This window comes from Variovorax paradoxus (genome assembly GCA_016806145.1).
In the GTDB taxonomy this organism is placed as follows: domain Bacteria; phylum Pseudomonadota; class Gammaproteobacteria; order Burkholderiales; family Burkholderiaceae_C; genus Variovorax.
In genome coordinates, this window is the sequence record CP063167.1 from 947,609 (window position 1) to 1,061,896 (window position 114,288).

The following is a 114,288-nucleotide window of genomic DNA, read 5'->3' on the forward strand; positions in this document are numbered from 1 at the left end:
GTTGCAGATGGCCTATTCCACCATCAACGGCATCATGGTGCAGCAGGCCAGCTTCATGGCATCTCTCGACTACTTCACCGCGATCGCGGCAATGGCCGCACTGTGCCTGCTGGCCGTTCTGGGCGAACGCGCGTGGCGCATCTCACGCAAACGCTGAAGAGCCTGCGACTAAGTTGACATGGGACATCCGCAGTGCATCGACGTACGAAACTCTGACAAGCGACCAAGCTCAACGCCTGACATTGAACCCGTGCGCCTCGCGCCGAACACCTTGTCACTGCGCATTCCCAGCTCGCATTAAGAGCGCATTCGCCTCGCGCCAGTCCGGGAAGTCTTGACCCGGCAGGCAGCGACCGAGCGCGCCCTCCAACGCGTTCTTGGCATCCCCTTGCCGGCCAGCGCGAAGCCAAAGCCGCGCCTGCGCGAGCGCTGCGCGAAGCTCCCAGACCCTGGCACCTTGTCGACGGCTTACTTCGGCGGCCCGTAGATAGTGGGCCTGAGCTTCCTCGAGGTCACCGTCCATCTCTCGGCGATGACCTGCTGCCCGCCAGACCTCGGCGGCACACCACTGGCTCTCGCCCTGCCAGACTGCGCAGACCATGCGGTCATCGATGAATTTCGGACTGAAGGTAACCAACATTTCCCGCCGCGGTTGATCCATTTGGCCCCAGGCAGCACGATCGACCTCCAACTGAACGTCGTTCATCTCCCCAGCAAGGATCTTCACACCCAGCTCGAAGCACCGCGCCCACTGGTTCCAATACACAAGACCTCGCCGCTCGCTCTCCAGCAACATGAGGTCGACAAGTTCCCTGGCACGCGGCAGGTCTCCGGCCCATATCGCAACAGGACAAGCGCCGAACAGGGCGAAGCACAACGAAAGCGCCTGGCCCGTCTGCTGCGCTTCACGCATCGCACCTTCGGCCGTCGCAATGGCTTCATTGGCCGCACCCTGAATCCAGAGTGTCCGGGCAAGGAAGACGCGAGAGGCGACATTGGCCGCGATCTGAAGCATGTTGCCGCGCATGCGTGGCGTGCCTCCCGACGTCCCGAGCGCTTCCTCGCCATGGAGCCTTGAGAGTTCGAATTCGCCGCAGAAATGGCTCGACAGCGCCATCATCCGATGGGCCAGGTTTTTGGCGGCAGGATCGTTGTTCCGCAAGGCGAACACGTGAAGTTCATCGGCTTGCCGCTTGCCGGTTGAGTAGGCACCGCTGGCGACAAGGAAAATGCAGCGCGCCCATCTTGCCTGCAGTTCAAGCAGCGGCGAGCCCGAACTCAGCGAAGAACTAAATGCCCGCTCGCATGCCTGCTGCATCTCCGGAACGGGCCCCCGGGTATGCCACAGCGTATTGCTCAGGGCGATCTGCAACCAAGTGACCGTCTCGGCATCAGCGCCGCCGCGCGCCTCCTCGTTACGCAAGGCAGCGAGCACCCGATCACGGAACTCCTCGATCTGCGATGCGTGGAACCACAGCGGCGCCGAGGCAACCGTCAGTTCGCCCGACAAAGATCGCTGTCCCGGCTGGGAAGTGTCCTGGCCGTCCAGGGCGAAACGCACGTCGTCCAAACAGTGACCGTAGCGCTCGTTCCAGCGCTCGACATTCATTGTCGAAAGATCGGACACGGCCGTGTTCATGACCTCGATCATGTGGCGGGCATGTACTGAATACACGGCATCACTCTCGCCGCTATCCACCAACAAGCCGGTCGCATAGACCCTCGTGGTGTCGAGCAGCCGATAGGGAGCCGCAGTGCTGAAGGAGACGAAGCGCACGAGAGACTTGCCGACCAAGTTGGTAAGCACGTCCAGCGCTCGATCAGGCGGTACTTGGTCAGAGAGCAGGTTTAGGGCCGAAGCCGCATCGAACTGGCCCCTGAAGACCGACAATCTTCGGAACAGGCATTGCTCCAACGGACTGAGCAGTGCCACGCTCCAATTGAGTGCGGCAGCCAAGGTCCGATGTCGCGCCGCACCGGAGCGCGTGCTCATCGAATACCACTGCAGGTGATCGTCCAGGCGAAGCATCAGATCGGCTATGGACTGCACGCTCAGCCGGCTGGCGATCAATTCAATCGCGAGCGGAATCCCGTCAAGCGCGCGCGAAATTCGAACCAATGCCTCGGTGTCAGCGTCGCCGAAGGTGGGCGCGCCAGCCGCTTCGGCGCGCTCGACGAGCAAGCGAACTGCAGAAAACTGAAGTGCCTCGCGAAGGCCGATTGGCTCATGGGGCGGCACGACCAGTGTCGGAAGTCGGTAGACGAATTCGCCACCGATGCGCAGAGCTTCCCGACTCGTTGCCAGCACCTGCAATTCCGGCAGATTGCTCAGCAACCTGGCAACGATCGGAGCGACAGTGTCGATCACATGTTCGCAGTTGTCGAACATCAATAGGACGCGCCGCCCATCCAGACGTTGCTCGATCAGTCGAAGGGTGTCGGTGGCATCGATTGGCACGGCCAGAGACCGCGCCAGCGCGGCAAGCACGCGATCTCCCGATGCGAGCGGCGCCAAATCGGCGAAGGCCACCTCGCGCGGAAATTCACCCTCGGACATGCCATGGGCGCTGGCAACCTTGATGGCAAGGCTGGTCTTTCCCATGCCGGCGGTTCCAACAACTGACACCAGACGTCGCTGGGCAAGCGCGGCCAAAAGGCGCTCGCTGTCCTCGTCGCGCCCGACCAGGCTGGCCAGGCGCACGGGCGGTCGAACAAAGGACGACGGCACCCTGGTCGCCGGTTGCTGCAGGAGGACGACATCGCCCTGTTCGCTCTGGAGCGAGACCGGCCCAATGAAGCTGTAGCCCTTCAGTGGAACACTGGTAATCCACTCGCGAGTCTCACCTTGCCCGGCCGTCGCGGCCTGCAGCGCCTTGCGCAGCGTGGAGATGTGGGTCCTGACACTCGCATCCTCGACCACAAGACCCGCCCAGACTACCGCCAGAAGATCCTCCTTGCCAACGACTTCTCCGGCATGGCGCACGAGGTGCAATAGGATGTCAAACGATCGAGATCCCAACCTCACCTGCGCGCCGTTGCAGTCGAGGCGCCTTCGGGCCTCGCAAAGCAAAAACGGACCGAAGATCCATCGAGACCTCACGCGCTCAACCGGCGCCGGGATGCCCTTGGGGGGGGGTTGCGGCATTGAGATTCCACCATCTATGGCTTCGACGAACCGCATCGGCACTCGACGACCCGTGTCGCCAAGCTCCCTCCGGTGCACTCGCGCTCCCGAATTCGCGGAGCAAAGCTCGCAAGCCAGACCATGCGCATACCACATGCGCCCTCACGCAGCAGCCACGCAGATACATGCGAAGACGCGGAAATCGAAGTGAACACTAATGTAACGCCTTCGCAGCGAATGCGCGTCGACCGAGGGCAAATGCGCAAGCAGCAACGGCCCCTCGATTTTCCATGAAACGAGTTGCTGAGCCTAGGTCGACCTACGACCGATGAGGCCAAAGCGCGTTTTGCGACGGTGTGTAAGACTGCGCGCCGCAGGACACTCGCGGGTTCCACGCCTTCATGGCGAGAATCGCGCATAAGAACGCACAAGCGTCGCAGACGCACCCGATGCTTGGCCAGCCGAGCCACAGGGCCGTCCCGAGATGGCGTGGATGAATCAAGAAAAGTGCGCTGACGCGCTCAGGACAATACACTTATGGACCTAAAGGTTGCGGATGCTGCGTCCCCAGATCGCTGGCGCTTCGGCCGCTTCGAGTTGATCGCAGCAGAGCGTCGTCTCGAACACGAGGGGCAGCCAGTGCGGCTGGGCGGACGATCCATTGACGTGCTGGTGGCGTTGGTACGGTGTGCCGGTCAACCAGTGACGAATGCTGAACTGCTCGCCAGCATCTGGGGCAGTGGCAGTGGGGATGAGGGCAAATTGCGCGTGCACATGTCGGCCCTGCGCAAGGCTCTCGATGGCGTGGACGGGCGGCAAGGGCCAACCCCCTGGATCGTGAACATCCCGATGCGCGGGTATCAGTTTACAGGCGCAGTATCTACCGGCGCCAGGGAGGGCGTGCCGAAGGCGTCGTCCGCCGCGGCGCTCGTCGATCAGACGCCGGCCGAGTTCGCGCGGCCGCCATCGCGCCTGACCCGACTCGTCGGACGCCAGGACGAAGTTGCCCGGCTCGCAGCACTGACTGCCGAAAACGCCCTCGTCTCAGTCGTCGGGCCAGGCGGAATGGGCAAAACAACGGTCGCCGTTCATGTGGCGCAGGAGCGCTTGCGCGTCGCCGGCAGTGGCTCGAAGTATCTCGCGTTCGTCGACTTCGCGTCACTCAACTCGGCCGACTTCGTCCTGAGCGCAATCGCTCAGGCCCTTCGCGCGCCGCTGGACGACGGACGAGGCACGGCTGCCATCATCGATCGACTTGCGGATAGCGACACCCTGCTTATCTTCGACAACTGCGAGCATGTGATCGACGCCTTGGCTGGCATCTGCAGCGCACTCCTGTCTGCGCTTCCCCGCTTGTCTATACTGGTCACCAGTCGCCAGCCGCTGGGCGTCAATGGCGAATTCGTGTTCCGGCTGCCCGCGCTCGGACTGGCCGATGAACAGCCCGCATCGCTTGCCGAAGCCCTGCGCTCGCCTGCCATCGAATTGATGGTCGATTTGGCGACTGCCGCTGGCGCGCCGGCGTTTGCCGACGAGCATGCCAGCCTGCTTGCCAGGCTCTGCCGTCGACTCGACGGGATTCCCTTGGCGATCGAACTCGTGGCGGCCCGCCTGGGCGTGCAGTCGCTGGAAGACACCGACCACCACTTGGCGGATCACATCCGGCTTCGTTCTGGCCGCATCCTCGCATCATCAGCCCGCCACCGCAGCCTGAGGGCTACGCTCGACTGGAGCATGGACCTACTCGATGCCAAGGAAGCACGGCTGTTCTCGCTGCTGTCCGTTTTCAGGGGTCCATTCGACATAGCGGCAGCGCAAGCGATGGCTGGCGACCTGATGGACGCGGATGTCGCCATGCGCGCGCTCCTGTCACTGACCACCAAGTCATTGGTGGCGTTCGATCGCGCCAACCCATCCGCGCCTTACAGGCTCCTGGACACAACGCGCGCTTATGCGCAGGATGTCCTGAAGGCCCAGGGCCAGTGGGACGTGGCCGTACATGCGCACGCCCAACTCATGCTTGAGGCCATGGCAACCGCGGCCGCCGACCTTGCCCTCGTTGACGGCCCGCTCTGGCTCGATCGCTATGCCCATCGGCTCGATGATGTGCGCTTCGCGATCGAATCATGCATCGCCCATACGCATGGGGTTGCACTTGCGTCCCTGCTGACGCAGGCATCGGCCCCACTGTGGTTTCGACTGTCGCAGGTCGAAGAGTATCGGGACCGAGTGATGCAATCGCTTGACCGACTTCCAGCCGCCTCGGACCCCGACGGGCATACAGAGGCCGCGCTGAACATAGCACTCTATAACGCGCTATGGCACACCGGAGGCGCGATGACAGACATGGTCCTTGCCTGCGAGCGCGCGCTTGGCCTCGCACTGGCGCTGAATGCACGACTGCTGGAGTTCCAATCCCGATGGGGACTGTGCGCCCTGTGCATCACACGTGGCGAGTATCAACAGGCGCTCACGCATGCGCGTCTCCTGCACACCTTCGCGCAGGAGTCCAGAGACGCCACGTCATTGAACCTGGCCCACCGGATGATTGCACTGAGCGCACACTTCCGCGGCGAGTTCGGGCTGGCACGGCAGCACGCGCAGATGGCGTGCGACGCCGACCGCAGCATCCGTCAAGCGCGTGGCAACCAGTTGCAACCCGATGCACGGCTGATAGCGCAGGCCATCCTTGCGCGCTCGCTGTGGATCTCCGACGATGCCGACCATCATGCCATGGCCATCGCGCAGCAGGCCGTCGCCGAGGCTGAGGCCGGCGGCCATGTGCTGACCATCTGCATGGTCCTGTTCTGGGTCTGTCCGGTCGCCATCTGGTCAGGCCAATGGAACACCGCCGGAGCATGGGTCACCACAATGTTCAGAGAGACGCAGTCGCGTGGCCTCGCCTACTGGCATGGCTGGGCCCAATGCTACGCGTTCGCGGTGAACCTGAATGCCTCGGCGCAACGGGATGACATGCTGGAGCGGACCGCGGCGATTGTGGCCGACCTTGACGCGCCCAGGCGCGAAATGATGGTCACATTCGACGACCGCTTCCTGGACGCCGATCTCGTCGCACGAGCCGAATCCGGGCTCGGCGAATGGAGTGCCGCCGAGGTCTGGCGGGTCGCTGGCACCCGCGCCGAGGCAGGCGGCGACGTGCAGCAAGCCAGTTCAATGTATTACCGAGCATTAACGACGGCAGAGTCGCAGGAAGCAGGCGCGTGGTCCAGACGAGCAAGACGTGCCTTGGAGACACTTCATTCTCGCCCTTTCGGATGACCGCCTTGCACTGCCGCGCACGAAACTGTACGTGTCAGGCGACGCACGTCGCCATCCTGCATCCACGGACCCGGCCATGAAGCTGTCAACACCATTCGGATTTCACTCCACCGCCGACGAGGTGCTTCAGGGCGTCGATCTTTCGGGTCGGCGCGCCGTCGTGACGGGCGCTTCATCGGGCATTGGGATCGAGACCGCCCGCGCGCTCGCTCGCGCGGGCGCCGAAGTCACGCTGGCCGTGCGTCGCCGCGACGCCGGCGACTCGGCAGCAAATACCATCCGCACCAGCGTCCCATTTGCGCGCATCGACGTCGCAGTGCTCGACCTAGAAGACCTCGGATCCGTCAACCGATTCGGCGCGGAGTGGAGCGGCCCCCTGCATATCCTGGTCAACAACGCCGGCATCATGGCCCTGCCCCAACTCGAGCGGACAAGCAAGGGGTGGGAAAGGCAATTTGCCACGAATTTTCTTGGCCACTTTGCGTTGACCCTGAGCCTTCGCGGTGCGTTGAGATCTGGTGCGAACGCGCGCGTCGTCTTTCTCAGTTCGAGCGCCAATATGTTCGCTCCTGTGTTCTTCGACGACCCCCATTTCCAGTTCATCCCCTACGATCCATTCCTGGCCTACGGCCAAAGCAAGACTGCACTGGCGTTGGCTGCGGTCGCATTCACTCAGCACTGGGTCGGCTACGGCATCACCGCCAATGCGCTGAACCCCGGCGCCATCGCAACTAACCTGCAGAAATACACCGGCGGGCTGAAGACCCCGCCCGAGCGCCAGAAAAGCATCGCCCAGGGGGCAGCCACCTCCGTGCTCCTGGCAGCCTCTCCCCTGTTGTCAGGCATCGGCGGACGATATTTCGAGGACTGCAACGAGGCCCAGATCGTCCAGCAACGCCCGGGCAATTTCGGCGGAGGTGTCGCTCCGTACGCGGTCGACGTCAACAATGCCGAGCGTCTCTGGGCGTTGGGTCACCGACTGCTCGCAGAGGCCGGGATGCCGAACCTTTAGAGGACTTCGACGCGACATCGAGCGGCATCGTCTGCACGCTCCACGCACGGTGCCGCCAGCGACCGCGGGTTGATCGGCTTCATGTCGAGGGCTTGTTCACCCTCGAGTTCGACTTCGACCAACCGCAACCATCGCTTTGCCTGGGCCGCTTGCTCGGTAAGCTTCGCCACCACGTCTGGGCAGTACATCATGACGACATGCGATGCACCGATGCACCTTCATCTGCAACTTTCTTCCTAGCCACAGCACGCTCGGCCATGAATCGGCCTGCCGCGGGCGAGATGTTCCTGTAGCGCGAGCCGAATTCAAACCCATCCAGCTGGACCGGCGCGGTCGCTCAATGCGGCCTCCGTGATCGGCCGCGTAAGCGCGCGGCGAACATATCTAGACAGGAGTGACAGTGCCTCCTGCTGCCCTACGATGCTGCGGGAGTTCGCCGCGCGAGGCATCATCGCGTTAGTTCCTCCTGCGCCTGGCCGCATTACTTGCATCGCGAACGAACGGGGCAGGACGCCCTTCCCCGTCCATCGAGACACCATGGCGTAGACCAAGAAAAACCCGTCAGCCGGGGGCCCAACTGACGGGTTAACGGCCCGGAGGGCCGCGACGAGGAGACATCTGACGGCAGCAGACGCGGTCCAGATCCGTCGACCCGCAAACTTCCCGGATGCCGGGGGTTCGAAACAGATCGAGATCACCGCGAATACCTGCCCGTTACCTGAATCTACGCACGTGGCAAGAGGCGCTCGCCGTGCGAAGGGGACAGCAGCGCCTCTCTCAAAAGGCGCCTTGCGCCAACCAGCCCTCGTTAGCAACTGCATCAAGCCCTGAAATCAGGACATTGGTAAGAGGCGGTGCAGCGATGTTCAAGGCACACTGCCTCCAAGGAGCAAAAGGCCATGACCGACGATCTTCAAGACATCTATGCATTGAGTGATTGCGACCTTGCCGTGATCGCACAACAGCAACGCCGTAAGGCACTGCGCGGCGATCGCCATGCCCATGGGCTGGCCCACGAGGCGGAGAAGGAGCTGCGCCGGCGTGGGGGGTACCACATCCACTACTCGCCCCTGGCTGGCCCGATCACGCTTGCTTCCTTGGAAGGCGTCCAGAGGCCATGGTGGCGGTTCTGGGCATGACGGCGCAGGACGCTCATCAAGAGGGGAAAGCAGTCCGATCTCGCCGAACCCTCAGCATGTGAAGATAGGCGGCGATCGACGCGACTTCCCCGCTGGGATGGCATTCCTCCCCCACGCCATGCGCAACGTAGAGTCTCGAGGCGACGCCCGAAATCGCAAGCGACCCCGAAGGGAAGGTGCGTCACCTGGCCACGCCCACCGAGGAGCTTGACCTTCATACTGGTACTAGACTTGCTCGCAATGTCATCCGCATCTACCGAATTGTTCTCGAACGTGCGTCCCAGGCTGATGGCTATTGGCTACCGCATGCTTTCATCTGTGCAGGAAGCAGAAGATTTAGTGCAAGACGCATGGCTGCGCTGGCATGAGGAGGCAAAGTCGTCCCAGACCCAAGTCTTGAATGCTGAAGCCTGGCTCGTGACCGTGACTACGCGGATGGCAATTGACCGTCTTCGGGCCGCCAAACTGCGAAGAACCACGTACGCGGGCGCGTGGTTTCCCGAGCCGTTGTTGGAACAGGCGCCGACCACGCCTGAGCAAGCGTATGAAACCGCCAACGATGTGTCCATCGCCTTCTTGCTACTTCTAGACTGCCTGTCGCCGGAAGCGCGGGCCGCATTTTTGCTGCGTGAGGTGTTCGACGCTGAGTACGAAGAAGTAGCCCGGGCCATTGGCCGAAGCAAAGCTTCCGCCCGGCAGATTGTTCATAGAGCCAAGCAACGGCTTGAGAACGCGCGCGAATCAATGGGCATGAAGGCTTTGCCAATGCCAGCAGCGGCTCAGCTGGAACTGTTGCGACGACTTGTTCAGGCAATTTCGAGCGGCAACCTTGAAGGCATAAAGAGGCTGCTCGCAGAGGAATCGCAGATGATGGGCGACTTTGGCGACGTCAGGCCAAGCTTTGCGAGGCCTTTGTTTGGCGCTCAACGCATCGCCCAACTTTACTACGCAATGCACCTTCGCCACGGCAACGCTATGCGACTTGAGCTGGCCACGCTGAATGGCGAGTGGTCACTCCTGCGCTACCTCGAAGGTGCGCTTGACTCGGTGCAGGCATTCGAGTTCACCGATGTTCAGATCTTTCGGGTTCGCATCCAGCGGAATCCTGAGAAATTGGCAGCGTTGAAGGAAAAGCTGCTCCTTGCATGAGCTGCGGGCCAACCGCGCCGCCATCAGGAGCCTGAGGCCTGGTCGATATTTTTTTCCTGCGACTGTCACAACGCGATCACGTCAAACGTCTTGGTACCAGGCTGCTCTTGCAGCCGCTTCCAACCTCAACTTGAAGAAAGCGTTTCATGACCCGCACAGTTTGGTTTCAAGCATCCCCAGAGGGCGCCAAGGCCATCGGTGGCCTCCATCACTTCGTCACCTCTGGCACGTCCTTGCCCAGCCAGCTTGTTCATCTGGTGTTCCTGCGAGTCTCGCAGATCAATGGCTGTGCCCACTGCATCGACATCCACACCCGTGACCTGATGACCGGCGGAATGTCGGTAGAGAAAGTAGTCCTAGTGCCGGTGTGGCACGAAGCGGAGTACCTGTTCTCGAAGCAAGAGCAAGCGGCCCTCGCCTGGTCCGAGGAAGTCACCCGCGTCAGCGAAACACACGCGTCTGATGAAGCCTACGAGGCGGCGTTGGCGGTGTTTGGCGAGAAGGACTTAGTCGACCTGACCCTAACCATCGCCGCGATGAACGCCATTAACCGTATGGGCATCAGCTTCCGAATGAAGCCGCGGGCGAAAGCTTAACGGCTGCGAAGCGCAGCTCTGTTCGCTAAGCTCGTGAGTTCTATCCACTGATGCGGCATCAACTGCCCGCTCCGGCAGGCCGGCTGCGTCGGCAGGCGCTTAAGCGCGTCGCGCAGGTACGCACATGGGTCGAGCTCGTTGAGCTTGGCCGAGCGGATGAGGCTCATCATGGCTGCGGCCCGCTTGTCCGAACGCAAACTGCCAGCCAAGCCAGTTCTGCCACCCTAGCGCGATTGGCCGGACGCAGACTTCGCTTAGATACGCGCCGGCTACCGACGTCAGGGCCAGTCGGTCCGAGTTCATCGGGCCAGCGCAGGCCTTGGGCTAACTGCAGCGCACGGCTACTGCAGCCTGCGGGCAGGCGTCGTGGCCGTCGAATCGGGCGATGGCGATGCACGACTCGACCCGCGAGGAAGTAGCGTGAAGCTGCTGAACGTTTCAGGCGACTCGGAACCGATGGATTGGGCCGACCTCACCGTGTATGCGCGATGACCTCAAGTCTCTGCGCCGGCATCGGCTTCCTCCTTGGCGAATGAGGAGCGGCGCCCAATGCAGTGTTTGCTGATCAGGCGTCCGGCGATGGCCACAGCCGCAAGGCAGACGAGCGCCACGATGCCCCAGGCCCCCATGGTCTCGAACACGTGGATGATGTCGTCCAGGGAGGCATGGAACTTCCATCCGAGAAGCAGCGCGCTGCCTGCCCAGAGCGCCGATCCCACCAAATCGAGCACGATGAACACCCGGGCACGCATGCCCATGACGCCTGCCATGCAAGTCATGAGTGATGAGAACCCAGGGATGAACTTCGCGAACAGCAGGGTCGGCAGTCCGAAACGGCGAAAGACCGCCTCGGTAGCCCGCAGACAACCTGCGGACGACCCTGCCAAATGACAGATCCTCTTGAGCACGCGCTCCCCATACACCCTTCCGGCAAGGTACAGCAATCCGTCCGACAGCAGGCATGCGAGCAGCACCGAGGGCATCAGGTGGAGCAGTTGCATCTCGCCGCGGCCGAGCAACGCTCCAGCAACGATCAGCACGGGGTAGGCCGGCAGTGGCACGCCGACTTGTTCGAGGAGGATCCAGACGAACAGTAGCGCCACGCCATAGGTCGAGAGTAATTCCAGTGTCTCCATCGGGCATCCAGGGCAGGGTCGCAGCTTTCTTGGCTCGCGCCATGAGCGAGCCCAGCCCGGCGCTGGGCGCAGCGCCGGCGGCGTGCTCGCTCAATGGCTGGTGACGTTTGGTGGCAAATATTGGCGAGCCCCCGTGTGACGTGGGCCGGCAGTTCTATCGAGCGTGATGAGTCCGCGCTGGTTGACCAGCATGGCGATCTGCGACCTAGATTCGGCCTGGAGCTTGGCGCAGATGGTCGAGATATGAGATTTGACGGTGTGGGCGGAAATGTTCAGCTGTCGCGCGATGCCCTTGTTGCACTCGCCTGCGACAAGGAATCGGAGAATGTCCTCCTCGCGGCTCGTGAAATTCGCTGGCGGTCCGCCACGCTCGAGGATGACGGTCGACTGGCGGCACAGGTATCGGACCCCCCCGTTGGTCACATAGCGCACCGCGTCTATAAGCTCGCCGGGATCCGAGTGGCGAAGCAGGTAGCCCCTGGCGCCCTGCGCAAGCGCTCGGGAGATCTCCATCTCGCCCGCACGTCGAGTGACGATGATCACCGTGGGAATCTGCGCGGCAAGGTCGGGGGGATTTTTTGCTCCCGTGGGCGCGAGCATCGCGAGCCCTCGGGAATAGTTAGCCACGACCACGTCGCTGACGCGGGTGTCAGGTGCCTCTCCTGACATGCCCTCGACGCCTGGCGCCCGCTCCAGGATATCCAAAAGCCCGGCGCTGACCATGGCATCGTCATGGCAGACACGCACGGATATCGTTCTCGACGGAGTCATGTCCTTGCAACGCCTCCGTCAGGCGGCCAAGGAGCGGCCGGCCCCCATGGCCATACCGCCGGCGGCGCGCGAGAGCATGCCCAGGCGCTGGGCGGCCGCGACAGCTGCGGTCCGACTGGGGACTTGGAGCTTGTTGAAGAGTGCCTTGACATGGGTCTTGACGGTGCCCTCGCCAATCGACAGTTGCTGGCTGATAGCCCGGTTGTTCAAGCCGTCGGCTAGCAAGTTGAGCACCGCCAGCTCCCGATGCGTGGGCGCGTGGATTGCCAGGCTGTCTGCAAGTTGCTGTGCCACGGCGACCGGAAAATACCGCTGCCCCAGGGCCACAGTCCGCAACGCCGCCAGCATCTCCTCGGCGCTGCAGTTCTCAGTGAGGTAGCTCATGACACCTGCATCGATCGCCTTGCGTACCTGCCAGCTCGTGCAGCGGTCAGCCACGACCATCACCCGCGGCTGCGGCCGGCCTCGTGCATAGCCTTTGGCCTGGGCCTGGGCCTGGCGCTGGAGAATGAAGCCGGCAGAGAAAAGCGTGTCGTAGTCGATCAGAACCAGGTCCGGGTGCGCGACCTCGCCCGCAGGATCGCAACAGACCGAAACCTCGTAGTTGCCATGTGCCCGCAGCAGGGCCCGAATGCCACACGCCAAGTACCGGTCGGGATGATCGATCCGAACATGTGTCGCCCTGTTTTGAACCTGTGATTGCATGCGGCAGACTCCGAAATGGTGAGTGGCAGCCAGTGTGGGCGTGTTAGCGCCTCGCATCCAGTCATTCGTTGTCAAGCGTTGTTAAGCCGGCGTTCAGAACGCATAACAACCGGGTCGAGCACCTGCCGCGTCCCTGGCAGCGAAAGCGCAACTCCTGAACGCCCCGCGCCAACAGCGCGTCCAGCAAGCCCTACGGGTACTGAGGCCCAAGGCTGTCGGCCCCGGCCCGGCAATGATCACAGGGCCCAGGCGGGCACCGGGTCGGCCTGCCCCGGGAAGCACGGGAGGAACCGGGCCGAAATTTGGGATACGACTCCCTCGTTGGAGTGATAGCTCAGCCCACCGCAGCACAGACCATCGATCACCCCTTGCCCGCGGTGCCGGACCGGCCGACCAGCCGGACGGTCCAAGCCGAAGGCAGACGGGGTGGGGAAATATTGTCAATTCCAGTTCTCATCCTGTCACAACGATGCATCCCGATGCGTCTTGAGAGGGTAACTGGCAACCAACCAAGGAATAATCATGAGCCAACGTCTCAGCGCCATGCAACAGTCACCGGAAATCTTCAAGAAGCTGGTGGATTTCAGCCTCTCGGCGGCCAAGGGCACCCTTGAGACAGGACTGCTCCATCTCATCGAGATTCGTGCCTCCCAGATCAACGGCTGCGGCTTCTGCGTCGACATGCACGTGAAGCAGGCCAAGCTGCACGGCGAGGGCGAGCAGCGCCTGCACCATCTGGCGATCTGGCGCGAGTCGCCCCTGTTCACCTCCCGCGAACGCGCCGCGCTCGCCTGGACCGAAGCCCTCACGACGCTGCCTGCGCACGGCGTGGCGGATGCCGACTATGAAGCGGCGCGAGCAATCTTCGAGGAAAAGGAACTGATCCAGCTGACCTACAACGTGATGGGAATCAACGCATGGAACCGGCTGAACGTCGCTTTCCGTACTGAGCCGGGCTCAGCCGACAAGGCCTTCGGCCTGGACAAGGCGAAGTTCGCCTGAGCCGATCGCAGGAGCAGCAGCATGAAAATCGTCGTGATCGGCGGCTCCGGGCTGATCGGCTCGCGCCTGTCCAATATCCTGCGTCTGCGAGGCCACGAGATCGTCGCGGCCTCGCAGGCCAGTGGCGTCGACCTCATGAGCGGACAAGGCCTGGACGCCGCCCTAGAGGGTGCGCAGGTCGTGGTCGACGTGTCCAACACGCCCTACACGTCCGACGAGGCCGTGATGGAATTCTTCCGCACCGCAGGCCACAACCTGCTCGCCGCCGAGGAGAGGGCCGGGGTGGCACACCATGTCCTGCTGTCGATCATCGGCACGAACCGCCTCCAGGACAGCGGGTATTTTCGCGCCAAGCAGGCGCAAGAGGATCTGGTCATCGGCACCAACCGCCCCTACAGCATCGTGCAGGCCACCCAGTTCATGGAGTTCCTGGAGGCTATCGCGCAGTCCTGCGTGGTCGGTAACGAGATCCACGTGCCTGCAGCCGACATGCAGCCCATGGCTGCGCAGGATGTGGCGACGCTGCTGGCCGACGCCGCTCTCGGTAAGCTCAGCGGATTCCTCGAGGTCGCCGGTCCCGAGCGGATGTCCATGGCCAGCGCAATCCAGCAGGTGCTGCGGCACAAGGGCGATACGCGCCCGGTCAAGCCGGATCCGCAGGCGCGCTATTTTGGCATGCCGCTGGAGGTCGACACGCTGGTCCCTACGCTTCCCCCCCGCCTCGGATCGACGACGCTGCAAGCGTGGCTTTCGGGTCCGCCGGCACGATGAGCGTGCTAGCCGGCAGCAGGAATGCCGACGGCTGGTATAGCGGGGTACCGGCGGCGGGATCGAACCCGGCTCGTCGCCACCCTGGCTCTGGGAGTGCTCGCCGGTTGCACCTCGCTTCCGTTGCCACCGGTGCGTGCCACCAGCCACGCGGTGGCGGACGTGGGTCAGACCACGCTCGGTAAGCTCTCCCGCCAGGGGGCACCCCCGGCACCGCTCGGTCGGGCCGGTCCGATCTCGAGCTTCCGGCTACTGCCCGATGCGGCCTTCGCCTTCGACGCCCGCATCTCGCTGGCGCGCAACGCTGAGAACACGCTCGACGTCCAGTACTACCACATCGCCAACGACGACGTGGGCCTGCTGCTGCTGCGCGAACTGCGCGACGCGTCCGAACGCGGCGTGCGGGTGAGGCTGCTGGTGGACGACCTCTACACGGCCGGGGAGGACGAGCTATTCGCCACGCTAGACGCGTTCCCGACCGTGGAGGTGCGCCTGTTCAACCCACTGCCCTCGCGCGCGGGCTCGCTGGAGGCCCGGCTGCTGATGTCGCTGCCCGACTTCCGCCGCATCAACCACCGCATGCACAACAAGATGCTGCTGGCCGACAACAGCTTCGCGGTGACCGGCGGGCGCAACATCGCCAACGAGTACTTCATGCGCAGCACCGCGGCCAACTTCATCGACATGGACGTGGTGAGCAACGGGCCAGTGGTGCGCGAGATGTCGGTCGCGTTCGACCGCTACTGGAACAGCGAGCATGCGTGGACGATCCGTCACATCGTGCCCACGCGGCTAGCGCCGGAAGCGGCCCAGGCGCGCTTCAACGAACTGGCGCGGCGGGCGCGGCCCGACGTGCCGATCCAGCCGCGCGACTCGCTGGGCCAGGTCCCGGTGGGGCAGGAATTCGCGACAGGGAAGGTTCGGCGCTATTGGGCACCGGCGCGCTTCTACGCCGACGACCCGGACAAGATCGAGCGCAATGCACAGGCTGCCTTTGCAGGAAGCGTCTCCGAGCATGCGCTCGCTGCATTCGGCAGCGCACGCAGAACTGCACGCATCTACTCGCCCTATTTCATTCCCGGTCCGAAGGGCATGCAGATGCTTTGGGCAAACCGCATGCGCGGCGTAGAAACGGAGGTAGTCACCAATTCCCTGGGCGCCACCGATGAACCCCTTGCGTATGCTGGCTACGAGCGATACCGGGCGGAGATGCTTCGAGCGGGGGTAATCATCCACGAGATCGCACCCGATTACACCGCGCGCTCGGGTCACTTCGGCAACTTCGGAAAGACCATCAGCCGACTGCATGGCAAGGTTGCTTTCATCGACGACGAGCGCATCTTCATCGGCTCGATGAACCTGGACCATCGGTCTGCGACGTTGAACACCGAAGCGGGACTGCTGATCGAAAGCCGCGATCTCATGGCGGACTACCTCTCGGTTCTGTCAGCCAAGCGTGCCCATCCAGGATACCGCCTGCAACTCGCGCCTGATGGCCGACGTACGCAATGGGTCGAACTCGACGAGAGAGGCGCGAACGTCGTGCACGAGGACATTCCGGGCGAGTTCCTGTGGCTGCGGCTGAAGAACTGGCTGCTGCTACCGCTGGTGGGCGAAGAGTTGCTCTAGCGACACCTTACGACGCTCCGGCAGAGAAGGGGGCCTACATGTAGCGCCAGGACCCCGCGGCTGAATGAGAGGAAGGTATCTATTTCGAGCGATGACCAACGAACACGCGCCAACGAAGATCGATGCAGACGGGATTCAGCCCTAGGTACCTCCATCAGCGGCCTTCGCCTTGCATCCGTCGCTTCGCCTTCGCGCTACGCGCGCGGTACCAATGTCCAGCGCAACCCCGACCCACCTTCAGTGATGACACGTCCAGCCGACCACGCCCCCCAGACGAGACACCACGCCCGCGTCCTCGCGAGCGACCATACACCAGCCCGCCCAGCCGCTCCTGCCTTCGCACCCGGGCACATGACTGGCTGTCCTGCGCAGTCGGTCGGGCCGCGAGACGCCGCGCCGGCCGCACCTGCCAAGTCATCGAAGCCACGGACATTCTGCCGGTTGGGCAGGCCATGGCTGGAACTGGCTGTCCTTGCTTTGACGGCCTGCATGACCGTCGCAAGTCCCTCGGCTTGGGCAAACGGCGACAGGCAATGGGGCGGCTATGTCGAGGCGGGCCAGACACTGCACGGTGGTGACAACACCAACGTCGCAGCTGCAGGTGCACTGGTTCCCTGGTCACCTATGGCGCGGCTGCGCGAGGGTCCGCTGTCATTCAACTGGGACCTGTTCGTCAGCCAGTGGCGTGCCCCAGCAATGGAGGGTCACCGCAGCTTTTCTCAGCTCGGTGCGATCGCTACCTTACGCTATCGCTTCAGCGACGGCGCCTCCCGCTGGTTCGCCGAGGCAGGCATCGGTGCCACCATGATGGATCGGGTCTACCGAACACCAACGCGCGAGTTCAGCACCACCTTCCAGTTCACTGAGGTCCTCGGGATGGGCTACAGCTTCGGCGCACGCCAGGAGCACGAGTTGTCTCTTCGCTTGCAGCACTTCTCCAACGCAGGGATCAAGAAGCCCAACCCGGGCGAGAATTTCGTTCGCTTGCGATACGCCTATCGGTTCTGAGACGCCCCGCCGGGCTCGAACGGCGGCAGCCCTTGATCGAAGGCTCAATGCCCTCAGCGCATCGGCGTGGGTTCGCCCTACGACGGTGATTTGGGCCAGGGGCCTCACCTTGGGCTGCGCGATCCGCAGGTAGTCGAGCGAGTCGAAAACGATCGAGCGATCCAGGCGCCCCGCATTGAATACGATCTCCTCGTTGGTCGCAACAAGCAATGGATCGACGAAAAGTTCGACCGCCTCAGTTACGGCGAGCGCAACCCCGACGAGGCCCACGGCCTCGGCGACCCGGCGATACTCGAGGCGACGATCGCCCGGCAGCACGGACAGCACGTACTTCTGTGCGTCGCGCTGCTGCGGCAGAGCGTGGCCTTGGCGCTCTGCTGTGAAAGTCTGCCTCGGATCGCTGCGACGGCGCCGGACTGGCCCGCCGCAGCATGCTCGACCATCCGGAATCTCGCGCCGGGGGTTTGCAGGCGCGCCTAAAGATATTCGAAGATCGACGGGAGATCCGTCACTTCGGCGCGCCTGGTTCGCTTCGGCCGGCGCATCGCTGGGCCTTGCGATTACGCGCTTGAGCGTTGCATTCATCGGAAGGCCGACGCTGGTACCGCGCGGCGGGATCGGCAGCAAGAACCATTTGTCGTAGAGCACATGGACTCGCCGCGCTTCATCATCGACGCAATCTACTTGCCAAGGACCGTGAGCGTCCAGTCATCCCATCTTGAGTTTCGGAAAGAGGTATAGGAGTCTCGAATCCACTTAACTCTAGGTGGATTCGTGAACACTATGCCTGCAGCTTTTGAGGGGGGCCGCCGTCGGCGCCGCCACAGCGAAGAGTTCAAGGCGGATGCGGTGGCTGCCTGCATGCAGCCTGGCATGTCGATGGCCGCAGTGGCGATGGCCCATGGCATCAACGCCAATCTGCTCCGGCGATGGGTGCACGAGGCGGAGATGAAGCCAGCGAGCGACGCCGTGCGCGCGCAGGTCGATGATGGAGCCAAGGCGCAAGAGCCCAAGACCGTCTTCGTCCCGGTTAGCTTACCGACGTCGGCACCGACGCCATCTGCGCAGGCCCCAGACATTCGCATCGAACTGCGACGTGGACCGACGACGGTCACGGTGACCTGGCCGGGCGGCGCGGCCAGCGAGTGCGCGGCCTGGATGCGCGAGTTGCTTCGATGATCCGCATCGACGCGATGTGGCTGGCGGCCGAACCCATCGATATGCGCGCTGGCGCCGAGCGCCTGTTGGCGCGCGTCGTGCAAGTCTTCGGCGCAGCGCAGGCGCACCATGGCTATCTGTTCGCGAACGCCCGCGGCACGCGCGTCAAGCTGCTGGTGCACGACGGCTTCGGCGTGTGGTGCGCGGCGCGCCGGCTCAACGCGGGGCGCTTCGTCTGGCCGGGCACGAGCGACGCAGCGCCCTTGCTGTCGCTCACACCTGCGCAGTTCGATGCCTTGGTCCTGGGCCTGCCGTGGCAGCGTCTGCCCGAACTGAGCGCCATCACGCGGGCCTGAGGGCTTAACGCCCAGGCCGCGTGCCCCGCGTTGACAGTGCATGTGCCGATGGCTCCATCGGCACGCTCTGGCACCATGCACAGCATGCTTGGCGCGCGCGCTCTTCCTTCTGCGATTCCATCCGAGCTGTCCGCAGAGACAGCCGCGCTGATTGCCCAGCTACGCCAGCGCCTGCAAGACCAGGACAAGCAGCTTGCCGAGCGCGACGCGCTGCTACAGCGCAAGGACCGTGAGATCGCGCTGCGCGAGGCCAAGATCGAGAAGATCACCTTCGAGCTGGCCAGGCTCAAGCGCTGGAAGTTCGGCGCCAAGTCCGAGGCCATGAATGCCGAGCAGCGCCGCCTGTTCGAGGAGACGCTGGCCGAGGACGAGGCGGGCCTGCGTGAGCAGCTCGAGCGGCTGCGGCGTGAAGCCGCCACGGCCGCAGCCGGCGCAGCTGCCTCGGACACGGCGACCAAGGCGCCCCCGCGCCGGCCGCGCCGCAACCCGTTCCCCGATCACTTGCGCCGTGTGGAACACCACCATGAGCCCGAGCGCACCGACTGCCTGGAGCCCGGCTGCGGGCGCCCAATGACGCGCATCGGCCAGGAGGTCAGCGAGCGCCTGGACATCGTGCCTGCCGAGTTCTTCGTACATCGCCACATCTACGGCAAGTGGGCCTGCCGCTGCTGCCAGGTGCTGCGCCAGGCGCCCAGCGTGGCAGAGGTCATCGAAGGCGGTATCGCTGCCAGTGGCTTCGTCGCACACACGCTGATCAGTCGCTTCGTGGACCACATGCCCTACTACCGGCAAGCGACCATCAACGCCCGCAGCGGCGTGCACACACCGCGCTCCACGCTGGCATCCATCACCGGCCAGGCCGGTGCGGCGCTGGAGCCGCTGCACGAGGCGCACAGGCGCTTCATCCTCAGCTGTGCAGTGCTGCACGCCGATGAGACCCCAGTGGCCCTGCTGGACCCGGGTGCGGGCAAGACGCGCCGAGCCTACATCTGGGCCTACGCCAGAAGCTGGCACGACAAGGTGCCTGGTGTGATCTACCAGTTCTGCCCGGGACGCGGAGCGCAGTACCCGTTGGAATTCCTGGGAGGCCAGGATCGATACGGCAAGCGATGGTCGGGCACGTTGCTGACCGACCGCTACAGCGCCTACGAGACTGTGGTCGATCCGCGGCTGTATCCGGACCGCTTGGGCGCAGCCTGCGCCGCGCACGCGCGCCGCAACTTCGAAGAGCTGACGCACGACGGCACCAGCGTGGTGGGCCTGGAGGCGGTGCGTCGCTTCGCGCGCATCTACGGGGTCGAGGCACAGCTCAAAGAGCTCAGCGATGACGAGCGCCGGGCGCAGCGCCAGCGGCTTGCCAAGCCGCTGTGGGAAGAGCTCAAACACTGGCTACAACTGGAGCGCCGGCTGGTAGCCGACGGCGGCCCGACGGCCAAGGCCATCGACTACGCGCTGGGGCATTGGGCCGCGCTGACGCGGCACTTGGACGACGGCGCGGTCGCCATCGACAACAACCACCTGGAGCGCCAAATCAAGCCGTGGGCGATGGGACGCAAGGCATGGATGTTCGTGGGCAGCGAACTGGCTGGCCAGCGCGCGGCCATCGTGATGAGCCTGGTGCAGTCGGCGCGCATGAACGGGCGCGATCCCTGGGCCTACCTGCGCGACGTGCTGCAGCGCCTGCCGACGCAGCGCAGCAGTCGGATCGAGGAACTGCTGCCACACCGATGGCAGCCAGAATCCAGCGCGGCACCATGACCTTGCTCACACAGGCTGTGATGGTTCGGGCGAACATCGACGTCGACCGCATGAGCGCGCAGCAGAGGGTTGAGCTGGCTGACGAAATCTACGTCCAGCAACCGAACCTGCTGGCCTCCATCCTCGTGTTGCCTCGCTACGGAGTCGACATGCTGCAGCTTGAGGTCCCGATCTATGTTCTGCTGGTCGCCTTCCAGGCCATGAAGCACTGCGGGCACGCCTTGCCGACAATCTCTGAAGACGTCCAGGAAACCTGTTTGCAGCGGCTGACTGCGACGATGAGGTTCACCGAGGGCGTGCCGCCAGACCTCGTCGAGCAGATGATCACGAAGTCCTGCGTCGAACACCCCGAGCGCTACCTGCTGGCGTTCGTGTACGGCTACCTCAGCGAGCACGACCTGCTGGCCGTGAGAACCGACGCCGAGAAATACCTGCTGCTGGCCTGCCTCAATCTCGTGCAGTGCGTTGCCTACGTCGGAGCGCAGCTACAGTCCAAGTGACACGCGTGCGGCCGGTCAAGATGGGATGACTGGACGCTCACCAAGGACCTGCTTAAAGGGTGCGTCGTTCTTGCGCAGATGATGGCAATCGGCTCGACCGACAGTAACTCGCCCAGGAGTTGGAAGAACTTCGGGTCCTTCGTTAGAGATGAGGCCGGTCGATCGCGCAAGGCATTGCGCTCTTTCACGCGACTATGTCCTGCATCGTGCTCCAGTTCGCTGACCGGCTCTCGCGGACACGCCCTTCGGGATTGAGGACAAGGTCGAAGTCGATCGCATAGCCCCCGTCTGGCTGAACCACCCAGTCCCCGACCAGCGATTCGCGCACGCCAAACACGGCGTCCGAATCCAGGTAAGGGTCGCCACGCCGGAACACATGGGTGACCAGGGTCTCGTAGCCCGCAGCCTGGACCCGGAAATGCAGATGGGCGGGACGCCACGGATGACGCGCGGTGGCCCGCAACATCTCCCCCACTGGCCCATCCACGGGAATGGGATAGGCAACGGCTGCGACTGTGCGAAAGTGAAATCGACCTTGCGAATCGCTGCGCAGCACGCCCCGGTTCTGCGGCCCATCCAGCCCTTCGTACTGGACGTCGTAATGCCCGGTGGCATCGGCCTGCCACACGTCGAGGACCGCGTTCGGCACGAGTTCACCATCTACCCCGCGCACCGTGCCACTGACCTCGCAAGGGTCGCCCGCGGCACCGTTGGCAATGTCGGCCCCGTTGTCGTAGCGCGGCGCACCCTCGACATGAAACGGACCGAACACCGTCGCTTCTGTACATCCAAGCGGCTTGTCGTGGTTCATGGCCACCGTCAGCATCGACAGGCCCAGGGTGTCGCTCAGTAATATAAATTCCTGGCGCTTGTCGTCGCACATCTGGCCAGTCCTCGTAAGGAACTCGATGCCCTTCGTCCACTCGGCTTCGGTCAACTCGACCTCCCGGGCAAACGCATGTAGGTGTTCGACCAGTCGCGTCAGCACCAGTTTCAGGCGAGGATCCGGCGTATCGGCCAGACGGTCGATGACGGCAGCGGTGATGGAATGCTGATTAACGTCGCGCATGGTGTCTCCTTGGATCAGTTGAGTGTGGGCCGACTACTGGCTCGATGGCATGGCTGCTGGCCGAACGCCGTCGAAGGCGTCCTGGAGCAACCCGCGTATGGCACGCGCCTCGAGCTTGCGGGGATTCGGGTATGGCGTGCTCATCGCCAGGTCGCACGCGACGTCCAGATCGGCCTCTCGCATGCCGATGTCCTTGAGGGCCAATGGAGCACCAACGCGTCTGACGAGCTCGTAGACACCCTGCGCCGCATCCTTCGCGCCGAGTGCCGAGGCGATTGGCATCATTGCCTCAGGGACCGCGGATGCGTTGTAAGCCAGGGCGTGCGGCAGCACGATCGCGTGCGTCTGCGCATGCGGCAGGTTGAAGCTGCCTCCAAGGGTATGGCACAGCTTGTGATGCAAGGACATCGTCACGCTGCCGAGCACGGTGCCGCAAAGCCAGGCACCGTACAACGCCTCGGCACGCCCTGAGGTCGAGCCCTCGCGGCTGTCTCGGAGCAGGGGAAGCGCGGCGCCCATCGCTCGGATACCCTCCTGGGCCAACAAGGAGATGACAGGACTCCCATCCCGGGCGTACAGACTCTCGGCCGCATGTGCGATGGCATTCAAGCCACTGGACACGCTCAGATCCAGCGGCAGCGATTGCGTCAGATCCACGTCGTAGATGACGGTCCGCGGCCGCACGCGCGGGTCGAGCCCGGTGCGCTTGATGCCGGCCTCCGTCAGTCCGAAGATGCTGGTCATCTCGGATCCCGAGTAGGTCGTGGGAACCGCCAGAATGGGCAAGCTGGTCTCCAACCCGATGGCCTTGCCAAGCCCGATGGTCGAGCCGCCACCGAACGCCACGGCGCAATCGGAACCAAGGTCGCCCGCCGCCATCCGAGCTTCCCGTGCCACCTCGACGGGCACATGCATCGCCGCCCCGGCGAATACGCCTGCACAACGTGTGCCGAGCGCCTCGGCCAGGCGTTGCACGGGCTCCTTCTGACCGTCCGTGCACAGCAACAAGGCTCGGCTCGCACCCATCGCGTCGATCTCGTCGCCGATTCTTGCAGCCGTGCCGCTGCCGAAGATGACACGCTGGGCGTGGTTCGTGTGGATGAACTCTTTCATAAGTAGGTCCTGTCGGGGTGTGCATCGTGGCGGGCGACGCGATCCAAAAATCGCAGGCGCAGCTGCTCGCCCGCCCGGGCTTCGATCGAGTCGGCTGGCACCAAGTGCACGGTATCCTGCCCCTGCCGCCCCACCCGCAGCAGCGCCGGGGTCCAGGCCGCGCCAGATCCAGTGGCTCGGACCTCGCCGACGTAGTCAGCCGCGGCCGGGGCACACATGGTTGGAGGCAGCTTGACCTCAATGACGCGCGATCGGTCGACGCCCATCGCGCAACGGCTCACCGTGCAGCTCAGCTCATGCGCGCGTTCGAGCACCGCACGCGCGCCAGCCAGATCGCCAAGCGCGATCAGGCGCCGCGCCTCCGTCGACGAACTGCGCACGGGAGGATGCTGCGAGGGCACGCACGACGCGGGGACAGTCGCCAAGGGCACGGGATCGACGGTGAACCCGCTAGAGGCGCCGAGCTGGGCAAGGAACCCGACGGTGCCTTGCCTGCCTTGGCCGCATGCGAAGTTCTCGCCGACCACCAGATGCTTCATGCGCAGTTGCCGAAGCAAAGTACCTTCGGTGAATTCCCGTGCCGACTGAGCTGCGCGCGCGCCATCGAAGCGCAGGACCATCGCGAAGTCCACCGCGCCTGTGAGCGCTAGCAGCTGCAGCCGGTCCGAGAGGCTGCTGATCAAGCGCGGCGCATGCGCACTGCCCCTGAGCAAGGCACGCGGATGGGGATCGAATGTCACCAGCGCGGTGGGCACGCCCAGGCGATCGCCGTGCGCCCTGAGCGTAGCCAGCACGTGGCGATGGCCCCGGTGCACGCCGTCGAACATGCCGATCGTCACGGCAGCGCCGCGCTCAAGGCCCCGAGGCGGCAGCGCCCCGAGACCCTGGAGATCGGCTTCGTCGATGAGCTTCATGGTCGCGAAACGATGCTGCGCATGCTCGCGCCGATCAGATGGCCATGGTCCCGCTGAGCGAGAGCTGCTCTTGGTGGCGGGCAGCGTCCATTGCCTTGGCATAGTCAGCCGTGGCTTTGTACTCGGTTTCGTCGTCGACGACGGAGTCGATGCCACAGACCCGCCGAGCCAGCTTGCCGTAGCTGCCGGAGCCGGAGAACTCCGCGCGCTGCATCGTGAGCATCCGGATGCTCTGCAGCGGCGTGCCGTTGAAGTTCTCGAAGACGAACAGGCGGCTGCCCCAGTCCGTGAGAAACAGATCGCGGATCACACGGCCGATCTTGAGTCGGTCCTTGGGTCGGCCCACGGGACCGCTGTTCATCTTCTCGAAGACAGTGTTGAGCTTCGAGTCCTCCCACTGGTCCTCCGTTGCGAACAGCAGCGCGCTGCGCCCGGACAGGTCCACGAGCTCGTAGATCATGTGGGAGAAGTTCTCCAGGTACAGGGCTCGCCCGAAGTCGTAGATCAGGATGTTGGGCTTGTACAGTCCGCCTGGAGTGTGGAAGCCGAGCTCCTCGCTGGCGATCACGTGGGCAAGCATGGCCTGATGGAACCCGATGAGCTTGGCAACCCGCGTCTGCACGGCCGGAATCTTGCTGGTTCCGATGTGCTCGGTGATCAGCACGGCCAGGCCGGCCATGAGTTCGGAGCGAACCATCTGGCGCACGAGCGCGTGGTAGTGCAGCCAGTCGAAGACGCGCTGAGGGTAGAGCTTCGCGTGTTCGGGATTGCCGAGGTGGAAGACGTGCGACCAGGGGATGAAGACCTTATCGAAGACAGTCATGCCGTCGAGTTCGTCGCCCTGCGATGCAAGAGGATGCTCGACACGGTCTTCCTTGACCAGGCTCTCGCGGCAGACCACCGACACGCCCTTGGTGGCCAGGGGCACTGCCGCGAAGATGATCTGGTCTCCCGGTATGCCTGGGCGGAAGCAGACGCCGATGTGCACCCAGTCGGCAAACGCGGTGCCAGTGGAGACTGCCTTCACGCCGTCCACGACGATGCCCTTGTCGTTGCGCTCGATGACGCGCAAGGCCGGCGAGCGGGCTTGCGCTTCCGGCGTGGAACGGTCCATCTGCGGGTCAACGAAGTTGGGCGCGCAGTTGTGGTCCAGGTCGCGCACCGACTGCCAGAAGTCCACGATGTTGCGTGCAAGCTCCTTCCCCTCGGTGCCCACCGACTGCTTCTGCCAGGGCATGGGATCGTCCGTGTAGGTCGTGAGCACGTAGTTGTTGACGTCGGGCGTGCGCGGAAACGATGCGCCGGCCATCTCGCGCATCACGAACTCGTGGTAACGGCGCTTGCGCTTGAGGTCTTCCTTCGTACGATGGTTGAACCACATCATCGAGCGACGCTCGCCGTCGTCGTCCACGAACGTCATGATGTCCTGCAGGTCCGACCGATGGTGCAGGTCATAGAACTCTGCGTGCCTGCGGGCATAGTCTCGAGTCTTCGGATGAGTGGCGACGTTGTCGATCTTCTCGTTGCCGACCCAGACGACCCGACCGTCGTCGAGTGAGTCGAGATATTGCTGACCTGTGCGGAGCATGGGTATTTCCTTTTGACAATGGTTGGGGAGATGTCGCCTTCCGCTCAATGAGCAGTCGGCCGGGTGGTTGCATAGCTTCGCCTGCAGTAGACAAGCGGCTCACGGTGCTCTTCTTCATGCGTCTTGCTTGCCAGCACGCGTGCCAGGAAGACGCTGTGCGTTCCGACTTCCATGGACTCGATGACGCGGCAGTCCAGCGCGATCGTGGCGTCCTCGCTGCAAGGCGAGCCAGTGGCCAGCGTGTGCCACCGGCCCGAGCCGAAGCGTTCGGGCATCGACAGCTTTCCCACGCCGGCGAACATGTCCGAAGTGGATCGTTGCTGCGAACTCAGCCAGTTAACGCAAAGCACGTCGTTCTGCTTGATGACGCTGTTCACGTAGCTTCGTCTGTTCATGCAGACCAGCACCGTGGGCGGCGTGTCGCACACGGAGGCGACGGCCGAGCAGGTCACGCCTGCCATGCCGCCAGGGCCATCCGTCGTCACCACCGTCACGGCGGTCACAGCTCTTGCCAGTGCATCGCGGAATTCGGCAACCGAGATGCCGGGCTCCAGGAGGTCATCGAGCGCATCAGGCGCACCCGTTCCTTCGGACGCCGCCAGGATGGCAGCTGCTTTCTCATTCATTTCCTCTGCGTTCATCGTTGCACTCCAGTTCCGTCGTGGATAGCGGGGTTCGGCGAGTAAGGAAAACTTTACGCGCCGCATCTGTTGATGAACATGCCTCGCGAAGGCATACACACTATTCCCCGAGTGACCTGGAGGCAGGCGTGCCCTGCACCGCCAGCGTTGCAACTACGTCCGAGCGCTTAGTTCCGAGTTCGGGAGAAGCCGGCGCAGCGCCGGTTCTGCGCGCGGTATGCAACAGGAGCGCGATGCCAAGAGACGCAAAGCCACTGAGCACGTACTGCAGTTGCAGTGAAAGGCCTGCCGCCACGAACGCCGTGCCCATGATTGCGCCACAGATGGCTCCGCCGCGCCCGAGCCCGATGATCACGCCCAGGCCGGTCGAGCGCACATCCGTCGGATAGACCGTCGCGCAGTAGGCGCTGAGATTGACTTGCGCGCCGACGATGAATCCGCCGGCCAGACCGACCACCGTGAAGAGCATGAGCCGATTGGCAGGTGCGAGACCGACCGTGGCAATGGCTGCGGCGGCGAGCAGGAATGCCGCGGTCAGGGGCCACCACGACTGCACCCGATCAACGACACGCGCAAGCACCAATGAGCCAACGATGCCGCCCAGGGAGAACGTCGAGGACACCAGGATGGCATCGCCAAGTCCGAAGCCTCCGGCCACCAGGAGCGTGGGCAGCCAGGTGATGATGTAGACGATCACCAGCTGGTTCAAGAACGAGGCCGCGCCGAGCAGCACGCTGGTCCGCAGATGCTCACCACCGAAGATGCGGCGCAGTGTGCCGGCGTCCTTGGCAGCGTGCTCTGCCAACACGAACCGCTCGGCATGCGCGACGTTCAATTCCGGGTTAAGCCGCTGCAAGGTCCGCGCGATGGCTTTCGGATCCGCGCCACGCGCGACCAGGAAGCGGACGGACTCCGGCAGGGCTGCGCACAGCATCACCAGCAGCAGCATCGGCGCGATGCCACCGGCAATGAACACCGCCTCCCAACCATGGCTCGCCAGAAGGTACGTGGAGAGCGGGCCGCCGAGGACGCCCCCAAGCGGAAAGGCGGCGTACATGACACTGACCATCGTCGCGCGAGAGCGCCTTGGCGCGAACTCCGACACCATCGCGATGACGTTGGAGAGAGCACCACCCAGTCCAGCGCCCGTGAGGGCGCGAAGCACGAACAGCGAGCTGAAGCCGCCGGCCAGCGGCGTGAGCAAGGCGAAGACGGCGAACGTCGCGGTCGCCCAGAGAATGGCCGGCCGGCGCCCGACGCGGTCCGCCATGAGGCCAAAAAGCGCTGCGCCAGCGGCCGCCCCGGCATAGTGCGCCGCAAAGATTGGTCCAAATGCCTCGCGCGGCAGTTGCCATGCGCGTGCGATGACGGGCGCGGCGTAGGTGATGGCGAGCGTATCGAAGCCATCGAGCAGCGCGACCAGCGCGCACAGGGCGACGATGGCAAGCAACAACGGACTGCTGCGTGATGCGTCGATCGCCTCATCAACATCGATGACATACGGTGCGGGCGATCCAGAGGTGGTGTTGTTCATTGCAGCGTCCTTGTCGAGTTACAGGGCACGGGACCGCTTGGGTCCCGACGAAAAAAAGCTGACGAGGTAGACGACTAGAGCGGCATCCGCGCCTGCAGCCACAGGCGCATGCCTTCAGGCTTGTTGCGTGCGCCGAACTCCTGCTGGAGCTTCGCGACCAGCGCCAGACGGGGAGTCAGGTTGTAGGTGAGGTAGGGCCCGAACGAGTTGACGCGTCCACGGTTGCCATTGCCGCTCGCGACCCTTCCGGCCTGCTCGTCGTCCGTCGTCTGTCGATAGACATAGCCATTGAATCCGACCACCAACTGGGGGTTGACGCGATAGCCACCGCTGAACTCGATGCTCGCCTCGTTGCCAGAGCGGTAGTCCGTAGCCTTGTTGCGCTGGTTCGCGGCGTAGCGAAGCTTCGCGTTGAGGTCGAAGCCAGTTGCCGGGAACCAAGTAAAGGCATAGAACACCGCGGCCTGCGCATAGTTGCGCCCCGTGTTGACCCGCTCCGACACATCGTAGGTACCGGTTTTCAGGTGCAGATCGATGCCGGTGGTCTGATGGAAGGTCTCGGAATGCCACCCCAGGATGACCGGCGACAGTGCCATGTCGGCCAGGCCTGTTCGGTTGCCGCCGCGGTTCAGCGGGACCTGGGCGTCGGGTCGCGCAACAGCAGCCTCGAGATCGCTGGCCACGATCGCTTGCACGACGCGAGTCTCGATCTTGGCTCCGAACAGGCGTGCACCAGGCCAGACATAGGACAGGCGCGGCGCGACCGTGTTCACAGCAAGACGAAACCGAGCGAGTTGCGGGTTGTCTTCGCCGGCGTGGTTCTTCGAGTGAGTCGCGCCGTAGTGCGAGTAGTAGACGAACCAATGCGCGCCCTCGGGGAGCATGACACCGTTGAAGTTCGTCTCTACGCCCATCGGGTAGGAATTGCCACCACCTTCCGTGGCGAACGCAGGACTGGCCAGCAGGAAGACTGCGACGGACAGCCATCGCCTACCCGGCGCGCGTGCGTTCGAAGAAGTCTGCGTTGATGTGGAATGCCCCGCGGAATCTGGACCGACGTGCTTGCCGCTAGCCGTTTCGAATGCGCCCATGCTCTAGCTCCTCGTAGTGGGAGCCCGGACATTAGGTTTGCAGGGCAACAAAGGACATTGGCGAAAAAGCATTCGCAGTATTCCGCTGCGTCATGGACTTTCAGGCACGTATGGCATCGCTCTTGCGACAGAGCCATGGCCAGGGCATCGTATGCGCGCTGTTGGTGCAGAGCCGATGGCGAAAGGCGTAGTCGCCCGGATTGCGAAAAACCAGCTTCAACTCTAATCTGCGCAACGGATCGCCACTATGAGGTTGAAGACATGACCACCATGCCCCGCGAACATACAGAAGGCCTCGATCTGAACCAGTTGCGAGTGATGGATGTGCTGCTGCGCGAGCGCAGCGTCACGCGCAGCTCGATGGTGCTCAACACTAGCCAGCCCGCGCTAAGCAAGGCGCTGAGCAAGCTTCGCTGCTACTTCGACGACCCCTTGTTCATTCGCGTCGGATTGCAGATGGAGCCGACACCCAAGGCACTCGGGATGGCACCCGCCGTGCGGGCAATCCTCGACGGGGTGCAATCCCTGCATGTGGACCAGGTGCCCTTCGCTCCTCACGTGTCCAACCGCAACTTCAGCTTCCTCGCGGTGGATGCCGCGATCGTGGTGATGCTCCCGCCCATCGTGCGGGCATTGGAGTCCGAGGCACCAAATGTGCACGTGAGTGCTATGCCATTGGAAGCCGAGCACCTCCATGGTTGGCTGCAGACCGGCAAGGCGGACATCGCCATCGGCTCCTACCCGCTGCTGACGCAGGGGATCCGCCGCCAGATCCTGTTCAACGCTACATACATGAGCGTGATGCGTCGTGGACACCCCCGGCTGTCGACGACACCTACGACGGCCGAGTTCACCGCCGAGCGACATGTGCTGGTGGCCGCGGAGCGCACGGGCCATGCGATGCAGATGGCGCAGGAGGCCCTTGAGGCAGTCATTCCCCAGAACAACATCGCCATCCGGGTGCCCGGCTTCACCGCCGCTGTGCTAGCGGCCAAGCAGACGGACGCGCTCGTGACACTGCCCTCCCCACTCGCTGCCGTCCTGGCGCGCGAACTCGACCTCGAACTGGTCAAGCCGCCCGTGCGGCTTCCCAAGTTCGAGATCGCCCAGTACTGGCACGAGCGTTACCACCGCGAGCCTGGGAACATGTGGATGCGCTCCATGCTCCACCGCCTCTTCCACTCCGGTTCACGCTTTGCTGCGAGCCTTCCCTAGAGATTCTGTTTGGGTACGTCGTTATTCTTGCGCTGGAATCGTCCGGGGTGACGCAGTATTGCTAGACGCCGGCGCAAGTCCGCGCGATGGGCGCGACGCGCGGCATCGTGCGCGGGCCAGCGACGCCTCTTCCGCGTGGTGAGCCCCACGTGCAGCTTGATCAAGTAGGCGACCATACAGACTCATGGTCAGGGAGCGAGAGATGGGATCGCCCGGTCTCGGCAATAAAGTCGCCAGGACGACGTAAACGCGACCTCATCACCCCCTTGACGGAGCGACTCAGATGTCCACGACGTGGCGCAGCAGGCCCAACGCCACGCGCCACGTCGTGCCGTCACCCGAATCGATGATCAGATCTCGAAGCTGCACCAGCACGCGGTTTGGTTGGGAATGCATTCGTTCGACAAGACGGAAGGCCCAGTACTGCCCGCCGACGCCTGGTGCTGCTACGCAGCGCCATCAAGCAACTCTGCCAGTGCGCCGGCTACCACGCCACCGTCATGTGCCGCGCGCGCATTTCCAAACGTGATGTCTAGTGGCTGACACCTGCACCAGTCGCCGCGGCGCATGAGCGATGGCGTGAACGCCTTCATGCCCTTGGTGGTCGGTGAAGATCTCAGTCAGCTCGGCCCGGGATATCTGGGCGGCCTCAAAGAACACGCATGCGACGCCGCGGTACTCGCGAGTTCCACGATCAAAGGCTCTCGACGCTACCGTCCCTTTTTCACTCGCGTCCGATCGCGCGAACTGGGCACGGGACTACCGAGGCGGCATGCTGCGGGTCCTTCGCGGCGCGGGGCAGAACGCGACCCGCATCGGGAACGCGTCGGCGAGCCCACGGCCAACCGGTATTTGTACCTCGCGTCGAAGCTGTTCACTGAGCTGGATAGCATACGTTGCAATATCGACCCGGGACCGTCTGCCGACGCGCCTTTCGACCTCCCGCCGACTCTCTTCCGCGTTTACTGCCGGAAGTGCTGGCCCGCCTGTGAGCCTACGAGATGCTCAAGGCACAGCTGGGGACAGGCTTCATCGACTAGCTCTGCCGCATCAAGGAAGCCGAGATCAAACGCTTCAACCTCGGAGTCAGCGAGTGAGAACACCGCAAGTACTCCGACTTGTTCTGAGTCACGCCATGCCCGCCATCCACGCCATCCAGAAAGACGGCAGCACGCGCGACATCGAGGCGAAGCTTGGCTCGAGCGTGTTGGAAGAGGCGATCCGAGGCAATGTCCACGGCATCGACGCCGAATGCTGCGGTCGCTGCTCCTGCGCCACCTGCCATGTCTACGTCGACGACGCCTTTGTCGACCTGCTCCCACCTCCGGACGACATGGAGAATGAGATGCTCGACGGCGTTGCGGCCGAACGCCGACCAGGCAGCCGCCTGACGTGTCAGGTCACTGCTTTGAATCCGGAGGAAGGGAGTGAGTTCGAAGGTTAGGTCGATCTTGAGCGGATCAATCGATGACGGTACTGAACAAATCCTGAGCGCTCTGCTATGCGGTCGTACAGCCGCATCGCCGGCGCATTGCTCTCGAGTGTGAGCCAATACACACGCACCGCCTGATGGTTCTGCGCCTGCTCATAGACATGCCGAATCAGTTTCTCGGCGATGCCATGACACCGCATGACCGGATCGACGAAGAGATCCTGGAGGTAGCAGTAGTCCCCGTCCGTCCAAGTCGAAGGATGGTAGAGATAGTGCACCAGACCAACAACACGTTCGTCCACCTGCGCTACCGCACCGTGCACAGGCTGCGCCGCGTCATGCAGTTGCGTCCATGTCCTAAGGACTTGAGCGTCGGTGAAGCTAACCTTATAGAACTCCTGGTATCCCCTCCACAGTACCCGCCAGCGATCGAAATCCCCGACCTCCACCGATCGAACTTGCAGATTCGAATTCATTCAGTCTACCTCCCTCGGACCGTCTAGATACACGATTAGATCCTTCCGCGCACCGCTCAGGGCGGCAGCACCAGCGGGCCACAGTTCTCGTCTGTCACAAACACCGCGACCAACTTTGCGTGACGCACCGGGTCCGGGTTCTCCGCGAATATGTGCAGCGTGCCCGGCGGCTCAAAAAACGTCTGCCCGAAGTGATAGTCGCCTGGTGGCGTGCCTGCGAGCTGAGACCGGATCGTGCCCTCCAGGATGATTGCCGTGACGGAGCCTGGATGCCGGTGCGCCGGTGAATAGGCCAACGGCGGGAAATCCACCATCAACGTCGTGACGGACTTACCGGGCACATTGGGCAACGGCTCGCACGAGATCACCTTCGGGACGGTAGCAGGCCGTGCGGCACCTGATGCATCGGTCTGCGAGGCAGATGACGAGAACATCGGCCTTTTCACGGCACTGCATAGGTCCTCGAACCACTCGATGGTCTCGCTCTTCCCTGCGTTCGGCATCGTTGCCCATCCCGCGGCGAGTATCAGCGACGCCATGGCCACGGCGGTGGCGAGCTGCTGGCGAGCATTCAGGTGCCTCCACGCAGCAGGGCCTCGCGCAGCGAAAGACAGTGCAAACGCGCTGAAGAATCCGGCTGCACCGTCTCGGATCGATCGATTTCTATTCATGGTCTTTTCCTTCATGGTTTCAAGAGCAGAGGGCCGGCTCGGCATGTGCGACATCGAAGCCCTCGGCGATCAATGCATCACGCTGCAGGTCGGAACGCTCCGCCAGCAGCTTTCGCAGGCGGCGCATCTCGCGTGGTCGGTTGATTCCTACGGCACCGATCACCGCATCGCCGCGCAGGTAGATGAACAGTGGCGAATCCACTGTCGCGTTGCCACCTGCGCCCGCCAGGACCGTGTCGCCGCACAGTGGAGCGCCAATCACCTGGAGGTTCACGCCGTACTGATCCGACCAGAACCAAGGTGGCGCTGTGCAGGACCTGTCCGAAGCGCCTTCTAAAGGGCCCTGCAGGTCATCGCCCAGCGCCTGGACCGGCTTCACGAGCTGTAGAGCGGCCCCACTTCCGGCGATCTGCCTGGCCGCGATCGCTCCCTGGCGATTGGCGTTGTCCCAGGTCTCGATACGCACGGGCACACGGTGCCAAGGGCAGACGTGCTCGGCCACATCTCCGGCCGCAAAGATCTCGGGCACCGAGGTTCGACAATTTCGATCCACCACGATTCCCGAACGTACCTGCAGCCCCATTTGCTCGGCCAGCGACGTGCTGGGATCGATGCCAATGCCAACCACCACCGCGCCGACCGGCAAAGCGCTGCCGTCCGACAACTGCGCGCTACGAACGTCAGCGTCGCCGTCGAGGCGAAGTACCGAGCAGCCTAGCCGCACGTCGACGCCGCGCGACACATGAAACCGCCGCAGCCAGTCTGCTGCCGCAATGGGCAGCGTGCGGCTGCACAACCGTCCGCCTTGCTCCACCAGCGTCACGTCGAGTCCGGCCGCCTGCGCCCCGGCCGCGACCTCCAAGCCGATCCAGCTTCCGCCCACAATCAACAAGGTGCGCCGCTCCTGTCTGCAGCGTTCGATCGAACGACGCAGCGACAGCGCGTCGCCCGCACTGCGCAAAGCATGAACGCCACCCAGCTCCGCGCCTGGCACCCGCAACCGCCGAGGGACTCCGCCCGTGGCCAGCAGCAACGCGCTGTAGGACAGAGTCGAGCCATCGCTACAAAACAGCGTCCTCGAGGCCACATCGCCCGAGACAACCCGACGGTCCAGCCGCAGCTGTTCGTTTGACCGCTCATCTGGCGCGACCGCGCGCAAGTCTTGCCCCATGCCCCAGAGGTACTCCTTGGACAGGGGAGGGCGCTCATAGGGCGCAAAGGCTTCGTCGCTCACGAGAACGATGGAACCCATGTAGTCAAGCTGGCGCAGGGTTTTCAATGCCGCCCCTGCCGCTTGGCCGCCCCCCACGATAACGAGGCGCGCGTCAGGCGAGCCGACCGCAGCAGACGGCAACACCGATGTCGACCCAAGGGGCGTCATGGCTCGGCCACACCCTGGGGGATTTCCACCAGGAGTGCATCGTCCTCGACGCGCACTGCATAAGTGGCCAAGTCAACATTGGCCACCGCCAGACACTTCCCGCTGCGGATGTCGAACATGGCCCCATGCAGGGGACACTCGACTGCCTCCCCCTCGATATAGCCATCGGAGAGCAGCGCATAGGCGTGCGTGCACACGTCATGCGTGGCGTGGATGCCGTCGTCCAGCCGATAAAGCGCGATCGGGATACCTGCGAGCTTCACGCCCTTGGGTTCCCCCTTCTTCACTTCAGACGCCGCGCACGCGCGCACCCATTGCTTCGAAGCACCGTGTTCCATGGACGGCTCTCCCTCAACGCGGCAAGGTGCGCCAGTCGTCTTCGATCGACCTCATTCGGCCACCAGTCGCGGTGATTCCGGCATAGTCGCGGCCTTCAGGCATCGCGCTGGGCGGCGTCTCATTTGCCATGAACTTCCTGACGGATTGCAGCAGGTGGCGGCGCAGGCGAATGATGGCCTGGTCCGCGGAGCAAAGGTATTCCTCCGAGCGGTCGACGATCGGACCCATGCTGACCTGGGTGACAAAGTCCTCGACGACGATCTCGTTGAAGCCCGTGTGGTTGCCGTGCTTCATCAGCTGGCGGTTCTGCCCCCAAGCGCGGTCGGGATCATGGCAGACACCGCCGGCCATCGGCCAGGTGTTCGCGCGTTGCGCGCGTTTCATCGAATCCGTCGGACGCTTCGTGTTGTAGTAGATGTACCACTGGATCAGGTGCGTGTCATCGACGGGTACGGCGATGATGACCGTGCGATCCTGGTCGTCGCCCGTGTTGATCGGTGGAATCAGGCCGTAGTAAGGCATAACGAACTCTGTCACCCGTGCCACGCACTGGCCGTCAGGCGCTTCCCGCAGCGCGGCTGCGCGATAGCCGTAGGCTGTGTCCTCGAACTTGTAACGCACGGCGTTGTTCACTCGCGCCGCGGCCATGTCCATCTTCGAGTTTTCCAGATGGCTCTGGTGCAGCAGTGCGATGTGTGAGGAGTCGATCGTCGCCTCCACACCCTGCAGCCAGTTCGAGTTGAGCTCGAGGCCGCACGAGTAGGCCTGTTCCGGGCCAAGTCCCATCCACTCGAAGTTGGGCGCCGCGGGCGCCTCGCCCTCGCCCAACCAGACCCAGACCAGACCCGCGCCTTCGACAGCCGGGTAGTGCTTGACGTTGATCGTCTTGCGGAAGCACTCTGGATTGGCCGCCTCGTTAGGCACTTCGAGCACTTCGCCAGATACACAGATCTTCCACCCGTGGAAGATGCAGCGCAGTGCATTGTCTTCGTTGCGCGCAAGGGCGAGCGAGACGCCGCGGTGCGGGCAGGCTTCATTCAGGAAACCCACCCGACCGTCATGCGTGCGATAGGCGACATAGCGGTGGCCGAACAACTTCACCCGAACCGGCGCCCCGCCCGCTTCGAGGCGCGAACTCAGCACCGCGGGTATCCAGTAAAGCTGCCGCAGCATCTGCCCCATTGGAGCGTCGCCCTCGATGCGGGTGAGAAGTTCGTTGTCTTCCTTGGTGGTCATGGGTGCACCTGTTCAGTTGTAGGTGGTTGGGTAAAAGATGTCCAACTATCTTCTTTGGAAGACATATGGTCAATCTATTAGCGGGTTTCCACTACTGAATTCTTCGAAAAGGTGTTAGGCAAATTGGGCAAAAAGCGGTTTACGAGCTTCTCTTCGGACCAGGAAGACGTCGCCGCAAGATTGATATTGGGTAAATTGGGTAAACTAAATTGGACAAAACCAGAATCACCATGGCCCAGCCCTTCGCATCAATCGACCTCTCGTCCACGCAATCCCGGCGAGCGCTGGCTCCGCGCGGCAAGCCCTACTGGCACATCCATTCGCCACGAGTGCACCTCGGCTACTACAAGGGCAGCCGCGGTGCCGTCTGGTACGGCCGAGTATTCATTGGAGAGGGCAAATACAAGCAGACAAAGCTCGGGCCCAGCCATGGCGAGCACGGCGCCGGCGACCAAGGCCTGAGCTACGAAGCGGCGATCCAGGCGCTGCTGCAGTGGGCCGCCAGTGAACCGACGAGCGCGGACAGCCCAAGCGACGCACTCCAGAGCGAGCTAGCGGCCAAGGAGGCAAAGGCTGCGAACGCGCTCAAACCTCAACGCCTCGATGCCATCTCGCTGGCCTGGGCTCACGAGCGCCCCGACGTTGACTTCTGGCTCGCCGGCTTCTTCTTGCGGCTCGAGCATGCGCACTACCTGCACGAGCGACGCGTGCAGGAGATCGCCAAGCAGGCCGACACCACCGTCGGCGATCTGCACGTGCTCTTGGCCCTGCGGCGCAACGGTGCCGACAACGCCATGCGGCCGACCGATCTGTACAAGGAACTGCTCGTCACATCGGGAGCGATCACCAAGCGGCTTGACAGCCTGCGCGCTCAGAAGCTCATTGCACGCGCCGCAGCGGCGGAAGACCGTCGCTCCGAGTTGGTGAAGCTCACCAAGCGCGGCCAAGCCGTTGCCGACACCGCGATGACTCGCATTGCGCAATCACTGGAAGGCATCGTCAAGGCCAGTGGAGTCAGCCGAGCGGAACTACGGCAGATGGATGAATGCTTCCGGCGACTGATAGCCGCCATGTAGCGCTACGACAGGGTTTACGCTAGTGACGTTTATCTTGCCAGGAAGATAATCATTGGGCAGAAAGTAGTTGGGCAAACGTGCCCCACTGCGCGCGCCGAGCGCGGCACTTGTCTCAGTGAACTGGAACCACGATGAATGTCCCCAAGCTCCCGATATCGCGCCGCAGCCTGCTGAAGGCATCGCTGGCGCCCTTGACGCTCTCCTTCGATCGCGTGCTGGCTCAACCCCAGCCGAGCTTCAAGGGAGAGATCCGACTCGGGCAGACGATGCCTTACAGCGGCCCTTTGTCAGCGCTGAGCGCGATCGGAAAGGTGCAGGCGCGCTACTTCAAGATGCTCAACGACAACGGGGGCATCAACGGGCGCAGCGTCACGCTGCTGTCGCTGGACGACGCCTACAACCCCGCCAAGGCCGTGGAGCAGACACGCAACCTCGTCGAGCGCGAGGGCGTCAAGGCCATGTTCGCCAGCATGGGCACGGCGCAGAACGTGGCGGTCCAGAAGTACCTCAACGGCAAGAAGGTCCCTCAGCTTTTCGTCTACGCCGGCAGCGATCGCTTTGCGGACCCGAAGAACTTTCCCTGGACGGTGCCGGGTTTGCCGACGTTTTCGACCGAGGCTTCGGTCTACGCCGAGTACATCCACAAGACCAAGCCAAGCGCCAAGGTCGCGGTGCTCTACCAGAACGACGATTTCGGCAAGGAGTACTTGGCCGCGTTCAAGCGACAGTTGCAAACGCTGGGCAGCCAGGTCCAGGTTGTGATGGCCACGGGCTACGAGGTGACGGCTCCCACGATCGATTCACAGATCATCAGCCTCGCGGCCACGGGCGCCGACGTCTTCATGGATATCACGAGCCCCAAGTTCACCATCCAAGCGATTCGCAAGGTCAGCGAGTTGCCCTGGAAGCCGCTACACATCATTCCCATCACCAGCAATTTCATCGCCACGGTGCTGCGGGTCGCAGGCCTGGACAAGTCCACCGGCCTCGTATCCGCCACGCCGAGCAAATCCGCCGGCGATGCCGAATGGGTGAATGACGCGGCCTACAAGGACTGGCTCGCGTTCATGAAGAAATACTACCCCGAGGGTGACACCACCGAGCAGCTCAATCTCGTGGGCTACAGCATGGGGTTCCTGATGACCGAGGTGCTCAGGCGCTGCGGCGACGACCTGAGCGCCGAACGCATCCTCAAGGAAGCCACCTCACTCAAGAATGTGGCGCTGCCCGCGCTGGTGCCGGGCATCACGGTGAACACCTCGCTCACCGACTACCGTATCGTGCAGCAGCTTCGCCTGCAGCGCTTCGACGGCGCCCGCTGGCTCCCGGTGGTCTGATGAGCGCGCTGCATTCTTCGTCTCCCGCTGCCCGCGGGCGGGACCCAGCGCGCGCCGCGCCGCTGCTACGCATCGATGGCCTGGGCTTGCGCTTCGGCGGCATCCGCGCGTTGTCCGACGTTTCGTTTTCGGTCGGCCGCGGCGTGATCTGCGGCGTCATCGGTCCGAACGGCGCCGGCAAGACCACCTTGTTCAACTGCCTGAGCCGTCTCTACGAGCCAAATGAAGGTGCGATCCACTTTGCCGAGCGCGACCTGCGAACGGTACGCGCGCACGAAGTGCCCGCCCTCGGCATTGCTCGCACCTTCCAGAACGTCGCGCTGTTCGATCGTCAAACAGTGCGCAAGAACGTCGAGACCGGCTGCTTCCTGCAGTTCGGTGGTCGGCATTTCGCGGCGCTGATGCGCAATCGCCGAGGCCGCCAGGACCGCGAGCAGGTCAACGCATGCGTCGACGAACTGCTCGCCTTTGCCCGCCTGCGCGAGGTGGCCGACATCCCAGTCGCCCAACTGTCCTTTGGCACGCGCAAACGCGTAGAGCTGGCCCGCGCCCTCGCGATGAAGCCACAGATGCTGCTGCTGGACGAACCGGCCGCGGGCCTCAACCACGAGGAGGTGGAAGAGCTCCTCGGCTGGATCCTCGAGATCCGGAACCGGCGGGGCACCTCGGTCCTGCTGATCGAGCATCACATGAACCTCGTGATGCGCGTGTCTGACCAGGTCGTGGTGCTCGAGTTCGGCCGAAAGATCGCTGAAGGTCGGCCCGATGCCGTGGCGGCCAACCCCGAGGTGGTGCGCGCCTACCTGGGAGGTGAATCATGAGCGGCCCGCTGCTGCAGGTCCGCGGCCTCTTCGCGGCGTACCAGGCTTCGCCCGTGCTCAAGTCGGTCGATCTCGATGTAGCTAACGGGGGCATCACCGCCCTGCTGGGTGCGAATGGCGCCGGCAAGACCACGCTGCTGCGATCGATCAGCCACGCCTTGGTCAGCACGCGCGGACAGATCCTCCTGGACGGCCAATCCATTGCGGGTCTCACCAGCGATGCCATCGCCCGGCTGGGTGTGGCCCATGTACCGGACGGCCGCGGCACCTTCACGCAGTTGACTGTCGAGGAAAACCTGCTGGTCGGTGCGATCACTCGCCGACGCGGTGCCGATGTGCGGCGCGACATCGAGCGGATGTATGCCCTCTTTCCGCGGCTTGCGGACTACCGCAGCAAGCCGGCCGGGCTGCTGAGCGGCGGCGAGCAGCAGATGGTCGCGATCGCGCGCGCATTGATGCTCAAGCCCCGCTTGCTGATGCTCGATGAGCCGTCCTTCGGGCTGGCCCCCCTGGTGGTTCGACAGATCTTCGAGGTGCTGGCCCAGATCAACCGTGACAGCGGCCTGGGCATCCTCGTCGTCGAGCAAAACGCCCGCCTTGCGCTCGACCTGGCGCACACAGCCTACGTGCTGGAAGCAGGGAGCGTTGCCATCAGCGGAAACGCACAGGCCCTGCGCGACGACCCGCGCGTGAAGAAGGCCTACCTCGGCATCTGAGAAGAAGAAGGAGACACAGACACATGACGGAATTTGTCCAACAGGTGGTCGCGGGTTTTGTGAACGGGTGCATCTACGCCATGCTGGCGCTGGCCCTGGTCATGATCTATCGCGCGACCCATCACGTGAATTTTGCGCAAGGCGAGATGGCGATGTTCTCCACCTACATCGCCTGGTCGCTGCTCGAGGCCGGCGTGCCGTACTGGGCCGCAGGCATTGCAGCCATCGCTTTCGGTTTCGTCGCCGGCGCCCTGATCGAACGCGTCGCCTTGCGGCCGCTGCATAACGCGCCGTTGCTGTCGATCGTGACGGTCTTCGTGGCACTGATGATCATCATCCAGAGCGCGGCCGGGCTGCTGTTTGGCCACGAAAGCCATAGCTTCGCGAGCCCGTTCGAGGCCTGGAGCCCGCTGGGCCAGGGCATGTTGTCGGGCCACGCGCTCGGTACCGTCGCGGTCACGCTTGCCGTGCTGCTGGCGATGAGTGCCTTCTTCCGTTTCACACGTCTCGGCCTGGCAATGCGCGCAGCGGCCCTGAATCCGCTTTCGAGCGCGCTGTCCGGGGTCAGCGTGAGCCGGCTGCTGATGATCGGCTGGGGCGTCGCAGGCGCGATCGGGGCGGTCGCGGGCCTGCTGGCCACTCCGGTGGTTTTCCTCGGCCCGCACATGATGGCCGGCATCATGATCTATGGCTTCGCCGCCGCAGTCGTGGGCGGTGTCGACAGCCCGCCCGGCGCCATCCTGGGAGGCCTCGTGCTGGGGATTGGCGAGAACCTGCTGGGTGCCTACGTGACCGGCAATGAGCTCAAGCTCACGATCGCGCTGGTTTTGATGTTTGCCATCCTTGTGGTGCGGCCCCAAGGCCTGCTCGGCGGAAAGGCGGTTCAGCGTGTCTGAGTCCACCCACATCTCTTCCACGCCGAGCGTGCGACCCCTGCGCCTACTTGTCGCGCCGGCAACGGCGTGGCTGGCCGTGCTCGCCATTGCCTGCGTGGCAGTCGCGTCGCTGCTCCCGAGCTATTGGGCCTTCAAGCTGTCGAGCGTGCTGATCCTGGCGCTGGCCGTGCGAGGCTTGCAACTGCTGATCGGCTCCAGCGGGCAAATCTCGCTGGGCCACGGCGCCTTCTTTGCCGTCGGCGCTTACACCGCGGGCATCTTGCTCTCCCATCAGTGGCTGCCTTTCTATGTCATCGTGCCCGCAGCCATGGCAGTCTGCGGACTCTTCGGCTTCCTCTTCGGTCTGCCAGCGACCCGATTGGCGGGACCCTATCTCGCTTTGGCCACCTTCACACTCGCTGTCGCGCTGCCGCAGCTTCTGAAGCATCCGCTGCTGGAGCCCTGGACTGGCGGCGTCAGTGGGCTGAGCCTGGACCCGCCGGCTGCACCTTTCGGCATCGAGTTCCTGCAACCCGATGCGTGGAACCTGCTCCTGACGGCTGCCTGGACCGCACTGATCTACGGCGTGCTGCGGCGACTGCTCAACGGCCCGGCGGGTCTTGCCTGGATCACCTTGCGCGACCATCCGACAGCCGCCCTGGCCGTCGGCGTCGACGTCCGCAAGTGGCGAGCGACCGCGTTCGCGGTCAGTGCTGCCACCGTCGGTGCGGCCGGCGCACTCAACACGGGCCTGACCCACTTCGTCTCTCCGGACAGCTTCCCGATCTTCCTCTCGCTGAGCCTGCTGGTCGGCGTGGCGCTTGCTGGTCCGAGCTCGAGCGTGGGTACCTTTGTGGCCGCGGTCTTTCTCTCCTTCGTGCCCGACGTCGCCGAAAAGCTGTCGCAAGAGCTCACGGGCGTTCTCTACGGCGCCGTGATGCTCGGGGCCGTGTTCGTGCTGCCGCTGCTGTCCAAGTGGCGCGGACGCATGGCTGTGTCCGATCGCGCTGCGGCACCGCCCCTGAATCCCATCGATATCAAGGAGAAATGAAGCATGCTGAATCGCAACAGGCCGCTTGAGGGCCAGGTGGCCGTGGTGACGGGCGCAACGCGAGGCGTCGGCAAGGGCGTCGCGCTGGCACTCGGTGAAGCCGGGGCGCTGGTCTATGCGACCGGGCGCACGCTCGAGGCCGGCGCGTCAAATTGGCCGGGGTCCCTTCAGGAAACCGCCGATGAAATCGCCCAGCGCGGCGGCCTATGCATCCCGATCGTCTGCGACCATGGCGACGACGCCAGTGTGAAGCGCGTGTTCGAGCGTGTGCACGATGAACAAGACGCAGCGATCGACATCCTGGTGAACAACGTGTTTGCGGCCCCGTCCCACATGCCGGTCAACGTGCCCTTCTGGGAGCTCGAAGACGGTCTTTGGGAAAACCTGCTGCGCGTGGGGCTGCGCTCGCACTACATTGCCAGCCGCTGCGCGGCGCCGAAGATGGTTGCCCGCCGCAAAGGACTGATCGTCAATACCTCCTCGGGCGGCGCTGTGCGCTACACCTTCAACGTGCCCTTCGGAGTGCAGAAGGCCGGCGTCGACAAAATGGCCAAGGACATGGCTCACGACCTCAAGCCCTTCAACGTGGCCGCGGTCGTGATTTGGCCGGGTTTTATCAAGAGCGAGAAGTTCCTCGTTCAGCCGGACCGGGTCCCTGCACCACTGGCCAAGCGGATCATGGAAAGCGGGGAGTCCTCCGAGTTCGCGGGGCGGGCTGTGGTGGGCTTGGCGGCCGATCCAGCGATCATGGAAAAGAGCGGTCGACTGCATCTGGTTGCAGAACTGGCGCAAGAGTACGGGTTCACGGACATCGATGGCAGGATGCCCGCGGCGCCTTCGCGGGTCTGATTGCCGGGGGGCGAGAGAAGGCATGCCCGGCTCGGGTGAGCCAAGCCACAGAAAGCCTTCGAGAGCCAGTCAGGCTAGGTTTTCGGAGCGGGTTTCGCTGTCTGTCGGCTGAGCAGAGGACCGCGCTGCGCTGAAGGGGGACGGCGGCGGAAATCGGCACGAGTCTCGCTCATCCGAAAGGTTTAAGAGGGTGGGTTCCATCGGACCGACGATCAGGCGGTTATTGGGGAGCGTGCGCGGTGAGCAGCTAAGCCACGCTGGCGTCGGAACTTTGGTGTGATGCTGTGGCCCGCCTCATGCGGCTTTCAGCTTGCGAATGCCTGGAACCTACGGGCCGATCCCAGCCGTGCTACGGCCCTCTCACTATCCACCCCGAAATGCCGACCGCTGGCAACCTGGTGGGCGGATAGATCGTGAGGAGAAGCTATGGTCCGCCGGCCGGTCCTTTGGCAGGATCATGTCTAGACCAACCACGGAGAAAACACTTTGCGTCTCATCCTGGCCATCCTTCTTCCCTTCGTCGCCTTCTTCACGATCGGCCGCCCGATCGCAGGCATCATCTGTTTGATCTTGCAGGTTACCCTCATCGGCTGGCTTCCGGCTGCGATCTGGGCCGTGTATGCGCTCAGCCAGTACAAGACGGACCGCAAGATCGAAAGGGCGCTGAGCGCTCGCAGGAACACCTGAGCGTCGCATGTGAGCGAGCATACGGATCGATCGCTAGAAAGACGCTCTCCGCGACGCCAGATCCCTCGATCAGCAGAGCCCAAGCATCACCAGGACTTCCAGGCGAACCGGAAACGCGACATGCTTTACCACCTATCGAGCGAAGCTAAGCCCCGCACGCAGTAACACTCCAAACCGGGGCAGTTCGGCATGCCGAACTGCTAAGGCAGAAAACACTCGTGGTCCGTGCGGGATTTTCACATTTTCGGGTAATGCTCGGCAGTCAGGCGGCCGTCAAGACTGGCGGAAAAACATGAGGCCATGCGACGATGAACAGAGCTTTGACGCGGCCTTTTCACTGGCATCATGCCGAGCCCCAGCGACTGCATCCAACGGGCTGAACTGCACGGATCCATGACGATTGCGTTTAGTTTCATCCATAGTCGGCCTTCCTTCAGGTGAGCGCCTTGGCTCACATGCCCGCACATTCGCCCAACAAATTAACATTCTGTACGTTGGCACCGTCTCGACGGAAGCGAACTGCCGCCACGGCTTATAAGTTCAGCGCGATGCGGCGGGTGTGCCCGAGTTCAGTCGCGCCGCGCCAGCACCACTGACAGGTACGAGACCGGTTGGTGCTGGAACGCCTCGATCCCGTGCTGCACGTTGGCATCGAACAAGAGCGAGTCTCCAGCCCTTACCGAAACCGTCTTGCTGCCATAGCGATATGTGACCTCGCCAGAGAGGAAGTACAGAAATTTCACACCGTGGTGCTGGGAAGTCACGAAAGGCTCGGCACTAGGCAATAGTGTGACCAGATGCGGCTCCACTAGGATGTGGCCCGAGAGTAGGTGACCCAGCAGTTCATGGCGATAGTCCAACGCCGCGCCGCTTCGGTCGACCACTAGCCCACACCCAGCGGGCACATGGCAAAAATCAGCCCGAATCTCTCTCTCTGCGAAAAGACGAGACACCGGCACGCGTAGGCTTTCGGCAAGACGATCCAAGGTGTCTACTGACGGGGACACCAAGCCTCGCTCGATGCGCGAGATCATCGAGGCAGAAATTCCTGAGGCCTGCGCCAACGCTCCGCCGGATACGTCAGTCGCCACGCGAAGCGCTCTTACTTGCGCTCCTATGCGCGTTGCTGACAGGCTACGTGCTTCATGTGCTGGTCGGCATCCTTGCGCCGGCAAAGCAGTGTCGGGAACTTGTACTGGCTCCGCAGTTGGCAAGGGTGATGCTCGAGTCGGGCTCACAGCAGTTCTTCTATGCAGTGTATATGCCGTCGATTCTAGTACTTCAAAGAAGGAAGGTCACCGGGTATGCCAATACCCGTCAAGAGATCGAACGTGCAGACGCTCGCGCACAGAGAGCCCATTTCAATTGCACTGGGGAAGCGGCTCAAAGAACTTCGAATAGAGGCTGATAGATCCCAAGCCGAGCTCGCTTTCGACTGTGAACTCGATCGCACTTACATATCTCTAATGGAGCGAGGATTAGCCAATCCATCGCTGTGGACTCTTGGCACGGTGGCATTTGCGTTGAAAACGACAGTTTCGGATTTGCTTTTAGGCAACACGCACGTCGTTCAGCCATCGATGGGTGAGCACAGCAGAAAGCGTCGAGTTAATCAGGCGTCGCACGAGCCCAAACCTGCCACTGGCAATAGGCGTTCGCAGCTGCGTTGACGATTTCTACACCGGACAGGTTGTTGAGTTGGGCTGCGATCAAGGACTTGGACTGGCTTATGCCGCAAGTCAAAGGCTCACCCGGTTTCGATCGGGCTAAGGGAGCCAAGGGTAGCTTGATCCGCTTCTCGTTGTACCAGCGGATGTACGCGTCGAGCGCCTCGACGAACTGCTCGATGGTGGCGCTCCTCCAGTCTCGAGGATAGAACAGTTCGTTCTTCAGCCGACCGAAGAAGCCTTCGCAGGCTGCGTTGTCGGGCGAGCATGCCTTGCGAGACATCGAGCGAATGAAGTTTGCGTCGCTCATTCTTGATAGCCAACCTGGCCAGCGGTAGTGGCCGCCACGATCGGAGTGAACCACGGGCCGATCAGCCGTGTCGGCCACTGTCTCGATGGCTGCGCCCAGCATCGTGTTGACCAACTCCGCGTCCGGACTGGTCCCAAGTAAGCGGCCAGCCGTCCCGTCTTGATTCCGTCGGTCACGCAAGGCTCCACTACTCCACTTAACTTCTGGGGGTCAGTTCACTTCTTGGTGGAGAAATGGACACTTCAGTTGCTCTTAGCGAGGGGCGTCGGAGGCGACGCAAGCACAGCGCCGAATTCAAGGCGCACGTCGTGGCGGCGTGCAGCAAGCCGGGTGTGTCGTTGGCGTCGGTGGCGATGGCCAACGGCGTCAATGCGAACCTCGTGCGTCGTTGGACCAAGGACGCCGATTCCGAGCGGGAGGATTTCGAAGGAGTCGTCGTTGCGAAGCGCGTCAAGGAAACGACGACCAAGTTCGTGCCGCTGCCACTACCGTCGCCTGCGCCGTTGAGCGATATCCGAGTAGAGCTGCAGCGAGGCGCGATCAAGATTGTTGTGACCTGGCCTGCGACTGCGGCGGCGCAATGCGCGGCATGGATGCGAGAGCTGTTGCAATGATTCGCATCGACGCGATGTGGCTGGCGGTCGAGCCGATCGATATGCGATCCGGCGCGGAGCGACTGTTGACGAGAGTCGTGCAAGTCTTCGGCGCCGCGCAGGCTCACCATGGCTATGTGTTCGCCAATGCTCGTGCCACTCTCATCAAGCTGCTCGTTCACGATGGCTTCGGGCTGTGGTGCGCCGCGCGGCGTCTCAACGAGGGCCGCTTCGCGTGGCCGGTACCTGGCTCGAACGCGCTACCCGCGCTGACGCAATCGCAGTTCGACGCGCTCGTCGTGGGCCTGCCGTGGCAGCGGCTGCAGCAGATGCAGCTCATCACGCGCACGTAGCCGAGAAGACCTCGCCTCGCACTGGCGCGATCAATTGGCGCATGCCCGATGACGAGTGAGCGCGTCGTCTCGCACAATGGGTGACATGCTCGATGCCCAAGCTCTGAAGCCCGGTGATCTTGATCGCCTCGCTCCCGAAGAGAAGGATGCGCTGCTGCTGCAGATGCTCAGCCACATTGGGCAGCAGTCCAAGGCCCTGCAGATCCACCAAGAGCAGATCGAGCAGCGCGACCAGGCGCTGAAGTTCAAGGACGCGAGGATCGAAAAGATCACGTTCGAGCTACAGCGCCTGAAGCGTTGGCAGTTCAGCGCGCACAGCGAGCGCATGACGACCGAACAGCGTCAGCTGTTCGAGGAGACCGTGGTCGTGGACCGGGAGAGCTTGCAAGCCGAGCTGGATGCCTTGCTGGGCAAACATCGGTCCTGGTGGTTTGCGTCTTCACGGTCTTCACTCCTTTAGGGCTTGGGGTTGATGCAGCGAAATGCGCATCACCCCTGCCCGTTGGCGAAACCGGGGACGCAAACGGAGAGGCAGGCTGGCCGGAGCGGGATCACCCACCCCGAAGGGGCGGCGAAGCCGTGTTGAAGCTCTGCGAAACATGGGGACACCGGCCAGGCTGGGCGCAGCCTTCACCGCGAAGAGCGCGAGGGGAAGGCCCCTTAGCCAATCGACACAAGGAATCGTCCGGGCCCTGCCCGGCACTTCAGGTTTTCAGCGTGGGGCCGCGCGGCTGACGCTGCTGTTCGCCGCCTTCGCGATAGGGATCGCTACCTTCTGGCCGGGACCATCAGGCCCGGTGCGCTCGCGCATAGAGCCCGGCCGGGCATAGCCCGGATCGCCCAGAACCCGAAATTTGCAGTACGCTATATGTGGCCTAAAAGGACAGCGGAACCCCTAGATGTAGTGTTCTAAAAGGCGTCGGCGTGATGCCAGACCCAAAAGGACCAGACCATGTTTGACCGGATCTACCAATACTTCCTGCGCGAGCCCCGCCGCCTTATCGGCCTCGGCAAGAACCTTGTTCTCACGAGCGCGTTCATCCTCCTGATCGGCGCGATCGGCAATGTGGCGACCGGCGTAGGCTCCATCACGCAAGGTATGGGAAAGCAAGTGGTCGCAACGCGCGCTCTAGCTGAGCTCTATCCGTCCATCCCGACCTGGTGGGTGCCGGAATCCATCGTTGGTTGCCTGCCTGCGATCGTGTTGATGGTCTTTGGCCTCAGCATCGCTTCGCTCGGCAAGCGCCTGAAGAACGCGCACTTCTAGGACGGCGATGGCCGAGAAGGTCGATCTCGGCGACCCGGAAGACTGGCCCGGCCTGCTGCCCGGCTTTGAGAATGTCTGTAACGCGGAGGAGCGCGCGCTGGCCGGGCTGGAGCCTGCATGGGGCAAGGCCGCAACATTCTTCCGCACAGCGTTTCGTTTCGGGCATCCGCGCGGCTCCATGCGCTTCATGTCCCTGGAGGAAGTCCACCGCCATCTCGGCGTCTTCCGCACCCGCTACGAAGCGGGCGATACGCTCTCCCTGCTGCAGGCCATCGGTCTGTGCGCCGACGAGAACCTGCCGCTGCCCGAATGGCTTGCGCTCGCCTTTCGCAGCCGGATGGACGCGTTTCTGCATCCGGGGCAGCATCATTCCCTTGATGAGGTGTTTTCGAGCGCCACTGTCCCGACAGGCTCGCCGAAGAAGGCAGCCGCCGTGCGGCAGGACTGGCAGCTCGCCGGACAGCTCTGCCACGAGGCCTGGGACCTCGCGCAGCGGGACGAGACCATCCTCTCGTTCGACAGCGCCGTCGAGCGCCTGCTCGCTAGCGGGAAGTACGGCGTCGGCAAGACCAAGGCGAAGACGCTGATCAAGATGATCGAGACGAGCCAATCGCAGTTTCTCGGCAAGGAGCTGTCGCTGTCGCGGTTTCTGGAGAAACGGCGAAAACTGATGACGTAAGGAATCGCGGTCCTTATCGTGGCGGCGTTGCGTCAATGACGCTCGCTGTACCCGAAAGGACCGCAGTGCCTCGTACCCCCAAGCTCACCGATATCGCGACCCTCGTGCGGGTCCTGGAGCAGAACCCGTTCGGGTCGCTGATCCTCCTGCTGCTTCTGCTCGGCGTCGCGCTGATCGTGTGGGCCGCGCGATAGTGCGATCACGCGGATCACATCATCGCCCGGTAAGCTATCGGGCGTCCGGCCCATTCAGCCGCCTGGAAGGAGATGCAATTTGGACCCGCTTACCCTGGCCGGTACGTTCGCCACGATTGTCGGCCTGTTATCCAACTTCAAAGCGGAGAGATCAGGCGCGAGCCTGGATGCGTTTGTCGAATGGTTGCGTGAGAGCCAGAACGCGGGTCTTGCGGAGACCATCGCCCAAAACAAGGCACTCGCCGACGAGTTGTCCAAGTTGCTATCGGTCAACCATCAAGACCTGGTCTCGCGGCTGAGCACACTGCAGGACCAGATCGCGTCGATTGCCAGCAGCATCGAAGGGTTTGGGGGACTTGTGAATGTGCTCGCTGCCGCGCCCAAGCTCTCAAGCCAGGCCCGGTCAATCCTGAGCCAGCTTGTTGAATCCCGCGCTCAGTATGCGATGGAGCACAAGCTCAGCACGGGTCGGCCCCCTGAGATTCAGTTCATTGGAGCTCCTGCTGCGGGTCAAATTCAGTACGACGAACCCCGGTTCGTGAACGAGGACCTGGACTCCCTCGTCGCCGCTGGGCTCTTGCGCGTTGAGTTCGCCAGCAAGGGCTCCCGGAAGTTCTTCGCAACGCGCGAGGCGATCGAATTCGTCAGGAACAACGGTTGAACTAGCCTGGCAGGCTGTAGGAGACGTTGGTGTCGGTGACGAGAACGAGCCCCTGCGCCTGAAGCTCGCTGACCAAGGCGACCAGTTCCTCTGCGGGAACCTGCTTCTGAAAGAGCGAGCTGATCGCGTTCATCAGCGTCTTCATCTTGCGCGGACGCGCAGCGCCACGCGTCTTCAGGTGCTCGACGATGATCGCCAGCTTCTCAGCTGACGATTTCGCGTTCGAGACCTTGAGCAGCGGAATCTCGGTCACGTCGCGCCAGCGCGCGGCGAAGATCTTCCGGTCCTTCAGATGCCGGATCAGCGGATCGAAGCCGGTGTCCTTCGAGATGATGTGAAAGTACGGACTGCCTTCCTGCAGGGCGAGCTGGCCGATATAGAAGGCGATGTGGAAATCCAGCGCGTTCGGACCGCTGCCTGCGATCTTAACGTAGTCGGCCCTGCTGCCCATGCGCTGCAGCGCGGCGGCGGTTTCAAACGAGACCTTGGCCTGCGTCGCGCCGACAAAGACGATCAGCCGAAAGTGCTCCTCATGCAGAACGGACAGCGCCTCAGGCTGGACGCTCTCATAGTCGATGAGGACGTAGTTGATGCGCAGGCCCATTCTTGTTTCGAGTTGGATGGTGTGGCGGCCATCATAGCCAGGGCCTCACATACGACGGAATGCCCGCAGGCAAGCGCCTGCGGGGCAGCCGGTCACCACCAAGAGTCGTAGAAGACGAACGCACCGGCGGCCAACGCAGCACGCACCGCCGCGATGAAGGCGCGATCAAGCGCGATGTCTTCAGGGCAAGTTACGCCGAAGAACAAGCCCGTCGTTTCGGGCAAGCCGCTTTCATCGAGTGCCCTCTCCAGCGCATCGAGGTCTTCGGCGTCGATCCGCATCGGCACGCAGTTAAAGATTTCCGCGGTGCCGCCCTCGCTGCGATAGAGCTGTTCCATCCAGCCATGCAGGCTCGGATGCTTGCGCCAGTAGGCGATCTGCACCGCGTCCTCTGGCACCACCGTGAGGTCCACCGCTGGAATTGGCGCTTTGGTTGTGTAGGCGGACATGTCAAGTCCCATCTGTTGTTCTACTTTGTTGGGGTTTCATCAACGTGAGAACAAAGGACCGGACGCGCAGCGGGCAGCGTCACCCGTCCGGGGAACGGCCAACACGGGAGCGACAGCGAATGGAGCGGGCAGGCCGTTGACGGTGTCCGGCGACCGGTCAGGTTTCACGGCAACTGCATGAAACCCGGCAAGAGGAAAAAAGCGTAGATGGAGGGCATTTGTGTCCGTCGGTGCAAGCGACGGTTCAGGTGGAAGGCCCCGGGCGCGCAGCCTGGGCCGCTGGCACGAGGCTGAGTCGTGTGGTGTCAAGCACCCATGAACGAAGAAAACCGTATTGCGTCCATCGGCTGGGGCTCTCTCGTCTGGGACGCACGCGACCTGCCGCTTCTGAGCGAATGGCGTAAGGACGGTCCATCGCTGCCGGTCGAATTCGCGCGGGAATCAGGCGGACGCAGGATCACGCTGGTGATCTGCAAGGACACGCCGAGGGTGCAGACGCTGTGGGCGATAGCCGACGCCGTGGACGTTGCGACAGCGCGGCAGCAACTTGGCGTGCGCGAACACCAAAAAGCGAGCCCCGAATGGATCGAGACCGAGATCGGCTGTTGGGACAAGCGAAGCGGCAGGTCGCACGGCGGAGAGGCGGAAACGATAGTCGCATGGGCGGAAGCCAAGGGACTGGCGGGAGCCGTCTGGACAAATCTGCCTTGTGGATTCAGCGCCGTTGCCTTGTCGCCCACAGACATCGAGGTGGTGAGAATATCGTAGTAGGTCAGCATCCGCTTCGCGGTAAGAGGCATTGACAGCTTTGAATCATTATTGGATCTTTCAGTAAATGCAAGCATCACTGCAATCTGTTGCTGAGCTATTTGATTAACGTATCCTGATCCACGCGCCTCGTACCCTCTCCTTCTCACATATATCGCCCTCGCTTCGCGTGACCTGCCCCCTTCAAACGTACCAATATTGAGTTAGAGAGTCCAAGGCTGTGGAGACTACTTGATCTCCGGCGATTGCCTTGCATCGCCAGCGCGCTGGCGATGCAAGGCGGCGAACCTGGCTGGCGGGATTCGGCCCAGCGAACTGTGGGGCCGCACCTCGTTGTAGTCGCGTCGCCACCGGGCGATCTCTCGCCTGGCCTGCGCGAGCGACTCGAACCACTGTTCGTTCAGGCATTCATCGCGGAACTTGCCGTTGAAGCTCTCGATATAGGCGTTCTGGGTCGGACAGCCCGCGTCGTTGAGCAGGTGCCGAACGCCACGCGCAGCGGCCCAGGCCACGAAGGCCCGGCTGGTGAACTCCGGCCCCTGGTCGGTGCGGATCGCCAACGGGTAGCCGCGGAACTGCGCTGCCTGGTCCAGCAAGCGCACGACGTACTCGCCACCCATGCCGTGGTCCACTGCAATTTCCACGCACTCGCGGCTGAAGTCGTCCACCACCGTCAGGCATTTGATGCGCCGGCCGTTGGACAGTGCATCCATCACGAAGTCCATGCTCCAGGTTTCGTTGATGTGTCGGCTGGCTGCCAGCGGCTGGCGCTCGCCGGTGCCCCGCTTGACCTTGCGGCGCTTGCGCACCGACAAGTTGGCCAACTTGTACAGCCGCCACACGCGCTTGTGGTCCACCTGATGACCCTCAAGGCTCAACAGATCTTGGATGCGCCGGTAGCCAAAGCGTCTGCGCTCATGCGCCAGTTCGACGATGCGCGTGATCAGGCTGGCCGTGGCCTCATCCATGTTGGGCGGCTCTCGGTAGCTGGTCCTGGACAACCCCGCATAGCGACAGGCGCGGCGCTCGCTGATGGACAGTTCCTCAACCATCCTGGCAGCGGCCTGGCGCCTGGCCTGCGGGGTCAGCGCTTTACCCCGAGGCCCACCTTCAGTGCTTCGATGTGCAGGTGGGCTTCAGCCAGCAATTTCTTGAGCTTGGCGTTCTCGCTCTCGATGTCACGCAGCCGCGTGGCCTCACTGGCCTGCATGCCGCCGAACTTGGCGCGCAACTTGTAGAAGGTCGCATCGCTGAAGCCGCCCAGGCGACACAGTTCCTTGATCGCCATACCGCCCTCAGCCTGCCTGAGAAATCCGATGATCTGCTCGTCGGTGAATCTGCTCTTCTTCGTGTCCGTTCTTTCTCTGAAAACGGACTCTACTAACCTTCAACTGGTACGCCCTATGGGGAGCAGGTCACAAGACGGAAAAGTTCGTGCGCGAATCTACGCGAGAGGTTGAGCAACGCCAGGCTTTGTTACGCTCGAGGAATACGGACCGCAATCAAGTCTGCCACCTCGGAGAATTGGGTCGCAATGACACCTAGCTGACGCGCAACGTCGACTTGGGAACCCATTCGGAGCTTCGATGCTAGAGAGTTGTCCATGTTCAGGCGTGTCTAATATTCTGTGGAACGCTTCAGTACGCGCGCTATCACAACTGCGTGCCCCGAAACGGCAGGTCGCGACGCTCATCAAGTGATTGACTCATATCTACTTTGAGCGGTCTGGCGCGGCATCCCGTGGACATAAACTTCCAAGGCGAAGCCAACGTCCACTTTTGGGCCGCCTCGCGCCAGTCGCACTAGGCCTCCAGTTTCTTTCGTTACACCCACGCGTCGGGCGACTCACTCGTCGGACTAGATTGAGCCCACCACGTTAGCAAATTTGCCAGCTGCAGCAAGCCGGCTTCGCCCGCAGCGATGCCACCCAGTGCTCCCACGCCGTGAGCCTTGATGAAATCGAGCTTGCCCAGTGACTCCACGGCAGCATCGCCGGGGAGAACAAGGACGCAAGGCGATGGTCTGCGACCATTGAGCCTGAGCGCATCGTGATAAATGTGAGCCGACTCCATTACCTGCAGGACGTTTTCGCGACCGCTTCGCCACTTAGCATCAAGAATCATGGCGCGGCGTTCACTACCAGTCCTCAGCACGAGGAGTATGTCTGGCCTACGCTCGCGCGAGATGCTCCAACCGACGCGCTTTTGATGGCGGGCTCTCGGCCGGGAACTGAGCTTGGAAATACATGTCCAGCTGCCTTCCATCAGGGAGAGCACACCGGTGTGCCAACTGCGCCGAAACGGCCTCTGGCACGAATTGGCAACTGACGCAGCCGAAGGTGTTGGCCACGGTTTCCAGCACGGCAAGGTAGCACCACGTTTCGTAGATACCCCAGGAGTGCGTCACGTGCAGCATGTCTTGCTCGCTGTCACCTTCCACGCCGCTTGCCAGCGCCATCGAGCCCAGTCGCCAAGCTCGGCTGTACAGCGGATGGGCCGCCATCTGGGTCAATCCTGCCGCGGTGGGCTCGCTTGGAGACACTTCGGAAAATGGCGGCTTGGCCAATAGGAGGTGTATGCGCTCTTGAAGTTCACCCAAGTCCTGTTCGCGCCGCTGCACACGTGCGAGCTGTTCATTGCGGTCGCCTGTCAGCGTGAACATGGTGACTCGCTCACGCAAGCGCACCAGAGCCGCGAGCACACGGCGGGCGAGGGCGAGTAGTGCTCGGTTCGCTGGGGTGTCGAATGTCGGGGTTGATGTGAGGCTGCGTAGCTGGATGTCATCGAAGGCAGCGTCGGACGTCGGCACGCCGTGGGCGATGGTGGCGATGCGTCGGTCAAGTAGGGACCTGTGGTGTAGTCGTCGAATGCGCGAGAGTGGCAGCAGTGTTGAATCGGCTGCAATGGACCGGTGAGGTTTCGCAGCGATGGCGGCGAGGGCATGCAGAAATGCAGGTCCGTACGTTCGCAGTCGTGAAAGTGCAATGTCGTCGCTGAAAATACCCGAACGACCGTCGCGGCCGAAGGCCATAGTTGCATCGGATTGCCCGCCGAGCAGGGCCGAATTGAAGGAGCGAATCTGCGCGACCATTTGGGCGAAGCACTCGTCGCCGCTCTTGCTCGTCGAAGGACCGACATCCAGCCAATAATGTTGGCGAGAGCCGGAAGGCGAAACCAGTTCAGCTAGTACGCGGCCTGCGTAGAAGCAGGGACGCCAACGGTAGACGTCATCAGCGCCGCGCAATAGTTCAACGTCGTCCACGAACAGGCGCTCGCGCGGGTGAAACTCCTGTGTCGCAATAAGGTCGTCAGTGTCCTCGCGCAGCCCAGAAATGAGGTTGTCGAGGCGCACGAGCGACCCCATGTCGCTACCACGCTGAGCGGCGGGGCGGATGTGCAACATTGCCGTTAGCGCCAGTACATTGCCGACCCAGCGGCCTTAAGGTCCTCCTGCATTGCAAGGACCTTCTGCTCACAACGCTTCAGACCGGCAGTCGCCAGCACAGAGCGCGTCTCCTCAAGCGCTTTCAGGAATCGGGGCGCGGTGTCGCCGCGCAACTTCGGAAGCACCTTGGCATAGACGACCGCATCGAGTGCATCGGTCTCTTCCAGGCCCGATTGGAAGGAAAGGTAGTTCAGCACATCGTCAATGGTGCGCCAGCCGAAATGCAACCTCACCGGTGCCAAGGCGGCGGCTACCTGTTCCAGTACCGACTTAGCCTTGTCCTTCAGCGCGGACGACAAGTTGATGGTTGACCATCCCGGAAATGCGGTTACATCGATGTCCCAGAATTCCAATGTGTAGGCCCGGTCCAATACCTTGTCGCTCAAGCCGTGAGTCGTCTCGTCCATGTTGACGGTGCCGATGATTGCCAGATTCGACGGGTACTGCGCACGCTGCGAGACGCCCGACACCTCGGCGCTGAGCTGATGCAGTTCCAGCCACCCGTGCGTCTCCATTGCGGAAAGCACTGGAGCTAGGTACTGCTCTGGGTGCGACAGGTTCATTTCGTCCAGGATGGCGACATAGATGTGCTGCGGGTCGTCGGCAGCTCGGAGTAGAAGGTCCAAGAATGGGGCACTGCGATACGAGTTGTCCTGAATCGGATTCACGTAGCCCAACAGCGGGCTTGGGTCGTACCACCCTGGCTGCACTGGAATTACCTTCACGAACGCGCTGTCGGCCTGCATGCTGCCGGTCAGTGCGAGCGCGTAGGTCAGAGCCAGTTGCGTCTTGCCTGAGCCAGAGATGCCGGCCAGCACAGCGAAATGCCTCACGGACTGTGACCACAGACCGGCGTGAAGCTGAGCAATCAGTTTCGGGTCGAAGCGCAGTCGTTTCTCGGCAAGGTCTTGGACCCGCTTGGTCACATCGGCTTGGGACGGTACTTGCAGCACGCCGACCGTGCTCTTGACGAGCTTGGTGGTTCCAATTTTTGCCGGCTTGGGAAGTGTCTGGGTTGTCCACGTCACTAGTGCCGCCCACTCGCGGCCCCGGTCTGTAAGGACGTACTGCTTGTTCTCCGCAAGTTCGATGAGTTCCAAACTCACCATCCAGCCAATTTGAGAGGTCGGCGCGAAGTCGGAAGTCGAGCCTGGATTGACGTCCCGGAGGAACTCCACCAGTTCTGGCTTGGAGGCTGGTGTTGTCGCGAGGTGTGTGAGAAGGTTGTCTACGCCATGTATCTTCGTAAGCAGATGGTCGGCGAGCTCATTCTGGTCGAGTGTTTGCAGCAGATTGAGCCCGAGTGCGCTCAGCCGGTATGTGTCACCCTCACGCCTACACAAGTCGAACTCACGCGCAACGACGTTGATGGCCGTATTCAGACTACTGTCCGACAGGTCGGGGTTGGCCTGCTTCATGAGCGCTGCAAACTCATCGCGAGAGACCCCCTCACGAAGGTCCTCCATGAAGCTGAGAAGCGTCTGAAATCCCCCTTCATCGCGGTTAGGCCCTTGCGGCGAAGCGTTGCCGGCAGCGGCTTCAATCCTGTGGGAGCTAGGACTTCTTGCTGGTCTTTGTCAGTCGACGATGATTCGCTGTCGATACGCTCAAACAGAAGCCAGGGCAGGCAGACACGCCTGGCAATTTCCTGCTCCTCGCCTTCTGCCACTGGGCCGAGGGCCGCGTCAATACGCGAACGAATGGCCCTATGGGCTTGGATGGGATGGTCCTGGGTATTGCCTCCCATCTCCTCATGCAACTTGAGCAGCACGCCGACATCTGCAAGGGAGGTAAGGTGTTTTGGATAGATAGCGCACAAGACGCGGTTGAGCTTCAGACGGGCGTTCGCCCGCACAGTGCCTTGAGTCGCTTAGAAAGCTTGTCATAGAGTTGAATGAGTGCGGTTTCTGCCTCCACGTCGCCGGCGGGAAGGGGCGTCGTGACTTGCTCGGCAAACCATTCGCGGAACCCCGCGTAGGATAGAGCGGGAGCCATCTTGACGGTGCCGTTGCCAGTGGCGGAGACGGGGTTGTCGTCCCACAGGCGCAGCAGAAACTGCGGTTCGTTTAGTTTGGACGGGATGCCGGCCTTCACCTCGGAAAAGAAAGCGCCTAGGCGGGCGAACCAGTCCTGTGCGCCTTTTGACGCAGCGCTACTTGCTGTCGCGACGTTCAGCGCCGACTTCAGTGCGCTGTCTGATTCGAGTTTTCCGCTCACGCCATGTCCCTTCTCTCAAATACGGTTGTCGTCAGTCCCTGATGTTTTGACCTGCTTCTTTCAGCGCCCGCATGGGCGCGTCCGCTCCACGTCGACCAGCGCCGTGCGTGGATGAAGTTCACGATTGGACTCCGTCCAGGTCATCCAGAAACTCCGACATGGTCCATCGCCGATATGGCCTGGTCGGCCCCGGCCGCCGGCGCTGCACCATTGGATGCGTCCAGACAAACGTCAATTCGGGGTCCCCCACCAGCATGGCCGGGCGAGCTCCGCCTAGCGCGACGTAGTTGATGTCTTCGTGCCAGTCAGTCGTGTCGGCGTTGCGTCGGTGGGCATGACCAAGAACGGGGGTCTCATAGCTGGCCGGGTCATAGACGTTGAGCTTCGTCCTGCCGGCGATAGGTACCATGATGTCGCCGATTTGATTGCCCGTGGACGCCTTCGCTTCGACGACGTGGCCTCGACCCGAAGCATGAAGCGCTGCTACCAAGCTTGCCTGGGAATCGTAGGCCTCACCCACTCGCATGAGGTATACCAGCGACTGGCGCTTGCTGAATGGGGCGCTCCAACCTGTCATTCCCACAATCCATGTGTACTGGTCTGACCACTGCTGCGCTGACCGGGTAGTGCGCATGCCGTGCTTGCACGTGCACAGCGTCACGAATCCACCCTCGAAGTTCGGTCCGCTCCCCGTCTGACGAAAGCCACTACCTGTAGGCCGAACGGTGGCGATGACGTAGCCATAGACGATGTGGTCGTCAGGGCTACCTACTGCAGCAATCCGCCCCCGCAGGTCGGAAATCGAGAGGTTATTTAGCAACTGGTCAGTGAGGACAGCCGCCCCAGTCTCCATCTTGGGAGAGTTGCACATCGACCGGCGCTCCGGCGGTGACGATGGCTGTGTTGGGGCGCTAACGCGCCCTGGAGTGCAAGATGTACCGCGCAAGTCCCTGCCTTTCTCCTCTGGTCGATGACCTTTGGGAGTGTAACGACGAGTGGCCATGCCAGGGAGGCCGCGAAGGCCTTCTCACAAGAATGACGCCCATCCAATGGGCGCGCGATGTGCGCGAGGGAGCTCGCGGTTCGGATGTCTCTTCGACGGGCCTACGCGCGTGTAACGACGGCTTCTGACCGCTACGGGTCCTGCCCGGCGAGTTACGGCGATTCCAAGCGACCGACTTCCCTGACGGCTCGTTGAAGAAGCGTCTCCGCATCCCGGAGTTCGCGTATTGCGCGAGCAAAATTTTTGGCTCGCTTGAGGCTGCTTGCGCCGCCTGCTCAATGCACACAAAGCGTCTTCTACTGCGCTGAGGGCATCCTTGACTTTCGCTTGGCGGACATTGAGTCTCTCAGTTTTTCGAATAACAGAATTCTGCGTCGGAGCCGACCGTCCGCTTTGGGTCAACTGGAGGGCATGACCGGTCCTGGCCGAACTCAGTCGTTTCCATCAATTGCTCGGCAAAGCCTCGGTCGACTGGTAAGACGCGCCCCTTCGGGGGGCGCGGAATCAACACCCAGGGCCAATTTGGCTCAGACTGGTTGCCCGCCTAGCGCGCGCAACGATTCGTGCCAATGGTGTAAATCGGCGCCCAGAGAGTTCTTGAGGTCCTTGTACAGCCATACGACGAACCACTGGACTTCGACCGGTGCAGCGGCCAACGACTCCGGCATGAATGCCGAAATGACAAGGTCCTGTCGCATGGTATCGAGTTCCAGGGCAAGGCGCTCGAGAGCACTATCTTGAGATGGCCATAGAAAATCTCGAGCCACAAAGCACTCCGCGAGCGCGAGGACCACGACGACCGGCACGCGCATGTAGTACGCCGCTCGCTCATGGACTGACCGCCGAGCCGCCCGTAGTGCCACCTCTCCGCGGCGCCATTGCCCAAGCCGCTCGTAGCTCACACCAAGTTGCTGCGCCAGAGCTACCTGCGTATCGCCTCGTCGTCTGGCCTCGGCCATCAATAGCGCTTCATTCGCGCCTCGCGCGGAGACGCTCTCCAATCTCGGTTGCTTTTTCCTCATGAATTCGTACAGGTCTGCAACGGCACAGCGCCGCCCGCACGTGTAGAGAGCTCAAGGGAGTCAGCTGGCGGCTGAAGTAAAGCTTCCGGTTGTCTGGGCTTGCGACTTCATGGTCGGTGCCGACACAGTGCGGCAGCCCTTGCCTTCGCATCCCAAAAACCGCCCGATGCTCACATTCCAACTGCGCTACAGCACACGGAGACACGTCTTCACGACCGTCGACGGCCGCATGGCCTGCGTCGGCGATGCGGCAGAAACGATGACCTATCGGTGTGAACTGCTCGCGGGCGAGCACACGCCAGCCCTACGCGGTCGCTTCAGGCTTGAAAGGTCCGCCTTCGTCGCCCTGCCAATCTTGGTCGCTCGCGGCATCGGCGCAGCGCTCAGTAAACGGCCCGCAGGTTCCCTTGACCTCCGCCCTGCCCTGCTCGAGGCTCAGCTGACGCTAAGCATGGGTAATGGACCGTTTCAAAACCTCACCTGCTGGCGACTCTTCGAAGCTTGGGACGAACAACACACATGGGAAGACCGCCTGGGAACCTGGCCCGCCCATGGCCCTGCCGCTGTGACGCCCTGGCGCCTCGCCCAGTACGTGCTGTGGCGCGCTGCCGCGGACGCCAAATTGGCCTGCACGGCAATACCTCCGGTCCATCTCGACCGCGGCACACAGTACTGCCTGAGCAGCGAACTCCCACAGCCGCTTCGGCAGGAGTTCGAGCGTTCTAGTTGCCTGCAGACCCAACCGCACGTGGATGGACATCCAGATGCCTTCCATGTCCATGACGTCGCCCGCTTTCTCGCCCTCAAGTCTGCCCGGGTCGTCTATCTGGAAAACATGTAGAGGAGGTGACTACACGCAGTCACAGGCCATCAACTACCAGAAAGACCGTTTCATGGACCCTACGACCGCACATGAACTCTTGTCGCGATTCCACCTCGCTTCCATCCTCAACCCAGCTGGTGCGGCATATGAACAGGCGAGTTCGCCCCAGCACCCCGACTTGCCAGCGTGGCTGCTGCGACAAACGCTGCCGGATGCAGTCATCCAGAAGTTCGAGTCGGCACGCCGCCCCGCCCCAACGCCGCACCTCATGGTGTATCCGATGCCGTGTGGCGCCATGCTCGCGCTGGCTATTCTGCAGATCAGCCCGGTACAGCTGCGCACCGCCGTGCCGCTGGTCGGCGACCAGGCTCCCGAATGGCTCGACTACTGCATCGTCGGCAATCGCATCGGATGGCTCCTGGACGTGGAGGAGACTCGCCAGGCCGTGCATATGAGCCTCCGGTACCAGTTCCTAGAAACCGGTCGACTCCGAGAACTCGCGAGCCAGTCACGCCCTTCGTCGAAGGAAGAAATCGCGCTCAATCTGATTCAAGCCACAAGCATGCTCTTGCCTCCTGCAGCCGTCAGAACATTGTTGCCCGGCACCGCTGTTCAAGAGGCCCATGTCGCACTCGTTGCGACCGATGGGGCCACCTCGCATCTCATGCGCAGTGTGGCACTGGCGCTTCTTGGAAGCGCGGAACCCCACTGATTTGAAGGCGCCCTCGTGGCGCCTTTCCCTTCTGGGGATGGCGGCGGCAATTTTGACGAAAAAAGTCTGGGCGGTGCTTGCGGCTGAATCGCTTTAGACCAAGCGCCGCGGGCTCTAAAGCGCTTCACTTAGACCCAAGTCGCCCACACGGATGAACCGCCGTGTCGGAGCGCATCAATCCCTCGACGGTCTTCACATCTTCGACCACAGCCAGATGCGTCCTGGCGAACCCGGAAAAGGAAACCTCATCTCATGAGCTCGATTGACAACAAAGCACTCTTCGATGGCACGCACGACGACTATTGCGAAGTTTTGGACACACCGCACCTCTACATTAACCGAGACCTGGTGCAGATTCGCCTCGCCCCTAAACGCAAGGACGCAATGCATCTGTCCCTAGCCACCGGCCTTCACTCCTTCTTCGAAGTCCAATGGGAAGACGTCCCGCCCCTGACGTACACCTCCCGGTGCACTCCCGACCTCCTTCAGCTGGAGCGCACCGGCATCTACAGCGTGCTGAGTTTGGACAATGACGACCTGGACTTCTTCCATGACGCCCAACGCCGCCGCAGTTGTTTTTTGACGGAAGACAACCATTTCTTCACGGTACACGCCCTGTTCCCCAAACAAGCCCGTTCCATGCTCGGCGACTTGTATAACGAAACGCGAGCGGCCGTCGTGAGCACTACCAGCACGAGCCCGATGCGCGCGCTGCAACGCAAGAACTGGGTCAGGCGCGGAGAAGATTGAGCAAAAACGTTCGCCTCGCGGACTTGCCAAGCCGGCGAGCCCACTTGCTCTGCCGCCCCGTGGGGCGGCATTTTTGTTGCGCGGACAGTCGACCCTCTATTCCGTGACCTTCGGCTATCGGATACATTCTGAATTCTGTAAAGACGACGTAAAACATGCCCCGGATATCTGAACGCAAGACCGCCCCGGTCAATCTGCGCATGTCGCTGGAGGTCAAGGACCTCCTGCGCTTGGCCGCCGAGCGCGAGCACCGCACGCTCTCGAACATGTTAGAGCGGTTGGTCTTGCAGCACTGCGAGCGCGAAGGCATTGCCATGCCGCCGGCACCCGCAGCAGGGAAGAACACTAATTAGGGCATGAACCAGAACGTTGAGAAACCCTGCTACGGAAAAGCTCCCAAGTCACGAAGCGCCGAATATGCCTTGGCGGGCTGCACCCAACATCTGTTGGAGATACGGCGGAATCTCGCAACACCATGCAAAACCAAAAAAGACTGAGCGCATGACATTCCAAGAACTACTGGACGAACTGGCCGAGGCCGCTCGCAGCAACCGAGACAAGGGCACCCAATTCGAAAAGCTCATAGCTAACTACCTGCTGACCGACCCGCAGTACGCTGACCGCCTGGCCGATGTCTGGCTGTGGGAGGAATGGCCCGACCGTTGGAACACCGACGTAGGCATTGACCTGGTGGCGCGAGAGCGTGGCACGGGCGACTACTGGGCCATCCAGTGCAAATTTTTTGACCCCGGTTATTCGTTGCAGAAGGCCGACATCGACTCGTTTTTTACGGCCTCAGGCAAGAAGTTCGCCACCAATGATGGGGAACGCAGCTTTGCCCACCGCATCGTTGTTTCCACCACCGACAAGTGGAGCAAGCACGCCGACGACGCCCTCGCCAATCAGGTGATTTCCGTTTCCCGGCTATGGTTCAAAGAACTTGCGGAAAGCCCAATTGATTGGAGCCAGTTTAGCCTGTCCAACATTAAGGACATTAGGCTCAAAAAGAAGAAGCAACCCCGCGAGCATCAGCACGAGGCCATTGCATCCGTGGCCGAAGGCTTTGCCAAAGCAGACCGGGGCAAACTCATCATGGCCTGCGGTACGGGCAAGACCTTCACCGCGCTACGCATGATGGAAAACGAAGTGCCAGCCGATGGCCGCGTGTTGTTCCTGGCCCCGTCGATTTCCTTGGTGGCGCAGTCCCTGCGGGAATGGACTGCCGAGAGCGTAGAGCCCTTTCATGCTTTCGTCGTGTGTTCCGATTCCAAGGTAGGTAGGGACGAAGAAGACATCAGCACCCATGACCTGGCCTATCCCGCCACCACCGATTCCAAGCGGTTGAGCAAAGCAGCTGCTGCGCTATCCAAGGGACGGCGCACCGTTGTGTTTTCCACCTACCAATCCATTCAGGTGGTGGGAGATGCGCAGAAGGCGGGGCTGGGCGAGTTCGACTTGATTGTGTGCGACGAGGCCCACCGCACCACCGGCTTGACATTGCCCAGCGAAGACCCTTCCGAGTTCGTGAAGGTGCATAACAACGCCATCGTTGAGGCCAAAAAACGCCTCTACATGACGGCCACGCCGCGCATCTTTGCGGACAAGTCCAAGACCAAGGCCAACGAAGCCGATGCCGTCCTTTTCTCCATGGACGATGCGGAAACCTACGGCCAAGAGTTCTACCGCCTGGGCTTCGGCAAGGCAGTATCCAGAGACCTGTTGACCGAATACAAGGTGCTGATTGTCGCGGTCAAAGAGGAGGAAATGGCGAAGCTGGCCAACAACTACAACAACGCCTACAAGATTGACGACAAAAAAGCCATCGACATCAATTTTGCCACCAAGATTATTGGCAGTTGGAAAGGGCTTTCCAAGAAGGGGCTGGTGGCGGTGGACGATGACGGGCAAGAGGACGCCATCACCCAAGACGCCGCTCCCATGCGCCGCGCCGTGGCTTTCTCCAAGTCCATCAAGGACTCCAAGCAGATGCAGGAAGTCTTTGGGCAATTGGTTCAGACCTACCAGCAGGCGCACCCGCAGCAGGAAGGGCAGGACGAAGCCTTGCAGGACATGGTGGCCTGCCAGTTGCAGCACGTTGACGGCACCATGAATGCCCTCAAACGGCAAACAGCGCTGGAATGGCTCAAAGCTGATGTTGGAGAGGGGCAATGCCGCATCCTTACCAATGCGCGTTGCCTGTCCGAAGGCATCGACGTGCCTGCGCTGGATGCCGTGGTGTTCTTTGACACCCGCGAATCTATCGTGGACATCGTGCAGTCCGTGGGCCGAGTCATGCGCAAGGCCGAGGGCAAGCAATTCGGCTACATCATCCTGCCCGTGTGCATCCCGTCCGAGCGCGTCAAGGACTACAACAACTACATCGACAGCGACCCTCAGTTCAAGGGCATTTGGAAAGTCATCAAGGCACTGCGCGCGCACGATGAGAGCCTCGTGGATGAAGCCGAGTTCCGCCGCAAAATCAAGGTCATTGCCGACCCCGACAATAAGAAGGGCGGCGACGACCGCAAGGGCGACCAGGCAGACCTGCCGATGGAGTTCCCGACGCTGCCCATCGACGCCATCAACGAAGCCGTCTATGCCGCCATCCCCAAGAAGTTGGGCGACCGCGAATACTGGGCCGAATGGGCCAAGGGCATTGGTCAGGTGGCCGAGCGGCTGATAGCGCGCATCAACGCCTTGGTAGATTCATCGCCCGCGCTGGCGCAGGACTTTGCCCGTTTTCTCAAAGGCTTGCAGGACACCCTCAACCCCACCGTGGGTCGGGAAGAGGCAGTGGAAATGCTGGCCCAGCACATCCTCACGCTGCCGGTGTTTCAGGCCCTGTTTGCTGGGACAGAGTTTCCCTCGCACAACGTCGTGGGCCGCGCGCTTCAAGCCATCGTGGAGAAGCTAGATGCCGCAGCCGTGGGTTCAGAAACCGAGGGGCTTGCGAAGTTCTATGACAACGTGCGCGAGCGGGTAGCCCTTGCCAAGAGCGACAAGTCCAAGCAAGACATCATCCGCAACCTATACGACACCTTTTTCCATAACGCCTTCCCGCGCATGGCCGAGCGCCTGGGCATTGTGTACACCCCCGTGCAGGTGGTGGACTTCATCTTAAACAGCACCAATGCCGCGCTGCGCAAGCACTTCGGGGAATCGATGGGCAGCGAAGGCGTGCATATCCTCGACCCATTCTCGGGCACGGGTACCTTCCCCGCGCGTTTGATTCAGTCGGGGCTGATTGGCAAGGATGACCTGCCGCGTAAGTTCGAGAGCGAACTTCACGCCAACGAAATCGTGCTGCTGGCCTACTACATCGCCACCATCAACATCGAGACAGCCTACCACGGGGTCACAGGTGAGTACTTGCCGTTTGACGGCATGGTATTGACCGACACGTTTCAGATGACCGAGGACAATGACCTCGTGGACAAGGTGGTGCTGCCCGAGAATAACGCGCGGGTGGAGCGCCAGTTGGCCGAGCCCATCCGAGTGATTGTGGGCAACCCTCCGTATTCGGCGCAGCAGGACAGCGAGAACGACAACAACAAGAACTTGGCCTATCCGACGCTGGATGAGCGCATCCGCCAGACATACGCTGCGAATTCCTCGGGCAGGCTGGCGAAAAACCTCTACGACTCCTACATCCGCGCCATTCGCTGGGCAACCAATCGCATTGGCGAACGCGGCATTGTGTCTTTCGTTACCAACGGCTCGTTTCTCGACGCCAACAACATGGACGGGCTACGCAAGTGCTTGACGCAGGATTACACCCATCTGTACATCTTTAACCTGCGGGGTAATGCCCTCGGGCAAGGGGAGGTGAGGCGTAAGGAAGGCGGCGGCATTTTTGGAGAAGGCTCACGCACCCCCGTGGTCGTTTCCATCATGGTTAAAGACCCAGCGCACGCCGGTCCGTGCGAACTGCTCTATCACGACATTGGCGACTATCTGACGCAGCAGGAGAAGCTGGACATCATCGAGCGCTTCGGCAGCATTGACGGCATGGACTGGCTCATCGTCAAGCCCAACGCAGAGGGCGATTGGGCTAACCAGCGCGACCCGGCGTTCGATGGTTTCGTGCCCATGGGGGACAAGGACGATAGCGGCAATGCCCTCTTTGAGGTTTACTCACTGGGGGTCGTAACCAATCGAGACCCTTGGGCTTACAACATGAGCCGTGCGGCGTTGGAGGCCAACATGCGCCGCATGATTGCGGCCTTCAACGAGGACAGCAGTAGGTATGCGAAGTTGTGCAAGGGCAAGCCCAAAGACCAGTGGCCCGAGGTGGAGACCGCCATTGATGCCGACCCGAGGCATATCAGCTGGACTCGCGCGTTGAAGGCCGATGCGAAACGTGGCCGAGTGTATGAGTTTGAGGAGGCATCGCTGACGCAGGGTATGTACCGACCCTTCGCGAAACAATGGATGTACTTCAACCGGCGCTTCAATGAGATGGTGTACCAGCAGCCGAAGTTGTTCCCGACGCCGCGACACTCCAATGTGGTGATTTCATGCACTGGAGTCGCAGACCGCAAGGGGTTCTCGGTATTGGCCGCAAACATGGTTCCCAACATGCACTTGACCGACACGGGCCAATGCTTTCCGATGTACTGGTATGAGGCCGTAAAGGAACAGGATGCGACGGCGCAGGCCGCGATGTTTGCCGCCGCTGACCAAGCCAAAGCAGATGCTGATGGCTATGTGCGCCGCGAGTCCATAACCGACTGGGCGCTGGGCGCTTTCCGTAAGCGCTACGCTGATGCCAGCCTTACCAAGGAAGACATCTTTTGGTACGTGTACGGCATCCTGCATTCGCCCGAGTACAAGGCACGTTTTGCGACCGACCTCAAGAAGATGGTGCCGCGCATCCCCTACGCCAAGGACTTCCGTGTATTCAGCGATGCAGGGCGCAGCCTAGGCCAGTGGCATTTGAACTACGAGACCATCGAGCCCTATGCCTTGACCGAAGAATTCAAGCGGCTGGTGATGGAGCCCGGCGACCTGCGCGTGGACAAGATGGCCTTTGGCAAAAAGGATGGCAAGCCCGACAAGAGCGTCATCCTCTACAACCCGCACCTGACGCTGCGCGACATCCCCGTGGAAGCCTATGACTATGTGGTCAACGGCAAGTCTGCCATCGAATGGGTGATGGAGCGCTACGCCGTGTCCGTGGACAAGTCCAGCGGCATCAAAAACGACCCCAACGAATGGTCAACCGACCCCCGCTACATCGTGGATTTGGTCAAGCGCATTGTGCGTGTGAGCGTTGAAACGGCTCGTATCGTTCAGGGTTTGCCGCCCTTGGCGGAAGGGGATGGACCGACGAATCCGGCGTGACAGTTGATTGACCCGATGCAGCGTGCCTATCGGCAGCAACTCGCGTTGTGCTCTCTGGGCCCGCGGGGCCTTAAATACTCCTGACGCTTATTGAGATATGCAAGTATTGACCTACCGGAATGGCGGAGCTTGGCGCGAAGTTAAAGACCCCAAAGAGGATGGCAACGGACGCACCATCCCGGACCCAGCACTTGCAGAAATCAACCGCAACCTTTCCGACTGCTTCAGGTGCACCAACCTTGTCGTTCTCACCGGGCTCGGTACGTCCCTACATGTGAACGTGCAACCTAAAGCTCCAGGGGAGTCTGGTCCACGGGCGGCACAAGCGGGAAAGCGCATCGCTCCCACGATGGCTGACCTATGGAGGGAGTGCAAGGCAAATTGCGGGGACAGCTTCGACAAGGTCATTGCGCTCACGCATTTCCCGACGGCCAAGGGTGAAAACATCGAAGCGCTGCTCTCGCACTGCAAGATTGCGGAAGAGTTCCTCGGTGACGGGGAAGAGAAGACGCAAGTCAAGGAATTTATTGCCATCGCCGAACAGACAGTTCGCGATTGCGTACGCTTCTTGGACGTTGGAGATGAAGTTGGCCTTCATGCGGACTTTCTTCGCCGGCTGGTTCGTCGGTCCACGCGAAAGCTGCGCACAAAAGTCTTTACAACCAACTATGACTTGTGCTTCGAGTACGCTGCGCGCAAAGGGCGCTACGTCATCGTTGACGGTTTTTCCCATACAACGCCGCAAGTCTTCGATTCGCTTTACTTCTCCTACGACATCGTGAAACGGGAAAGCAGCCCTGACAGTCACGATTTCATTCCGAACGTCTTCCATCTCTACAAACTTCACGGCTCTGTAGATTGGACAAAGAGCAAGACCTCCGGAGAGATAGAGAAAGACCCCACCTCTGAAGCACCGCTGCTCATATATCCTCGAAATACGAAATACGAGTTGTCATTCGAGCAACCATATCTCGAGATGATGTCAGCATTCCAAACTGCATTACGACAACCGGATACCGGCCTTCTCGTTTTGGGATTTGGATTCAATGACAACCATTTGGCTGAGCCAATACTGTCGGCCATCAATTCCAATCTGCACCTCAAGGTCGTGGTGTGTGACCCTGGCCTTGGTCCATGGGAAAACAAGGACAAGGTTGTCCAGGACGGCAACGATGCGAAGCACCCCTACCTGTCAAAGCTCAGGTACTTGATTGAGCACGGTGATGCGCGCCTGGCGCTCATTTCCTCCACCTTTGAGCAAGCCGTGCCGTTGATGCCGGACATCGCTGCTGAAACCGACCTCGAGCAGCACTACGAGCGCATCCGACTGATGCGGGAGGCAGGATGACCGGCAGGCTTGCAACAAGCCCGTTTGACCCCAGCCGCTACATTGGTGCGGTCACCTTCGTGGGGCCGGACAGTGCTCGCATCAATCTGCCGAAGGCTGCGGGTGTCGCTCCCCGGCAATATTCAGGATATACAGTGCTCGGCGGCCAGGTCGGCGAGTTCATCTTCATAGAAGGTGAAGGCGTTGCAGTATTGGGGCGCATCACCGAGGTGAAGCTGCCCGACAACGAACGGCTCAAGGCCGAGCCCTCTCTTGGCGCTCCCCCAGACGCCAACCCCATCGGGTTTGTCCAGCTCTTGACGACCCTCGAGCTTGCGACCGCCAAAGTCATATCCGGGATTCCGTTCCATCCTCGCATTGGGCAGCACGTTTTCTCAGCGCACCCGCTACTGGTGAAGCACATCGTGGAAGGTCATGCTGTCTCTAGCGCTGGAGCCATCGAGCTCGCCACGATTCCGCATGACCCGAGCACGATGGTCAACGTGAGTCCAGGTCACCTGTTTGGCCGTCACTGCGCGGTCCTGGGAGCCACCGGGGGCGGGAAGAGTTGGACCGTCGCTCGAATCATTCAGGAAGCTGCCAGGCTCGGAGGCAAAGTGCTCCTCGTGGACCCGAGTGGCGAGTTCCACACTTTCACGAACGGGGTGCGTTCTGTGCATCTCGGCGGCGTACCTCAGAGTGCGGAGGACACACGCAAGTTTGTAGCCTTCCCGTACTGGGACCTCAACGAAACGGACCTCTTCGCAATCTTCCAGCCATCGCCAGGCGCCCAAGTTCCGAAACTGCGAGAAGCTTTGCGCAGCCTCAAGCTGAACTACGTACTCAACGGCGATAAAGAGCCGCATCACTTCATCAAGGCGAACACAGAAAAGAAGGTGTTTAACTATGAAGTGAACAAAAATGAAGCGCTAGTCGAGGCGCCGGGAGCGAGGTATTTGATTAAAGCTTTGGCGCGACAGGTCTACGAGGAGTGCGTACATGAAAGCGCAGGGTTTGCATCGAATCCGAACTACGCTATGTGGGGCGGACCTGACGAGCGGATTCGGGGCTATTGCGACACTCTGGTGTCCAAGATTTACAGTATTACCCGGTCGCCGGCACTTCGATGCCTTTTCGCGCCCGAGCAGTTCGCTCCATTGACGGAAGAAATTCAATCCTTCTTTGCGTCTGACGATGCCGTCCTAAGAATCAGCTTGGCCGACTTGCCGTTCGAGCATCACGCGCGTGAACTGCTCATTAATGCCATCGGACGGCATCTCCTGGGGCTGGCTAGGAACGGGGCATTCCAACAGTTGCCCACGGTGGTGGTGCTCGATGAAGCCCACCAGTTCTTGAGCAAGGCCATCGGTGACGAGAACAACCGCGTGTCGCTCGATGCATTCGGCCTGATTGCGAAAGAGGGTCGGAAGTACGGTTTGACGACTTTGCTTGCGACGCAGCGCCCGCGTGACATCCCTGAAGACGTGTTGAGTCAGATGGGCATGTTCATCGTGCACCGTCTGATAAACGAGCGTGACCGCGACATCGTCGAAAAAGCCTGCGGCAATCTGGACGGCAGTGCAGCCGCCTTCCTGCCAACGCTGGGTCAAGGGGAGGCAATCTTGGTCGGTGTTGACTTCCCAATGCCCACGCCAATCAAAGTAACCGAGCCGGAGTACCCGCCCAAGTCTGAAGGCCCCTCCTACGCAAAGTTCTGGAAGAAGAAGCCACCAGCGGAAGCCGCCGCGGCGGGTGGCCCGGCGCAGTAACGAAGCCCACGTGGTTCCCGGAAGCCGTGGAAGACGGAGGTTTCCCCGAGGCAGTCCGCGCGATGTCGAGTCGCGAGTACAGCGCCCTGGTTCTGGTCTTCGCTTTACTTGGGCGGAGTGGACGGGACTCGAACCCGCGCCCCCAGCGCGACAGGCTCGGGGTCGCATGTTCACAATGGACGCATCCTGATTGTTTACTTGAAAACGTATTCATCTCGTGCGCTCGCATCTGAGATCCGAGCGCCAACGTTGCGCTCGTTGCGGTTCGACATGCTCAGGAATTCCGAGGCAGTATCTATTGTGGGTCCTGAGTAGTTACACCAGCAGGCCGCGGCTCACAACGCGTGCAATAGCGGCCACCTTGTTGGCCACGGACAGCTTCTCGATCACCTTCTTCATGTGGAACTTGATCGTGTTGGGGGAGACCTCCAGGAGGATGCCGGCTTCTTCGGAAGTTTTGCCATCTGCCGTCCAGCGCAACACCTCGAGTTCTCGATCCGACAGGAGCGGAAAGTCGTCAGGCTCGTCCCGGCGAACCTGAGCCGACAAGTGCCGATGCGCGGCATCGGCGAGCAAGTGAAGTTGGTAGCTGAGGATTGAAAGTTCGGAGGACGTGAGCTTTTCGTGGGAGCGAGCAACTGTCAGCATGCCCACGGATCCATCTGGGTCGAAGAACGATTTAGCCCATCCGTAGCGCAAGCCGCTTTCGCGCGCCTCGTCCCAAAGCTGAGGGGTGCTCCTGAAGAGCTCAGTGCTCCAGACCAGCGGTGCGTGGGATCGCAAGCCGTGCGCTACGCTTGGGTCGATGCCCAGATAACCCGCCTCTCGGTAGCGCTGCTGCCAAGCCGTGCTGTAGTTGTTGATCATGCGCGTCTTAGGACGCGTGAACGAGTCAAAAATTCTGACGCCGTAGGCACAACGTTCGAAGCCAAGCCGTCGCGCGTATCGCGCGATCACGTCGAACTTGGCCTGTAGGTTGTCGGCGCGGACCAGCGCCCTTTCCATGTTCAGGAAAAATTCGAAAGGTGAGGCGGAGTCCTCATCCACTCGAGGCTTGTAGAGCCGAAGGCTGCCGCCAGGGCGTCGCTCAAGGAATGGCGGATTCCTTTTCTTTCGCATAGATCGGTTCCCTTACTCGAATGTGATGCTGGGCTCCTAGCGACGTGCGGCAGTCGACCCATCGGCTTCTTGGTTCATTCGAGTGCAGTCTAGAAAGGACGATCTCGCCGCACAGCGACAAAACTTCCACCCTTTCCGCCAATGCTTAAGCGCGGGCCAGGCGTCGAAGAGTTGCGTTGCGCACGATGAATACCTTTGTGCGGAGGACGATGAGGAAGTAGGCAAGAAAGCCGATATCGACGTGGCAGAAAAGCTCTCGCCACGGCGGCCCGCGCGAGGCAGGCGTATCACGCCATGCTTTTTCTCAGGACTCGACCACGCGGGAACTTCACGAACCCGACCAACAAACGCGCAGGATCAGCCGGGTCGAGCAAACGATGCCTGAGCCAGTTCACCGGGGGAACACTCGGCACGTAAATGCGCTAACGCCGTTCGTACTAACAAACTCATCACGTTGTACACCGCGTCATGCCTGAAGCCGGCGAAGATACGCCAGCTCGCGCTGCAGATTTCACCATGCTGAGCACAGCCATTCGTGCATGACATCCCGAGGCTCGAAAATGTTTTGAGCGACTCGCACGTTTCGCGCACGTACACACGCCGCTGTTCCCTGCCCTACATCCTCAAGGGAGGAAGTTCGCTCTACTAGCCCGAAACAATGGCGTGATGTCGAGCCAGGTATGGCGAACGAGTCAGGCAACGCGATCACAGCCGTCCGCGCTCTCACTACTGCTGAAGCCAAGTAGCGCAGGAGTCAGCACCGATGCGTTGCTTTGCCTAGCACTCTGCGGTCGCACCGAGTGCCCGCTGGACTCCGTATCTCGAATGCCATCAACTGGGCACTAGCCCGGCCCTCGGCTCGTCGGTTTCCGCCATGGGCCACGGTGGAAGCTCAGCCTTCTTCCGAGGATTCGACTTCTCGCTGTTGACCTGCCTCGGCCGCCTCGGGCACGGTCGGCGCCGGTGCGGCGTCGATCAGGTGAACGGGGATGAGCTCGACCATCTCTCGGGCCTCCTGCGGTGAGCAGGTGAGCCAGCGGTCGATGTCGCGCTCCTCGATGGCGACGACCGAGCGCTTGTCTTGCACCTCGATTGGCCTCTTCGTCGCCTTGTCGACCTCCGGCTTGTGCATCCTGGCCATGATCGGGTGCAAGTTGGCGTTGATCGTGATCATGGTGAAGCTCTCCCACATCTCACCGGTCTCCCGGTCCAGCCAGGGGCTCCATAGGCCCGCGAGCGCCCAAGGGCGGCCGTCCGTGCGTTTGAAGCGCCACCACACGTTGGCGCCAGTTTCCCAGCAGGGTTCTTCGAAGCTGTCGGCGAGGATCACGCACCGCCGGCTGTCGGCCCATGAATCCTTGAAGGTCGGCTTCTTCTCGATCCCGTCGAACCGGGCGTTGTAGGTCGACAGCCGCTGGGACTTCGTCTCGCCTCTTCGCGGCTTGTTTTGGGGGATATGGCTCGGCGAGTGCGCTGGGATCAGCCCCCATTGCCCTGCCACCAACTCACGCGCGTACTCGGTGCGCTCGCGATCGCGGCGGATGAAGACCCCGGTGGCAAGCGGCCGCATGCTGCGCATCCAGCGCTCAGCGCTGCGCGCGCCGATGTACCAGGCAGCTTCGATTTCGCGGTCTTCGGGGGTGATGTAGCGGGTGCACATGGCTTGGCTGAATTCTGCGCTCGGGAATCCATTGACGGTCAGGTTGTGGCGGGTCGATACTGTATTTTTATACAGTTATTGGAGATAGTCCATGGATATCACACCGCCCCTGCCCGGCGCCGAGTCGGCGCTCGACAACCCCGTATCCGATGGGGAGTTCATCCGCCTTGCAACGCGACGTGACGCCAAGCGCGATTGGACCCGGCGCTTTAGCGACGAGTACCAGCGCCTGCATCAGGGCCGCGTCGACATCGAATACCTGACGTTCGAGGCCGATGCGGTGTACCCCTTTCTGAGCCATCGGCCTCCCGAAGAGTGCGCGCGTCAGCGCTTCGGCTTCGACACGGGCGCGGACCGCTTCGAAGTTCAGGCCGAACAGAAATTCCGCACCCTGGCCGGCAACATCGGCCTGATCGACCACGGCCAGGCGCTTCCAGAAGATCTCAAGGAATTTGCGCACGGCGTGGCGGAGCTCTGCGCAGCCTCCGCGGAGCAGTACCGCCATCCGCGAGACGGTAGCGCTGGCGATCACATCCGGGCGACCTTCCGTGCGCTGCCCTTTTGATGGACAAGTTGACGCCTTCTCCGTGTGTCCGAAGCAGGCTGCCGGCCCGAGAGCCTGCGTCTTTCCAGGGAGTCCGCACTCGCCACCGCTTAACTGGTGTTTTCTTTCGACGCGAGCGATCCGTGGTTTGCCGCTGGCGCGGCGCAAGCGGGCGGGCGTCGTTGCTTCGCGATCGCAGTGAAGGCCTCATTCCCCCCGCGGCCTGCCGTGTTGACCTCAACCTTCTTCATCGACAACCCGACCACACAGAAGGCACGAAGCCTTGACTGGATGCGCCATGAACAACACTGAACTTTTTGAGGTCGAGGTGGCGGTCGACGCGCCGCTGAACTTCGACATCCTGCTGCAACCTCACCGCGTTGCCTTCATCGCCAAGCTCTTGGACTACCCGCACGCCACGGCCGATGTGGTGCGTGTGTCCGAGCAGCGCTTCGCGCGTGAGCTCGAGCGCCAGCTCGGCGAGGATGTGATGCCGGCGCTGCGTGCCTACCAAAACGCCTACGAGTCCAGCGGCGCGGACCTCACGAAGGACGAGCTGGCGCTGGCGCAACGCTGGGCCAAGGCCTATGACGCCGCACGAACCGCGGGCTTCCGAGATCTCGGGGACACCGACGAGGCGTTCTTCGAGGTCCGGCCGGTTTGAAGTGGACATCCAGGCCGAGTACGCGGCCATGGCCAGACGGGCCGGCGAGCTGGCGCCGGACGAGCCGCTGCGCCCTACCCTGCTTGAATTTGCCGAGCTCGTGGTCGGCATGTGTGCCGAGATCGGCCAACACTATGGTGACTGGGACCGCAACGCTGGCGATCACATCCGGGCGGTCATGTACGACGTGCCCGGTCTTCTCCCCCCACCTCGACAATCGCCGGATGAGCCAAGCTGATTTTTTCCTGTCCGAGACCTCCGTGCTCGTCACACCCGTCTGGTACAGCGACGAGGTACAAGACATGCGCGAGCTGCCGATGGCGCCGGGCGACTACAAGGTGACGCCTGGTGCGCGTTGGTCTGTCACGTCAGTCAAGGACGGCGCGACGATCTACGAGGGCATCGGTCCCGTGGTGATCCGGCGCGCCAACGGCGCGTGATCCCATTGAGCCGATGAGTCTCTCTTGATTGAGAGACTTGTTGCACAGGAGGCAAGCTAACGGCCTTCGTCCTTAGCCGCAGGCTTCGCTCAGCAAGCGGCCGCGAGCCGCGGCTGCCACCCACGCTGCACTGGCCAGTTTGCATCTGGCATATCGATGCATTCTTGCCCGAACGGGTCGTCAGGCGACAGCGGCCCCTCTGCGCTCGACCTTGGCCTTGCCGGCAGGACGAGTCTGCCGCTTGCGCGCAACGCCAGACGCGCGCGTGCGACGCGGCGCCGACGGTTTGGCAAGCGAGCTCAGACTATCAAGCATGATCACAGTGCCCGTTTCAGTTCTGACAGCTACGGCCAGTTCTCCGCCCATTGCTTCTATGTACTTGCGCCATGTAGAAAGCAGCAGGTCCGAACGCCTCTCCAGCTGAGCTACAGCGTTTTGTCTGACATTGAGAACCGCGCCGCTTCCTCCTGGGTCTTGACCAACGCAGCGCGGACCTCCGCCAATGAATCCGCATGACGAACCATCTCCTCTGCCAAGACGGTCGCTTTGCTCTGGATGAGCTTCTGATCCTCGACGGAAAACTCTTCGATGATGCTTCGCAGCGTGGTGCTCATGCTGATTCCTTCTCGTCCTTGGCGAGCTTCTTCAGGTGGGCGTCGAACCTCTTGTCGGCCGTGTTGATCAGCGCCTTGTAGAAGGCCGCCTCGTCCTACCCCTGCTTGTCACCGGCTACCAGCACATACGCTTTTCGCTGCGGTTCGAAGGCGAAGGCCGCCCGCCAGATCTCCGAGCCGTTGTGAGCCTTGAAGCGAAGCTCCTTCATGTTGGCATGCTTCGATCCATTGAGCGTGTCGACATGGGGTCGTCCCGTCTTCGGTCCCGCCAACTCGATGCCTCTAGTCAGCGTGCGCGGCCTCGGCCGTGCGAAATCGGTGTACCAGCCGTCCAGACCATCCAAGGACCGGAAGAACCTCTCGTTGCGCAGGTGGCCGAAGTCTTCTTTTTTTTTTCGTTCGCTCAAGTCGCCATCGATAGTGGGCTGCGCCGAATCTGCTCCGCGATTTCTACCAAGGAGGCAACGGTTGGACGTGTACAGCGAAACCTGTGGTCGGACTGGGTGAGCTTTGGCGTTCGCCGTTGGTCCAGAGTTGCTGCCTTCTGCCCAACGGGACAATATCGGACAGCGCTCAAGCGCTGAGGGTCGAAGTGGCGTTCGAATCTCATGTTGGCATCGCCCCTTCTAGCGCTGACCTGCCTATGCCCTTGGGCTCGTGAAGTTAGTCTTCACCCTTCGACGTTGCGGAGGAAGACGGCGGCGAGCATTGCCGCGGCTCGCCCGTCGCTCGCAAGGTCCTCAACGGACAGGCGGGGTTCATCGTCGTGCGAAAGATCGCGAACTTCAACGACGTACTTCAGCACCAGGTCTTGGTCGGTCATGGCCTCTCCGCTTTTCCCGAGGAGCCACCGGTTCACCTCCTCCCGGGAAGCCACGTGGAACACGGCACGGACAGGACGTGAAACGCGCACGCGGTCGTCCGACTGACTTGGCAAATCGAAAACCTGCGAGATGGTGTCTGTCATGAGCAACCTCACCGGAGGGCGTTTCCGGCTGGTCCAAACGGTCATGCACGCGAGGCGCACTTCTTCCGCCGGTCCCAGCCCGCACGCCGAGACAATGTAATCATTATGTTGCAATGCTAAGCCCAATGAAACAAAATGCAATCAAATCACAGGTGCTGCGCCTCGCGACCGGCATCAAGGGAAGAAAAGCGCGCCACGTGTGATGCGCCTCACCATCGCCACGACTAGCGAGGGATCCGTCACGCTTGCCGGCAGCGATGGACGCAACTCTTTTCTTTGCAAACATGTCTTTCTTTTCCGCCTGCGACTGCACTGCCAATCACCTGGGACGCGTGGAGCGACGAGGGTGGATGCGCTTGTTCTCCCAGCGTCGCCTGTATCAGTGCTCGAGCTGCCGAAAGCTGCAGCTGCTCCCGGAAGAGGCAGTCAACCGGGCCAAGGCGGCATACGCTTCGCGCGAAGCCATGCCGGATCGACGTCCGCGTTCCGCGGCGGCTTGATCGTCCAGGCTGGCAGGTCTTGCCAGCGTACCGCTGGAGGTGAGTGCTCACCCGCCGTGACCCTCTCATTGCGTGCTGGTGCTGGCCCTGAGATGTGCCTTGGGCCAAGTCACGCCGCATCGACACGAGGCCGCTACGATGCTGAGCGGCTTCGCCCAGCAGCCCAAAGAGGCACTCCGGGCAGGGTTGGTGTTCCCCGCTATCGCGGGCCTTCCCCCTGCCCGCCCATCCGACGCGCAGCATGACCATTTTTCGATTTGTCCCGGCCCTCGCAGCGTTGCTCGCTCTGACTATGGTGGAGCCTTCGCCGGCGTCTGCCCAAGGCCCCGACCTCGCGGCGCAGGTCCGCGAGAAGGCGGCGCTGGCCGTGTCCCAGTTCCAGGCGCGCGCCGGAGGACGGCTCGATTACTCCGAGCAGAGTCTTTCCATCGTGGAGGAGATGCTGGCGGAGGCGTCGCCATATGCCAAGGAAATGCCGCCTGCGGATGTGAAGGCCTTGGTCGAACTGATGGGGTCTTACATCCTCGAAGTTGGACGTCGACAACACGGTGGCACCTACCAGTGGCATGAAGCTCGATCGCAGCCCGTCCTGGTCGTCGGGCCACCGAGGTTCAGCGTGGCGATGATGACGTTCGACAAGGTTCGGGGGCGACTTTCGGGTGACCCGGCGGACAACATCGTTTTCTTGTACGAGGGGTTTTCCGCGCGAGCCAAGACCGCCTCGCCGGGCACGGACGCCCTCTATGTCTGAGCCAACGACGAATTCCACCCGTTTGTGCCGCGAACCAGCCGCGGCCGGGAGAGCGTCGAGACACGACATGCTGGATCGCCGGCTCTTTGAGCGCCCATGGTCGGGCGAGTCCAGTCAGTTCACCATGGGCAGTGGCTCGCGTTTTGGCCGCCGTCGGCTGAGGACGCAGGCGCCGACGGCCTCTCGCCTCATGGACGGGTTGTTGATTTCCATCGAATGCTGACTCCCGGTTGGACAGCATGTCCGAGGTGTTCATCAAGGACGGGATTCGCCGCCACGGAGCCCGCTGGTCGCCAAGCAGATACGCAAACAATTCAGAACTCGACAAATTGCGCGCGCAGTACCGTGAGGCATGAGGCCCTAACAGCGGCCTTACCCCTCGCAGTGTCGCCACTGTGAGATCTCGCCCTGGTGTCAGAGCCAGGGTCTTAAGCCCGACCAGTCCATGCCTGGTCAAGTTTCGTTTGGGGAGGGTGCTGGGATCGACGCGGCCAAAGAAAAAGGGCCCGAAGGCCCTTTCCTTGACAGCCCGAGGGCTATCGCTGCGAGGCTCTGTTACCCCTGCTGGTGTGCAGGACCTGTTTCCAGGCAGCTAGTTCGTATACGCACTCGCTCTCGAACTGTCTTTGAGTGGCCATGATAACAGTTGTTAATGCCAGGGTCAATGCACGGTCACTGAGATCTCTTGACGGGCCAGGACTTGTGGTCACTTCTTCCGCCCCTTGGCTTTCGGATCGAACAGCCCTGCGGTCTCGCCGACCAGGGCCTTAAAGCGCCAGTTCTGGGCGTTCGGCTTGTGTTTCAAGGGGCTGAGGTAGGCGCTCTTCACGTACATCTCCACGGCGGGTGCTGCGGCCTTCTTGGTCTTTTCCAGGCTGAAGAAGATTGAGTACGGCTGCTGCCCGGAGACCGGCGGGATCACCACCTGCGAGACGTAGGTGTAGTTCTGATCGGAGCGGTAGATAGTCCCGCCCAGGATCGCGTCCACAACCCGCGGCAGCTGGAGCGAGCAGGCATAACGCTCGAGGTCGAAGGCTCGTACCTCGCCCAGGTGAGCGTAACGGTGATGGTCGCCGTGTTTGGCGGTGTCGAAGTCCTCGGTGAAGCAGTGGCAGCCGAAGGTCACCCGGACCGGCACCGAGATCGGCTGCTTCTCAACCACCAGATCCACTGGGAGGACACGCTGGCCCAGGTGCGCGAAGGTGTAGACCTGTCCTTCAAAGGATTTGTGGGGGAAGTCGCTCACAGCGTCTGCCGATGATGGGTTTTACCTAGCCCGGACGGTAATTTCAACGTCACTGGGGTCGACGCCGAGGTCAGTGCCACAGAGGTGGTTGACCCTTCAGCCAAGTGTTGATGTGTAAGGTTATTTCTCGCTTGCAGCATCGTAGCTGCGCGCCTGCTCACATTGAACCAGCCCCAGCAGACCAGCGGGATACCTGTTCGCGCGCGTCGCGCGTGTATTCGCCACAGACGCTCGCGCTCTTTGGGGGCGCCGACGTTCTGCGCGCCTTGAAGCAGGTCTTTGAGTACCTTGGGAACCGGCCAGTTGCACCAGGGAGATGTTCGCGCCCCCAACGCCGAGATGACGGCTGTCCTCTCCTTCGATCGGCCGGTTGACTGCACCCGGGCTCCTACACCAACAGCTGCTCCGGGCGCTTAGGCTTGTCTTCAGCCGGCCATGGCCTGCATGGCTGGCGCGACCGACGACATGGAGTGCCTTCGATGAAATCCGAGAAACAGAAGATGCTGGCCGGCGAGCTTTACGACGCAGGCGATGCCGAGCTCCAGAGCGATCTGGCGGCGACCCGAGAGTGGCTGGTTCGCTACAACGCCGCGCTGGGCATGGCCACCGCCGATCGACGCGTGCTGCTGGCCGAGCGGCTGGGCTCGGTGGGAGATGGCTCGACGATCCGGCCGCCCTTTCACTGCGACTATGGCTTCAACATCCATCTTGGATCGGGCGCGTTCCTCAACTTCGGCTGTGTCATCTTGGATGTGGTGGAAGTCCACATCGGGGACAAGACGCAAATCGGGCCCAACGTGCAGATCCTGACCGCGGACCACCCGCGCACCGCTGCGGAACGCGAGACCGGCCTCGAGTTCGGCCGCCCTATTCGGATCGGGCGCAACGTGTGGATCGGGGGCGGCGCCATTTTGTTGCCCGGCATCACGGTAGGTGATGATGCGGTCATCGGAGCCGGGAGCGTGGTCACGCGCGACGTGCCTCAAGGCGCGACGGTGGTCGGGAACCCCGCGCGCATCAAAGCCCAGACTTCGCCCGCTCGCTCATAGCCCTGGCGGGCATCCGGAGGTTGGGTGCAGTCGCAACCGATGCCATAACTGCGGCTTTGCGCAAAGCCAGAACGGTCACGGGTGCACGTCGTCTCGAAACGCAGGCCGCTAATGCGGAGCGACACCGCCCTCCGCCAACTTGCCATCTAACTTTTCTCAGCCCGCGCGAGAGTCCGCCGAGGGCACTCTATCGTGCCGGCTGGGCCCGGCACGATGCAACCTGAATCCAGAACCGGCCTCAAGCCGTCATTGCATCAGTCTTCGCAAAGCAGCATCAACGTCTCGTTGTCGCTGGGACTGCACCTTCGCGCCCCTCTTCTCCCGTTTGGGGGCATGCGATTGGTATGTGGCCATCTTTGCAGGCGCTCTACCAACCACGATGGAGCAGTGAGTCACGGCGAAACGGTGTCGCATGCAAGACGCACTGCGACACCGTCAAGCATTGCTTACCAGGCGTAGCCGACCTGCACCCGCGTGGCCACGTGGTTGGCGCTGCCGCTGGTTCCGGTCGACACGCCCAGCCCGAGGTTCAGGCGCTCGCTGACCTGGTAGCCGAAGGCCATGCCCAGCGCGGAGGCACCCGCGTAGTTGCCGACCGCGGCGCCCACCCAGCGCTGTCCGGGCGCGAGCATGGGGATGCTGGGCATGGCCAGCGCCGACGCGATGCCCTGAGCGGCGAAGCTGCGGAGCTCGTTGGTCGCGGTGGAAACGGCTTGCTGCATCTGGCCGACGTTGACGGCATCGCTGGGCAGCACGCCCGGCGCGACGTTGGTGATGGTGCGTGCGAGCCCGGTGGCCTGGTTGCCCACCGACACGCTGTTGTCGCGCGTAGCGACCGACCCCTGGCCCAGTGCCACGGCATTGCGGCCGGTGGCGAGCGTGTTGGCGCCGAGCGCGACCGAATCGTTGCCGAGGGCCTGGGCATTGTTGCCGACCGCGGTGGTCGGATCGGCCAGCGCCCGCGCGCCCGCGCCGATGGCGACCGAGCCCGCATGGCTGGCCTGCGCGCCGTTGCCGACCGCCACGGTGTCGTTGCCGTTGGCCTGCGCATTCGGGCCGAAGGCGGTGGCGCCCTGGCCAGTGGCGCTCGCGCCCGTGCCGCAGGTGACGTTACCGCCCGAGAAGCTGCACAGCCCGTTCGAGAACGCCTGATTCATGAGCGTCTGCAGTGCCATGACCTGCTGGCTGGTGAAGTTGTTCGCGCTGGTGATCGCGCCTTGCTGGGCCTGCTGCACTTGGCCCACGTTGGCCGCATCGGTGAGCGCCGCGCCGGCCCGCACGTTGCTGATGGTCGAGCCTGCGCCGCCGTTGGCGTTGAGTTGCAGGTTGGTCCCGCCGGCGCTGTATTGCGCCGAGTTGTTGGCCACGCCCAGGGCGGTGTTCGCAGTCGTCTGAGCCGCGCCTGCAGCTGCAACGCCTGTGTTGGCCGTCGTTTGTGCCGCGGCGGCCGCGCTCACTGCGGTGTTCGCAGTCGTCTGTGCGTTGGCAGCCGCAGCCACGCCGGTGTTTGCCGTCGTCTGCGCAGCAGCAGCAGCAGCAACGCCGGCGTTGGCAGTCGTCTGCGCAGCGGCAGCCGCAGCCACGCCTGTGTTGGCCGTCGTCTGCGCAGCGGCAGCCGCAGCCACGCCTGTGTTGGCCGTCGTCTGCGCAGCAGCAGCAGCAGCAACGCCGGCGTTGGCAGTCGTCTGCGCAGCGGCAGCCGCAGCCACGCCTGTGTTGGCCGTCGTTTGCGCAGCAGCAGCAGCAGCAACGCCGGCATCAGCCGTGGTCTGTGCGTTGGCAGCCGCGCCTAGAGCCGTGTTCGCGGTTGTTTGGGCATTGGCAGCAGCGGCCACGCCTGTGTTGGCAGTCGATTGTGCAGCCGCGGCCGCGCTCACCGCCGTGTTGGCCGTGGTCTGTGCATTGGCGGCAGCGCCCAGTGCGGTGTTCGCGGTCGTTTGTGCGTTGGCAGCAGCGGCCACGCCTGCGTTGGCCGTCGTCTGGGCGTTGGCAGCCGCGCTCACCGCCGTGTTGGCCGTGGTCTGTGCGTTGGCGGCCGCGGCAACCCCGCTGTTCGCCGTCGTCTGTGCAGCGGCGGCAGCGGCAACGCCCGAATTCGCGGTCGTCTGCGCGTTGCCGGCTGCAGCGAGGGCGTTGTTCGCAGTGTTGTTGGCCGTGTTTCCCACGCCGAGAGCCACGCCAGCCAGGTTGTTGGCCGTGTTGGCTGTCTGCTGGGCACCGAAGGCTGCCTTGTCTGCCGTCATGGCGGCAGCAAACGCGCTGTCGGCAGTGGACTGCGCGTTGGCGGCGGCGCCCTGAGCTTTGCTTGCCGTCGCCTGTGCGGTATTCGCGCTGGACTGCGCCACCCCTGCCGCCGCCGACGCGCCTTGCGCGGTGCTCAGCGCATTGTTTGCCGTATTGTTCGCCGTATTGCCAACGCCGAGGGCCACACCGGCGAGGTTGCTGGCGGAGTTGGCCGTCTGCTGCGCGATGAACGCGGCCTTGTCAGCCGCTTGCGCCGCTGAAACAGCGCCGTCAGCGGTACTTTGTGCATTGCCGGCCGCGCCCAGCGCTTTGCTGGCGGTGGCCTGGGCGTTGTCCGCGGCAGCTTGCGCCGTGCCTGCTGCCGTCGTTGCTGTCTGCGCCGTGCTCAGCGCATTGGTGGCCGTGGTCTGAGCCTTGTTGCCAACGTCCAGTGCAGTGCCCGCAATGGAGTTTGCTGCGTTTGCAGACTGCTGGGCTGCGTTGGCATCTTTGCCCGCCTGACCCGCGATCGCCGACGCAAATTCAGCTGTGGCCTTCGCCTCGTTCGCGGTCTGCTGCACGCTGAACAACTGCCCCCCAGTGACGGCGTCCGTGCTGCCACTGGCAATGTTTCCCGAAGCGACATTGGTGATGCTGCGGGTCACACCATTGCCGCCTACCGACACGGTGTTGGCTGCGCTGGCCACGGAACCGGCCCCCAACGCAACGCTGTTGGTCGCAGCCGCAGTGACTTGGCTGCCGGCGCCCAACGCAACGCCGCTGGCGGCCGCGGCGCTTGCGCCGGTTTGCGTTCCAGACGCACCGCCAATCGCCATGCTCGATTCGCCCGAAGCGACTGCACCTTGTCTTCCGCCGGACGCACTTCCGATCGCGATTGCCGACGCGCCGTCAGCCTGCGCGCCAGATGCAAAGCTGCCGCTACCCACAGCAATAGATCCTGTACCAGCAGCAGCAGCACCTGCACCGCCAGCGGCCGCTGTTCGACCAGACGAACCTCCGGCACCCGAGCCCCCCGCGCCAATGGCGGTCGCTCCAGCGCCACTTGCCACGGCACCGGCTCCTCCGTTGCCGCCGGTTCCGCCGGTAGTTGCAGCGCCACCGTTGCCTCCGGTGCCGATCGCCGTCGTGCCCAACCCGCTTGCGGTCGCGCCTGCGCCCCCAAGTCCGGCGGTTGCCCCATTGCTTGCAGAGCCGCCTGTGCCGCCAGCACCGATCGCTGAAGCGTTGGATCCAGCGCTTGAGCCGCTGCCACCCGAGCCAGCAACCCCACCTGAAGTTGCCGATCCTCCATTGCCCCCGGCGCCTATGGAGGTCGCAGCATCCCCTGCCACAACAGCCGCGGAGCCGCCCGCGCCTGCGGCGCCGCCGCTGTTTGAGCCGCCAGCAGTACCGGCTGAACCCAAATTCAGACTGGCGCCGAAGGCAGTGCCGGAAGCCAGCAGAACGGTGAGAACGGCGGATGCGGCAGCGGTGCGGCGGAACTTCGAATTAGTCATGTCTCTTCGGTTGTAGATGTTTCAGAAAGATACATCATAAAACACATACATAGAACTTTGGCGCTAATCGGAGAACACCTGTGAGGAAAAACACAGAGAACCTTCCCTACCCTGCCCCAGCGTCCGTGTGCCTGTGGTTCGGAACCACAGCCGGTCAACGACAGCGAGCGAGCATTGGCTTGGAGGGCGGTGGCTTGCTTTCCACGGGGGTGCGGGTGCATTGCCAGTCCGCGGGATGTATTGGGTGAAGGCGCGCTTCACGGGGACGCTTGGGCGTGGAGCGACCAGCTACAAGATCGACAGCACAGGCAACGCTCAGAATTGGCTGGGGCTCTTGATCCACGGTTGGCTCGACGAAGAAGAGCTGGTCAGCGTGGGGCGCCTTTTGCGCGCGCGGGCCGGCTTGGGACAAAACACCGGTCGCGACCCGCAAGCGGTCTTGAACTGTGGGGCGCTGTGGGACGGTCCGGTCGCGCTCACAGCGGACTGCACGGTCGCCCGATGCTGGGTGCATGGGTCGACTGGCGTTGGGGGACTACTGCCTGTCGTGATCACTGGCCGTCGAGGCTCGAACCCGCCGCTGGTGACTGGCTGGAAACGTGAAGGCGAGATCTCGGCCGGCTCTCCCTAATCGCCGGCGCCGTTGTGGCCTACACAGCGGATTCAGCAATGTGCGCGCCTCTCTCGTATGCGTACAAGCGTGCAGTCGTTCAGCTTCGGCCACTGCTTGGAGCGACTATGCCCTGTCTCCTGTCATTGGAGCTGCGCGCTTCGACCAATAATCATCCGTGCTATTTTTCGATGCACAAACCCCTCATGCAAAAGCAGGTTCACCGGATCTCCTGATAAATCAATGACTTAGCGCACACTTTTGATGCCGGCGAGTGGCGGCTTACTTTGTCCCGATTCACTCTCAAAACAGCGCTTCGTGCTCCGATGAATACTTTAGGACGAATCAATGCGGCGCTGCATGGTGAGTCGTTTTGGCTTTACCGATGGGAATGTGGCCCAGCGGGGCCGACGTCCCATTCTCGAGCTCCACGGATCATTGCACCAAGTCCGCTGCGCTTGCTGGGTTGAACGAACAATTGCACTGACGACCGGAAACGTCACGGCGCTCGCGCGCCACCAGAATCCCGCGTCTGATGTGCGCACGGAGTAAGCGCACACTTCCTTGCAAACAATGGCGTTTGGACATGACGGATGTGCGCGAGGGAGCGCTTTCCGTCTAGAAAATAGTAGCTGCGGGGACACCATGCCATTGGGGTTTGAGCAGGAAAAATGCCGGTGCTAGCTACGCGAGGCGCTTGACAGCAATCAGCGTCTCTAACCGTCACTATTCCGAGCTCATGGCGGCAGTCAGGACGAAGGTTTGGCGCCGCGCAGCTGGATGTCAGTGGCGTCGGATGATTGAATCAAGACGCGATGCAGTGACTCTGTTGCGACTTCGACAGCTCCGAGTTAAGGGGAAAAGTACGCGGCGAACTTTGAATTTTCGTCCGCCGACCATGTTCGGGAGCCCGTCCCGAAGGAAGCAGTAGCAACTACGACACACGGCAGTTCAGGGCCGAGTAAAGCACGGACGGTTTGCTCGCTCTCGCCCCTCATGGATCGAAACGCGTCGCGGGCTGCGATGTGGCCTGGAGGTACTGCTGGCGAGCCACCAAGTGGGGGCAAAGTGTTCGGCAAGCACTGATGTGCGAGATCGTTCGCCGCGTGAAGAAAGTTGGACGCATCACACCCCGAGCTAATCCGTCTTGGGTTTAGGGGGTGTGGTTTGGAACCACACCCCACCATGGTTGCTTGCAGCCGCGCTCGATCTACAAAATTTCGCATGTTGGAGGCGGCTCGTCCTAGAAATTGCACCGTCGGATCCTTGCGCAGCGTGCTCCGCACCGGGTGCGAACGGGGAGGCAAGTCACCGTGAATCTTGTTATCCGCCAGGGAAGGTTGAACGCCTGCACTCTGCGATCGGAGCCAAGTTTCGCCATCTCTGTGGTCTTCTCGCATGGCTCGGCAGCCGTACGAGCGATGCGGCCAGACTTAATGCCGAGGCGCATGAGCTGGTACCGAGCGTGAGAGCCGCGCACCCGTTGCGCAGTGATCTCGAAATCGCCATCCAACCGGGTTCAAGCAAGGGGTGTGGTTCGGAACCACACCCGAGGGACTGATCGGGTTATTTGACGGCACCCCAGGGTGCCTGGATCTCGGCCGGAAAGCATTCTGGCGGACGCCCGTTGCCCTATGGCAGTTGGGGCTCTGAACGGGCTGAAGTCCCGAAACAGAACCGATGCGGCTTCGGAACTCCCGGGGCGAACTCCTACTGATGTGCTGCCAAAGCACTTTCGGGTCTCCGTTGGGGCCCCCGGGACGGCAGGCAGGGCTCCGGCGTACGCGCCAACTGTCGTCACATGAAGTCCTCTTGGCCACAAGGTGGGGCGGGTGTGGTTCCGAACCACACCCTGAGTTTGTCCGATGAATTGGAGCATTCGAGGCGGGGTCTTCATGCTGACGAGTAGATCGCTACCCGGACTTGGCAGCTTCTCTCCCGCAGACCAGCCTTCCGTTGCGTCGATCAGGACACTTCGCGGAGCAGCGAGATTCCCCAGACTCATCTGTGAATACCCCCCGCCCCAAACTTCGCGGCCCTCGTGAACAGCTTCCGCCCCGCGCCCCATTCCACTCTACCCTTCACGATCGGACAGCGTTGCACTGAGACATCGCTGGTTACCGGGTGCGAACCGCGGAGGCGCAAAGTGCAAGCGACAAGAAAAAAGGGGTGTGGTTCGGAACCACACCCCTCTGCTGTATGGCGCCGCTGTCTGCGGTGCCCTGCCTACTCGTTCTGCAGGAACTCGGCCAACAGCTTCTCCAGGGACGCGCGCCGCTCAACTGACAGCGGCACATGGATACGCACATTCGCCCTTCCGTCCGCGTCGAAGCTCAGCGTTGCTGCCTTCTTATTCTTGACCGTCAATGTGTGGGGTTTCGCATCAACCTGAAGTTCGGTATCAGCGACCAACAGCTTGGCCAGCACTTCCTTGGCGGCCGGACGCGCCGGTTGGGTCAACAACTTCTCGGCCCGGGCCCGCACGCCGTCCGCATCCGACTCGAGCGCGCGGTTGAGCAAGGGCGCCCAGCGCAACTGGATCTCGAGTGGTGAGCGGAAGGCAGCGACTACTTCGTCCGGAAGCCGCGCCAGCGCGAGAGACTTGCCCACGTTGCTGTGATCGATGCCGAGCGCCGTGGCCAAGGCGCGGTTCGAGGTGAAGAGGCCCAGATCCAGCGCGCGCCTGTACATCATCCCCTGCTCCCACGGCGACAAATCCTGGCGCTCGCGGTTCTCGCGCTCCATCTCGACGAAGAGCGACCGATCATCGAGGTTGTCGATGACGGCCAGCACGGGAAGGCCGAGCTGCGTACACGCCTCGAGACGCCGGTGGCCGAAGACCACCTCGTAGTCGAACTCGCCGCCCGGCTTGCTGGCTGGACGCACCTTGATCGGCTGCACATTGCCGCCCGATTCCTGAATCTCGCGCTTGAGCCGTTCGAAATCCTCCCCCACAAAACTGCTCTCATGGCGGTTCGCATAGCGGCTGCGTCCGATGCGCTTCGGGTCCAGGTGACGCGTCGCGCGAGCGCCCTCCCAGCCTTCGAGCTCCGTGCGGACTTCCTGCAGCTGTGCCTCGAGGCCCGCGGCCTTGTCCGCGGCTTCCTTGAGCATCTCGTTCTCGCGCAGCAGGTCCGAACGCGCGTCGTTCGCGAAAGCCATCATGGCGCCAGGCGCCGTCTTGGGCTGCTTGGTTTCGGGCGTCACCGAAACGGGGGCAGTCAGCGAAGCAAAGTCGATCTTGGAAGCTTTGTCTCTCAAGCCCATATCAATCTCCTGCCACCAGCATGGCGTTTTCGGACAGCTGACGTGCCCAGACTGCCCGTATCTGTTGCTCCACCAACTCGCACATCCTGTCGTACGCATCGCGCGCCCGCGCGAAGGTCTTCGAACTCACTGACCCACGCGGAAGGTCGTACACGGTACCGAACTCGGCGCTCGCCGTGGCCGCGACAGCCGTCTTTGGAATCTCGATGGGCAGCACCTTGTCGCCGTAGCCCTCGAGCACCCATTGCCGGACCACCGAACTTGCGGCATCCGAGGCTTCCACCCGCGAGAGCAGCACGTCGATGAACTCGAAGCTCTTGTTCTTGCCGCGGCTTCGGATCAGTTGGTTGCACAGGTCGGAGAACAGATCCCAGAACTGGGCCGAGCTCGCGAAGTCGAGTGCAGACGGGGGCAAGGGCATGATCACACCATCGGCCGCCATGAGCGCGTTGATGGTGACGTAGCTCAGTGAGGGTGGGGTGTCGATGACGATCACGTCGTAGGCCTCGCGCAGGGTGTCAAGACCTCGGTCGAGCACGCGCCAGAACTCGAAACCCGGGTCCTTGGCTTGCCGCGCGGGCAGCACGAACTCGGCGCCGTAAAGCAGAGGGGCCGCGCAGACCAGGTCGATGCTCGGCCAGTAGGTCGTACGGATCGCGTACGCCAGGTCATCCTCGTCGCCGGCAAAGAGCGGCATCGCGGTGTGCTCGGTGTCGACCTCGGCATCGGGCAGCACGCCGAAGAGCGTAGTGGCCGACCCCTGAGGATCCAGATCGAGTAGCAGGACTTTGTGACCCCGCATCGACAAGCCCTGGGCCAGGGTCACGGCGGAGGTGGTCTTGGCCACGCCACCCTTGAAGTTGGCCACCGTGATGGTGATGCCGGCGGCACCCTTGGGTCGCATGTGCTCACTGCGGAAATCGCGCGACCACAGTTGGGCCTCCCCCATCGACCATTCACGGCGATTGCCTTGAATCGACCCTGCAGGCAGATCGCCGCGGGTGAGACGATAGGCGATCTTCGATTTGTCGACCCCGCACAGGTCGGCCAGTTGCGCAGAACCCAACGCCGGTGCAAGCTTGGTGGCGGTCGGAGCCAGCATCGCGGTGCGGATGTGATCCATCATGCCGGCGATGCGTTGCGCCTGTGCCTCGATATCCTCGAGGGACTGACGTTTGATGGTTTGTTTGATATCCACGAGCGAAACTCTCAAAGTGCTGATGTCATGCGATTATGCCCAGCACTCGTCGAAATTCGAAGAATCTGCAATCCATCAGAGAAGGTTTCGCCGAAGTTCTCTCTGATTGTGGATAACTTCTCCCGAGTTTAAGAAGGTATTAATACCTTTAAAGAAGTTAGCAAAGACTTCGAATCAGATTTTTCCCTTTAAAATCAACGGGTTACGGCTATTTCTAGAGGCGAATTGTCTGTGCTTTACGCGGATGCGTCCGCGATCTACTCGGATCCGTCCGTACCGTACTCGGAAGTCGTCCGTGGTCTAACGACACCCTGCCGGGTTGTCCACAGTACGACCTGCCCACCCCAAAGCCTCGTTTTTGGCCCGCGTCCGTGATCTAACCAGGGGCGGATCGACCCAAAACGGGGTGCCAATCGGTCCGGTGTCCGCGTTTTACTCGTCGGCATGAGGCGCTGGACTGTCGTCGAATTCGCCGTATGTCCGTGTTTTACTCGGCCTGAAAGTGGATCGCCCAGCAAAGTGTCCGCGCTTTAACCAAGCTTCGGACACTTCCCACCCCCAAAATTGGTAGGCCGCTCGGCTTGGTGTCCACGCCGACTTGGACATATGATCGCGAGATGACAGCTTCCAGCCCGCTTTCGTCCTCGGCGCCCACCCGCGTCGCGGGCACGGACGGGCTCGAACTGCGCAAGCCACACGAGATGATCGTGATGGTCCCGCGTTCCGCCCGGGTGACGTTGACCGCTCGCCGCATCTACACGGTGCTGCTGCAGGTGTCACAGGCTCGCCTCACCGCCATGGCGTCGATGCCATTGGCAGACTTCATGTTCGAGGCACCCCTGGCGGCCGTGCTGCGCACCACCGGGTCCGATGGCGCTGACCGTACCGCCGCCAAGCGCTACCTCGGCGAGATGAGAAGCCTGGAGGTCGACTGGGAATCCACGGCGCCAGGCGATGGGGTCAAATGGCGCGGTTTCTCCATGCTGTCAGAAGTCGCGCTAGAGGTTCGCCGCGGCGAGACCTGGGTGAGCTGGTCCTTCCCCCCGTCCATCATGACGGCGCTGCGCGAGCCCTCGCGCTGGGCCCGTATCGAGCTCGACGTGCTTGCCCGCTTGAGCACCTATGCCGCGATCGCGTTGTACGAGATCTGCGTGCGCTACCGGGACAACCCCGGCGGCGTGACGAGCCGCAAGCCGGTGGGGTGGTGGACCGACGCGCTGAGCAATCTGCCTGGTGGCGACCGCCGCGAATGGCGCAAATTCAAGAACGAGCGCGTGAAGGAGGCGGTGGCCGAGATCAACCAGGAGACGGATCTGGAGATCGAGCTCATCGAGCATCGCCAGGGCAGGGTGGTCGACGAAGTGCAGTTTGCGGTTCGCCGTCGTGCCCGTTCGCCCTTTGCGACGAGCGCTGACAAGCCGGTGGATGCCAACCTTGTGCTTCGCGCAGAAACTCTGGGCATTCGAGAGATCAAGCTCGATGGCCTGATCAAGGAGTTCGGCGACGACCGGGTGCGCGAGCAACTCGACGCATTGGAAAGGCGTGCGGCCAACAACTCGCTGCGGGCCGTGGACAACGCCTACTCCTATCTCCGTTCGCTGTTGCGCAACGAGCGCGAGGCGCCTGCGCCGGCGGACGCAGACGAAGAGCAGGATCTTGAATCGCCGCCGGCACAGCCTACCGCGGACGCTGCCGTACCCCCGGACGCTGCTGCCAACACAACGGCCGCTACCGTTGCCGCAGAGTCCACCACTCCCATCACACCCGCCGATTCTGCTGGCGAACGGATCCGCATGATGCGCCGAGAGATCGAGGCGCTGCCGCAGGCTCAACGTCAGGTATGGGTGGATCGCGCGCTGCAGGCGCTCGCCACCAAGGGGTTGTTGACCGCAATCGTGAGCCGACGCGCGGCGCAGGGTGACGTGATGCATGGCCTGCTCGGCTCGATGGTGGTCCAGACCTACGCGGCCGCCACATACGGCGCCGACTGGAACACGGTGTAGGCACCTGAGACGCTCGCCTTATCTGCGCCGCATGGCAGGTGGTGTCGAGACGAGCAGGCACCTGTGCGTCGGATCATCTGATTCGCCACAGCGCGCGAGGATGAGGTCATGCCGAGGGCGGGAAACGCCGGGGAACCGCCGGGCAAGCGGCGTCGGAAATACCGGCTCCGCTACGATGCCAGGCAGCCGCCATCGGCCAGGCGCAGCCACTCTCGACACCCCCGACTTCAGCCAAGGCCCGACAGCGAACGTCAACTTTCACTGGTGCCAGTGATCCATCGACTGCTGGCAAAAAATATGTCTGATGCTGAGGATGCCTGGGCTTTCGAAGATGCCCCGAACGTTGCTTGCTTCACCGTAAGGTCCATCATGAGTGGGGCTGCACCAATCCTGCAGGTGTTCCACGACGAGGACGACGGCGCCTGGCAGATGCTGCCCGGCAGCGGCGCTGACGCGTCGGAGGCGATGATCGTCGGGCTGGGTCAGCTGGTGCAGGTTGATCAGACGCTCGTTGAACTCGCGAACTTGCCGCTGGGTTGGGTTGCTCGACGCGAACGCAAGAACTCGCCCTGGCTGTGCCGACCCACGTCGCAACCGCCAGCGGTCTGAATGGTGGATGTGGTGCACTTGTCCGAACGTTGAGTGCGCCGCTTCAGATGCCCTCGATGGGCTGGCGCCCACGCGCACGCGGATGGCATTTCACGCCGCCTGTTCAGCTCCTCTGGTGCTTGCTCGTGAAGGAATGCTCCTTCGAACCGCGGTCGGCCGGGCTACGGCCTCTCATTCAAAGGACGCTAGCAGCAGGGCGATCGCTCCCACCGCCGCAGCGCTGAGCGCACAGATCCCCGCACCCACGAGCAGCTGCGTGGCGTTGCGCCGGTCATCGACAGTGGCGTCGTGCTGGAAACCGTTGAGCAAGCCGCCGGCGAATGCGAAGAGGTGAAGCAGCATCCCGAAAGCCGCAAACGTACCGCCGGTCATGGCCAGACCCAGCGCGGCCCATGACAAGGTCATGATGACCGTTGCAGCCATGGCATTCGATTCAACAAGCGGGCCCCAACGCGCGCTTGCAAGTGGATCGACCTCCATGTGCCGCGTGCATCATCGCGAGATGGCTGAAGGTCGCGTGGGTTCAAAGCGATGGCACTGCGACGTCGAGCCGCTGCACCGCCGTCGGTGAAACTGCCACGCAGGGTGACGCTCGTTGACGGGAGCTGTGCTCAGCTCGCGGCGCGTTCATGGGCGTCCATAAAGCGCATGAAGTGAAGGATGTGATGGCGGCTTGTGGCTGGATCGTTTGCTCAGGTTGCTCGAGCGACCGCATTAGTGCTTGGACATCGCATTGGCCAGCGCGAAGACCGAATTGGGGGCGCGGGTGCGCACAGGCTTGACGGGGGCAGCCGAGGTGATCGCACTCTTTGCCGGAGTGGGTGCTTCGAGCTCGACACCCTTGGCAACTTGGTCCTCGACAAGCTTTTGCAAAGTGACGGTCCGCAGAAAATCAAGCATGCGTTGATTCAGTGAGGCCCAGAGTTCCTCGGTGCTGCGCGACAGTGAGGTTGGCGAGGCGCCTTGCTCACCCAGGTCATTTCCATCATCCGCATCAGTGCCAAGGGCGCCTCGTTCATCCACGGCCGCGATGATGTCAGCCACCGAGATGTCAGCGCTGTGGCGCGCAAGATGGTAGCCGCCGCCAGGCCCACGGACCGACACGACGAGATTGTGCTTGCGGAGCTTGCCGAACAACTGCTCGAGGTATGACAGCGAGATCTGCTGTCGTTGGCTGATGGCGGCCAGGTTCACAGGTCCGAGACGTTGGCGCAGCCCAATGTCGATCATCGCGGTCACGGCAAAACGACCCTTGGTGGTCAATCGCATCGCAAGCTCCTTTTCACAGCGTTTGTTGGATCACGTCGCTTTTGGCAAACGAACCGCTGCGCTTTAGCGGGGGCCAACGAGGGGTCCGTTGCACCAACTACACCAGCGCGACATCTATGGAGAAAGGTACTTGGGCCGTAGATGCAGGGCCCAAGACATCGGCGGGATCGCCCGTCAGATGAAGCGCTACGGGCTTTCCCGTGCCAAGTTGCGAATCGTGCATGCCTGCACTTGTGTCCGTGCCTTGGGCATCAAGTTCGCTCAGGGGGCGATGGTGGCGTTGGCCGTCGAGGGTCAGCCTACGAACGCCGTTAGCTTATTTTTTAAGTGCTCGGCTCACCTTGATCGGGCACCCGGCCAGAGGTTGAAGCCCACAAAAAAAGAATGCCCCGCACAAGGCGGGGCATGGGGGGAGGGCAGGGAAGTACGCGGGATCGCGCACCCCCGCATGAGCGCTGAGGGGAGCTTAGCCCTTCATCGCCTTGATGTCGGCCTTGGCCTTGTCGTGGTCGGCCTTGGCTTGGCTCACGCAGGCGTTCTTGGCATCGCCCGACTGGTCGTCGCACTTCTCCTTGGCAACGTCGTAGGTCATGTCGGCCTTTTCCTCAGCGACCTTCTTGGCATGTGCCGCGCTGGGCTTGTAGTCCTGCTCCAGCTGCGCCTTTGCCACGTTTTCGGTGCCCTTGGCTTCCTTCTCGCAGACGTCCTTGGCGTTGTCCTTCAGCGTGTCGCACTTGGCCTTGGCGACCTTGTAGTCGGCCTCGATCTTTTCCTTGGCGACGTTGTACTGGTCCTTGGTCATGCCTTCAGCAGCATTCGCGGCGTTCATGGCGAAGCAGGTCGATGCGATGGCGAGAACGAGAAGATGTTTTTTCATGAGTAAGTCCCCTGAACTTGATGTTGCTTGGAGCTGCCCTGTGCATCTCCAGTAGTTGGCAATTTAGGGGCCTGGACGTGGGGCCGGAGTAGGACGATGCCCGTCGGGCCCTTAGGTAGGGACCGCGGCCATTTGCAAGCGCCGATATGAAGAGATGATCCGCTCCTCGCTCATTGCAACCGACGCAACGTTCGGTGGAGGTGCTCTGAAAGGCAGCGGTGAACTGGACAGGCTGTTCGCTCGCCGGCATCCTATCGCCGCAGACGTTCTCGACTCATCCTGTCGCCATCATGCTCGCACGCAAGATCGCCTCCTTGTTCGCCTCGCGCCCCGCAGCGTCGACGCCATCGCGCCTGATGCAACTCCACGAATATCTGGCGCTGCTCCAGGAGGGGACTGAAGAGTTCGCAGCAGGGGACCGCATCAAGCGCGACGCCTTTTCACTTGCGCAGCGTCTTCGCGAAGAGCTTCGATTGCCGCTCGGACCCGAACGCAGTCTCGAGTTGATCCTCGCGAGGCGCTGCAAGGTGCAACGAATTTCCCTTGTTCATGTCCCGCTCGCTGCCGAGGACTGCTTCTTTATCGCGATGTACCGCCAGGACGCATCGAGCGCGCACGCCCATCTGGTCTTCGATATCGGCGCAGAGTACCAACGCCCCTTCCTGGAGTGCCCCGACTTTGGTGTCGGGGAGGAGGCGACGGAGGACAATTTGCGCCGCTGGATTCCTCGACTGGCCGAAGCGCCCGATGCCTTCGCGATCGTGAAGCGACGCGATGGAACCTACATCCAGGTCTATGCCGACGATCGGGGTTTTCATCTCGAGCACCAGTTGGTCACGACGGGCTGTCACTATCGGGCTGCGCAGCCCGTGGGCAGCGAGGCCGCCGTGGAGACGCTCGTCTCCTATGCTTGCGGAAAGTATGAGTGGGCGCACCAGGCATGGGACCGGATGGTCCTTTGAGGAGACAGTCGGCGTTGCAGCGCGAGGCATGAACCCGTCGACCCATCATCGGCGAAGGCGTCAGGTCGAGACCTGTGGATCAAGGTGAGCTTCATGGCAAATGTGGCCACCGCATGGTCGACGCGCGGACCGCGTTTGCCCGATCCACGCGGCCGTCTGGGCTGTACTCATCGCCGCAACGGATCGGCAGCGAAGGTACATCCACAGCAAGGCGCCAGCTGCCTGCGCATTGCAGCGCCTAAGCATGGGCCGGCGGCGAGCCTTGCCCTCGCGTGCGCCACGTTCCTACGTCGTTTGCGCTAGGCAGTCGCCCCGATTCGCAAGCATCTGGCCGGCACTAAGCTTGGCCGTTCGTAGCGCCACTTCGTCGGTCACGTGGCGCGTCAGCAAGCTCCTTCGCGAGGAATCGGCATGCAACTGCGAGACATGATCCTTGCTCGCTGGGTAGCCCTGATTGCCCTGGGCGCAGTGACACTGCCAGGGTGCACGACGGGTGACTCCCATTCGGTCGGAAGTGCAGGAGATTCCGCAGCGATGCCTGAGTGGTCGTCAAACCCACCGGCGCAGCGCTCGGCAACGTCAACACCGCGCGCATCAGCGCCGCTGCCGGTTTCTCGTCCAGCCTCTCCATCGAGCTCAACAGGGCAAGCGCCATCGAGCGGGTCGCAGGCAGCCGTTGCCGGCGGGTCCGGGTTGAGCAGCGCGGGTGCGATCGCGGGTCGAGCGCGTACTTTCTCAACTCGGTTGGCCACCTATACCTCGGTGGGCTTCGAACTCTTGCCGGGCTGGCGGCAGGATGATTTCTCGGAGACCTGGCCTGCGTTTCTCGGCAGCTGCAAGGTCTTGTCGGGGCGAGCACAGGCGTGGCGGCAAGTCTGCGAGCGTGCACGAACAGTAGATCGTGCCGATGACTTGGCCATCCGCCATTTTTTCGAGCGCGATTTCTCGGCCTATCAGATCCGCGACGATGATCGGCGCCCTGACGGCGTTGTTACCGGCTACTTTGAGCCTGAGATCAGCGGCAGCCGGCACTACGGCGCCCCCAACATCTACCCCGTATATGCACAGCCCCAAGACATGCTGTTTGCGGATGCGCGAAAACTTCCCAAAGGCGAAGGGATCGTCGCTGCGCGTGTGGCGGGACGCAGTGTCGTCGTGCAAGCGGGACTGAGCACGCGTGACATGGGCCGCGCAGGGTTGTACGCGCTCGACCTCTCGCGTATCACCAGAGACACTTTGGATCGCAAGGTGCGCCTTCGCGTCGAGGGAAAGCGTCTCCTGCCCTACTACACACGCAAGGAAATCGAAACCAAGGGAGCGCCGAATGCCAAGGTCATTGCCTTCGTGAACAACGCTTCCGCGCTCTACGAGATGCAGATCCAGGGCTCTGGACGCATTCGTCTGGACTCGGGCGAGGTGATCCGCATCGCCTATGCGGAGCAGAACGGTCAGCCGTTCAGGCCCACACTGGCCCAGGCGGCGTCGGGCAAACCTCGCAGTCCCGTGAAAGTGCGCGGCTCCTCGCTGGAACTTGAGCTCGACGATGATGAGGACGAAGCACTGCAGCCTGCGGCTGGCAGCAGCGCCGACGTCTCCGTGGTTCGCACGCGTGGCTTCACACTCGCCCTGCCCAAGGTCAATGGCGCTGTTGCGGTGCCCGGACGCCGCCCCGCACAGCGGGTGACTGGCTCGGGTATTGAAGATCCAAGCTACGTGTTTTTCAAGGAGGCCAGTGCGCCTGGCGGAGGACCGGTTGGCGCGCTGGGGGTGCCGCTATCGCCTGGACGCTCGATCGCCGTGGATCCGCGAAGCACGCCGCTTGGATATCCCGTGTTTGTGTCCACGCGCGCGCCAGGCAGTGGGGCCCCGATGCGCCGTTTGACGATCGCGCAGGACACAGGCGGTGCCATTCGCGGTGCGGTGCGTGCGGACTACTTCTTCGGCAATGGCCAGCAAGCTGCGACGCAGGCTCGGCGCATGAAGGAGCGAGGACAACTCTGGGTCCTGCTCCCGCGCGACTTGGCAGTGGCACAGGCGGCCTCCACGGCGGTGCGCACGCGCGGCGGTGCCGTCGGAGACGATCTTCCCGAATGCCTTGTCGCGGACGAAAACAGCTGCGTCAACGATTGAAGCGCCGAAGAAAAGCCACCAGCCCGGCGCGGGGCTGCGGGGGATCTCGCAGCCTCAGAAACTCCTCACAGCAGCGGCCTTTGCGTGGTTCACTGTCTGCTGCCGAGAGATAACCAGCCCTCGGGCGTGATTGCGGTGACCGTCGCCTCGAGCGGATCGCAGTAGCCCGTCGGCTGTCCGCTGAGCGTGCGAAACCTTGCTTCCACAAGGCCGGCGAAAACCAGGCGAGAGACCTTCTGCACGTCCGCTCTCGCGATGACGGTGAGGGGCAGCTTGATCGCTGCAATTTCAGAAAGCAAAGCGAGTGCCATCAGTCAACACCTTTTGCGAATAAAAAGTCCAATGTGCACCTTGTTCTCGAAGAGTGCAATGCCGTGGCGCTCGATGTACTGCCGTGAGCCTGCTGCCGACATCCGCCCAGGCCTTGGAAGCGCCGTGCGACTACAGCTGCGCCAGAGGGCTGGTGACATCGCTTGACTGCCACTGGCAGCACGCTGTCGGCATGTGCTCTTCGCTTTCCATCGACTTTGGCGTTTCGTCACCCGAGCTCGCGCGAGCATTGATCGGTGCGTCGTTTTGGGTGGAAGGGGTCGGGGGGCGCATCGTCGAAACGGAAGCCTATGACGTCTTGGACCCGGCCTCGCACAGCTATGGCGGCCGATCGGTGCGCAACGCCACGATGTTCGGTCCGCCAGGCCGTGCTTACGTGTATCGGTCCTACGGCTTGCACTGGTGCCTGAACTTCGTGTGCCGGGAGGAGGGCCACGGCGCCGGTGTCCTGATCCGCGCGCTGGAGCCGACAGATGGTTTCGATGCGATGCAGGCACGCCGAGGGCTTCTCGAGCCGCGGCTCCTGTGCGCGGGACCGGGGCGGGTCGCCCAGGCGCTGGGGATCACCGGTGCGCACGACGGCCTGCCGCTGGACCGCGCGCCTTTCGAGCTGAAGGGTCCGAGTGTGGTACAGGATGTGGTGTTCGGCGCTCGCATCGGCATTTCAAAGGCGATGGATGTGCCTTGGCGTTTTGGGCTGAAAGGATCTCGCTTTGTCAGTCGCAGCTTTGGTTGACGCGGGAGCCTCGCGCCGATGATCGACTCCTCACGGGCGGTTGTGGCGAACGAGGCCGTCGAAGCACAAATCTTCGAGCTACTAGCTCGTCGTGCGCCTGGAGCAAGCATCTGCCCTTCGGAGGTTGCGCGAGCCCTGGTAAGCGCACCGTCGAACTGGCGCGCCCTGATGCCGCAGGTGCGCGAAGTGGCCCAGGAACTCGCCCGTCGCCGGCGAGTGCTCGTCACCCGAAAAGGGGACCGTGTCGACGCGATGGATCGCGGTGGACCCATCCGTCTCACGTTGCCGTTCGAGAAGGAACGCAAGTGATCGGAAAAAGAGGCCGATTGCAGACCCTCGACGGCCCCCTCATGACACCCGATGGCCGATATCTGGTGGTACGGGGGCGTTTGTGGCGCGCAGCAAACCCGGGACTGTCCGAAGAAGAGAAAAGCCTCTGGGTCCGCCAATTGATGGCGGCGCGACGAGCGTTGCGTGCAACCGCATCGATCGATGAGCGCGCAACCGCTCGCGCCCTCGTCGACGATGCAAAGCGTCGACTGGGAGAACGCGGCCCGCCGTGGTGGACCGATGGTGCGCCCGATATGAATCGCAAGCTGGTCAAGAACACACCCTATGGCGAATGGTTTCGCCGCCTGAACGACGAGGTGACTTGATCGAGCTGCATTTATGAACGGCGGTCGCCGGCGCAGTCCGCCGTGCGATGACTCAGACGTCAAGCATCCGGGCAATGCGCCGCTTGAATTCCCCCAGCTCGAAAGGCTTGGTCATCACCTCCATCCCTGGCTCCAACTCACCATTGCCCACGGCGGCGCCGGCTGCGTAGCCCGTGATGAAAAGCACTTTGAGGTCAGGTTTGCGCAGCCGCACGACATCGGTGACCTGGCGTCCGTTCATACCTCCGGGAAGTCCGACATCGGTGATCAGGATGTGGAATTCGCTGTTCGGCTCTTCATCCACGCACACGAGGCCTTCCCGGCCATTTGCCGCGGCAGTGACCTCGTAGCCCGCGGCGACAAGTTCTTCCTGGAGCAGGGCTCGAAGCGGTGCCTCGTCCTCGATCAGAAGCACGCGCGCCGACCTCGGTGCTGAGAATGCCGCCGTATCGCTTGTCGGGTTGCGCTGACCAACCGCAGCCTCCGTGTCGTTCGAATCGCCGTCGATACGGGGCATATAGATACTGACGGTGGTGCCTTGACCCAATTCCGACTCGATGCGCATTTGGCCACCCGATTGGCGGGCGAATCCGTACACCATCGACAAACCCAGGCCGGTGCCCTGGCCCAAGGGTTTGGTTGTGAAGAACGGCTCCGTGGCATGAGCCTTGGTTTGCGCATCCATGCCGCAACCCGTGTCGCGCACCTCGAGGCACACGTAGTCACCAGGCGCGTTCCCGATGGGCGTGCTTGCGTCGTGGGGAAATGAACAGTTGTTGCCCGTCACCGTCAAGCTTCCCCCACCGGGCTGCATCGCGTCGCGCGCATTGATGCACAGGTTAAGCAGCGCGTTCTCGAGTTGCGCGCTGTCTGCGCGCACGGGCCAAAGGTCCGCCGGAACATTGAACTGGACGGCGATCGATGGCCCGACGCTGCGACGAACAAGTTCCTCGAACTGGTTCAGGCGATGGCGAAGATCAATTCGCCGCGGATCCAAGGTCTGGCGGCGAGAGAAGGCCAAAAGACGCTGGGTGAGTGAAGCCGCCCGCTCCACTGTTTCCTTGCCGACGGTGACATAGCGCTGGGCTTGCTGCGTGTCGCCAGAACGCATGCGCAGTTCGAGAAGCTCGAAGCTGACCTTCAGAGTGCCGAGCAGGTTGTTGAAATCATGTGCGATGCCCCCGGTGAGCTGGCCAATCGCCTCCATCTTCTGGGCTTGGCGCAGCGCATCTTCGGCTTCCAAGAGCGCGCGCGTGCGCTCCTCGATCCTCGCCTCCAGCGTTTGATTGGCCTTGCGCAGCTCGCGCTCTGCCATCACCTTGCCCGTGGTTTCGGTCACCGTTGCCATCACTCCAGCGAACCCTCCGGCGGCATCCGGCACCGGCGAATAGTCGAGCGTGAGCCACACACTTTCCGGCGAACCGTTGCGCAAGAAGGTGAACTCGTGGTCTTCGAAGGATTGAGGTTTGCCGGCCAGCACCGTCTTCATGAGGCGATCGTTGAACTCGGACACTTCCGGCCACGCTTCGCGCAAGGGTTGACCCAGGCAAGCTGGATGCCGTCCGCCTGCGACGACTGCATAGGCATCGTTGTAGATCATGATGCCGGCTTCGCCCCAAAGAAGCGCGATGGGCTTCGGCGAATGCAGCACGATGCCCACGGCGCAGCACAGATGCTGAGGCCATTGATCGATCGGGCCCAAGGGCGTAGACGCCCAATCAAGCTGGGCAATCAGCGCGGCGAGTGCCGAGTCGGGTGGCAAAAATGCAGCTGAGATGGAAGCAGGCGCCACGGTGCTTTCGATCGGGATTCGGTGAAAACGAAAGCTATCACAGCCTGAGGCGAGCTGGCGTAAGAGGGGCGAGCGACCGCTGAACTGCCCAGCGTCGACGCGCATTGTCCAGCCCTGCCGGCAAACATGCGCCAAGCTGCCCCGGAGATCTCGGGTTTGGGCAGACAGCTGTCCTGCATGGGAATGACCATGAGGCTGGTCGGCGACGGCAAAAAGGTGGTCGAGGAGATGGGCAAGGCGGCCGTCGCCTGAGCGCGTCGACGGCAGCGGTTCAAGGCGCGTTCAACAGGCTCGCCAGTTCCGCCTTGTCCGTCAGCCCGAGCTTGATGTAGATCTCGCGCAGGTAGTGCCTGACGGTGGCCGGCGACAGCTGCAGCGCGCGGGCGACTTCCTTGTACGACTGGCCCGAGGAGAACGCGCGCGCCACGTCCGATTCGCGCGGCGTGAGGCGATCGATGGCGCGCAGCCTGCGGATCGAGAGCCGCTGCAGTGCTCCCGCGGCCTCGATCGAGAAGACCAGGTCCGAGAAAACGCTGCGCGCGCCGTCGCGGCGCAAGGCCGAAACGAGCGCCGGTGGCAGCGCTGGCGGCGCCCACGCGGGCCAGATCCGGGTCACGCAGTCCTGGAAGCCCGCCGACTTCTCGATCACGCCCCACTGGAGGTCGACGAAGGCCGACGCCAGCAGCCCACCGGCCGGCTGCGCATCGGCGCGCTCCTGATTGCGCCCGAGGTTGTGCCGCCAGCCCATGAAGACATGCGGCATGAGGAACTGCTTGGCCCAGGCCTCGGAGGCGTCGAACGCGGGGCTGCGGCCGCCACGGAACAGCGAGACGAACAGGAAGTCGCCGGGACGCTCCGCGAGTTTGATCGCGGTGCACAGCGCATGCCGGTTGCCGACCCCCGCGTTGATCTCATACAGGCCCGGCGTGCTGTGGAGCTGGTGGGTGTCGAAGCGCACGGTGTGGGTGGGCGCATCGCTGACGCTGCTGGCCAGGCGGTCGTCGGGCGTGCAGGTGTCCCAGGTCTCGACGTAGGACGCGGGCAGGTTGGCCCGGTAGGAGCTCAGCAGGCGAAAGCCGCCTGCGGCGACGGGCGACATGATCCCCCACCACGCGCGATCGAAGCCGATCACGCGATCGATGTCGCTCAGCACGCGCGCCTGGAAGTCCTCCTCGCGCGCCTCGTAGGCCGCCTCGTTGATCCGAAGGATCAGGTTGCCGCACTCCTGAAGGTTGTTCAGCATGGGAGTTCCAACTGGGGGCATTCCAACAAGCAAGCCATATGCCATCGCATGGTGTGGCGGGCCATCCTAGCCTTGCGTCCCCGCCTTGCCAATGCGGCTTGCCCGCCCCCGGGGACCGTACCCCGTTCATTTGAACGGTGCACGCGAAAGGACGGCGCTCCTAGAGTCCGTCGCGATGCGAAGGATCCGCCTCGCAGACCTGGTACCGGCCCTTCTCACTCCCGCAGCCCGCGGCCTTCCCGAAAGCCTCCCATGCCCCTCGCGACACTTCCACGGCTACCGGCCTCGATCCGGTGGTGGTTCCTGCTCAATGCGCTGCTGCTCCTGCTGCCGCCTGTGCACTGGCTCGTCAATGACCACCGGGCGCCGATCCTCGGCCTGCCGCCGACCCTGTTCTATTTCCTCGCGCTCAGCGTGTCGATCGCGGCCAGCGTGGTGGCCGCCTATGTCGCCGAATACGGCGAAGCGGGAAGGGGGTGAAGCGATGGTGCTGACATTCGGCCTCCAGCTGGCCTTCTTCCTGGTCATCATCTACGTGCTGCACCGCAGCTACCGCAAGGACCGGTCCTTCACCGACTACGCCGTGGGCGGCCGCTCGTTCGGTGCCAACTACCAGGCCATGTCCTTCCTCAACACCTGGTATCCGGGCGCGATGTTCACCGCCTTCGCGGGCCTGGCCGTCAGTGCCGGCGTGATCTCGTTCTACGTGCTGGCCTACAGCCTGATGACGGTGGTCCTGATGTACGCCATGTCGCAGCGCGTGTGGACCTGGGGCCAGCGCTTCGACCTGCGGACACAACCCGATCTGTTCGCCCTGCGCTACGACTCCAGGCACATCCGCACCATCGCAGCGCTGATCGGCATCGTGTCGGGCTTCCCCTGGCTGGTACTCGCGATGCAGGCGATGGGTGGTCTCTTCCACTTCATGTCGCTCGGTGCGCTGCCTTTCTCGGAGGCCGTGATCCTCGGCGTGGTGGTGGTCGCGATCCGCCAGATCTGGACCGTGCGCATGGGCATGCGCGGCGTGATCATCTCGGACATGTACCAGGGCATCGTGGCCTACATCTTCGGCAGCCTCATGCTGTGCGGCCTGGTCGTTTGGTTGTGGACGAACAAGGGCGTGCGGCTGCAGTCGCTCGATCCCGCGATGTTCTCCTTGCCGTCCTTCGGCTCGAAGGAAGGGCCGCTCTACCTGTTCAGCCTGCTGTTCACGAGCACCATCGGCGGCTGGTGCCTGCCGTTCATCTTCGTGCGCCTGTTCACCGCCGACGGCGTGGCGGCGCTGAAGAAATCGGCGGCCATCGCGATGCCCGCGTCGCTGGTGTTCTGCATCCCCCTGCTGATCTTCGGCATGCTCGCCTCGCAGCTTCCCTCCGTGGCCAGCCACCCCGAGGACGTGTGGTTCATCGTGAGCCAGGAAGCGGGTGGCCTGCTGCTGCTCGGGCTGGCCGGCGTGGTGCTGCTGGCGGCATCGATCGGCCACACCGACGGCAGCATCCAGGCGACGGGCGCGCAGATCGCCAACGACCTGGTCGGGAACTACGCCACGCTGAGCCAGCGGCAGCTGGTCACGGTATCGAAGATCGGCATGGTGGTTCTCACGGCCCTGGCCGCCTGGGTCGCCTGCCTCAAGCTGCCGGCGCTGTTCACGCTCGCGGTGCTGGCCTACCAGGGCGTCATCCAGCTCGCGGTGCCGCAGTTCCTGGGCATCTTCTGGAAGCGCGGGACCAAGGAAGGGGCGATCGCGGGCATGGTCGTGGGCTTCGTGCTCGTCATCGTGCTCGAGAGCTTCTTCGCCCGGCAGCTCGAGGCCGCCTGGGGCCTGACCTCGGGCGTGATCGCGCTGGCCGTGAACCTGGCCATCTACGCCGGCTTCGCATGGCTGCGGCCCCACGGCGCGGCCGAGCGCCAGCGCATCGACGGCCTGTTCGGGCTGACCCGCGAGGCCGTGGCCGAGCCGGTGCCGCAGCCAGCGAGCGTCGGTGCCTCCGCGCGCGCCTGAGTCTTCCCCCACCCATTCCCTCATTCACCCATCCCTCGAGGAGCGCTTCGTCCATGAATGCATCCACCGGCGCGTCGTCGCCCCTTTTCCCTCCCAAGTTCCTTGCGGCCGTGGTGCAGGCCGCGCCGGGCTTCTGCGACCACGACGCCGCCATCGATCTCACGGTGCGCTACATCGAGGAGGCGGCCGGCAAGGGCGCCGCCATCGTGGCCTTTCCGGAGGACTGGATTCCGGGCTACCCCTGGTGGGTCTGGCTCGACGCGCCGGCCTGGGGCTTTGGCAAGGGATGGGTGCGGCGCTTCTTCGAGAACGCCTTCAGCTACGACAGCGAGGGTGCGCGACGCATCGCAGCGGCCGCGAAGCAGTTCGGCATCTTCGTGTCGCTCGGCGTCGTCGAGCGGCTGGGCGCGAGCCTGTACGTCGGCAACTGGATCATCGACAACCAGGGCGAGACCGTTTCGCGCCGGCGCAAGCTCAAGCCGACGCACATGGAGCGCACCGTCTTCGGCGAAGGCGATGGCAGCGACCTCGTGGTGAGCGACACGCCGCTGGGCCGCATCGGCGCGCTCTCCTGCTGGGAGCATCTGCAGCCGCTCACGAAGTTTGCGATGTACAGCCAGAACGAGCAGCTGCACATCGCCGCCTGGCCCGGCTTCAGCCTCTACAAGGAGAACGCTTACGCGCTGGGCGCGGAGGTCAGCCTCGCGGCGACGCAGACCTATGCGCTGGAAGGTGGGTGCTTCGTGCTGGCCCCATCGGCCGTGACCTCGGCGTCGATGGTGTCGCAGATCTGCGATACGCCGGCCAAGCATGCGCTGTTCACGGTCGGCGGCGGGCACTCCGTCATCTACGGGCCCCATGGCAACCCGCTGTCCGAGCGCATGCCTGACACCTGGGAGGGCGTCATCTGCGCCGAGATCGACCTGGGCGAGATCGCGGTGGCCAAGGCGGCCGCCGATCCCGCGGGCCACTACGCGCGCGCCGATGTCATGCGGCTCATGATCAACCGGGCACCGAACCACCGGGTCCATGTTTTCGACCTGGCGCTTCAGGCCGAGGGCGGCGCGTCCGGGCAGGCGCAGCGCCTCGACACCGATGCGGTGACCGAGCACGCGGTCGGCGCGAACAGCCCGGCTTGACGAGGCTTCCCTCCCACTCGGCGGGTCATCGACACTCGTCTCACTTCATTAGCGCGGTGACTCGGTCCGCAAGCCCGGGTCGCAGACCTAAGGCCGCATCGTCTCAGTGGTAGTCCGCTTCGCGCTAATGACGAATGGCCAACGCCCTGATCTGCTGGTCGCAAAGGATTTCGCGGAGGTCATCTCAACCCCGCGAACCCTGGTCATGTGTTTGGGTCTTGAAGCTCGCGACCCCGTGCATGAATGCGGGCCTGGGATGCGATCGAACACCTCGGCCACAGGTTGCGAAACACCAGTTCGTAGATCTTCTTGCCAAGCGGTATCCCCACGCGCGTAGAACTCGCCTTGAACACGGCAGCGTTCGACGGCTCGGCACGCCCCATCGGCGGCAGAAGTGCTGACGGGTCCGCCAGCATCCGCAACCGATTCGAGTTCGGCACGCAGTTCAGGCTCGACGTCAAAGGTAGTCACGATGCGTGAATTCATGGTGGCCACTTTGTCACGGTTGTACTTGAATCGCCACCTCCGGCCGCGCTGACACCTTCGATAGGTTTGAGTCGGGCTGGTTCGGCTGCGCCAGCGAGTGGCTGCACTTCAGGTGCCCTTACGAGGTTCGTCGCAACTTGTGAGCATGCCCGCGCACAGCGCGGTGTGCTGGCGAAGTGCAGCGCAAGGGCAAGAACGAACAGGTGGGCGGGGTAGAAGGCATAGAAGACCCATCGCCGCCGTTCAAGGGGAACATGAATGCGGCTGAACCCCCAGATCAGCGGCAGCGCGGCCATGGCAGCGAAGTTGCCGTTGACGAGCCATAGGGACGCGGTCGCAAGCAGCCAGGCGATCGCGGTCTTGATGCTCGGACGACGAATGAAAGAGCGCGCGCCCAGGCAGCACAGCAATCCCGGCCACCAGAATTCAACCACGGTGCCGCCCACTACAAAGGTGAGCAGTGCCAGCCATCGATGGCCATCGCTCCGGAGCTCCAGCAGCCAGGCGATGAAGGTCGCGACGAGCAACGCCGCCATGATGTTCAGTGGCCACCATCCGACCAGCAGAACGAACGCGGGCGTTGCGAGCACACCGAAGGCCGCGAGCCGCTTCGCTACACGTCGATGCACATTGTTGGCCTGCGCGCGAGGTCGCGCGAGGTTGTACATGAGCACAAAGCCGAAAAGCGGCATCGCCATGCGACCGAGCAGGTAGAGCGTCGTGACCTGCCCGCTCAGAATGTACTTGTTGACATGGTCCCCCACCATCAACGCCAGCGCGAGCCACTTGAGCGACTCGAGCGATCCATCCGCCACGTGCCAGCGGCCGCTGGCCGTCGCTTCGCACCGGCTGCTGCTGTGCGTTGTGGGCATCAAGGTCTTCTCGTGCGCATCACGACGCATGGTCATCTGGCAGCGTGCGGATCGAGTCCGCAGCGGCCGGCGAAGGGCGCGCGCCTCTGCCTTGCGAGTTCACGTCCGCTCATGGGCATGCCTGTCCCACTCGGTGGCGCGTCCCGGCCCTGAGAGGACGGGCGCTCGCGCCATCGCCACCCGCCTGTCTGGAAGATGGAGGTCCAGCCCATCCACGAGCGCATCAGCGATGCGATGGCGAATGGATGCGAGTAACTGCTGCTGAGAGTGCGGATCGGCGGTGAGGCGCCGTGCATACTGTGCAGCCAGTTGCAGTCCGGCCATGGCGTATGTCAGACGAGGGTCGCGCCGCATGGTCTCTGGCGACAACGTTCGTGCGACGCGCAGATGCTGAGCTTCTTGCGCGAGCATGTGCACATGGTCTTGCGTCTCGATGCGCCAGTGACGCCGCTGGGCACGCATCCGCTCTTGTCCGACTGCGTCTTTGTAGCCGTCCTCGGCGGGCACGCGAAGCCGGACGGGTTGCGTGCCCAGAGGCAAGACGACGACGTCGTCTCCGATGCGTGGCTGGGAGGCCGCTCGCTGGAGCGCGGCTTCCAGGTCGGCGCCCCAAAGCCTGCGCTCTCCAACCTCTGTGCGCAGGAGGACGTAGAACGAGCGTCGTGCTGCCGGATCGAACCGATAAGGCGCTGCGGCGGCCTCCAGCAACACGCCGCGCACGGGCGCGCGGCCACTGCGCGGGCGCCTTGTGCTGGCGGTCTCCTGCGGATCGTTGGACCCCGATGGCGGCGAAGACGCGGCCCCTGGCGGCTGCGCGCCGAGTGGGGCGGCATTGGATGAGGAGTGCATGCGATGGCCTTGGTTGGAATGGACCGCTCAGACCAGCAGGCGGGCCATGAACTCATCGGTGCGGCGCTTCATCTCCTCCTCGCTCAGTGGCTCGGTGGGGATGTCGACGTCGTCGAAGTCGAAAGAAAAGTCCTTCAGATCCAAGCTGCCGTCGAGCACGGCCTGCGCCATCTGCAAGTTGTCCTTCGACAGTGCATGGCCCGTACTCGTGGCAGGCGTCGTCGAGGTCGCAGCGCTCGATCCTGCCGGCGGCGCAGGCGCTGGCATGGCATATCCCGCAAGTGCCGTGGTTGCACGCACAGCCATCGTGAGCTTCGGGACTTCGGGTGGAGCGATCTCCCGCCGGGCAAAGGATTTGTCCTTGAAGTAGATGATGCGGTGAGCGAGGACGGGTCGGAGTCCTTCGTAAAAGAGGATCATGCGTGCTGGGTCGAGTTCCTTGACTTCCTGGGGCAGCAGCAGCTGGCGCGGCTGTTCGCTGATGCTGACGCTGCCCGATGTGCCTGAGCCGCCCCACATCGGACGGCTGACGCTTTTCTGGCGGACCGTGTAGGTGCCGAGCTCGCGTGAGATGGCCTCGGCATCCTCATACTCTTTGGGCGGAAAAACGATGCGCGCGGCGAGCATCTTGCGAATCGACTTGGCACCCTCCACGCCGTACTTCTCGATCAGCTGCGAGTTGGACTGGACGATCACCACGGTGCGCACGTTGTAGCCGGGCAGGAACGCCGTGGATTCCGCGATCACCGGAATGCGCCCGAGCGCGGGGAACTCGTCGAGCATGAGCAGCAGCTGGTGCTTCAGGGCCGGGTTGCTCTCGGGCAGTTCCCGCGTCTGCAAACCGATGGCCTGCTGGAAGAACAGGTTGAGCAAGGGCTGCAGACGTGCGATGTTGTCTGGGTTGATCTGCACATAGATCGAGATCGGGCGTTTGCGCAGGTCGCGAAGATCGAAGTCGTTGGCCGAAGTGGCCGCGTCGATCAGGGGGTTGAGCCATAGATCAAGTCGACTCGTGAAGGTCTTGCGGATGCTCGAGGCGGTCGTCGGTGCGAGGTCGATGACGTCGTAGAGACTGCGCACAGCCTCCTGCGACAGTGGGTAGCCGGCGCGCTCGCACGATTCGATGACGCGCTTCCAATGTTTCTGGAAGCCCTCCGCGTCGCTCGCCATTCCCTGGCGCAGGACTTCACCCAAGGTGCGCGTCGCCCCGGGTGTCTCGAACAGGTACAGCGCGATCCCGAGGAACAGCGATCGCGCGGACGAGGTCCAGAAGGGATCGCCCGCCAGGGGATCCGGGAACAGCATCGTTCCGATGCGCTGCAGGTCGTCGATGCAGCGGTAAGGCGTTTGCGACACATAGCCCAGTGGATTCCAGCGCGAGGAGCGCTCCTGCTCGGACAGGGGATCGAACAGGTGCACTTCCTGGCCCTTGGAAAGCCGGAAACCCGCTGTGCGCATGAAGTTCTCTCCCTTCACGTCGCTCACGATGGTGGAGCCGGGCCAGTTCAGCAGGTTAGGCACCACGACGCCCACGCCCTTGCCGCTGCGAGGAGGTGCTTCGACTTCGGCGCCTTGTTGACCGGCGAGCACGAGGTAGCGCGCGCCCAGGCGCCCGAGAACGATGCCGTTGTCTGCGAGCAGCCCGGCCTTCCGAATCTCGCGGTGCGTGGCGAATCGGGCCTCGCCATGCAGCGCGCGTCGGCGTGGGACCATCGCGATGGCCACGCCACCGAGCGTGACCCCTTGTGCTCCCACCAAAGCGGCCAGCAGCGATCGACGAACTTCGGGTCTGTCACCGTAAGCAAGCCAGTAGTCAACGATCGTCGACAGCGTGGCGCTGTCGGGCGGCAGCTTCATGAGCATCAAGAAGGCGTAGCCGGCCGCCCACAGGCCCACCACGGCCGCGACGAGCAAGGCGCCCCCAATCCTGAAAGCACTAGGCCAAGGCTCGACGCTTGGTGCTGGGGTCATGCCAAATCTCCTGCACGATGCGTCGCTGCCGCACACGTGCGCATTGGATGACGATGTCCACGCTCAGCTGCGAAAGCTCCACGCCTTCACGCGTGGTCATGCCCTGGCCCGCGGCGCTGCGCTTCATCAACTGCGCGAGTGCCACGAAGGCCATCTGCGCACTGTCGGCATGGACGCTGGTGATCGAGCCCGGATGGCCCGTGTTCACGGAGACGAGGTAGTCATAGACTTCATCGCCGGTTCGCAGTTCGGACAGGAAAATGCGGTCGGGACGCTGACGTTTGGCGCCAGCCAGGAGCTGCCCTGGCGTCACGATCGCCTGTCCCTGAGCGCCCTGGGAGTAGAAGAGACGCACGTGATTGGGCTGGTTGCGAAGGGACAGCTCCCTGACGTCTTCGATGGTGATCAGCCGGTCCTCGGGGGGCACTTCGAGAATCAATGCCTTGCTCAGCGTCGTCTTGCCCGAGCCGGTGGCGCCCGACAGCAAGATGTTGCGGCGCAGTCGAACTGCGCGGCGCAGGAAGTCTCCGAACCTGCGTTCGCGAAGCAAACCCGCAAGCTCGCGGTCTCCGGGGCCTGCAGAACCCGCCTCCGACGCTGCCTTCAATGCTGGTTCGTTGTAGCGTGTCGGCTCGAACACGCCCATCGATTCAAGTTGATCGAGCGACCACAGTGCACTGGAGGGACGACGGATCGTGATCGAAACGGTCTGCTCGGAGGTCGCCGGGGGCAGCACGATCTGTATGCGTTCGCCGCCAGGCAAGGTGGCCGACAACAACGGCTCCTGGGCCGAGACGCGCTGCTTCGTGAAGTTGGCAACGAGCTTGGCGATCGACATGCACCAGTCGAAGCTCGCGAACGCAAGGATCTCGCGCGTCCACCCCGTCTGCCGTTCCACAAAAGCGATTCCTGGTTCGTTGATGCAGATCTCCGTGACCTCGGTGTCCTCGAGCAGCGGCATCAGCGGGTCGAGAAACAGCGCGAGCGAGGAGGGCGGCGGTGGCGCGGCTGCCGTCGCCACGCCTGAAGCTTCCGCTTCTTCAGGGTTGGGCAGGCGCGACGCGTAGGGCATAGACATCGCGGAAGTCCACGTCTCGGGCCACCAGGATCTGGATGCGTTCGCCCTGGTTCTTGATCACGGTTGGAGGTATCGCAATGGTGCTGCGCAGTACCTCGGTCAGGATGTCCCGGCTGCCTTGGCGACCGACCACCAGCGCGCCGCGGTTGGTCAGGCCCGCGCCACCTTGCTGCTGGGCCGTCAGCGCCTGCATCGTGCCGTCGATGACCGACACGAGGATCGCTGCGCCAAAGCGCTCCCAGAAGTGGGTGTCCACAAATCCCGGTAGGCCGTTGCGCCCCAGCTCGTCGGTGCCCGGCGATGCCAACTGGACCACCACCCCGGTGGGTGTTCTCGCCTCGCTCCAAAGCACGAAAACACGGCCCTGTCCGTGGCGGGGCGAGCCGCGCTGCTCACCCACGTACTTCGTGCCGCGCTCGAGCAGCACCACCTTGCCGTCGGCACTGTAGATGTCGCTGGCACCGATGCAGGTGGTGAGACCTTCGTAGGTCGAATCGATCGCGGTCTCCAAGGTGCAATCGATGAATGCGCCCTTGGGCAGAAGAAAGCGGCGCGTCGGCAGGACCTGTGCTGTAACGGCGGGGGTGCGCGTCGGTCGGAGACTGCCCTCGAGGCCAGGAGGGCTGGAGAGGCTGGAGGGTGGCGGCTGCAAGGCACCCAGGATCTGCGCCATGTTGGGTACGCCACTTGCCGCCGGCCCGGCCGGGCCGCCGGCGAAAGCGGCCGTTGCTGCGGCTGCGTCAGGCGACAGCGCGTGCCGCATCACGGGCGTTCCGAGCTTGCGCTCGAGCGCAAGCTGGGCTGGGGTCTTTGGCGGTGGTCCGCCCGGGGGTGTCGCCGCCGCTGCAGGCGGTGAAGCGCTGGGTGGCGGTGCGGAGGCCTGTGGTGGCGTCGGCGGCGGATCGATCCGGCCCAGCGGCGGCACCTTGGTTTCGCCGCCGGCGCGGGCCGCCGAGGCCTTCTGTGCGGCCAACTGCGCCTCGCGACCCTTGGCGTACTGGGTGCTGTAGTACCAAAACAGGAAACCGGCACCCAGCAGCAGCATGGTGCCGATGGCCACGAAGCTGCTGATCCTCGACTGGATCGTGCGTTCCCGATTCACCGAGGGAATGGTCCGCTCCCCGTCGATCGCATGGCCGCGCCCGGTGTGGGACGCATCAGGGCGCTCTGGACGGCGGGGAACGGAATAAAGCTCGCCAGTGTCTGGATCGACCGCGCCCGCGCGGCGACTTCCTCCGAGCGCTTCGTCGTCAGCGGATGAAATTGCCGGCGGATCACGATCCGGATTCGACGCGCCACTCACGGCTGCTCTCCCACGGTTGTGCGTTGGACATCGGGCGCCACCGTCGCGCCGGGCGTGCGCGCACCGCTTGCGAATGCCTTGTTGACCACGCATCCCACGAGCTGACCCCGGCGCAGCACGATGCGATGCGCCAGGCGATGGATCACGATCTCGTCGGCGTCGATGTTGAAGTTCAGCAATGACTCCGTGCCGTCGTCGTTCTGAACGAACATGGCCGGCAGTTCAGCCTGGTCGGCGAACCGAAGGCGGATGTGGTGGCCGTCGTCGAAGGCGCGGGTCGGCTTGAGCGACTCACTTCCGCAGAACCAGTAGTCCCAGTTGCGCGTGGCTGCCGTGCGGGTGAGCTTCGCCTCCACCTCAGCGCGCTTTCTCGCCTCTTCGGCAGCGCGCAGCGTGTCGGCCGGATAGTTGAACCGGATCGAATAGATCATTCGTCGAGCCGCGGCCCCGGCGGGCGCCCGGGCTGAGACGATGTAGTCGAAGTGATAGGTGCGACGGTCGGTGAGGATCGTGAGGTTCGTATTGGCCTGCGCTTCCTTCGGCTTGAGGAAGAGGTGGTTGCGCTGCGCACCTACGTCGAAGGAGCCGTTGTCGCCGGAGCCCAGATTCACGAATGTCTCGCCTTCGGCGAACTGCAGGTGAATCTGGTAGCCCACGTAGCCATGCAGGCTGATGACGTCTTCCGGGTCGTAGTCGATTGTGCGCACGCGCGCATCGACGTGCCCCTCGGACGGGATCGTTGCGGCGCGCACCGCCGTGTGGGTGGTGCACAGCCAGCCAAGGACGAGCACCAGCATGAGCGCGGGCTGGCGGAAAGATGCAAGACGATGGTTCATCAGCGCGCCTGCTTTGCGGGGGAGAGGGGGACGGCGACGGTTGGTGCGACTTCGGGCTCGCGCCGATACTCGACCACCCTGAAACCCAGGGGATTGAGCGAGCGCCATTTGTCATCCTTCGATGGCGGCACGTAAGCGAACTCGATCGTCGCCACCCAATGGGTCGTCTGCTCATCGCCCGTGCCACCGGCTCGGGCGTAGCGGCTGAAGCGAACTTGTGCAAGCTTCTCCTTGCCGCTTTCCAGCTTGAGAAAGGTCACAGCACGCACTTGCGCGCGAATGGCCGTGCCGTCCTTGAAGGTGTTGAGCGGCGAGAGTGGATTGTTGGCGGCCCACGACGCCGCCCAGGCCTGGTTCAGGAGAGGCGAGTTCTGGGAGGCGACCAGCTCGTAGTCGGCTTCGGCGGTCGCATAGAAGTAGCGCTCGCGCGCAATGACGTAGTTCTGCAGCAGGTTGCGCGTCACGACCTCTTGAATGTCGGTGGTGCCTTCATAGGCCGGCACGATGTCGACGATGCCGCTGCTGCTGTCCACGCGAATGACCACCGGCACCGGCTGCTTGAGGGGCGTGAGTCCGGCGACGGCGGCCACGGCGAATACCGCGACGGCCGTGGCGGCCGCGGCCACGACCCAGGCGGTCTTGGCTGAGCCTTGGGCGCGACGTGCGCGGTCGAGCTCCCAGCTCTGAGCTTCGAGCGTGTAGCGCTCGAGCGCCTCGTCACGATGCATCTGAGTCTCCTGCAGGACGGGGCGCGGAGGCACCGTTGATGGGTGTGAGGGCGCCTTCGCAGGTCGGAGGTCGGGGCGCTCGCGTGCCGCAGCCGCCAAGTGCGAGGGTGAGCAAGAGTGCGACCATGAATCTCACGTGAGAGCTCCTATAAAGTCTTTTCAGAGGGGTCAAGTCCGAGAGGAAGAGGGATTCATCACTCGGTCTCTGGGCAGGGTGGGGCGCTGCGCGCCTGCACTCCTGCCGGCCAGCGAAGCGATCGATGATCCGACCCGGTTGCCTCCCAGGCGACGGAAGGAGTCCCATCGGCTGCCGCGTTCGCCGTGCAGGCCGTCGAGCACGCCGCGGCCGAATTCGTACGCGCTGCGCCTGGTGCCACCGAGCGCCCACTTGGTGAGCCCACCGACAGCGCTGAAGGAACTGAGCGCAACGCCACTGGCAAGTCCGGCGGCGATCGGCATCACCTGGCACATCACGAGCAGCACCACCGCTGCGATCAAGGCCATGTTGATGGCATCCACCGTCGTGAGCGCCGCGCCACGTTCCGCGGTTTGAGCGGCGTAGTTCGCCACGACCTGCAGCATGAGTGAGGCGACCATGCTTGCGAGCACCGCGACGAGCGCGTAGTTCGAAAGCTGGGCGACCCATGCCTCGAAGAAGCGCCGTGTCGCTTCGAAGAAGAGCAGGGAAATAAAAATCGGGCCCAGCGCCAGCACGACGGACAGCGCGATCTTCGAAAGGGCAAAGAGGAAAAGCGCGTAGACCGCGACGGCGCCGATGATGAGGTAGATGACGGCGCCGGCGATGTAGAAGCCCACATCCCCATTGAGCACACCGCCCCTGCTCCACAGGCTGAATGCGACCTCTCCCCCCTTCTCCCAGATCGTGTCGATGGTCGAGACGGGGTCTGCGGCGCCGACGATCGCTGCCGCGAGTTGGGTCGGGGCGTTGAAGAAGGTGTCGACGATGAGCTCATTGAAAGCCCAGAGCCTCAAAGCCACACCCAGGATGACCGCGATGAAGAAGATCCGCTTGATCCCCTCCAGAATGGGTTCCTGAATCTTGCCGGTGAGCGAAAGGTATCCCCAGATCATCACGTAGAGCGTTGCCAACGTGATTACCGCGGGCTCGATCGCGGTCGCCAGTGCTGCAGACTTCGCGCCTATGAACTCAGTGAGCTGCGAGACGAGCTGCGTCCAAAGCTGCCGAAAGAACATGGCTTGGCTCCTGAAGTTTCAAAAATCGTGCGACGCCACTTCGACCTCAGCCGCTGGATGCGCCGTCGGCCTTCTCGGTGGGGTCGCATGGCTTGTGGTTGGTGCGCATGCTGCAAGCGCAGCGGGTGATTGGCAGCCCGCTCGCCGTTTGAGAAGCCAGTGGATTTCCCGAAGCCGCCATGGCGATGACCACGACGGTGGCGCGCCAAAGCGATGTGTCGAGGCGGCAGGGGCGGCTAGGGTGTCGGTGTGAATCGACTGGAGAAGTCACCGTGGCCGGACACCACGCGTTCTCGGGTTCGCTGGCGAAGCCTCGCCTCGTCGGCCTGCGACAACTGGTAGAGCGCCTGGAGCTTGGTCTGCTCGTTCGTCAACATGTTCTGCTCCGCCTGGATTCGCGCTTGCAGCTCCTGAATGGCCTTGGGGTCTCGGGCACGCGCGATGGCGGTGATCAGCGTCTGCAGTGCAGAGAACCTCTGGCTGGTGGTCTGAAAAGCCGTCTGGGTCATGCCATCCAGCAAGGCGGCAGATTGACGGCCTTGTTCGACGAGTTGCCTGAGCTCAGGGCTCAGCGCGTCCATCTGCGTCGTCGAAAGCACGCTGTTGGCGCTCACGATCGATCGCACCTGTTCCGACAGACCTGCATAGCCTGGCACGGGCGTGTCGAGCGACCTCCTCAGATCGGCATAGTTGCTCGGCAAGTAGTTGCGTGCTGCGTCGGAAGTCGCAAGAAGCTGCTCCATGCCGCGCGAGCCGCTCATCGACTCGTAGGTTTGCTTGAGTTGCTCCTTGGAGGCCTTGAGCTCGTCGAACTGCTTTTGCATGGCAGAGATCTGCTGTTGCCAGTACATGATCTGCTGGATCAGATTGGCAATGGCCGCGAAGTCGATGACCGGAATCCCCGCACGCGCTTGCAGTGGAGCCAGTAGCGCAGCGCAGGTGACAAGCGAGAAAAGCAGCTTTCTAGGCATGTGGAAACTCCTGGGGTGAAGGTCGTTGCGAGCTGTGCTGTAGCAGCGCCTCGCGAAAAGGGGCGAGCCATTGGCTGGGCGCGCTGCCATGGCGCTTCATCAGCGCCTGCATGAGCCGGACGTTGCTGGTGCGGCCCGAGATGACGCCCAGCGCATCGTCCAGATGCCTGAGGTCTAACTGGGCCACGACGCTGTCACGGTTTTGCTTGATGAGGAACTGGCGCGATCCGGGCACGAGTTCCTGCTTGACCAGCGCGAACTCACGCTCGGTGAGATTGAAACCCTCGGTGCAATCCGCGTGGCTGGCCTCGGGGTTGGGAAAAAGGATCTTGGTGGGCGTCTGCTCCACGATGGCTCGCGCGATGCTCGAGCCCAGAACATGGTGCGTGCTTTGCGTGAAGGTCACGATGTTCGCGTTCTTCTTGCGCCACGTCTCCAGGCCGTTCTTCGCGAAGCTCGCGAATGCGGGGTCGTCCAGCAGCTTGGCGAACTCGTCCATCCAGCACACCAGCGGCCGGCCATCGACCATGCAGTTGACGAGATGAAAGAGATACATGGTCAGCGGGGCGCGCACCACGTCGTTGTCGAGGAAGTCGGTGACGTCGAAACCGACCAACGCATGGGCCTCGAGCAGTGGCGCGACAACGTCTTGGTCGTTGTCGAACACCCACGCGTAGTCGCCGCGCTCCGACGCACACCACTTGC

At 62.8% G+C, this 114,288-nt stretch carries 105 protein-coding genes and 3 pseudogenes (2 of these 108 only partly in view); 56 read left to right on the top strand and 52 right to left on the bottom strand.

The features are described 5' to 3' along the window. A protein-coding gene (locus INQ48_35380; protein QRF62788.1) for an MFS transporter crosses the window boundary here: on the top strand, positions 1-157 show its final stretch. Its footprint begins 1,382 nt before the window's first position; 157 of the gene's 1,539 nt are visible here — the last part of the coding sequence; its start codon lies off the left edge, out of view; the stop codon is at positions 155-157. 117 nt (positions 158-274) lie between these two features. On the opposite strand, the gene INQ48_35385 is transcribed toward INQ48_35380, so the two are convergent. After that, positions 275-3,145 (bottom strand): helix-turn-helix transcriptional regulator, encoded by a 2,871-nt coding sequence (locus INQ48_35385; protein ID QRF62789.1) that lies wholly within the window; start codon positions 3,143-3,145, stop codon positions 275-277. Between the two features lie 516 nt (positions 3,146-3,661). Between INQ48_35385 and INQ48_35390 the strand changes: the two genes are divergently transcribed. The 5 genes from INQ48_35390 (at position 3,662) to INQ48_35410 (ending at position 10,299) form a co-directional block, all read left to right on the top strand. Beyond that, positions 3,662-6,403: a winged helix-turn-helix domain-containing protein gene (locus tag INQ48_35390; protein QRF62790.1), complete on the top strand. Its 2,742-nt coding sequence runs from the start codon at positions 3,662-3,664 to the stop codon at positions 6,401-6,403. Between the two features lie 76 nt (positions 6,404-6,479). Continuing rightward, positions 6,480-7,415 (top strand): SDR family NAD(P)-dependent oxidoreductase, encoded by a 936-nt coding sequence (locus INQ48_35395; protein ID QRF62791.1) that lies wholly within the window; start codon positions 6,480-6,482, stop codon positions 7,413-7,415. 899 nt (positions 7,416-8,314) lie between these two features. Continuing rightward, on the top strand, positions 8,315-8,554 hold the full coding sequence (locus INQ48_35400) for a hypothetical protein (protein QRF62792.1): 240 nt from the start codon (positions 8,315-8,317) through the stop codon (positions 8,552-8,554). A gap of 240 nt (positions 8,555-8,794) precedes the next feature. Continuing rightward, a complete protein-coding gene (locus tag INQ48_35405; protein QRF63091.1) occupies positions 8,795-9,703 on the top strand; it encodes a sigma-70 family RNA polymerase sigma factor in 909 nt (302 codons plus the stop codon). A 146-nt stretch (positions 9,704-9,849) separates the two neighbouring features. Beyond that, positions 9,850-10,299, top strand: a complete 450-nt coding sequence (locus INQ48_35410) for a carboxymuconolactone decarboxylase family protein (protein QRF62793.1) — start codon at positions 9,850-9,852, stop codon at positions 10,297-10,299. Here the strand turns inward: INQ48_35410 and INQ48_35415 are convergent. The 4 genes and pseudogenes from INQ48_35415 to INQ48_35430 all read right to left on the bottom strand — a co-directional run bounded on the left by INQ48_35415 (position 10,296) and on the right by INQ48_35430 (position 12,911). Further along, positions 10,296-10,542: pseudogene (locus INQ48_35415) on the bottom strand (transposase domain-containing protein). The gene INQ48_35410 and the pseudogene INQ48_35415 overlap by 4 nt on opposite strands. A gap of 251 nt (positions 10,543-10,793) precedes the next feature. After that, positions 10,794-11,435, bottom strand: coding sequence for a DedA family protein (locus INQ48_35420; GenBank protein ID QRF62794.1), 642 nt, complete (start codon positions 11,433-11,435; stop codon positions 10,794-10,796). A gap of 90 nt (positions 11,436-11,525) precedes the next feature. Beyond that, positions 11,526-12,206: a response regulator transcription factor gene (locus tag INQ48_35425; protein QRF62795.1), complete on the bottom strand. Its 681-nt coding sequence runs from the start codon at positions 12,204-12,206 to the stop codon at positions 11,526-11,528. 18 nt (positions 12,207-12,224) lie between these two features. Then, positions 12,225-12,911 (bottom strand): response regulator transcription factor, encoded by a 687-nt coding sequence (locus INQ48_35430; protein ID QRF62796.1) that lies wholly within the window; start codon positions 12,909-12,911, stop codon positions 12,225-12,227. A gap of 522 nt (positions 12,912-13,433) precedes the next feature. On the opposite strand from INQ48_35430, the gene INQ48_35435 reads away from it, so the two are divergent. The 9 genes from INQ48_35435 (at position 13,434) to INQ48_35475 (ending at position 21,090) form a co-directional block, all read left to right on the top strand. Beyond that, positions 13,434-13,913, top strand: coding sequence for a carboxymuconolactone decarboxylase family protein (locus INQ48_35435; GenBank protein ID QRF62797.1), 480 nt, complete (start codon positions 13,434-13,436; stop codon positions 13,911-13,913). A 21-nt stretch (positions 13,914-13,934) separates the two neighbouring features. Further along, positions 13,935-14,684, top strand: a complete 750-nt coding sequence (locus tag INQ48_35440; protein ID QRF62798.1) for an NAD(P)H-binding protein — start codon at positions 13,935-13,937, stop codon at positions 14,682-14,684. A 21-nt stretch (positions 14,685-14,705) separates the two neighbouring features. Continuing rightward, a complete protein-coding gene (locus tag INQ48_35445; GenBank protein ID QRF62799.1) occupies positions 14,706-16,310 on the top strand; it encodes a phospholipase D family protein in 1,605 nt (534 codons plus the stop codon). 489 nt (positions 16,311-16,799) lie between these two features. Further along, the gene (locus INQ48_35450; GenBank protein QRF62800.1) at positions 16,800-17,318 is read left to right on the top strand and encodes an acyloxyacyl hydrolase; all 519 of its coding nucleotides are present in this window, start codon (positions 16,800-16,802) and stop codon (positions 17,316-17,318) included. Positions 17,319-17,384: 66 nt separating this feature from the next. Beyond that, entirely contained in the window at positions 17,385-17,798 is a 414-nt protein-coding gene (locus INQ48_35455) for a hypothetical protein (protein ID QRF62801.1), read from the top strand. A 303-nt stretch (positions 17,799-18,101) separates the two neighbouring features. Next, positions 18,102-18,497, top strand: coding sequence for a transposase (locus INQ48_35460; protein ID QRF63092.1), 396 nt, complete (start codon positions 18,102-18,104; stop codon positions 18,495-18,497). Continuing rightward, positions 18,494-18,832 carry an IS66 family insertion sequence element accessory protein TnpB gene (tnpB, locus tag INQ48_35465; protein QRF62802.1) on the top strand — a complete coding sequence of 113 codons (339 nt, stop codon included), beginning with the start codon at positions 18,494-18,496 and terminating at the stop codon, positions 18,830-18,832. Before INQ48_35460 ends, tnpB (INQ48_35465) begins: the two co-directional genes overlap by 4 nt. An 84-nt stretch (positions 18,833-18,916) precedes the next feature. After that, positions 18,917-20,590 (top strand): IS66 family transposase, encoded by a 1,674-nt coding sequence (locus INQ48_35470; GenBank protein QRF63093.1) that lies wholly within the window; start codon positions 18,917-18,919, stop codon positions 20,588-20,590. Then, a complete protein-coding gene (locus INQ48_35475; protein QRF63094.1) occupies positions 20,587-21,090 on the top strand; it encodes a hypothetical protein in 504 nt (167 codons plus the stop codon). Before INQ48_35470 ends, INQ48_35475 begins: the two co-directional genes overlap by 4 nt. A gap of 184 nt (positions 21,091-21,274) precedes the next feature. Here the strand turns inward: INQ48_35475 and INQ48_35480 are convergent, their stop codons facing one another. The 7 genes from INQ48_35480 to INQ48_35510 all read right to left on the bottom strand — a co-directional run bounded on the left by INQ48_35480 (position 21,275) and on the right by INQ48_35510 (position 29,040). Continuing rightward, on the bottom strand, positions 21,275-22,159 hold the full coding sequence (locus INQ48_35480; GenBank protein QRF62803.1) for an intradiol ring-cleavage dioxygenase: 885 nt from the start codon (positions 22,157-22,159) through the stop codon (positions 21,275-21,277). 33 nt (positions 22,160-22,192) lie between these two features. After that, entirely contained in the window at positions 22,193-23,272 is a 1,080-nt protein-coding gene (locus INQ48_35485) for a maleylacetate reductase (GenBank protein ID QRF62804.1), read from the bottom strand. Beyond that, the gene (locus tag INQ48_35490) at positions 23,269-24,186 is read right to left on the bottom strand and encodes an FAD synthetase family protein (GenBank protein ID QRF62805.1); all 918 of its coding nucleotides are present in this window, start codon (positions 24,184-24,186) and stop codon (positions 23,269-23,271) included. Before INQ48_35490 ends, INQ48_35485 begins: the two co-directional genes overlap by 4 nt. 34 nt (positions 24,187-24,220) lie before the next feature. Beyond that, the gene (locus INQ48_35495; GenBank protein QRF62806.1) at positions 24,221-25,774 is read right to left on the bottom strand and encodes a 2,4,6-trichlorophenol monooxygenase; all 1,554 of its coding nucleotides are present in this window, start codon (positions 25,772-25,774) and stop codon (positions 24,221-24,223) included. 44 nt (positions 25,775-25,818) lie between these two features. After that, positions 25,819-26,400 (bottom strand): flavin reductase, encoded by a 582-nt coding sequence (locus tag INQ48_35500; GenBank protein ID QRF63095.1) that lies wholly within the window; start codon positions 26,398-26,400, stop codon positions 25,819-25,821. Between the two features lie 115 nt (positions 26,401-26,515). Next, positions 26,516-27,949, bottom strand: a complete 1,434-nt coding sequence (locus INQ48_35505) for an MFS transporter (GenBank protein QRF62807.1) — start codon at positions 27,947-27,949, stop codon at positions 26,516-26,518. Positions 27,950-28,023: 74 nt separating this feature from the next. Continuing rightward, a complete protein-coding gene (locus INQ48_35510) occupies positions 28,024-29,040 on the bottom strand; it encodes a transporter (protein ID QRF62808.1) in 1,017 nt (338 codons plus the stop codon). A gap of 261 nt (positions 29,041-29,301) precedes the next feature. Between INQ48_35510 and INQ48_35515 the strand changes: the two genes are divergently transcribed. Together INQ48_35515 and INQ48_35520 are read left to right on the top strand one after the other, a co-directional pair. Continuing rightward, a complete protein-coding gene (locus INQ48_35515; protein QRF62809.1) occupies positions 29,302-30,255 on the top strand; it encodes a LysR family transcriptional regulator in 954 nt (317 codons plus the stop codon). A gap of 1,135 nt (positions 30,256-31,390) precedes the next feature. Then, the gene (locus INQ48_35520; protein ID QRF62810.1) at positions 31,391-31,699 is read left to right on the top strand and encodes a 2Fe-2S iron-sulfur cluster binding domain-containing protein; all 309 of its coding nucleotides are present in this window, start codon (positions 31,391-31,393) and stop codon (positions 31,697-31,699) included. Here INQ48_35520 and INQ48_35525 read toward each other — a convergent pair. From INQ48_35525 to INQ48_35545, 5 genes are all read right to left on the bottom strand, one after another. Then, positions 31,696-32,163: a GNAT family N-acetyltransferase gene (locus tag INQ48_35525; protein ID QRF62811.1), complete on the bottom strand. Its 468-nt coding sequence runs from the start codon at positions 32,161-32,163 to the stop codon at positions 31,696-31,698. The genes INQ48_35520 and INQ48_35525 overlap by 4 nt on opposite strands. A 56-nt stretch (positions 32,164-32,219) precedes the next feature. Then, positions 32,220-32,702, bottom strand: a complete 483-nt coding sequence (locus INQ48_35530; GenBank protein ID QRF63096.1) for a cupin domain-containing protein — start codon at positions 32,700-32,702, stop codon at positions 32,220-32,222. Between the two features lie 151 nt (positions 32,703-32,853). Next, positions 32,854-34,215, bottom strand: a complete 1,362-nt coding sequence (locus INQ48_35535; protein ID QRF62812.1) for an FAD-dependent oxidoreductase — start codon at positions 34,213-34,215, stop codon at positions 32,854-32,856. Continuing rightward, positions 34,212-34,553: a non-heme iron oxygenase ferredoxin subunit gene (locus tag INQ48_35540; protein QRF62813.1), complete on the bottom strand. Its 342-nt coding sequence runs from the start codon at positions 34,551-34,553 to the stop codon at positions 34,212-34,214. The genes INQ48_35535 and INQ48_35540 overlap by 4 nt, the downstream gene beginning before the upstream one ends. 13 nt (positions 34,554-34,566) lie before the next feature. Beyond that, entirely contained in the window at positions 34,567-35,790 is a 1,224-nt protein-coding gene (locus tag INQ48_35545; GenBank protein ID QRF62814.1) for a Rieske 2Fe-2S domain-containing protein, read from the bottom strand. Between the two features lie 230 nt (positions 35,791-36,020). On the opposite strand from INQ48_35545, the gene INQ48_35550 reads away from it, so the two are divergent. From INQ48_35550 to INQ48_35585, 8 genes are all read left to right on the top strand, one after another. Beyond that, entirely contained in the window at positions 36,021-36,866 is an 846-nt protein-coding gene (locus tag INQ48_35550) for a winged helix-turn-helix transcriptional regulator (protein QRF62815.1), read from the top strand. Positions 36,867-36,997: 131 nt separating this feature from the next. Further along, entirely contained in the window at positions 36,998-38,203 is a 1,206-nt protein-coding gene (locus INQ48_35555) for an ABC transporter substrate-binding protein (GenBank protein QRF62816.1), read from the top strand. Continuing rightward, a complete protein-coding gene (locus INQ48_35560) occupies positions 38,203-39,024 on the top strand; it encodes an ABC transporter ATP-binding protein (protein QRF62817.1) in 822 nt (273 codons plus the stop codon). The genes INQ48_35555 and INQ48_35560 overlap by 1 nt, the downstream gene beginning before the upstream one ends. Further along, positions 39,021-39,740 carry an ABC transporter ATP-binding protein gene (locus INQ48_35565; protein ID QRF62818.1) on the top strand — a complete coding sequence of 240 codons (720 nt, stop codon included), beginning with the start codon at positions 39,021-39,023 and terminating at the stop codon, positions 39,738-39,740. The genes INQ48_35560 and INQ48_35565 overlap by 4 nt, the downstream gene beginning before the upstream one ends. A gap of 23 nt (positions 39,741-39,763) precedes the next feature. Further along, entirely contained in the window at positions 39,764-40,636 is an 873-nt protein-coding gene (locus INQ48_35570; GenBank protein ID QRF62819.1) for a branched-chain amino acid ABC transporter permease, read from the top strand. A 37-nt stretch (positions 40,637-40,673) separates the two neighbouring features. Next, positions 40,674-41,666: a branched-chain amino acid ABC transporter permease gene (locus tag INQ48_35575; GenBank protein ID QRF63097.1), complete on the top strand. Its 993-nt coding sequence runs from the start codon at positions 40,674-40,676 to the stop codon at positions 41,664-41,666. 3 nt (positions 41,667-41,669) lie between these two features. Further along, on the top strand, positions 41,670-42,515 hold the full coding sequence (locus INQ48_35580; protein QRF62820.1) for an SDR family NAD(P)-dependent oxidoreductase: 846 nt from the start codon (positions 41,670-41,672) through the stop codon (positions 42,513-42,515). Between the two features lie 486 nt (positions 42,516-43,001). After that, a complete protein-coding gene (locus tag INQ48_35585; protein ID QRF62821.1) occupies positions 43,002-43,202 on the top strand; it encodes a YqaE/Pmp3 family membrane protein in 201 nt (66 codons plus the stop codon). Between the two features lie 569 nt (positions 43,203-43,771). On the opposite strand, the gene INQ48_35590 is transcribed toward INQ48_35585, so the two are convergent. Beyond that, on the bottom strand, positions 43,772-44,335 hold the full coding sequence (locus INQ48_35590; protein QRF63098.1) for a helix-turn-helix transcriptional regulator: 564 nt from the start codon (positions 44,333-44,335) through the stop codon (positions 43,772-43,774). Between the two features lie 198 nt (positions 44,336-44,533). Between INQ48_35590 and INQ48_35595 the strand changes: the two genes are divergently transcribed. Beyond that, positions 44,534-44,872 carry a helix-turn-helix transcriptional regulator gene (locus tag INQ48_35595; GenBank protein QRF62822.1) on the top strand — a complete coding sequence of 113 codons (339 nt, stop codon included), beginning with the start codon at positions 44,534-44,536 and terminating at the stop codon, positions 44,870-44,872. A gap of 112 nt (positions 44,873-44,984) precedes the next feature. On the opposite strand, the pseudogene INQ48_35600 reads toward INQ48_35595, so the two are convergent. Then, positions 44,985-45,317 (bottom strand): annotated as a pseudogene (locus INQ48_35600) (IS3 family transposase). A 95-nt stretch (positions 45,318-45,412) separates the two neighbouring features. Here INQ48_35600 and INQ48_35605 point away from each other — a divergent pair. The 6 genes from INQ48_35605 (at position 45,413) to INQ48_35630 (ending at position 48,926) form a co-directional block, all read left to right on the top strand. After that, positions 45,413-45,793 (top strand): transposase, encoded by a 381-nt coding sequence (locus INQ48_35605; GenBank protein QRF62823.1) that lies wholly within the window; start codon positions 45,413-45,415, stop codon positions 45,791-45,793. After that, the gene (gene tnpB / locus INQ48_35610) at positions 45,790-46,125 is read left to right on the top strand and encodes an IS66 family insertion sequence element accessory protein TnpB (protein QRF62824.1); all 336 of its coding nucleotides are present in this window, start codon (positions 45,790-45,792) and stop codon (positions 46,123-46,125) included. Before INQ48_35605 ends, tnpB (INQ48_35610) begins: the two co-directional genes overlap by 4 nt. A gap of 85 nt (positions 46,126-46,210) precedes the next feature. Further along, positions 46,211-46,585 carry a hypothetical protein gene (locus INQ48_35615; GenBank protein ID QRF62825.1) on the top strand — a complete coding sequence of 125 codons (375 nt, stop codon included), beginning with the start codon at positions 46,211-46,213 and terminating at the stop codon, positions 46,583-46,585. A 492-nt stretch (positions 46,586-47,077) separates the two neighbouring features. Continuing rightward, positions 47,078-47,392 (top strand): hypothetical protein, encoded by a 315-nt coding sequence (locus tag INQ48_35620; GenBank protein QRF62826.1) that lies wholly within the window; start codon positions 47,078-47,080, stop codon positions 47,390-47,392. A 7-nt stretch (positions 47,393-47,399) separates the two neighbouring features. Further along, complete coding sequence (locus INQ48_35625) at positions 47,400-48,071, top strand: hypothetical protein (GenBank protein ID QRF62827.1); 672 nt, start codon at positions 47,400-47,402, stop codon at positions 48,069-48,071. Between the two features lie 273 nt (positions 48,072-48,344). Continuing rightward, a complete protein-coding gene (locus tag INQ48_35630; GenBank protein ID QRF62828.1) occupies positions 48,345-48,926 on the top strand; it encodes a hypothetical protein in 582 nt (193 codons plus the stop codon). Between the two features lies 1 nt (position 48,927). Here the strand turns inward: INQ48_35630 and INQ48_35635 are convergent, their stop codons facing one another. Then, a complete protein-coding gene (locus tag INQ48_35635; GenBank protein ID QRF63099.1) occupies positions 48,928-49,524 on the bottom strand; it encodes a hypothetical protein in 597 nt (198 codons plus the stop codon). A 98-nt stretch (positions 49,525-49,622) separates the two neighbouring features. After that, positions 49,623-49,991: a phosphoglycerate kinase gene (locus INQ48_35640; protein QRF62829.1), complete on the bottom strand. Its 369-nt coding sequence runs from the start codon at positions 49,989-49,991 to the stop codon at positions 49,623-49,625. 303 nt (positions 49,992-50,294) lie between these two features. Between INQ48_35640 and INQ48_35645 the strand changes: the two genes are divergently transcribed. Further along, complete coding sequence (locus tag INQ48_35645; protein QRF62830.1) at positions 50,295-50,747, top strand: hypothetical protein; 453 nt, start codon at positions 50,295-50,297, stop codon at positions 50,745-50,747. Positions 50,748-50,974: 227 nt separating this feature from the next. On the opposite strand, the gene INQ48_35650 is transcribed toward INQ48_35645, so the two are convergent. The 6 genes from INQ48_35650 to INQ48_35675 form a co-directional block, all read right to left on the bottom strand. After that, positions 50,975-52,035, bottom strand: a protein-coding gene (locus tag INQ48_35650; GenBank protein QRF62831.1) for an IS3 family transposase whose coding sequence is annotated in 2 segments (ribosomal slippage) — positions 50,975-51,843 and positions 51,843-52,035 — 1,062 coding nt in all. Because the reading frame shifts where the segments join, the coding sequence is not laid out codon by codon here. Between the two features lie 881 nt (positions 52,036-52,916). Beyond that, complete coding sequence (locus INQ48_35655; GenBank protein ID QRF62832.1) at positions 52,917-54,149, bottom strand: DUF2357 domain-containing protein; 1,233 nt, start codon at positions 54,147-54,149, stop codon at positions 52,917-52,919. Positions 54,150-54,154: 5 nt separating this feature from the next. Further along, positions 54,155-55,609, bottom strand: coding sequence for a hypothetical protein (locus INQ48_35660; protein ID QRF62833.1), 1,455 nt, complete (start codon positions 55,607-55,609; stop codon positions 54,155-54,157). 415 nt (positions 55,610-56,024) lie between these two features. After that, the gene (locus INQ48_35665; protein ID QRF62834.1) at positions 56,025-56,408 is read right to left on the bottom strand and encodes a hypothetical protein; all 384 of its coding nucleotides are present in this window, start codon (positions 56,406-56,408) and stop codon (positions 56,025-56,027) included. A gap of 118 nt (positions 56,409-56,526) precedes the next feature. After that, positions 56,527-57,279, bottom strand: a complete 753-nt coding sequence (locus tag INQ48_35670; GenBank protein QRF62835.1) for a hypothetical protein — start codon at positions 57,277-57,279, stop codon at positions 56,527-56,529. A gap of 659 nt (positions 57,280-57,938) precedes the next feature. Beyond that, a complete protein-coding gene (locus INQ48_35675; GenBank protein ID QRF62836.1) occupies positions 57,939-58,370 on the bottom strand; it encodes a hypothetical protein in 432 nt (143 codons plus the stop codon). Positions 58,371-58,599: 229 nt separating this feature from the next. Between INQ48_35675 and INQ48_35680 the strand changes: the two genes are divergently transcribed. From INQ48_35680 to INQ48_35710, 7 genes are all read left to right on the top strand, one after another. Beyond that, positions 58,600-59,274 carry a hypothetical protein gene (locus INQ48_35680; GenBank protein QRF62837.1) on the top strand — a complete coding sequence of 225 codons (675 nt, stop codon included), beginning with the start codon at positions 58,600-58,602 and terminating at the stop codon, positions 59,272-59,274. A 52-nt stretch (positions 59,275-59,326) separates the two neighbouring features. Then, positions 59,327-59,968 carry a hypothetical protein gene (locus INQ48_35685; GenBank protein ID QRF62838.1) on the top strand — a complete coding sequence of 214 codons (642 nt, stop codon included), beginning with the start codon at positions 59,327-59,329 and terminating at the stop codon, positions 59,966-59,968. Between the two features lie 252 nt (positions 59,969-60,220). Then, entirely contained in the window at positions 60,221-60,718 is a 498-nt protein-coding gene (locus INQ48_35690) for a hypothetical protein (protein ID QRF62839.1), read from the top strand. 164 nt (positions 60,719-60,882) lie between these two features. Beyond that, a complete protein-coding gene (locus INQ48_35695; protein ID QRF63100.1) occupies positions 60,883-61,071 on the top strand; it encodes a hypothetical protein in 189 nt (62 codons plus the stop codon). 148 nt (positions 61,072-61,219) lie between these two features. Continuing rightward, positions 61,220-66,061 (top strand): DEAD/DEAH box helicase, encoded by a 4,842-nt coding sequence (locus INQ48_35700; protein ID QRF62840.1) that lies wholly within the window; start codon positions 61,220-61,222, stop codon positions 66,059-66,061. Positions 66,062-66,158: 97 nt separating this feature from the next. Further along, positions 66,159-67,409, top strand: a complete 1,251-nt coding sequence (locus INQ48_35705) for an SIR2 family protein (GenBank protein QRF62841.1) — start codon at positions 66,159-66,161, stop codon at positions 67,407-67,409. After that, a complete protein-coding gene (locus INQ48_35710) occupies positions 67,406-69,157 on the top strand; it encodes an ATP-binding protein (GenBank protein ID QRF62842.1) in 1,752 nt (583 codons plus the stop codon). Before INQ48_35705 ends, INQ48_35710 begins: the two co-directional genes overlap by 4 nt. Before the next feature lie 315 nt (positions 69,158-69,472). On the opposite strand, the gene INQ48_35715 is transcribed toward INQ48_35710, so the two are convergent. Together INQ48_35715 and INQ48_35720 are read right to left on the bottom strand one after the other, a co-directional pair. Further along, positions 69,473-70,204, bottom strand: a complete 732-nt coding sequence (locus INQ48_35715; protein QRF62843.1) for a LuxR family transcriptional regulator — start codon at positions 70,202-70,204, stop codon at positions 69,473-69,475. Between the two features lie 964 nt (positions 70,205-71,168). Then, positions 71,169-71,936, bottom strand: coding sequence for an SOS response-associated peptidase family protein (locus INQ48_35720; GenBank protein QRF62844.1), 768 nt, complete (start codon positions 71,934-71,936; stop codon positions 71,169-71,171). Between the two features lie 91 nt (positions 71,937-72,027). On the opposite strand from INQ48_35720, the gene INQ48_35725 reads away from it, so the two are divergent. From INQ48_35725 to INQ48_35740, 4 genes are all read left to right on the top strand, one after another. Beyond that, positions 72,028-72,501: a hypothetical protein gene (locus INQ48_35725; GenBank protein ID QRF62845.1), complete on the top strand. Its 474-nt coding sequence runs from the start codon at positions 72,028-72,030 to the stop codon at positions 72,499-72,501. A 343-nt stretch (positions 72,502-72,844) separates the two neighbouring features. Beyond that, positions 72,845-73,144, top strand: coding sequence for a hypothetical protein (locus INQ48_35730; GenBank protein QRF63101.1), 300 nt, complete (start codon positions 72,845-72,847; stop codon positions 73,142-73,144). Between the two features lie 28 nt (positions 73,145-73,172). Next, on the top strand, positions 73,173-73,382 hold the full coding sequence (locus INQ48_35735) for a hypothetical protein (GenBank protein QRF63102.1): 210 nt from the start codon (positions 73,173-73,175) through the stop codon (positions 73,380-73,382). Continuing rightward, positions 73,369-73,584, top strand: coding sequence for a hypothetical protein (locus tag INQ48_35740; GenBank protein ID QRF62846.1), 216 nt, complete (start codon positions 73,369-73,371; stop codon positions 73,582-73,584). Before INQ48_35735 ends, INQ48_35740 begins: the two co-directional genes overlap by 14 nt. Positions 73,585-74,009: 425 nt before the next feature. Here the strand turns inward: INQ48_35740 and INQ48_35745 are convergent, their stop codons facing one another. From INQ48_35745 to INQ48_35755, 3 genes and pseudogenes are all read right to left on the bottom strand, one after another. Next, positions 74,010-74,198 carry a hypothetical protein gene (locus tag INQ48_35745; protein ID QRF62847.1) on the bottom strand — a complete coding sequence of 63 codons (189 nt, stop codon included), beginning with the start codon at positions 74,196-74,198 and terminating at the stop codon, positions 74,010-74,012. After that, positions 74,195-74,569: pseudogene (locus INQ48_35750) on the bottom strand (type II toxin-antitoxin system RelE/ParE family toxin). The gene INQ48_35745 and the pseudogene INQ48_35750 overlap by 4 nt, the downstream one beginning before the upstream one ends. A gap of 299 nt (positions 74,570-74,868) precedes the next feature. Beyond that, entirely contained in the window at positions 74,869-75,165 is a 297-nt protein-coding gene (locus tag INQ48_35755) for a hypothetical protein (GenBank protein ID QRF62848.1), read from the bottom strand. Between the two features lie 741 nt (positions 75,166-75,906). Between INQ48_35755 and INQ48_35760 the strand changes: the two genes are divergently transcribed. After that, on the top strand, positions 75,907-76,416 hold the full coding sequence (locus INQ48_35760) for a hypothetical protein (protein ID QRF62849.1): 510 nt from the start codon (positions 75,907-75,909) through the stop codon (positions 76,414-76,416). 706 nt (positions 76,417-77,122) lie between these two features. Here INQ48_35760 and INQ48_35765 read toward each other — a convergent pair. Then, positions 77,123-77,662, bottom strand: coding sequence for a hypothetical protein (locus INQ48_35765; GenBank protein ID QRF62850.1), 540 nt, complete (start codon positions 77,660-77,662; stop codon positions 77,123-77,125). A gap of 479 nt (positions 77,663-78,141) precedes the next feature. On the opposite strand from INQ48_35765, the gene INQ48_35770 reads away from it, so the two are divergent. Further along, positions 78,142-78,711: a sugar O-acetyltransferase gene (locus INQ48_35770; GenBank protein QRF62851.1), complete on the top strand. Its 570-nt coding sequence runs from the start codon at positions 78,142-78,144 to the stop codon at positions 78,709-78,711. A gap of 446 nt (positions 78,712-79,157) precedes the next feature. Here INQ48_35770 and INQ48_35775 read toward each other — a convergent pair whose 3' ends face one another. The 3 genes from INQ48_35775 to INQ48_35785 form a co-directional block, all read right to left on the bottom strand. Continuing rightward, positions 79,158-81,770, bottom strand: coding sequence for an adhesin (locus tag INQ48_35775; protein ID QRF62852.1), 2,613 nt, complete (start codon positions 81,768-81,770; stop codon positions 79,158-79,160). A 3,517-nt stretch (positions 81,771-85,287) separates the two neighbouring features. Then, positions 85,288-86,328, bottom strand: coding sequence for a ParB/RepB/Spo0J family partition protein (locus tag INQ48_35780; GenBank protein ID QRF62853.1), 1,041 nt, complete (start codon positions 86,326-86,328; stop codon positions 85,288-85,290). Position 86,329: 1 nt separating this feature from the next. Beyond that, positions 86,330-87,454, bottom strand: coding sequence for an AAA family ATPase (locus INQ48_35785; protein ID QRF63103.1), 1,125 nt, complete (start codon positions 87,452-87,454; stop codon positions 86,330-86,332). 689 nt (positions 87,455-88,143) lie between these two features. Here INQ48_35785 and INQ48_35790 point away from each other — a divergent pair. After that, positions 88,144-89,529, top strand: a complete 1,386-nt coding sequence (locus INQ48_35790; protein ID QRF62854.1) for a replication initiation protein — start codon at positions 88,144-88,146, stop codon at positions 89,527-89,529. A gap of 297 nt (positions 89,530-89,826) precedes the next feature. Continuing rightward, on the top strand, positions 89,827-90,138 hold the full coding sequence (locus INQ48_35795) for a hypothetical protein (protein QRF63104.1): 312 nt from the start codon (positions 89,827-89,829) through the stop codon (positions 90,136-90,138). A 171-nt stretch (positions 90,139-90,309) separates the two neighbouring features. Here INQ48_35795 and INQ48_35800 read toward each other — a convergent pair whose 3' ends face one another. The 3 genes from INQ48_35800 to INQ48_35810 all read right to left on the bottom strand — a co-directional run bounded on the left by INQ48_35800 (position 90,310) and on the right by INQ48_35810 (position 92,284). Beyond that, the gene (locus INQ48_35800; protein ID QRF62855.1) at positions 90,310-90,561 is read right to left on the bottom strand and encodes a hypothetical protein; all 252 of its coding nucleotides are present in this window, start codon (positions 90,559-90,561) and stop codon (positions 90,310-90,312) included. Between the two features lie 291 nt (positions 90,562-90,852). Next, the gene (locus INQ48_35805) at positions 90,853-91,407 is read right to left on the bottom strand and encodes an Rrf2 family transcriptional regulator (protein ID QRF62856.1); all 555 of its coding nucleotides are present in this window, start codon (positions 91,405-91,407) and stop codon (positions 90,853-90,855) included. Positions 91,408-91,873: 466 nt separating this feature from the next. Continuing rightward, positions 91,874-92,284 carry a hypothetical protein gene (locus INQ48_35810; GenBank protein QRF62857.1) on the bottom strand — a complete coding sequence of 137 codons (411 nt, stop codon included), beginning with the start codon at positions 92,282-92,284 and terminating at the stop codon, positions 91,874-91,876. Between the two features lie 290 nt (positions 92,285-92,574). On the opposite strand from INQ48_35810, the gene INQ48_35815 reads away from it, so the two are divergent. Beyond that, a complete protein-coding gene (locus tag INQ48_35815) occupies positions 92,575-93,246 on the top strand; it encodes a hypothetical protein (GenBank protein ID QRF62858.1) in 672 nt (223 codons plus the stop codon). A gap of 534 nt (positions 93,247-93,780) precedes the next feature. Beyond that, positions 93,781-95,376: an MltA domain-containing protein gene (locus tag INQ48_35820; GenBank protein ID QRF63105.1), complete on the top strand. Its 1,596-nt coding sequence runs from the start codon at positions 93,781-93,783 to the stop codon at positions 95,374-95,376. A gap of 89 nt (positions 95,377-95,465) precedes the next feature. On the opposite strand, the gene INQ48_35825 is transcribed toward INQ48_35820, so the two are convergent. After that, a complete protein-coding gene (locus tag INQ48_35825) occupies positions 95,466-95,687 on the bottom strand; it encodes a hypothetical protein (GenBank protein ID QRF62859.1) in 222 nt (73 codons plus the stop codon). Positions 95,688-95,878: 191 nt separating this feature from the next. Here INQ48_35825 and INQ48_35830 point away from each other — a divergent pair, with 191 nt between their 5' ends. The 3 genes from INQ48_35830 to INQ48_35840 are packed head-to-tail and all read left to right on the top strand — an operon-like array spanning position 95,879 to position 97,098. After that, entirely contained in the window at positions 95,879-96,442 is a 564-nt protein-coding gene (locus INQ48_35830; GenBank protein ID QRF63106.1) for a DNA-3-methyladenine glycosylase, read from the top strand. Positions 96,443-96,460: 18 nt separating this feature from the next. Further along, positions 96,461-96,751 carry a DUF3253 domain-containing protein gene (locus INQ48_35835; protein QRF62860.1) on the top strand — a complete coding sequence of 97 codons (291 nt, stop codon included), beginning with the start codon at positions 96,461-96,463 and terminating at the stop codon, positions 96,749-96,751. A gap of 41 nt (positions 96,752-96,792) precedes the next feature. Continuing rightward, the gene (locus tag INQ48_35840) at positions 96,793-97,098 is read left to right on the top strand and encodes a hypothetical protein (protein QRF63107.1); all 306 of its coding nucleotides are present in this window, start codon (positions 96,793-96,795) and stop codon (positions 97,096-97,098) included. A 52-nt stretch (positions 97,099-97,150) separates the two neighbouring features. Here INQ48_35840 and INQ48_35845 read toward each other — a convergent pair whose 3' ends face one another. Further along, a complete protein-coding gene (locus INQ48_35845; GenBank protein ID QRF62861.1) occupies positions 97,151-98,890 on the bottom strand; it encodes a response regulator in 1,740 nt (579 codons plus the stop codon). A 271-nt stretch (positions 98,891-99,161) separates the two neighbouring features. Next, positions 99,162-100,133 carry a helix-turn-helix transcriptional regulator gene (locus INQ48_35850; GenBank protein ID QRF62862.1) on the bottom strand — a complete coding sequence of 324 codons (972 nt, stop codon included), beginning with the start codon at positions 100,131-100,133 and terminating at the stop codon, positions 99,162-99,164. 252 nt (positions 100,134-100,385) lie between these two features. Between INQ48_35850 and INQ48_35855 the strand changes: the two genes are divergently transcribed. The 3 genes from INQ48_35855 to INQ48_35865 are packed head-to-tail and all read left to right on the top strand — an operon-like array spanning position 100,386 to position 103,274. Beyond that, positions 100,386-100,613, top strand: coding sequence for a hypothetical protein (locus INQ48_35855; GenBank protein ID QRF62863.1), 228 nt, complete (start codon positions 100,386-100,388; stop codon positions 100,611-100,613). 4 nt (positions 100,614-100,617) lie between these two features. Beyond that, positions 100,618-102,135, top strand: coding sequence for a sodium:solute symporter family protein (locus tag INQ48_35860; protein ID QRF62864.1), 1,518 nt, complete (start codon positions 100,618-100,620; stop codon positions 102,133-102,135). 53 nt (positions 102,136-102,188) lie between these two features. After that, the gene (locus INQ48_35865) at positions 102,189-103,274 is read left to right on the top strand and encodes a carbon-nitrogen hydrolase family protein (protein ID QRF62865.1); all 1,086 of its coding nucleotides are present in this window, start codon (positions 102,189-102,191) and stop codon (positions 103,272-103,274) included. Positions 103,275-103,756: 482 nt separating this feature from the next. Here the strand turns inward: INQ48_35865 and INQ48_35870 are convergent, their stop codons facing one another. The 10 genes from INQ48_35870 to INQ48_35915 all read right to left on the bottom strand — a co-directional run. Further along, complete coding sequence (locus INQ48_35870) at positions 103,757-104,632, bottom strand: conjugal transfer protein TraX (protein QRF63108.1); 876 nt, start codon at positions 104,630-104,632, stop codon at positions 103,757-103,759. 99 nt (positions 104,633-104,731) lie between these two features. Further along, a complete protein-coding gene (locus tag INQ48_35875) occupies positions 104,732-105,481 on the bottom strand; it encodes a hypothetical protein (protein QRF62866.1) in 750 nt (249 codons plus the stop codon). 27 nt (positions 105,482-105,508) lie between these two features. Then, on the bottom strand, positions 105,509-107,452 hold the full coding sequence (locus tag INQ48_35880) for a type IV secretory system conjugative DNA transfer family protein (GenBank protein QRF62867.1): 1,944 nt from the start codon (positions 107,450-107,452) through the stop codon (positions 105,509-105,511). Then, a complete protein-coding gene (gene virB11 / locus INQ48_35885; GenBank protein QRF63109.1) occupies positions 107,418-108,413 on the bottom strand; it encodes a P-type DNA transfer ATPase VirB11 in 996 nt (331 codons plus the stop codon). The genes INQ48_35880 and virB11 overlap by 35 nt, the downstream gene beginning before the upstream one ends. 79 nt (positions 108,414-108,492) lie before the next feature. Beyond that, positions 108,493-109,926 carry a type IV secretion system protein VirB10 gene (gene virB10 / locus INQ48_35890; protein ID QRF62868.1) on the bottom strand — a complete coding sequence of 478 codons (1,434 nt, stop codon included), beginning with the start codon at positions 109,924-109,926 and terminating at the stop codon, positions 108,493-108,495. Further along, positions 109,830-110,630 (bottom strand): TrbG/VirB9 family P-type conjugative transfer protein, encoded by an 801-nt coding sequence (locus INQ48_35895; protein QRF63110.1) that lies wholly within the window; start codon positions 110,628-110,630, stop codon positions 109,830-109,832. The genes virB10 and INQ48_35895 overlap by 97 nt, the downstream gene beginning before the upstream one ends. Before the next feature lie 38 nt (positions 110,631-110,668). Then, a complete protein-coding gene (locus tag INQ48_35900) occupies positions 110,669-111,397 on the bottom strand; it encodes a type IV secretion system protein (GenBank protein QRF62869.1) in 729 nt (242 codons plus the stop codon). 168 nt (positions 111,398-111,565) lie between these two features. Next, the gene (locus tag INQ48_35905) at positions 111,566-112,612 is read right to left on the bottom strand and encodes a type IV secretion system protein (protein QRF62870.1); all 1,047 of its coding nucleotides are present in this window, start codon (positions 112,610-112,612) and stop codon (positions 111,566-111,568) included. A 236-nt stretch (positions 112,613-112,848) separates the two neighbouring features. Continuing rightward, entirely contained in the window at positions 112,849-113,583 is a 735-nt protein-coding gene (locus tag INQ48_35910) for a type IV secretion system protein (GenBank protein ID QRF62871.1), read from the bottom strand. Continuing rightward, positions 113,576-114,288, bottom strand: partial view of a VirB4 family type IV secretion/conjugal transfer ATPase gene (locus tag INQ48_35915; GenBank protein ID QRF62872.1) — the end only. The gene runs 1,795 nt beyond the window's last position; only the last 713 of its 2,508 coding nucleotides appear in the window; the start codon falls outside the window, past its right edge; the stop codon is at positions 113,576-113,578. The genes INQ48_35910 and INQ48_35915 overlap by 8 nt, the downstream gene beginning before the upstream one ends.

Bases quoted from the DNA above. Each gene is read 5' to 3' on its own strand.
- INQ48_35385 (QRF62789.1), bottom strand. From the start codon at position 3,145: ATGCCGCAACCCCCCCCCAAGGGCATCCCGGCGCCGGTTGAGCGCGTG.
- INQ48_35390 (QRF62790.1), top strand. From the start codon at position 3,662: ATGGACCTAAAGGTTGCGGATGCTGCGTCCCCAGATCGCTGGCGCTTC.
- INQ48_35395 (QRF62791.1), top strand. From the start codon at position 6,480: ATGAAGCTGTCAACACCATTCGGATTTCACTCCACCGCCGACGAGGTG.
- INQ48_35400 (QRF62792.1), top strand. From the start codon at position 8,315: ATGACCGACGATCTTCAAGACATCTATGCATTGAGTGATTGCGACCTT.
- INQ48_35405 (QRF63091.1), top strand. From the start codon at position 8,795: ATGTCATCCGCATCTACCGAATTGTTCTCGAACGTGCGTCCCAGGCTG.
- INQ48_35410 (QRF62793.1), top strand. From the start codon at position 9,850: ATGACCCGCACAGTTTGGTTTCAAGCATCCCCAGAGGGCGCCAAGGCC.
- INQ48_35420 (QRF62794.1), bottom strand. From the start codon at position 11,435: ATGGAGACACTGGAATTACTCTCGACCTATGGCGTGGCGCTACTGTTC.
- INQ48_35425 (QRF62795.1), bottom strand. From the start codon at position 12,206: ATGACTCCGTCGAGAACGATATCCGTGCGTGTCTGCCATGACGATGCC.
- INQ48_35430 (QRF62796.1), bottom strand. From the start codon at position 12,911: ATGCAATCACAGGTTCAAAACAGGGCGACACATGTTCGGATCGATCAT.
- INQ48_35435 (QRF62797.1), top strand. From the start codon at position 13,434: ATGAGCCAACGTCTCAGCGCCATGCAACAGTCACCGGAAATCTTCAAG.
- INQ48_35440 (QRF62798.1), top strand. From the start codon at position 13,935: ATGAAAATCGTCGTGATCGGCGGCTCCGGGCTGATCGGCTCGCGCCTG.
- INQ48_35445 (QRF62799.1), top strand. From the start codon at position 14,706: ATGCCGACGGCTGGTATAGCGGGGTACCGGCGGCGGGATCGAACCCGG.
- INQ48_35450 (QRF62800.1), top strand. From the start codon at position 16,800: ATGACCGTCGCAAGTCCCTCGGCTTGGGCAAACGGCGACAGGCAATGG.
- INQ48_35460 (QRF63092.1), top strand. From the start codon at position 18,102: ATGCCTGCAGCTTTTGAGGGGGGCCGCCGTCGGCGCCGCCACAGCGAA.
- tnpB (QRF62802.1), top strand. From the start codon at position 18,494: ATGATCCGCATCGACGCGATGTGGCTGGCGGCCGAACCCATCGATATG.
- INQ48_35470 (QRF63093.1), top strand. From the start codon at position 18,917: ATGCTTGGCGCGCGCGCTCTTCCTTCTGCGATTCCATCCGAGCTGTCC.
- INQ48_35475 (QRF63094.1), top strand. From the start codon at position 20,587: ATGACCTTGCTCACACAGGCTGTGATGGTTCGGGCGAACATCGACGTC.
- INQ48_35480 (QRF62803.1), bottom strand. From the start codon at position 22,159: ATGCGCGACGTTAATCAGCATTCCATCACCGCTGCCGTCATCGACCGT.
- INQ48_35485 (QRF62804.1), bottom strand. From the start codon at position 23,272: ATGAAAGAGTTCATCCACACGAACCACGCCCAGCGTGTCATCTTCGGC.
- INQ48_35490 (QRF62805.1), bottom strand. From the start codon at position 24,186: ATGAAGCTCATCGACGAAGCCGATCTCCAGGGTCTCGGGGCGCTGCCG.
- INQ48_35495 (QRF62806.1), bottom strand. From the start codon at position 25,774: ATGCTCCGCACAGGTCAGCAATATCTCGACTCACTCGACGACGGTCGG.
- INQ48_35500 (QRF63095.1), bottom strand. From the start codon at position 26,400: ATGAATGAGAAAGCAGCTGCCATCCTGGCGGCGTCCGAAGGAACGGGT.
- INQ48_35505 (QRF62807.1), bottom strand. From the start codon at position 27,949: ATGAACAACACCACCTCTGGATCGCCCGCACCGTATGTCATCGATGTT.
- INQ48_35510 (QRF62808.1), bottom strand. From the start codon at position 29,040: ATGGGCGCATTCGAAACGGCTAGCGGCAAGCACGTCGGTCCAGATTCC.
- INQ48_35515 (QRF62809.1), top strand. From the start codon at position 29,302: ATGACCACCATGCCCCGCGAACATACAGAAGGCCTCGATCTGAACCAG.
- INQ48_35520 (QRF62810.1), top strand. From the start codon at position 31,391: ATGCCCGCCATCCACGCCATCCAGAAAGACGGCAGCACGCGCGACATC.
- INQ48_35525 (QRF62811.1), bottom strand. From the start codon at position 32,163: ATGAATTCGAATCTGCAAGTTCGATCGGTGGAGGTCGGGGATTTCGAT.
- INQ48_35530 (QRF63096.1), bottom strand. From the start codon at position 32,702: ATGGCGTCGCTGATACTCGCCGCGGGATGGGCAACGATGCCGAACGCA.
- INQ48_35535 (QRF62812.1), bottom strand. From the start codon at position 34,215: ATGACGCCCCTTGGGTCGACATCGGTGTTGCCGTCTGCTGCGGTCGGC.
- INQ48_35540 (QRF62813.1), bottom strand. From the start codon at position 34,553: ATGGAACACGGTGCTTCGAAGCAATGGGTGCGCGCGTGCGCGGCGTCT.
- INQ48_35545 (QRF62814.1), bottom strand. From the start codon at position 35,790: ATGACCACCAAGGAAGACAACGAACTTCTCACCCGCATCGAGGGCGAC.
- INQ48_35550 (QRF62815.1), top strand. From the start codon at position 36,021: ATGGCCCAGCCCTTCGCATCAATCGACCTCTCGTCCACGCAATCCCGG.
- INQ48_35555 (QRF62816.1), top strand. From the start codon at position 36,998: ATGAATGTCCCCAAGCTCCCGATATCGCGCCGCAGCCTGCTGAAGGCA.
- INQ48_35560 (QRF62817.1), top strand. From the start codon at position 38,203: ATGAGCGCGCTGCATTCTTCGTCTCCCGCTGCCCGCGGGCGGGACCCA.
- INQ48_35565 (QRF62818.1), top strand. From the start codon at position 39,021: ATGAGCGGCCCGCTGCTGCAGGTCCGCGGCCTCTTCGCGGCGTACCAG.
- INQ48_35570 (QRF62819.1), top strand. From the start codon at position 39,764: ATGACGGAATTTGTCCAACAGGTGGTCGCGGGTTTTGTGAACGGGTGC.
- INQ48_35580 (QRF62820.1), top strand. From the start codon at position 41,670: ATGCTGAATCGCAACAGGCCGCTTGAGGGCCAGGTGGCCGTGGTGACG.
- INQ48_35605 (QRF62823.1), top strand. From the start codon at position 45,413: ATGGACACTTCAGTTGCTCTTAGCGAGGGGCGTCGGAGGCGACGCAAG.
- tnpB (QRF62824.1), top strand. From the start codon at position 45,790: ATGATTCGCATCGACGCGATGTGGCTGGCGGTCGAGCCGATCGATATG.
- INQ48_35615 (QRF62825.1), top strand. From the start codon at position 46,211: ATGCTCGATGCCCAAGCTCTGAAGCCCGGTGATCTTGATCGCCTCGCT.
- INQ48_35620 (QRF62826.1), top strand. From the start codon at position 47,078: ATGTTTGACCGGATCTACCAATACTTCCTGCGCGAGCCCCGCCGCCTT.
- INQ48_35625 (QRF62827.1), top strand. From the start codon at position 47,400: ATGGCCGAGAAGGTCGATCTCGGCGACCCGGAAGACTGGCCCGGCCTG.
- INQ48_35640 (QRF62829.1), bottom strand. From the start codon at position 49,991: ATGGGACTTGACATGTCCGCCTACACAACCAAAGCGCCAATTCCAGCG.
- INQ48_35645 (QRF62830.1), top strand. From the start codon at position 50,295: ATGAACGAAGAAAACCGTATTGCGTCCATCGGCTGGGGCTCTCTCGTC.
- INQ48_35655 (QRF62832.1), bottom strand. From the start codon at position 54,149: ATGTTGCACATCCGCCCCGCCGCTCAGCGTGGTAGCGACATGGGGTCG.
- INQ48_35660 (QRF62833.1), bottom strand. From the start codon at position 55,609: ATGAAGCAGGCCAACCCCGACCTGTCGGACAGTAGTCTGAATACGGCC.
- INQ48_35670 (QRF62835.1), bottom strand. From the start codon at position 57,279: ATGTGCAACTCTCCCAAGATGGAGACTGGGGCGGCTGTCCTCACTGAC.
- INQ48_35675 (QRF62836.1), bottom strand. From the start codon at position 58,370: ATGGCCGAGGCCAGACGACGAGGCGATACGCAGGTAGCTCTGGCGCAG.
- INQ48_35680 (QRF62837.1), top strand. From the start codon at position 58,600: ATGCTCACATTCCAACTGCGCTACAGCACACGGAGACACGTCTTCACG.
- INQ48_35685 (QRF62838.1), top strand. From the start codon at position 59,327: ATGGACCCTACGACCGCACATGAACTCTTGTCGCGATTCCACCTCGCT.
- INQ48_35690 (QRF62839.1), top strand. From the start codon at position 60,221: ATGAGCTCGATTGACAACAAAGCACTCTTCGATGGCACGCACGACGAC.
- INQ48_35700 (QRF62840.1), top strand. From the start codon at position 61,220: ATGACATTCCAAGAACTACTGGACGAACTGGCCGAGGCCGCTCGCAGC.
- INQ48_35705 (QRF62841.1), top strand. From the start codon at position 66,159: ATGCAAGTATTGACCTACCGGAATGGCGGAGCTTGGCGCGAAGTTAAA.
- INQ48_35710 (QRF62842.1), top strand. From the start codon at position 67,406: ATGACCGGCAGGCTTGCAACAAGCCCGTTTGACCCCAGCCGCTACATT.
- INQ48_35720 (QRF62844.1), bottom strand. From the start codon at position 71,936: ATGTGCACCCGCTACATCACCCCCGAAGACCGCGAAATCGAAGCTGCC.
- INQ48_35725 (QRF62845.1), top strand. From the start codon at position 72,028: ATGGATATCACACCGCCCCTGCCCGGCGCCGAGTCGGCGCTCGACAAC.
- INQ48_35735 (QRF63102.1), top strand. From the start codon at position 73,173: ATGGCCAGACGGGCCGGCGAGCTGGCGCCGGACGAGCCGCTGCGCCCT.
- INQ48_35740 (QRF62846.1), top strand. From the start codon at position 73,369: ATGAGCCAAGCTGATTTTTTCCTGTCCGAGACCTCCGTGCTCGTCACA.
- INQ48_35745 (QRF62847.1), bottom strand. From the start codon at position 74,198: ATGAGCACCACGCTGCGAAGCATCATCGAAGAGTTTTCCGTCGAGGAT.
- INQ48_35755 (QRF62848.1), bottom strand. From the start codon at position 75,165: ATGACAGACACCATCTCGCAGGTTTTCGATTTGCCAAGTCAGTCGGAC.
- INQ48_35760 (QRF62849.1), top strand. From the start codon at position 75,907: ATGACCATTTTTCGATTTGTCCCGGCCCTCGCAGCGTTGCTCGCTCTG.
- INQ48_35770 (QRF62851.1), top strand. From the start codon at position 78,142: ATGAAATCCGAGAAACAGAAGATGCTGGCCGGCGAGCTTTACGACGCA.
- INQ48_35775 (QRF62852.1), bottom strand. From the start codon at position 81,770: ATGGCGATTGGCGGTGCGTCTGGAACGCAAACCGGCGCAAGCGCCGCG.
- INQ48_35780 (QRF62853.1), bottom strand. From the start codon at position 86,328: ATGGGCTTGAGAGACAAAGCTTCCAAGATCGACTTTGCTTCGCTGACT.
- INQ48_35785 (QRF63103.1), bottom strand. From the start codon at position 87,454: ATGATGGATCACATCCGCACCGCGATGCTGGCTCCGACCGCCACCAAG.
- INQ48_35790 (QRF62854.1), top strand. From the start codon at position 88,144: ATGACAGCTTCCAGCCCGCTTTCGTCCTCGGCGCCCACCCGCGTCGCG.
- INQ48_35795 (QRF63104.1), top strand. From the start codon at position 89,827: ATGTCTGATGCTGAGGATGCCTGGGCTTTCGAAGATGCCCCGAACGTT.
- INQ48_35800 (QRF62855.1), bottom strand. From the start codon at position 90,561: ATGGCTGCAACGGTCATCATGACCTTGTCATGGGCCGCGCTGGGTCTG.
- INQ48_35805 (QRF62856.1), bottom strand. From the start codon at position 91,407: ATGCGATTGACCACCAAGGGTCGTTTTGCCGTGACCGCGATGATCGAC.
- INQ48_35810 (QRF62857.1), bottom strand. From the start codon at position 92,284: ATGAAAAAACATCTTCTCGTTCTCGCCATCGCATCGACCTGCTTCGCC.
- INQ48_35815 (QRF62858.1), top strand. From the start codon at position 92,575: ATGCTCGCACGCAAGATCGCCTCCTTGTTCGCCTCGCGCCCCGCAGCG.
- INQ48_35820 (QRF63105.1), top strand. From the start codon at position 93,781: ATGCCTGAGTGGTCGTCAAACCCACCGGCGCAGCGCTCGGCAACGTCA.
- INQ48_35825 (QRF62859.1), bottom strand. From the start codon at position 95,687: ATGGCACTCGCTTTGCTTTCTGAAATTGCAGCGATCAAGCTGCCCCTC.
- INQ48_35830 (QRF63106.1), top strand. From the start codon at position 95,879: ATGTGCTCTTCGCTTTCCATCGACTTTGGCGTTTCGTCACCCGAGCTC.
- INQ48_35835 (QRF62860.1), top strand. From the start codon at position 96,461: ATGATCGACTCCTCACGGGCGGTTGTGGCGAACGAGGCCGTCGAAGCA.
- INQ48_35840 (QRF63107.1), top strand. From the start codon at position 96,793: ATGACACCCGATGGCCGATATCTGGTGGTACGGGGGCGTTTGTGGCGC.
- INQ48_35850 (QRF62862.1), bottom strand. From the start codon at position 100,133: ATGCTGAACAACCTTCAGGAGTGCGGCAACCTGATCCTTCGGATCAAC.
- INQ48_35855 (QRF62863.1), top strand. From the start codon at position 100,386: ATGCCCCTCGCGACACTTCCACGGCTACCGGCCTCGATCCGGTGGTGG.
- INQ48_35860 (QRF62864.1), top strand. From the start codon at position 100,618: ATGGTGCTGACATTCGGCCTCCAGCTGGCCTTCTTCCTGGTCATCATC.
- INQ48_35865 (QRF62865.1), top strand. From the start codon at position 102,189: ATGAATGCATCCACCGGCGCGTCGTCGCCCCTTTTCCCTCCCAAGTTC.
- INQ48_35870 (QRF63108.1), bottom strand. From the start codon at position 104,632: ATGCCCACAACGCACAGCAGCAGCCGGTGCGAAGCGACGGCCAGCGGC.
- INQ48_35875 (QRF62866.1), bottom strand. From the start codon at position 105,481: ATGCACTCCTCATCCAATGCCGCCCCACTCGGCGCGCAGCCGCCAGGG.
- INQ48_35880 (QRF62867.1), bottom strand. From the start codon at position 107,452: ATGACCCCAGCACCAAGCGTCGAGCCTTGGCCTAGTGCTTTCAGGATT.
- virB11 (QRF63109.1), bottom strand. From the start codon at position 108,413: ATGCCGCTGCTCGAGGACACCGAGGTCACGGAGATCTGCATCAACGAA.
- virB10 (QRF62868.1), bottom strand. From the start codon at position 109,926: ATGCGTGGTCAACAAGGCATTCGCAAGCGGTGCGCGCACGCCCGGCGC.
- INQ48_35895 (QRF63110.1), bottom strand. From the start codon at position 110,630: ATGCTGGTGCTCGTCCTTGGCTGGCTGTGCACCACCCACACGGCGGTG.
- INQ48_35900 (QRF62869.1), bottom strand. From the start codon at position 111,397: ATGCATCGTGACGAGGCGCTCGAGCGCTACACGCTCGAAGCTCAGAGC.
- INQ48_35905 (QRF62870.1), bottom strand. From the start codon at position 112,612: ATGTTCTTTCGGCAGCTTTGGACGCAGCTCGTCTCGCAGCTCACTGAG.
- INQ48_35910 (QRF62871.1), bottom strand. From the start codon at position 113,583: ATGCCTAGAAAGCTGCTTTTCTCGCTTGTCACCTGCGCTGCGCTACTG.